Source organism: Actinomycetospora succinea, from assembly GCF_004363095.1.
Lineage (GTDB): Bacteria > Actinomycetota > Actinomycetes > Mycobacteriales > Pseudonocardiaceae > Actinomycetospora > Actinomycetospora succinea.
In genome coordinates this window covers 224,861-337,251 of sequence record NZ_SNYO01000002.1, presented here as the reverse complement: position 1 = coordinate 337,251, position 112,391 = coordinate 224,861, and the positions used below count along the sequence as shown (strand labels likewise).

The window sequence follows — 112,391 nt, the reverse complement described above, 5'->3', positions numbered from 1 at the left end:
CGGCTACGGCTGTTGCGCCACTACCTGCAGGGGGTGACGGCCGAGATCGTCAACCACCACCGCGTGGAGGACGACGACGTGTGGCCGCTGCTCGAGGAGGTGGCGGGCGACCTCACGGCGCTGTGCGCGCTGACCGAGGACCACGAGCGGCTCGATCCCCTGCTCGACCGGGCCGGCGAGCTCGCCGCCGCCGGGGAGGCGGGCCCGGAGCTCGCCGCGGTCCTCGGCGAGGTCGCCGACCTGCTCGTGCGCCACGTCGCCGACGAGGAGCGCGATGTCTTCCCGATCATCATCGAGCGGGTCACCGTCGAGGACTACGCGCGGCTGCAGGAGCGCTTCCGGGGCACGCTCGGGCTCGGCGTCCTGACGTTCGTGGTGCCCTGGGTGGTGTCGCACGCGACCCCCGACGAGCGCCGGGTGCTCGTCGCCGAGGCACCGGCGCCGCTGCGGGGGATCCTCGCGCTCACCGAGCGCCGGTTCGCGGCGCGCGCCGGCCGCCTGTTCGGGGTCTAGAGATCCGGCGGGCCCCCGAACAGCGGCTCGTCGACGGCCCGGATCTCCTGGCCGGGCAGGCCCTCGGGGTGCTCGCGGCGCACCGACGCGATCGCGGTCAGGGCGAGGTCGAGGTGGTGGCGCTTGGAGGCTTCGTAGAACTCCTGCGCGCCGGCCGCGAGCTTCGGCGAGCCGTGCAGCGGCTTGTCCGAGACGCACAGCAGGGTCGCGTGGGGCACGCGGTAGCGGAACCCGTTGGCCGCGATGGTGGCCGACTCCATGTCGACGGCGACGCTGCGGCTCAGGCGCATGGCCCGCAGCGTCGCCTGCTGGTTGAACTCCCAGTCGCGGTTGTCGGTGGTGTGCACGATGCCGAGGCGGTAGGTCATGCCGGCCTGCTGCAGCGCGTCGAGCAGGAACGAGTTCAGCCGGTGGTTGGGCACGACGGGCACGTCGAGCGGGAGCACCTCGTCGAGGACGTGGTCGGCACGCTGGTAGCCCGTGGCCAGCACGAAATCGCCCTTGTGCTGGTGGTTCCGCAGGCCGCCGCAGTGCCCGATCATGATCATCGTGTCCGGCCGCAGCACCGCGACGTGGTCGGTCGCGGTCTTCGCGTTGGCCGGCCCCACGCCGATGTTCACGAGGCTCACGCCGTCGCCGGCCTCCGTGACGTGGTGGTACGCGGGCATCTGCGCGCCCGGCCGGTCGGGGCGCACGGCGTGCGGGAACCGCTCCAGGAACGCCTCGACGTGCATCGCGTAGTTCGTGAAGAGGACGTGGCGCTGGAACGCGCCCGCGGGCGTGCCCGTGTAGTGGCCGATCCGGTCGATCGAGAGCGCCATCCGCTCGGGGGAGAAGAGGAAGAGCTTCTTCGAGCGGGTGTCGACGCGGTCCTCGTCGAGGGCGGTGAAGAACGCCGGGTCGTCGAACGGCGGCTGGGCCCGCGACGGGCGCGCCGTGATCCGCGCGCCCATCGTGAGCAGCGAGGCCAGCTCGCGGCACAGGTAGCGGCGGATCGCGCCCGCGCGGGCGAACTCGCCGTCGAGGTGCGGATTGTGCTGCGACCAGGGCCGGATCACCTCGAGGCGCCCGTACCAGCCGGCCTCGTCGGCGTCGACGAGCGCGTCGACGAGCCGGTCGGTCGCCTTCTCGACGTCGTCCGCGCCCAGGCCGGCGCCGTCCACCTCGACCACGTCACCCATGGTCGACATGGTCCCAGCCGTTCCGCGGGGCCGCCCCGGCGGTTCGTCCGGTGACGACGGGGCGATCGACGTGACATCGTGTCGACGACCACAGACGTGTCCCTCCGGAGGTCGACCGTGACGGCGCCAGCCCAGCCCCTCGTGCCCAGCTACACGTCCGGGATCTCGGACGTCCCGCTGCTCGGGGACACCATCGGCGACAACCTGGACCGCACCGCGGGTGCGCGCCCGGACGCCGAGGCCCTGGTCGACCGCGCCCGCGGCGAGCGCTACACGTGGGCGCGGTTCGTGGCCGAGGTCGACGCGCTGGCCCTGGGCCTGCTCGACCTGGGCGTCGCGGTCGGCGACCGCGTCGGCATCTGGGCGCCGAACTGCGCGCCGTGGACGCTGCTGCAGTACGCCACGGCCAAGATCGGCGCGATCCTGGTCAACATCAACCCGGCGTACCGGACCCACGAGCTGGCGTTCGTGCTCGACCAGGCGGGGATCTCGCTGCTGGTCGCCGCGCGTAGCTTCAAGACCTCGGACTACGCCGCGATGATCGAGGAGGTCCGGCCCGAGCGGCAGGCGCTCGAGCGGGTCGTGATCATCGACTCCGACGAGTGGGACGACCTGTTCGTCCGCGACGGGGACGTCTCCCGCGTGCGCGAGGTGTCCGCGACGCTGACCCCGGACGACCCGATCAACATCCAGTACACCTCGGGGACCACGGGTTTCCCGAAGGGCGCGACCCTGTCGCACCACAACATCCTCAACAACGGCTTCTTCGTCGGGCAGCTCATCGGCTACTCCGACGTCGACCGCGTCTGCATCCCGGTGCCCTTCTACCACTGCTTCGGCATGGTCATGGGCAACCTCGCGTGCACCAGCTCCGGGGCGACGATGGTCATCCCGGCGCCCGGGTTCGACCCGACGGCCACGCTCGAGGCCGTCGCCGCCGAGCGGTGCACCTCGCTCTACGGGGTGCCGACGATGTTCATCGCCGAGCTGGGGCTGGAGAACTTCGAGTCCTACGACCTGGGCAGCCTGCGCACCGGGATCATGGCCGGCTCGCCGTGCCCGATCGAGGTGATGAAGCAGGTCGTCGAGCGGATGGGCATGTCCGAGGTCGCGATCTCCTACGGCATGACCGAGACCAGCCCGGTCTCCACCCAGACCCGCGTCGACGACTCGCTGGACCGCCGGGTGTCGACGGTGGGCCGCACGATGCCCCACCTCGAGTCGAAGATCGTCGACCCGGAGACCGGCCGCACGGTCCCGCGCGGGGAGCCGGGCGAGCTGTGCACGCGGGGCTACTCGGTGATGCTCGGCTACTGGGAGCAGCCCGAGAAGACCGCCGAGGTCATCGACCGGGCCCGCTGGATGCACACCGGCGACCTCGGCGTGATGGACGACGAGGGCTACATCAACATCACCGGCCGGATCAAGGACATGGTCATCCGCGGCGGGGAGAACGTGTACCCGCGCGAGATCGAGGAGTTCCTCTACACCCACCCGGACATCGTCGACGCGCAGGTCATCGGGGTCCCCGACGAGCGCTACGGCGAGGAGCTCATGGCGTGGGTGCGCCAGAAGGCCGGCACCACGCCGCTGACGCCGGAGGCGATCCGCGAGTTCTCGACGGGCAAGCTCGCCCACTACAAGATCCCGCGCTACGTGCACGTCGTCGAGGAGTTCCCGATGACCGTCACCGGCAAGGTCCGCAAGGTCCAGATGCGCGAGGAGTCCGTCGAGCTCCTCGGCCTCCGGACCAGCCCCACGGCCTGACGCGCCTCCTAGGCGGGCAGGATCGCCACGCCGTGGGCCGCCGTGTGCTCGGCGACGGCCGCCGGGTCCGGCGGGCCCCCGGCGGTCAGCCGGCTCATGCCGCGCAGGAACTCGACCTGGCTGCGGCCGGTCACCACGACGAGCATGCGGGCGGGCGCGTCCGAGGTGTTCCGGTAGCAGTGCGGCGTGCCGGCCGGCACCCACACCGGCCCGCCGTCGACCTCGCGCGTCTCGTCCCCGATCTCGATCGTCACCGTCCCGGCGACGACGGCGAACAGCTTGTCGGCCGCGAGCGTGTGTCTCGGGGATCGTGCTCCCGGGGCGAGGTCGAGCTGGAGCGCCTCCCAGGCGTCGCCGGTGGTGTCGCCGTCGGCGAGGACGGTCGCCTCCGCCCCCATGAGGGGGAAGGTGTCGAGGGTCTGAGCGCTCATCGTGTACTCCGAGTCAGCGAGTGGGGCTTGTCGATGAGCCGACAGTAGGAATACTGGGCGGGGGGAGCCCATCCCCAGTCCCAGGGGGGTACGCGCCGTGACGATGCTCGTCGAGCGGCTGGCGGCGACGCTCGATCCGGTGGCGGGTCACGCGGCGCTGCGTCGCGCCGCCGCCGCGGTCGTCGAGCGGACCGTCAGCCACGACCTCGCGGTGTGGGCGACGGTCGACCCCGCCACGGCCATGACGACGTCCTGCGTGCTGCACGGCGCCGAGCGCGACGAGGACCTCGAGGCGGAGGTGTTCGCCCACGAGTACGGCCCGGACCCCGACGTCCTGCGGTTCGCCGACCTCCTCGAGGGGTCGCTGGTCGGGACGGTGCGGGCGGCCACCGGCGGCGAGCCCGCCCGCAGCGCCCGGCACCGCGAGACGCTCGCGCCCCGCGGCTTCACCGACCACCTGCGTCTGGTGCTCCACGACGGCCGCACCCCGTGGGGCACCGTCGAGCTCCTGCGGGCCGGCGGGACGTTCACCGACGACGAGGTCGCGACCGTCGCGGCGGTGGGCCGCCCGGTGGCCCTCGCCCTGCGCGAGGCCATGATCGCCGGCCGCGTCGTGGGTGACGACGACCCGGCCCTGGTCCCGCTCGACGTCGCGGGGTCCGGGCTCGTCCTGTGCGCCCCCGGCGGCCGCGTGGAGGAGATCAGCGCCGAGGCGCGGGTGCTCCTCGGCGGCGACGACCGGCTCCCGCCCGTGGTGGGCGCGCTCGTCGCGGACCGGCGCCGGTCCGCCGGCGCGCGCACGGTCCACGCGCCGACCGCCGAGGGGCGCTGGCTGAGCTTCACCGTCACGGCCCTGGGCGCCCGGCTCGCCGTGGTCGTCGACCCGATCCGCCCCGGGTGCCTGGCCGACCTGGTGGCCCGGGCCCGGGGGCTCTCGCAGCGCGAGCAGGAGGTGCTCGGCCAGCTGGCGCTGGGGCGCTCGAACCGGCGCATCGCCCGCGCGCTGGGGCTCTCGGAGTGGACGGTCCAGGACCACGTGAAGGCGGTGCTGGCGAAGTTCGGGGTCTCCGGCCGTGCCGAGCTCCAGGCGGCCCTCTTCCTCGGGACCTACGCCGGGCTGCACGCCGGCTGACCCCACAGGAGGAGAACCCGGCGTGCGCTCGGCGGATTCGTGGTGGCCGCGCGGGGATAAACTGGGCGTCTGCGCTCCGGCCGGTCGCCGGGGCGCTTTGTCGTGGTGTCCAGCGGAGAGTCGGGAGACGACGGTGCCGACCGGCAAGGTCAAGTGGTACGACGCCGAGAAGGGCTTCGGCTTCCTGTCGCAGGAGGGCGGGGCCGACGTCTACGTGCCGAAGGGCGCGCTCCCCCGCGAGGTGGAGACGCTGAAGTCCGGTCAGCGCGTGGAGTTCGGGATCGCCGAGGGCCGGCGCGGGCCGCAGGCGCTCCAGGTCCGCCTGGTCGACCCCGCGCCCTCGGTCGCCGAGGCCGCCCGCCGCTCACCCGACGAGCTCCACGGCCTCATCGACGACATGATCAAGATCCTGGAGGCCCGCGTCCAGCCGGAACTGCGGCGCGGGCGCTACCCCGACCGGCGCCACACCAAGCAGCTCGCCGAGGTCGTCCGCGCCGTGGCCCGGGAGCTCGAGGGCTGACGCCACGTGAGGGATATGGGTCGTCATGACGACCCATATCACTCACGTGGGCCTACGGCCCATCCGGGATCGCCGGGCTCGAGGTCGCCGGCACCGGCGCGCTGGTCTGCGTGGTCGCCGGCGGCGTGGGCAGCGTCGGCGGGATCGACACGAGCGGCTCGACGAGCTCGGGCAGCAGCGGCTGGCGCGGCGTGCCCCCGCCGCCGACGCTGCTCGGCCCGTTGTTGTCCACGACCTGCAGCACCTGGCGGAGCTTCTGCACGTCGCGGCTCCAGGCGTTCGGCGAGCTCGCGTAGACCTCGAAGTCCTGGCCGTAGTCGGCGCGGAACTGCGTGCGCATGTTGCCCGCGGGCCCGTTCTCGGCGTTGAACGCGAACGACGGGCCGTAGGTGTCGTCGACGACGTAGGCGCCGTAGTTCTGCAGCGTCCAGGCGATCTGCCGTCCGGGCTCGGTGGTCAGGCCGAGCGAGCCGATGTTCACCGACGGCGGGATGGCGAGCAGCGAGCCCATGCGCATGGCGGTGTTGGTGTTGTTGCCGACCGAGCCGTACCAGCCGACCGCGTAGCTGTCGGACTTCACCGCGGGCCACCGGAAGCACTCCGGGCGCGAGGCGCACTGGCCGAGCTCGCCGCGGGCGTACAGGTTGATCTTCAGGGCGTGCCGCGGGCCCTGACTGCCGGGACGCAGCTCGCCGATGCGGATCGAGCCGCCGAGCGCGCTCATGCCCGAGCCGCCGTGGGAGCCCTGGATGCCGGGGCCGTAGATGTCCTGGTCCGGGTAGCGCACGTAGCTCGTCGCCGGCCCGCCCGCGGCGCAGCGCGCCAGGGGCTGGGTCTGCACGACGGTGCGCCCGTCGGCGGCGAGGAACGCGGCGCTCTGGTTCTTGTTGTCGCTGGGCAGGACGTAGTTCGCCGGGATCGGGACCGTCGCGAGCGTCGTCGCCGGGTCGGTGACGCACCGGTTGCCGCCCCAGCCGCCCGGGCTCGCGAGGATCGGGGTCAGCGGCGCGGTCGGCGTCAGCACGAGGGGCTCGTCGTCGACCTGCGGGACGCGGGCGCCGGTGCTGCCGCCGGGCAGGGCGGGCAGGTTCGCGGGGACGTAGGTGGCGCCGCTGCCGATCGGCATGTTCCAGATCGAGCTCGACGCGAACGGCTGGCGCAGCGGGTCGCGCGCCGGCGGCGGGGTCGTCGTGGTGGTCGTCGGCGGGACCGTCGTCGTCGTGGTGGGCCGCGTGGTCGTGGTCGGTGGCACGGTCGGGGTCGAGGCCGCCGGCACGGTCCAGCGCATCGCGGTCGCCGTGGTGCAGGTCGCGAGCACCATGCGGGTGCCGGCGGTGGTGCTGTTGTTCAGCGGGGCGAGGCAGCGCACGGCCTGCCGGTTGACGATCAGCCCGTCGGTGCGCACCACCCAGTGCTGGCTGTTGTTGGTGGGCGCGCAGGTCTGGAGCACGACCGAGGTGCCCGCCGCCGTGCCGTTGTTCAGCGTGCCGAGGCACCGGTTCGCCGGGGTCTTGATCGCCTCGTCGTTCGCCCACCGGCTGAACTGCTGGGCCTGGTTGGTCGCGGCGCCGCACGCGGCGATCTGGATCTTGTTGTTCGCCGTGGTCGCGTTGTTGAGGTTCTCCAGGCACCGGCCCGCGGCGTTGCGGAACTGCCCGAGCACGGTCGCGGCCTCCGCCTGCGGGGCCGCCACGACGGTCGAGAACGCCAGCACCGTGGCGACCAGCACCCCGAGCGCGGCGAGCCACCGTGCCGGTCGAGATCGAGCGCGCGTCGTCCCCATCGTGAACTCCCCCCGAGAGTGGCCCGTGCCGTCGAGCACCGTGGCCCTCGCGGATACACCTACCCAGAGCCGAACGGGTGAAAGCATCGGACGCCACTCGATGGGATGTCACTGGACCGGGCGGCCGCCCGGCGTGTCAACGGTCGTCGACGCTGAGCACCCAGGTGGAGCGGGTGGCGAACTCCAGGCCGTTCGGACCCTGACTGATCCGCGCGCCGTACTGCTGGACCTCGGCGCTCTCGAGCTGGTCGGTCGCGACGGGCAGGACGAGCGTGAAGGTCGGCGTCGTGCCCGGCGCGAAGACGGGGCTTCGGCCCTGCTGGATGGCGCCGGCCGGGTCGCGGAAGGTGAAGGCGAGCTGCCACGGGGTGGCGGCGACCTCCTCGGGCACGGTCACGGCCAGCGGCGTGTTCGGCGGGACGCGCAGGACGGCGTTCGCCTCCGGGTCGTCCCCGCAGTCGGTGACCTGGACGTCGCAGAACTGGCTCGCGCCGACCGTCGCGCTCGCCCCGCCGGCGGCGAACGTGACGTCGCCGGGGGAGGACGGGCCGGCGGTGGCGCGCACGACCAGCACGACGACCACGGCCACGACGACGACGAGGAGCACGGCGCCGACGACGACGGTCCGGCGGGAGAGCGACCTCACCGGCGGATCCTCGGAATCATCGACGACCCCCGCGTGATCAGCACGGTCTGCACCGTACCGATCGCCATCACGACGCCGATGACGGTGAACCCGATCCACCACGTCGGCGGGAGCAGCACGCCCAGCGCCCCGCCGAACACCCACGACAGCTGCAGGATCGTCTCCGAGCGCCCGAACGCCGACGCGCGGTTGGCCTCGGGGAGGTCGCGCTGCACCATCGCGTCGAGGCAGACCTTGAGCAGCGCGCTCGTCGTCGCGGCGATCAGGGCGGCCACGGCGGCGGTCGGCAGGCCGGTCAGCGTCGCGGCGAGGACGACCCCGGCGAGGGCCAGGACGAGGCAGACGATCATCAGCACGCGCGGTCGCCGGAAACGCTGCCGGGCGCCGATGAAGTTGCCGACGAACCCGCCCGCCCCGGCCGCGGCGCCGACGACCCCGAGCAGCACGAGCTGGTCGCCCGGCGCGCCCGGGGTCTCGTTCTTGACGACGAACGCCGAGAACAGCATGAGGAAGCCGGTGAGGCTGCGGATCGTCCCGTTGGCCCACAGCGCGGTGACGACGTCGCGACTCAGCGGGGTGCGACGGCGCTGCCCGGAGGCGTCGTGCACCGGCAGGATCCTCGTCGGCTCCTCGCCCTCGGTGACCTCGACCCACGACGGGATGCGCAGGCACAGCCACACGCCCGCGACGCAGATCGCCGCGGTCAGCCAGGCGGCGCCGGGCGAGCCGAACAGCCACGCGACGCCGGCCGCGATCCCGCCCGCCACCCCGGACGCGACGAGCCCGAACACGGTGAGCCGGGAGTTCGTCGTCACGAGCGTGATGCCCGGCGGCAGCACCCGGGGCGTCACCGCCGCCTTGAGCACGCCGAACGACTTCGACAGCACCATGATCCCGAGCGCGGCGGGGTAGAGCGCCCAGGTGTCCATCCACAGCGCGAGCACGACGGCCAGCGCGCCCTGCCCGGCCGTGGACACCGCCATGGCGACGCGGCGGCCCTGCTGCAGCCGGTCGAGCGCCGGGCCGATCACGGGCGCGACGAGCGCGAACGGCGCCACGGTGATGAGCAGGTAGAGCGCCACCTTGGTCTTGCTCTCGGCGCTCGCCGCGGAGAAGAACAGGGTGTTGGCCAGCGCGACGGCCAGCGTCGCGTCGGAGGCGTAGTTGGCCATCCAGGCGTAGGTGAGCGCCGTGAGCCCCGACCGGTCGGCGCCGTCGGCCGACGCCGCGCGGTGGAACGCCCGCGCGCCCTGCTGGGTCAGGCGCCGGGCCCGCCAGGCCGCGACCCGCGTGACGGTGATCTTCCGGGGGCCGTCGCGATCGGCGACGTCGTCCTCGTCGGGCCGGTACGCCCGGCCCTCGTACTGCGTCTCGGCCCGCGGGTCGTAGCGGGTGGAGTACTGCGTGTCATCCTCGGCGGGCCCGGCGTCCTCCGGGAACGGCCGCGTCGACCGGGCCGTGGGCGGCAGCCGTTCGGGCCGGCGTCGGGGCCGCGGACCGTACGGATGGGGGGACGGTCCGGTCACGCGTCCATGATGACCGAGGAGTGACCGACGCTCGACCGCGTGTGGTGGGCGCCCACCTCTCGCGCGCCCGCGACGGACGGGCACAATCGTCGTGTGGTCCCCGAGCTCGCCGACCCGACACCCGACGCCCCGTCCGACACCTCGTCCGACGCAGGGCGGACCGTCGCTGCGCACCTCGCCGCGGCGGCCGACCTCGCGCGCGCCGCGGCCGTGGAGACCGCCGACGGTGACGCCGCCCAGGTCGGTGCGTCGGTCGCCGTGCGCGCCGAGGACGTGCCCGACGCCGCGACCCACTACTTCGCGGCCGACAAGCCCGGCTACCGCGGCTGGTACTGGGCGGTGACCGTCGCGGGCCCCGCGAGCGACGTCGGGGTCAGCGAGGTCGTGCTGCTGCCCGGCCCGGAGTCGGTCGTGGCCCCGACCTGGGTGCCGTGGACCGAGCGGCTGCGCGCCGAGGACCTCGGCCCGGGCGACCTGCTGCCGGTCGAGGACGACGACGAGCGCCTCGTCCCCGCCTCCGCGTCCGTCGACCCCGAGACCGAGGACGACGACGAGCCCGGCCCGGGCGTCCGCGAGGTCGGCGACGAGCTCGGCATGGGCCGCCCGCGGGTCATGAGCCGCGAGGGCCGCCTCGACGCGGCCGTGCGGTGGTCCGACGGCGACTTCGGCCCCGGCGCCGACATGGCCCGCGCGGCGTCCGCCCACTGCGGGACCTGCGGGTTCTACCTCCCGGTCGCCGGGTCGCTGCGCGCCGCGTTCGGCGTGTGCGGCAACGGCAACGTCCCCGCCGACGGGCACGTGGTGCACGCCGAGTACGGGTGCGGCGGGCACTCCGAGCTGCAGATCGACAGCGGGGCCCTCATCGCGGTGGCCGACCTGGTCTACGACGACGGGGTCGAGATGGAACCGGAGACCGCCGGATCGGGCGGCTAGGGACAGGCGGCTGAGGGGGAGGAACCGTGAGCCCCGATCCCTTCGGCACCGCCGCCCTGCGGCAGGCCGTCCTGGACGCCTGGTCGGCGTCGCCGGCCCGGTTCCGCGAGGACGCCAACGCCGAGGAGGACCTGCTCCGCGGCGGGTACCGCGACCGCTGGTTCGTCGAGCTCGCCCAGAACGCCGCCGACGCCGCCGAGCGCGCCGGGACGACGACCGTGCTGCGGGTGCGGATCCGGGACGGGGCCCTGTGCGTCGCCAACACCGGCCTGGCGCTCGACGCCGACGGCGTCGCCGGCCTCGCGTCGCTGCGCGCCTCGGCCAAGCGCGACGGCGGCGGGGTCGGGCGCTTCGGGGTCGGGTTCGCGGCCGTGACGGCGATCAGCGACGCCCCGCGCGTCGTCACCCGCACCGCCGACGGCGCGACGGCCGGGGTCGCGTTCGACCGGGCCCGCACCGCCCGCGCGGTCGCCGACCGGGAGGTCGCCGGCCTCACCGACGAGCTGGCCCGCCGCGACGGCGCGGCCCCGGCGCTGCGGCTGGTCTGGGCCACCGACGGCGACGAGCCCGCCCCGCCCCCGGGCACCGACGTCGAGGTGCGCCTGCCCCTGCGCCCGGACGTCGACCCCGCCGAGCTGCTCGCCGCCGCGGCCGCCCAGGCGCCGGACCTCCTGCTCGCCCTGCCCCCGCTGTCCGCGGTCGACCTGCCCGACGGGGTCGTGGCGCGCACCGAGGGCGGCGACGCGGTCCGGGTCGGCGACCGCGCGTGGCACGTGCTGCGCAGCGAGGGCACGATCCCCGCCGACCTGCTCGCCGGCCTCGCCGTCGAGGACCGCGCCCGCTCCGGGTGGCGGGCGACCTGGGCGGTGCCGGTGGACGGGCCGGCCGGGTCCGAGGTGCTGCACGCGCCCACCCCGACCGACGAGCGCACCACCCTGCCCGCGCGCCTGCTCGCGACCGTGCCGCTGGACCCCGACCGGCGCCACGTGCGCGCCGGCGCGGTCACCGAGCACGTCCTGCGCGCCGCCGCCGCCCGCTACCCCGACCTCGTGCGCGCCCGCCCGGCCGAGGAGCGCCCGGCCCTGGTGCCCTTGCCGGCGCTGCCCGGCTCGGCGGTCGACGCCACCCTGCGCGACGCGGTGCTCGCCGCGCTGGGGTCGACGGCGTGGCTCCCCGGGGTCTCGGGGGAGGACCTCGTCCCGGCGTCGGCGCAGGTGCTGGACCTCGACGGGGCTCCGGACGGCCTCGACGAGCAGCTCGCCGACGTCCTGCCCGGGCTCGTCGACGCCCGGCTCGCCGCGCCCCGCCACGCCGCCGCGCTCGCCGCGGTCGGGGTGACGCGGGTCGGCCCGGCGGCGCTCGCCGACGCGCTCGCCGGGCTCGGCCGGCCGGTGGACTGGTGGCGCGCGCTCTACGGGCGGCTCGCGGCCCTGCCCGCGCACCGCGAGGAGCTCGCCGGCCTGCCCGTCCCGCTGGCCGACGGCCGGCTGGTCGTCGGCGCGCGCGGGGTCCTGCTCGCCGGGACCGACCCCGAGCTCGCCGCCCGCCTCGCCGCGGCCGCCGTGCCCGGGATGCGCGTCGCGGCGCCGGGCCTCGTGGATGGCGACCCCGCCGGCCGCGACCTGCTCGTCGCCCTCGGCGCCCGCCGCGTCGACGGGGCCGCGCTGCTCGCCGACCCGGCCCTGCGCGAGGCCGTCGACCGCTCCGTCGACGACGCGGAGGCCGGCGTCGACCCCGAGACCCTCGACGCGCTCGGCGCCCTGGTGCTGGCCCTCGTCGCGGCCGGTGGCGACGCCGACCGCGACCTCGGCGCCGTGGCCCTGCGCGATGCCGAGGGCGGGTACCGGCGCGCCGACGAGCTCGTCCTGCCCGACGGCGCGCTGCGCGGGCTCGTCGACCCCGACGGGCCGCTCGGCGTGCTCGACCCCGTTGTCGCCGCCGCTCACCCGCGCCACGTCCTCACCGCGGTCGGCGTGCTCGACGGCTTCGCGGTCCTGCGCGACGACGCCCCCGCCGGCCCGGACCACGACCTCGACGACGAGGAGACCTGGTGGGCCGAGGAGGTGGACCCCGCGGCGGAGCGTCCCGACGGCCCGGACGGGGACGCCCCGGGCCCGATGGTGGCCGTGCGGGACCTCGAGCTGGTGGCCGAGGACCGCTGGGACGCCGCCTGGTCGGTGCTGGCCGGCGACCGGGAGGTCCGCGAGGCGCTCGGCGGCGCGCGGCCGGTGGAGTCGCTCGGCGCGGACGCCGGCGACGCCCCCCGCCCCTACACCGCCTGGTGGCTCGGCCGGCACGCGCGCCTCGCGGGGCACCCGCCGACGGCGTGGCGCCTGCCCGGCGCGAGCGTGGTCGACGGGCTCTACGACCCCGTGCCGGCCGACGTCGCCGCCCGCCTCGACCCCGCGTTCCTCGCGGCGATCGGCGTCCGCACCCGGGCGCGGGTGTCCTCCACCGACGACGCCATCGATCTGCTCGCCCGCCTCGCCGAGCCCGCCCGCGTGGTGCCCCCGGCGCGGGCGGCAGCCGCGCACGCCGCCCTCGCCGACGCCGTGGCCGCCGGGCGCGTGAGCGTCGCCGACGTCGAGCCGCCCGCCCGCGTCCGCACCGCCGACGGCGCGGTCCGCGACGCCGACCCGGCTCGCGACGTCCCGCCCGCCGTCCTCGACCGCGCCCAGCTCGGGAGCGTCCTGCCGCCCGGGGTCCTCGTGCTGCCCGGCACCGGCGACCCCGCGCTGCTCGCCGACCTGCTCGACCTCGCGCCCGCCTCCGAGCGCGTGCGGGTCACCGTCCGCGAGGGCGGGCGCGCGGTGCCGTGGGAGGAGCTGCCCGCGGCCGTCGCCTGGGCGTCGGCACTGCGGCGGCCGCTGCCCGACGGCGCGCTGGTCCTGCACGAGCGCCTGCGCGTCCTCGTCGTCGACGACGAGCGCGGCGGCGCCCCCGTCGAGTACACGCCGTCGGCGTGGGTCGACGACGACGGCGTCGTGCACGCCGACGACCCGGTGCGCGGACTCCTGGCCGCCCTGGCGCCATAGATTCGGACATGGCGGACCGGACCTGTCCGCCCCTCCCGCGACGATCGGTCCATGCCGATCGAGGAGGAGGACCGCATGACGATCCTGGTGGCCGGCGCGACGGGCACGGTGGGGCGGTCGCTGGTGAGCCAGCTGCTGGAGGCGGGGCACGCGGTGCGCGCGCTGACCCGCGACCCCGCCCGCGCCGATCTCCCGGCCGGGGCGGAGGTCGTGCGCGGCGACCTCACCGACGTCTCGACCCTGACCGGGGCGTTCGCCGGCGTCGGGGCCGCGCACCTGATCACGTTCAGCGGGGAGTTCGGCGACACCCTGACCAACGGCGCCGAGATCGTGGACGCGCTGGTCGCGGCGGGGGTGGCGCGCGTCAGCGTCCTCGGCGGCTGGGACACCAGCACCGTCGAGCCGGCGCTCGACGCGGCCGGGGTGCCGTGGGCGCTGCTCTCGCCCGTGGAGTTCATGGCCAACGTCGTCGACCACGCCGTGGCCGTGCGCACGTCCGGCGAGGTGCGCGTCTACGACGCAGGCCGCACGAGCGCGATGGTGCACGAGGCGGACATCGCGGCGGTGGCGCTCGCCGTGCTCACCGGCGCGGCGCCGACCGGCCGGCGCTACCTGCTGACCGGGGGCGAGGCGCTGAGCCTCGAGCAGAAGCTGGCGGCGGTGTCGGCGGCGACCGGGCAGCCGGTCACGCTGACCCGGCTCTCGGAGGAGCAGGCCCGCGCCGACCTCGCGGCGGCGGGCCTGGCGCCGGAGATGATCGAGTTCACGATCGCCCTGGAGAACGACCCGCCGCCGATCGGCTCGCACCCGGCGCCGACCGTCGCGGAGGTGACGGGCCGCGCGCCGCGCACGTTCGCGACCTGGGCGCGGGAGAACGCCGATCTCTTCCGGGGCCGCCGCCGGCTGACGTCCTAGGGTGGCGACCCGGACGAGCCGCGGCGGAGGTGACGGTGGGGGACGAACCGCCTCGCCCCGAGGTGTGGCCGCTCGTCGGCCGCGACGCCCACCTCGCCGCGATCCGGGCCGCGGCGGGGCGCGCAGCCGGCGTGCTGCTGGTCGGCCCGCCGGGCAGCGGGCGCACCCGCCTGGCGGGGGAGGCCGCGCGCGCCCTCGCGGGACCGGGCACCCGCGTCGTCGCCGTCACCGCCACCCCGTGGACGCGCGACACCCCGCTGGGCGCGGTCGCCGCGCGCCTGCCCGACGCGGCCCCGGGCGGCGACGACGACCTCGCGGCGCTGCGGCGGGCGCGCGCCGCGGTCCGGGGTGATGCGGACCGGGTGCTGCTCGTCGTCGACGACGTCCACCTGCTCGACGCCCTCTCCGCGCGCCTCGTGCACGACCTCGCCCGCCACCGCGAGGCGTTCGTCGTCCTCACCGCCCGCGCCGGGGCGACGCTGCCCGAGCCGGTCCTCGCCCTGCGCGTCGACGGGCTGCTCGAGCGCGTCGAGACCGCCGACCTCGGTCCCGACGACGCCGACGTCCTCGTCGAGCGGGCGCTCGGCGGGCCGGTCGAGGGCGCGACGCGCCACGAGCTCGGCGCGCTGTCGGGCGGCAACCCCTTTCTGCTGCGCGAGCTCGTCGACGCGGGTCGCGCGCAGGGTGCGCTGCGCCGGTCCGGGCCGGTCTGGCGCTGGTACGACGACGTCACCCCGCCCCCGCGCCTGCGCGAGGTGGTGCTGGCGCGGACGGCCGAGCTGACCGCGCCCCAGCGCGAGCTCGCCGAGCTGCTGGCGCTCGGCGGCCCGCTCGGACTGGAGGTGGTCGAGGCGCTGCCCGGCGGAGACGAGGTCGCCGCCCTCGAACGGGCCGGCGTCGTGGTCTCGCGGGCGGCCGGCCGCCGGCTGGAGATCGCGCCGGCGCGGCGGCTCGACGCGGCGGTGCTGCGCGCGACGTTCTCCCCGCTGGGCGCGCGGCGGGCGCACCGGACGCTCGCCGCGGCGCTGGCCACCGTGCTCGACGGCCTCGCGGGCCACCGCCGCCGCGAGGACACCGTCCGCCTGCTGACCTGGCGGGTCGCGGGCGGCGAAGCGGTCGAGCCCGGCGAGCTCGTCGCGGCGGGCGACCACGTCGTCGGCGACGACCCGGCGCTGGCCGAGCGGCTGTTCGGCGAGGCCGTCGACCGTGGCGGCGGGTTCGCGGCGGCGTCGCGCCTCGCCGCGGTCCGGACGCTGCGCGGGCGCTTCGGTGAGGCCGCGGAGGCCCACGCGCGGGCCGCGCGCGAGGAGGCGTCGGACGACGAGCACGCCGACCTCGCGGTGACCCGCGCGATGCTGCTGGCCTGGGCGCTCGCCGACCCGGACGGCGCGGTGCGGGTCCACGACGAGCTGGCGGCGCGGATCGGGGGTCGGCCCGCCCCGGACGGGCTCGCGGTGCTGCGGGCGATGCTGCTGCTCGAGGGCGCCAAGTACGCCGAGGCCGACGCCCTGCTCGACCCGGTGCTCGCGCGCCTCGCGCCGGGATCGCCCACCGAGCTGCCGGCGCTCATGGTCGCGGCGAGCGTGCGGCCGATGATCGGGCGGCTGGAGGACGGCGCCGCCATCGCCGAGCGGGCCCTGGAGCTGATCGGCCGGGACGCGTCGGGGCTCTCGAGCGGGCTGCGGCTCCAGATCCGGGCCGGCGGGCTGTGGACCTCGCGGCTGGCGCAGGGCCGCCTCGACGAGGCCGCGACGCTCGCCCGCGCCTGGTACGAGGAGACCCGCGGCAGCGGCACCGCGGAGGCCGCCGTCCCGCGGGCGATCTACGCGTTCCTGCTCGGGGTCGACGCCGCGCGCCGCGGGCGCCTGACCACCGCGATCCGCTGGTTCCACGAGGCCGCCGCGCAGGCCCCGCTGCCCGACCTGCCCTGCAGCCCGCAGCTCGCCGGCGAGATGATCGCGACGCTGGGCCAGGCCGGCCGCGCCGAGGAGGCCGCGGCCTGGCAGGAACGCGTCGACCGCGGCGAGGCGCGCGACCTCGTGCACTTCCGGCCCTGGCTGCACCTCGGCGAGGCCTGGGTGCACGCGGCGGCCGGGCGGGTGGAGTCGGCGGCGGCCCGGGCCCGCGAGGTCGCCGACGAGGCCGCGGCAGCGGGTCAGCTCTGCTACGAGGTCGACGCGCTGCACGTGGTGGTCCGCTGCGGGCAGGGCGCGCTCGTCGCCGACCGGCTGGCCGAGGTCGCCGCGCGCGTCGACGGCCCGCTCGCGGCGCTGCACGCGCGGCACGCGGCGGCGGGCGTCGAGGACCTCGACGACGTCGCCGAGGGATACGCGGCGTGCGGGATGCTCCTGCTCGCCGTCGAGGTCGCCACGACGGCCGCGGCCGCCCACCGCGACGCCGCCCGGACCGGGGCGGCGACGGCGTCCGCCGGTCGCGCCCGCACGTGGCTGGAGGCCTGCGAGGCGCCGGACACGCCGGCCCTGCGCGTGCGCGTCGCCGCCGACCTGACCTCCCGCGAGCGCGAGATCGCCGAGCTCGCCGCGTCCGGGATGTCGAGCCGGGCGATCGCCGAGCGCCTCGTGCTCTCGGTGCGCACGGTCGACAACGCGCTCGGGGCGTCCTACGCCAAGCTCGGCGTGAAGGGGCGGGCGGAGCTGCGGGCGGTGTTCGGGAGGCGGAGCGCGGCGGAGCTCGACCGTTGAGGGGCCGGCGCTAGAGCTTCTGCGCGCCCTTGACCCCGCGCCGGATCGCCCGCCGCTGCAGGGCGAGCACGACCAGGCCCACCGCGCCGAGCCCGACGCCGATGAGCGCCGCGGCGAACCAGACGTCGAGCGGCCGCACGCCGACCGCGGCGAGCACGCCCAGGACGACCGCGACCGCCGCCCACACCGCCGAGCCCACGAGGACGACGGGGACCGGGTCGGTCAGCCGGCGGGGCAGGGGCGGCGGCTCCGCGTGCAGGTCGAACCGTCGGGCCACGACGCGCACCCTACGTGAGGGAAACTCTGCGTTGCGCCGTTGAGATCACGTACATGAAACCGGTGTGAGACGGCTAGCCTGCCGCCCGTGCTACAGCGCTTCTTCCGCCTGAACGAGCGCGAGACCTCGGTCGGTCGCGAGGTCCGCGGCGGCGTCGTCACCTTCGTGACGATGGCCTACATCGTGGTCCTCAACCCGCTGATCCTCGGCAGCATCGACCCGGCCTCGCCGTCGGCGAAGCGCGACATCCTCGGGGCGACGCTCACCGTGCCCCAGGTCGCGGCCGTGACCGCCCTGGTCGCGGGCGTCATGACGATCATCTTCGGCCTCGTCGCCAACTTCCCGTTCGCGATGGCGACCGGCCTGGGCATCAACACCCTGGTCGCGGTCACGATCGCGCCGCAGGTCAGCTGGCCCGAGGCGATGGGCCTCGTGGTCGTCAACGGCATCATCATCGTGATCCTGGGGCTCACCGGCTTCCGGACCGCGGTGTTCAACGCGATCCCCGATCCCCTCAAGATCGCGATCGCCGCCGGGATCGGCGCGTTCATCGCGTTCATCGGGCTCGTCGACTCCGGGTTCGTGCGCCGCCTGCCCGACGCCGCGAACACCACGGTCCCCGTCGGCCTGGGCATCGAGGGCTCGATCGCGTCCTGGCCGACGGCGGTGTTCTGCTTCGGCCTGCTGCTCACCGGCGTGCTCGTCGCGCGGGGGGTGCGCGCCGGCATCCTGCTCGGGGTGCTCGGCACGACCGTGCTCGCGATCATCGTCGAGGCGATCGTGCAGGCGGGGCCCTCGAACGGCACGAACCCCAAGGGCTGGAACCTCGGCTACCCGGGCCTGCCGGACTCGATCGTCTCGCTGCCCGACCTCTCGCTGGTCGGCGACGTCTCGTTCGGCGCGTTCGCGCGGCTGCCCGCGCTCGCGGTCTCGCTGCTCGTCTTCACGCTCGTGCTCGCCAACTTCTTCGACGCCATGGGCACCATGACCGGCCTCGGCCGCCAGGCGAACCTGCTCGACGAGAACGGCCAGCTCCCGAACATCGGGCGCGCGCTCGTCGTCGAGGGCGCCGGCGCGGTGGCCGGCGGCGTGGCGTCGTCGAGCTCGAACACCGTGTTCGTCGAGTCGGCGTCGGGCATCGCGGAGGGCGCGCGCACCGGGCTCGCCAACGTCGTCACCGGCGTGCTGTTCCTGGTCGCGATGTTCTTCACCCCGCTCTACGAGATCGTCCCGGTCGAGGCGGCCGCGCCCGCGCTCGTCATCGTCGGCGCCCTGATGATCGGCGGCGTCCGCGACATCGAGTGGTCCGACTTCTCGGTCGCGCTGCCGGTGTTCCTGACGATCGTGGTCATGCCGTTCACCTACTCGATCGCCAACGGCATCGGCGCGGGCTTCATCAGCTGGGTGCTGCTGCGCTCGGCCACCGGCCGCGTGCGCGAGATCCACCCGCTGATGTGGGTCGTCGCGGTCGCCTTCGTCCTCTACTTCGCCGTCACACCGTTGCGGGTGCTGTTCGGCCTGTGAGGTACTTCCTCACGTGATCGAGCCCTACCAGGTGGTCGGCCTGATCCCGACGATGCGCGGGATCCGCTACCGCGACGAGATCAAGGTCAACCTCGAGCACCTCGAGCACCTGGCGAAGGCCGCGTCGTGGCTCTCGGCGATGGCGCTGCCGGTGCGCCTGATCACCATCCCCGAGGGCGCGCTGCAGGGCTTCAACGACGAGGTCCTCGACCACGACCACGAGTGGTTCGCGCGCGAGTGCGCGATCGACATCCCGGGGCCCGAGACCGACGCGCTGGGGCGGATGGCCGCGACCTGGGACGCCTACGTGATGGCGACGGCGAAGGCGCGGCACCCCGAGTTCCCCGGGCGGTTCTTCAACGTCGGGTTCGCGATCTCCCCGCAGCAGGAGATCGTGCTGACCCACTACAAGGTCGTCCCGCTGCTGCCCGTCGAGCACTCGGTGACGCCGCACAACGTGTGGGACCGGTGGGTGGAGCTCTACGGCGACGGGCTCGACGCGTTCTACCCGGTGGCGGACACGGAGATCGGGCGCCTCGGCATCATGATGGCGAACGAGGCGTCGTACCCGGAGAACGCGCGCGGGCTCGCGATGAACGGCTGCGAGGTCGCCTACCGCGGTCCGTACCCGCACCCGCACGCCGGCAACGGCTTCTACGAGATCCAGAACAAGGCGCGGGCGCTCGACAACAACATGTACGTCGTCGCCAACCAGGTCGGCACGTACTACCTGCACACCGACTCGGACGTCCCGATCGACACCTTCGGCTCGCCGAGCATGATCTGCGACTACCGCGGCAGCGTCGTCGGCGAGGTCGGGTACGCGGGCCACTCCACGTACATGGCCGGGACGATCGACATCGGCGCGCTGCGCGACTTCCGGGCCCGCGCACAGTTCGGCAACTGGATGAAGGACCTGACGACCGAGCAGTACCAGGCCATCTACCGGGACCCGATCTACCCGAAGAACCTCTATCTGGAGCGCAAGCCCTACGACCACGCCGAGTACCGGCGCGAGGTCACCGAGAAGCAGATCGAGCTGCTCCACGAGCGCGACGTGTGGCGGCGGCCCTGACCACGGTGTGACGCGGGCCGGTCACCGGTTGACAGGGTCCGTCGGTACCGGAAGCGTCGGGCGCGATGGGTAGGGCACCACTGACGCGCCGCCGGCACGTCGACCACGGGAAGCTCGCGACCGCGCTCTGTCGCTGATCCCCGTTCGTCCCCTCTCGCCCGTTTCCCGCGCGCTCCCGCGCGTCTCCACCCCCTCGACGAGGAGGCATCCCGCCGTGTCCGTCGGCATCCCCACCAAGCCCCTGAAGTTCGCCTACTGGGTCCCCAACGTCTCCGGTGGCCTCGTCACCAGCGGGATCGAGCAGCGCACCGACTGGAACTGGGACTACAACCGCGAGACCGCGATCGCCGCGGAGAACAGCGGCTTCGAGTACGCCCTGTCCCAGGTCCGCTACATGGCGAGCTACTCGGCGGAGTACCAGCACGAGTCGACCTCGCTGTCGCTCGCGATCATGATGGCCACCGAGCGGCTGAAGGTCATGGCCGCCGTGCACCCGGGCATGTGGCACCCGGGCGTGTTCGCCAACTTCGGCGCCACCGCCGACCACCTGACGGGCGGGCGCTTCGCCACCAACGTCGTGTCGGGCTGGTTCAAGGGCGAGTTCACCGCCTTCGGCGAGCCGTGGCTCGAGCACGACGAGCGCTACCGGCGCACCGAGGAGTTCATCGCCTGCCTCAAGGGCATCTGGGAGCAGGACAACTTCGAGTTCAAGGGCGACTTCTACCGCTTCCACGACTACTCGCTGAAGCCCAAGCCCCTGAACACCCCGGAGCGCCCGCACCCGGAGATCTTCCAGGGCGGCAACTCCACGGCCGCCCGGCAGATGGCCGGCCGGGTGTCCGACTGGTACTTCTCCAACGGCAAGGACTTCGACGGCGTCGTCGAGCAGCTCCACGACGTCAACACCGAGGCCGCCGCGAACAACCGCTCGGTGAACTTCGGCCTCAACGGCTTCATGATCGTCCGCGACTCCGAGAAGGAGGCCCGCGACACCCTGCGCGAGATCGTCGACAAGGCGAACAAGGAGCAGGTCGAGGGCTTCCGCCAGGCCGTGCAGCAGGCCGGCGCGTCCGCCTCGGACGGCAAGGGCATGTGGGCGGAGTCGTCGTTCGAGGACCTCGTCCAGTACAACGACGGCTTCAAGTCCCAGCTCATCGGCACCGCCGAGCAGGTCGCCGACCGGATCATCGAGTACAAGAAGCTCGGCGTCGACCTCAACCTCCTGTGCTTCCTGCACGTGAAGGAGGAGATCGAGCAGTTCGGCAAGGAGGTCCTGCCGATCATCCGCGAGAAGGAGGCCGAGCTCCCGGACGCCGAACCGGCCCCGGCGCTGGCCCAGGCCTGACCCGGCTCGCTCCGGGGTCCGCGGGCCCCGGAAGCTCGCGCGTCTCGGGTGCGCGCGCCGACCCCGTCAAGCGACGGTTACTGGCTGGTATCTCTCGCTGAGCGAGAGATACCAGCCAGTAATGCCTCATGGCGCGGGCGACGCCGCACGCGATGGAGCCGCTCGCCCGCCGGCTGCGTCGAACCGGGTGTGGAACTCCTCGAACTGCTTCGCACCCAGGACGGTCTGATCCGCCACGACCAGGCCCGGGCTCTCGGCATGTCCCGGGCCGCGATCTGGCGCCGCGTCGGGTCCGAGGAGTGGATCGAGGTCCATCCTCGGGTGTACCGCTCGGCCACCCACGACCTGACGCCTCGCGCGGCCCTCCGCGCCGCGGCCCTCTGGGCGGGTGACGGTGCCACGCTCGTGGGTCAGGCGGGGGCCGCCTGGTGGAACCTCACCGATCGCCACCCCGAGACGATCGCGCTCGCCGTGGGCGCCGAGGGTGGGCACACCCCGCCGGAGGGCGTTCGCACGATCCGGAGGTCGGTCGGCGACCTCGCGCGGGTGAAGGTCGACGGCGTATGGGTGGCGCACCGGGCGGACGCCGCGTTGGAGGCCGCCGCGTCACTCGGTCTCCTCGAGGGCGCGCGTCTCCTGGACCGCGCGCTGCAGCAGGACCGCATCGGGCTCCCGGCGTTGCGCAGGGCCCTGACGAGCATGGGTCAGCGTCACGGGGTGGTCCTCGCGCGCCGGCTGGTCGCCCTCGCCGAGGGTGGTGCGCGATCCGAGGCGGAACGGGACGCCCACCGGCAGCTCAGCCGCGCCCGCATCACCGGCTGGACCGCGAACCTCCCCGTCGACCTCCCGGGCTTCGGCCGCGCGGTCCTCGACATCGCCTTCGCGGGAGAACGGCTCGCGATCGAGATCGACGGCTGGGCGTTCCACCGCGACGTCGATCGCTTCCGCCACGACGGACTACGCCAGAACGAGGTCGTCATCGGTGGTTGGCGAGTGATCCGCGTGACCTGGTACGAGCTCCAGGAGAACCCCGGCTACCTCGTGGACGTGGTGCGCCGCGCGGTCCTCGCGAGCGCCGTGGCGGCGTGAGTTCCTCGCCCGGGCTGGCGATTACTGGCTGGCATGTCTCGCGAGGCGAGAGATACCAGCCAGTAACCGCAGAAGCCTCGCCTCCCCGCCCCGGGGGAATCGCCCCTGCCGACGACCGTCGCCGCCGACCGCAAAGCTCGGGGTCGCGCCCCGACGCCGCCGACCCGGGGCCGGCGGAGCCTCGGTGCCATGACCATCACCACCGAGGCGCCGGCCGACTTCCTCGTGTTCCTCGACCGCGTCGGCGCCGCGCTCGACGCGATGTTCACCGGCGATCCCCGGCCCTACGCGGCGCTGTGGCCCGACCGCGGCGACGTGACGCTCTACGGCGCCTGGGGCCCCATCGAGCAGGGGCGCGCGCCGGTCACCCGGACCTTCGACTGGGTCGCCTCCCGGTTCAGCGACGGCGTCATGGAGCCCTACGACTACCGCGTCGTCGCGGTGGACGGGGATCTGGCGTACACGGTCGGCTTCGAGCGCGGCGTCGTGCGCGTCGACGGTGGCCCCCGCGCGCCGATGGTCCTGCGGGTCACCCACGGGTTCCGGCGCATCGACGGCGACTGGTGGCTCGTCCACCGGCACGCCGATTATCCGCCGCCCGACCCGCGCAAGGGCTAGAGGCGCGTCGCCAGCTCGTCGCGCCCGGTCACGCCGAGTTTGCGGTACACGTGCCCGAGGTGGGTCTCGACGGTCTTGGTGGTGACGAACAGGGCCTGCGCCACCTCGCGGTTCGACAGGCCGTCGGCGGCGAGCTCGGCCACGCGCCGCTCGCCCGCGGTCAGCGCGCCGACCCCCGTCACGGCCACCCGCCGCGGCCGGGCGCCCGCCGCGTGCAGCTCCTGGCGCGCCCGCTCGACGAGGCCGTCGGCACCGCAGCGCGCGGCGAGGTCCTGGCCCACCGCGAGCTCGGCCCGCGCGGCCACCCGCTGGTTGGCACGCCGCAGGGAGGCGCCGAGCTCGACGTGGGTGCGCGCCAGCTCGAGGCGCGCCGGCGTCGGTCCGAGCAGCGTCACCGCCTCGCGCAGCGGCTCGACCGTGCCGCCGACCAGCCCGCGCGTGAGCAGGGCCAGCGCCAGCGCGCGCGGCGCGGCGAACTCCCGCCCGGCGCGCACGGCCTGGTCCGCGGCGTCGACGGCCTCCTCCTCGCGGCCGAGGGCGTGCAGCGCCGACGCGACGCCGACCTGCCACGGCAGGAGCCCGGGGTGGTGGATGCCGCGGTGGGCGAGGCGCTCGCCGCAGGTCAGGAAGTCGGCGACGGCCTCCTCGTGGCGTCCGAGGGCGAGGCGCAGGCGCCCGCGCGCGGCCAGCAGGTAGGCGAGGTCGCCCTGCACGCCGCTGCTGTCGAGCACCGCCGACGCCTCGTCCGCCCGCCCCCGCTCGACGAGGACGAGCACCAGCCAGGCCACCGTGTAGCGGCGCGCGGCGTGGACCTCGTGCTCCGCGGCGAGCCCGTCGGCGAGGCGGGCGTCGGCCTCGGCCTCGGTGAGGTCGCCCGCGAGGTAGCGGGTCTGGGCGCGCAGGACGCTCGCGGACACGAAGTCGTACGTCGACCCTCGGCGCCGCGCGCTCGCGAGCATGCCCTCGGCGCAGGCGCGAACAGGGTCGAGGTGGTCGATCGCGACCAGCACCATCGTCGCCGGCAGCACCACGCCCGGGTCCGGGGCGTACGCGCGCAGCGTCGTCGCCAGCGCCTCGCGGGCGAGGTCGGGGGCCGCGGGGTCCCCGGTCTGCAGCGCGTCGAGGGCGGCGAACGCGAGCAGCGCGGGCCCGCCCTGCGGGGGCAGGCGTCCGTCGCGGCGCAGCGTCCGGGTGAGCTCGGCGGCCGCCGCCCGGCGCGCCGGGTCCCGCCGGGCGAGGCTCACGCTCGCCGCCGCCAGCTCCCTGGCGAGCTCGCCGTCGTCGAGGCCCGCCGCCGCCTCGTCGAGGACGTGCAGGGCCCGGTCGAACGCCAGCGTGACGCTCAGCGCGCGGGCGAGCTCGAGGGCGATCAGTCCGCGTCGGATCGGGTGCGCGGCGACGGCGAACGCCTCCTCGAGCAGCTCGACGCCCTCGCGGTAGGAGACGCGCGCGGTCGCGGTGCCCAGCTCGTGCAGCACCGCCGCCCGCTCCGGGACCGGCGGCGGCTCCGCGACGGCGCGGCGCAGGTAGAGGCACGCCGTCTCGGGCGCCCCCTTGGCCAGAGCGACGCGCCCGGCCTCGCGCAGCCCGGCGACGACCGTGGGGTCGCCGAGGGCCTCGGTGCGCAGCAGGTGGGTGGCGACGAGCTCCGCCGACGCCTCCTCGTCGGCCAGCGCGGCGGCGGCCCGGCGGTGGGCACGGTGCCGCTCGGCGGGCCCGATCCGGTCGGTGACGGCCTGCTCGACCAGCGAGTGCCCGAACATCAGGGGCCGCCCCGGGGCGAGCAGGCGCGCCGCCACCAGGGTCTCGGCCGCCCGGGCCACGCGCTCGGCGTCGAGCCCGGACACGGCGACGACGTGGCGCAGCTCCGCGGATCCACCGAGCACGGCCACGGCGTCGGCCACCGCCGCCGCGTCCGCCCCGGTCTCGCGCAGCCGGCGCGCCACGAACGCCGCGACGACCCCGGGCGCGAGCTCGGCGACGGACTCCGACCGGGGACCCGTCCCCGCCTCGAGCACCGCGTCGAGCAGGGCCGCGACCAGCAGCGGGTTCCCGCCGGTGGCCTCGTGGCAGGCGCTCGCGAACGCGGCGGGGGAGGGGCCGAGCCGCGCGTCGACGAGCTCGCCGACCGCGCCGGGGCTCAGCGGGGCCGGGAGCAGCACCGTCGCCGCGTCGCGCAGCGCGTCGACCACCGCGGGCTCGACGTGGTCGACGGGGCTCTGGGCGGCGAGCACGATCGCGACGGGCAGCTCGGCCACCCGGCGCGCCACGTACGCGAGCGCGCGCAGCGACGAGGCGTCGGCGACGTGGGCGTCGTCGACCACCAGCAGCACCGGGCCGCGCTCGGCGAGGTTCGCGACCAGCCAGTAGATGCCGTGCAGGGTGCTGGCGGTGTCGTGGTCACCGGAGTCCGCCCGGCCGGGCGCGACCGCGGGGGCGGAGAGCCGCGCGGCCCCCGCGAGGAGATCGTCGGCGGCGCCCACGAGCAGCGGCTCGACCAGGCCGCGGACGACGCCGAACGCGAAGTCGCGCTCGAGGCGCCCGCCCCGGGCCGCGAGGACGGTGTCCCCGGCCGCGCGCGCCCGGGACCGCGCGGCGTCGAGGAGCCGGGTCTTGCCGATGCCGGGCGGGCCCTCGACCCACGCGAGGGCGCCGCGGCCCGCGCGCGCCGAGTCGACGACGGCCGCGAGCGCGGCCAGCTCGCGGTCGCGCTCGAGGATCGCCGTGGCGTGCGTCGTCGACGTCACGGCCATGACGACACCCCGTGCTCTCGTCGTTCCCCCTGACGGCTGACCGTACGGTGACGACGTCGCGGCGACCATCACGTGAAGTGACTAACCTGTCCCGACAGGCAAGTGACTGCTTGCCCTTGAGAGGCAAGTCGCTACTTGCCTATTCTGGGCTCGTGGCCGACGTCTTCCGCGCTCTCGACGACGAGACCCGGCGTCTCCTGCTCGACGAGCTCGTGGCGCGCGACGGCCGGACGCTCTTCGAGCTCTGCACGACGCTGGTGACCCGCCACGGGCTCTCCTCGAGCCGCCAGGCGATCTCCCAGCACCTCGGCGTGCTCGAGGACGCGGGCCTCGTCGTCACCGAGCGCCGCGGCCGCACGAAGATCCACCACTTCCGCGGCGAGCCGCTCGCCGCCATCACGCAGCGCTGGCCCGCCAGCCGGAAGGACACCCCGTGAGGATCAGCCTGACCAGCATCTTCGTCGACGACCAGCGCGCCGCGCTCGCCTTCTACACCGACGTCCTGGGCTTCACGAAGCACCACGACATCCCGCTCGGCGAGGCCTCCTGGCTCACCGTCGTCTCCCCGGAGGACCCCGACGGCCCGGAGCTGCTCCTCGAGCCCGCCGGGCACCCGGCGGTCAAGCCCTACCGCGACGCGCTGGTGGAGGACGGCATCCCGCTCGTGCAGTTCGCCGTCGACGACGTGCACGCCGAGCACGAGCGGCTGGTCGCCCGCGGCGTCATGTTCACCCAGCCGCCGACCGACGCCGGCCCGGTGATCATGGCGGTGCTCGACGACACGTGCGGCAACCTCGTCCAGATCGTGTCGGAGAGGCCCGCCTGAGAAGTTCTCGGGGTGGTCCCCCGACGCCACCGGGGCGGCGACGCGGTGACCTGGTCGGGAGCACCCGACCGTCCGGAGGCACCCGTGACCACCCGCGTCGTCAGCCACCGACCCGCCGTGCAGGTCCCCGACCTCGCCCTGCCCGACCACCTGCTCCGCGCGGCCGACGACCGGCCCGACGCGCCGGCGGTGATCGACGGACCGTCCGGGCGCACGCTGACCTACGGCGAGCTGCGCCGCGACGTCCGGCGGTGCGCGGTCGGCCTGCGCCGGCGCGGGATGCGCCCCGGCGACGTCCTGGCGATCGTCGCGCCGAACAGCCCTGAGTGGCTCGTCGCGTGCCTCGGGGCGATGGCGGCGGGCGGCGTCGTGTCGGGGATCAACCCGCTCTACACCGCCGACGAGATCGCCCCGCAGCTGCGCGACCACGGAGCCCGGTTCCTGCTGACGATCCCGCCGTTCCTGCCGCTGGTGCAGGCCGCGGCGGCCGGGATCGACGACCTGGACCTGCTGGTGCTGGGGGAGGCGGAGGGCGCCACCCCGTTCGCCGACGTGCTGGCGGACGGCGACCTGCCCGGCGGGCTCGTCGACCCGGCCACCGACCTCGCGCTGCTGCCGTACTCGTCGGGCACGACGGGCCTGGCCAAGGGCGTGATGCTCACCCACCGGGCGATGGTCACCAACGTCGAGCAGATGCAGGCCTCGATGGCCCTGACGCCCGACGACCGGTCGATCGCGGCGGCGCCGTTCTTCCACGCCGTGGGGCTCGTCGTGGTCGCCGGGGTGACGCTGCGCGCGGGCGGCGCGGTCGTCACGCTGCCCCGCTTCGAGGTCGACGCCTACCTCGGCGCGATCGCCGAGCACCGCGTCACGGTGTCGATCGTGGTGCCGCCGATCATCCTCGCGATGGCGCGGCACCCGGCGGTGGCGCGCCACGACCTGTCCTCGCTGCGCCTGCTCGGCTGTGGCGCCGCGCCCCTGGGCGCCGAGCTGCAGCAGGAGTGCGCGGAGCGGGTCGGCTGCCCCGTCGGCCAGGGCTACGGCATGACCGAGGCCGTCGCCGCCATCGCCCTGTTCGACCCGACCCGCCCGGTGGTGCCCGGCTCGGTCGGCGTGCTGCTGCCGGGCGTGGAGGCCCGGATCGTCGACGTCATGTCCGGCGCCGACCTCGGGGTGGGGGAGACCGGCGAGCTCGTGGTGCGCGGGCCGCAGCTGATGGCCGGCTACCTCAACAACCCCGAGGCGACCGCGGCCACGATCGACACCGACGGCTGGCTGCACACCGGCGACCTCGCCCGGTTCGACGCCGACGGCAACCTCTTCGTCGACGACCGGCTCAAGGAGCTCGTGAAGGTCAAGGGCCTGCAGGTGGCGCCGGCGGAGCTCGAGGCCCTCCTGCGCACGCATCCCGCGGTGGCCGACGCCGCGGTCATCCCGGTGCCCGACGAGCGCGCGGGGGAGCGGCCCAAGGCGGTGGTCGTCGCGACGGGAGCGGTGGACGCCGAGGAGCTCCTGGCGTTCGTCGCCGCCCGGGTCGCGCCGCACAAGCGGATCACCGAGGTCGCGTTCGTCGACGCCATCCCCGTCTCGCCGTCGGGCAAGATTCTCCGCCGGCTGCTCGTGGCCCAGGATCGCGCCGGCGCGCTCTCGGCGGCCCCGGCCCGGGCGGTGGCGGCCCCGTGACCACCGTCGAGGGCGGCTACGCCCTGCGCCTCTCCGACGACGAGCTCGTCCGCTACCGGCTGATGGCGCAGCGCGCCCGCGAGCACGAGGCCGACCTGTGGGAGCTCGCGGGGATCGGTCCCGGCGCCCGCGTGGTCGACGTCGGCTGCGGGCCCGGCGCGATGCTGCCCGCGCTCGCGGCGTGCGTCGGCCCGCACGGCGCCGTGGCCGGGGTGGACGGCGAGGCGGAGGCCGTGGCGACGGCCCGCGCCGGCCTCGCGGCGGCGGGCGTGCACCGCGCGGGCGTCCGCCGGGGACGCGCCGAGGCCACCGGGCTCCCGGAGGGCACCTGGGACGTCGCGATGATGCGCCACGTCCTCGCGCACAACGGGGGCGCCGAGCAGCGGATCGTCGAGCACCTGGCGGCGCTCGTGCGGCCCGGCGGGCACGTCTACCTGCTCGACGTCGACGCGCTCGCGGCCGGCATCGTCCCGGCGCCGCCCGAGATCGACGACATGGCGGCGCGCTACGTGCGCTGGCACACCGACCGCGGCAACGACGTGCGGGTCGGGCGGCGGCTGGCGGCCCTCGCGCGCGGTGCGGGCCTCGAGGTCGAGGCGTTCCGCGGGTGGTTCGAGATCGCGCCGCTTCCCGTGGGGATGCGCGGACCGGCCTGGGCGGCCCGCGACACCCTGGTCGCCGCGGGCCTCGCGGACGCCGGCGACGTCGCGCGCTGGGGCGCGGCGGCCGACGCCATGGACACGTGGACCGACCGCCCGGAGCTCATCGTCGCGATCTTCGTGGTGGTGGCCCGCCGGCCCGGGTCGGCGTCGTGACCGCCGTCGCCGACGAGACCACGCGGGCGGCGATCCTGCGCTACCTCGAGGCCACCGGCACCGACCCCGCACTCGGTCACCAGATGTTCGCCGACGACGCCGTGCTCGAGTTCCCGCAGTCGGGCGAGCGCTTCACCGGCCGGGAGACGATCCTCGCGTGGCGCTCGCGCTACCCGGCGCGCGTCACCATGACGCTGCGCCGCATCGTGGGCAGCGGCGACCTCTGGGTCGCCGAGGGCCAGACCCGCTACGACGGTGCCGATCCGATGTACGGCGTGACCATCCTGGAGTTCCGCGACGGGCTCGTCGTCCGCGAGACGATCTACGGCGGCCCGCCCTGGGAGGCCCCCGACTGGCGCGCTCCCTACCGCGACCCGATGTGAGCGAACTTCGGTGCCATAGCACCGACGTTCGCTCACATACTCCGAACGGCCCACGTGAGCGGAATTCCCGGCTATCGGCGGGAATTCCGCTCACGTACTGCCGACCGGCCCAGCGCGACGGCGTACGCGACGGCGCTCGCGAGGAAGAGGACGGCGGTGAGGAGGAGCCAGCGCGCGACGTAGTCGACCGTCGGCGGCAGGCCGGCCGCGAAGGCCAGCACGTCCGCGCCGCCGCCCGAGATCGTCGGGTACCAGACCAGCCCGAGGACCAGGGAGCCGAGCACCGGCAGGCGCACGTAGTTCGCCGCCGCGACGCGCACCGGCCGCGAGGACACGCGCCGGCGCACCCAGCGCGCGAGGACGAGCGAGCGGTCGGCGAGCGCGTAGAGCGGGTAGAGCACGAGGTCGTGGCCGATCACCGCGGCCGCGAACCAGACGGCGATCCACAGCGCGTTCGGGTTCGGCACGAGCGCCAGCACCGCCGCGCCCGCGAGCGCGAAGCAGGCCAGCAGCGCGAGCAGGTGCAGCGGGTTCTCGCCGTAGGTCCGCCGGAACCAGCCCATCACGCGCTCCGGAAGTCGATGGCGCCGACCCACTTGGTGTTGTGGACGCCGGGCAGCGCCGGGACGATCACGCGCGCCGGGAACCCGTGGTCGAGCGACAGGTCGGCCATCGGGCCGCCGTCGGTGTCGCCCACGCGCAGGGCCAGCAGCGAGTCCGGGTCGAGGACCTGGTTGGCCTGCAGCGTCGTCCGCGCGAAGGGCCCCGCGCGCTCCAGCGACTGGACGAAGGCGTTCACCGGCGCCGGGACGCCCGCCAAGGCGGCGAGGTCGCGCAGGCGCACCCCGCTCCACGTCCGCATCTGCGACCAGCCCTCGACGCAGGCGATCGGCAGGGTCGCCGTGTGCTGGGGCATCCCGGCGAGCGCGGCCCGGTCGAGGCGCACCTCACCGCCCGCGCCGCCGCGCAGGACGAGCGCGTACCCGTCGCCGACCCCCGGCCCGATCCCCGCGGCGAACGCGGTGCGGTTGACCTGGAAGTCGTTCGGGCCGGTGCCGTACGAGCGCCCGCGCGGCGAGAGCAGCGCCAGCGGCCGCAGCGCGTCGACCGTCGTGCCGATGGTCAGCACCCCCACCAGCGCGCTGCCGCCGGCGACGGTCCCGATCAGCGTGCGCCTGCTCATCGTCGGCGGGCTCGGCGACGTCGCCACCAGGCTGTGGCCCGGCTCGTCGTCGGGCGGCTCGGGCACCGTGTCCTCGACCGTGTCGTGCAGCCAGCGCCCCGGCCCGCCCGTGCGCAGCGACCGCACCATCGTCGGCAGCTTGATCGCGACGTGGGCCACGAAGCCGCCGATGAACACCCACGCGCCCCAGTAGTGCGCGGTGTAGAAGTCGAAGCCGAACGAGTAGTCGTACTGGACGTTCATGATGCCGGTGACCAGCTCGAACAGGATCCCGCCGACGAGCGCCAGCAGCGAGATCCGCTCCAGCAGCTGGGCGATCGAGCGCACCGGCGGCCAGGCGAAGAGCTTGGGCACCACCGACCACAGCTTGGCCAGCACCACCGGGACGAGGACGAACCCGAGGCCGACGTGCAGGCCCTGGGTGAGGCGGTAGAGCCACGACGGCGAGGTGGGCCAGTCGAACAGCGGCAGGCGCAGGTACCCGACGTCGGCGGGGATCGCCTGCCCGAACTGCGGGCCGTAGGCGATGTAGGAGAGCAGCCCCGTGAGGATCACGCTCGGCAGCCCGACGAGCAGGACCACCCCGAACACCGAGGTCAGCCACGGTCCGCGCAGCGGGCTGCGCCAGGTGCGCGGCGTCAGCGGTGGTGGGACGGGGATGCGGCCCAGCCCCCGCCACAGCGCCCGCGGGAACCCGTAGGCCGACTCCGGTGGCGGCGCCGGGGTCTCGGGCGCTCCGGACCGTCCGGGTGCGCCGGTGGTGGTCATGACGGGACCCTACCGAGGACTGTACCTATCGGTACAGTCCGGCTCGATCGGACTACCCTGGGCCCGTGACGACGGAGCAGGCCACGGCGGTCCCGCCGACGGAGCGCGGTCGTCGCACCCGGGAGGCGATCGTCGACGCCGCCGCCGGGCTGATGGAGGCCCGCGGCATCGGCGCGACCGGGGTCGGCGACGTCCTGCGGGTCAGCGGCACCGGGAAGTCGCAGCTCTACCACTACTTCCGCGGCAAGCGGGACCTCGTGCTCGCCGTCATCGACCGCCAGCTCGAGAAGGTGCTCGCGGCGCAGCCGGCGCTGGGGGACCCGCCCGGCGACGCCCCGGGCGACGAGGTCCGGGCGTGGGCGGCGTCGATCTACGAGCTCCACCGGGACGGCGGCGGGCCGTTCGCCTGCCCGCTCGGGGTGCTCAGCGGGCAGGTCGACGACGACCCCGTGTGGCGCGAGCACCAGGCCGCCGCCTTCGCGCAGTGGGAGGAGCGCATCGCCGTGCTGCTGCGCCGGGGCCAGCGCGACGGCGGGGTCGACCCGTCGCGCGACGCCGGCGAGATGGCCGTCGCCGTGCTCGCCGCCCTGCAGGGCGGGCTGATGCTCGCGCGTGTGCACCGGGACCTCCACGTCCTCGCGACGGCCCTGGGGGCGGCCGTCGACCACGTGCGCCCGCGAGCGGCCTGGGGCAGGCGTCGCGCGGCGCGACACGTGGGCGTCCGGGGGAGAACGGGTACCGGTTCGACGGAAGACCGAAATCCCTCACGAGCGAAGGAGCCCCGGGTGGCGGACAACATCTACCGGAAGACCGAGGTCGTCGGGACGTCCGCGGAGAGCGTCGACGAGGCGATCCGCGGGGCGGTGCGCCGCACGTCCGAGACGTTGCGCCAGGTCAGCTGGTTCGAGGTCAAGGAGATCCGCGGGCACGTCGAGAACGGCGAGGTCGGGCACTTCCAGGTGACCCTGGACATCGGCTTCGCCCTCGAGGACACCAAGCCCTGAGCAGGCGGGGTGCCGTCGGCGGGGTGGCTCCGTGGAGCCGCCCCGCCGACCCCAACTCGTTAGGTAAGCTCACGAGTGTGGTGAGCGGCGGCGATCTCCGGTGAGCGAGGTCGACAGCACCCACCCGCAGAACGGGCGCGGCAGCGTCTTCGCCGCTCTCAAGGTCCGCAACTACCGCCTCTTCGCCTCCGGCCAGGTCGTCTCGCTGGTCGGCACCTGGATGCAGCGGGTCGCCCAGGACTGGCTCGTCCTCGAGCTCTCCGGCGGCAGCCCCGTCGCCCTCGGCGTCGCCGCGGCCCTCCAGTTCGGCCCGACCCTGTTGCTGAGCCTGTGGGGCGGCTCGATCGCCGACCGCTACGACAAGCGCCGTCTGCTCATGGGCCTGCAGGTCGCCATGGGCGCGTGCGCCCTCGTGCTCGGCCTGCTCGACGTGACGGGCCTGGTGACGATCGCCCAGGTCTACGTGCTGTGCGTGCTGCTGGGCTGCTTCTCGGCGCTCGACGGGCCGGTGCGCCAGTCGTTCGCCGGCGAGATGGTCGGCTCCGGCGCGCTGGCGAACGCCGTCGCGCTGAACTCGATGACGTTCAACACCGCGCGCGTTCTGGGCCCGGCTGTCGGCGGCCTGCTCATCGCCGGGGTCGGCACCGGCTGGGTCTTCCTCCTCAACGCGGTCACGTTCGTCGCGGTGCTCATCGGCCTGCAGCGCATGCGACCGGCGGACATGTTCGCCTACGCGCGCGCCCCGCGGGAGCGCGGCGCCATCCGCTCCGGCCTGCGCGAGGTCCGGCGCCACCCCGACGTGGTGCTGCTGCTCGTGCTGGTCTTCTTCGTCTCGACGCTCGGCATCAACTTCTTCGTGACGCTGGCCATCGTCGCCCGCAACGTGTTCGGCCGCGGTGCCGAGTCCTACGGCCTGCTGACCTCGTCGCTCGCCGTCGGCTGCCTGCTCGGCGCGTTCGCCGCCGCCCGCCGGGTGGGACGCCCGCGCCTGCGGACGGTGATCGTCGCGGCGGTCGTGTTCGGTGCCTGCGAGGCCGCCGCCGGGCTGATGCCGAACTACGCGCTGGTCGCGCTGCTGCTCGTGCCCACGGGCGCGGCGCAGCTGCTGTTCACGAGCGCCGCCAACGCCGCGGTGCAGCTCGGCGTCGACGAGCAGGTCCGCGGCCGGGTCATGGGCCTGTGGATGGTCGTGCTGCTCGGCGGCACCCCGGTCGGCGGGCCCGCGCTCGGGTGGCTCGCCGAGGAGCTCGGCGGGCGCGCGCCGCTGGTGCTCGGCGGCGCCGCGTCGGTCGTCGCCGCGGTGGTCGTCGCCGGGGTGTGGCTGGTCCTGCAGCGCCGGCGGCGTCAGTCGAGCGGCCAGTCGTGCACGGGCACGTTGGCCTCCATGCCGTCGAGGTAGCGCTTCATCATCTCCATGACGGCGTTGCCCCGGTCCAGCCCGCGGCGCTCGGCCGCGGCGACGGCGCGGACCTGCCAGGTGGCGCCGGTGGACCGGCGCACGCAGCGCTGCTCGATGACCGAGAGGTAGCGGTCGGCGGCCCCCGAGTCGACGCCCCACGCCGCCAGCCCCTCCTGGGCCAGCGGGAGCATGCGGCGCAGCACGAGCTCGTCGGCGCGCACGGTGCCGATGCCCGGCCAGTACAGGGCGGCCTCGATGCCGTGCCGCGCGCCCGCGGTGAAGTTCGCCTCGGCCGCGTCGAACGACATCAGCTGCCACGGCGGGCGGTCGGACTCGGCGAGGGCCCGGATCACGCCGTAGAAGAACATCGCGTTGGCCACCGCGTCGACGGCGGTCGGCCCGGCGGGCAGCACCCGGTTCTCCAGGCGCAGGTGCGCGACGCCGTCGGCGACGTCGTACACCGGCCGGTTCCAGCGCCACACCGTGCCGTTGTGCAGCCGCAGCTCCTGCAGGCTCGGGGGGCGCCCGGCGTCGAGCTCGGCGAACGGGTCCTCGTCCTCGGCCAGGGGCAGCAGCGCGCCGAAGTAGCGGACGTTCTCCTCGAACAGGTCGTACGCCGACTGGGCCCAGCGGTCGCCGAACCACACCCGCGGGCGGACGCCCTGGTTGCGCAGCTCGACGGGCCGGGTGTCGACGGCCTGGGTGAACAGCGGGATCCGGGTCTCGGCCCAGAGCCGGCGGCCCAGCAGGAACGGCGAGTTCGCCGCGAGCGCCACCTGCAGCCCGGCGATCGCCTGCGCGGCGTTCCAGTAGGCCGGGAAGAGGTCCGGGGTGAGCTGGAGGTGCAGCTGCAGCGACGTGCAGGCCGCCTCGGGGGCGATCGAGTCGACGTCGAGCACGAGGTGCTCGGCGGGCCCGCCGTCGGTGGGGCCGTGGCGCGAGGCGGGCGGCTCGGTGATGTCGAGGCGGAAGGGTTCGCCGCGCGCGGTGAGCATCTGCCGGTTGAGCAGCGCGTACCGGGGGTCCTCGGTGAGCTGGTCGGACGCGAGGTGCTCGGCGGCGAGCGTGGGCAGGATGCCGATCGTCACCGCCCGGGCGCCGAGGTCACGCGCGCAGTCGCCGGCCGACCAGGTCGCGTCCAGCATGTCCTGCTCGAGGTCGCGGGCCGTCGCGCCGGGCAGCAGCCGCGGCGGGAGGTTGATCTCCAGGTTCCAGCGGCCCAGCTCCGAGGTCAGCACGTCGGAGGCGGAGCGGTCGAGCACGGCGTGGTTGAGCATCGCCGGGCGCATGTCCTCGTCGACCAGGGCGAGCTCGATCTCGACGCCCGTGCTGGGCTCGGCGGCGGCGAAGCGACCCTCGGTCACCATCGTCCCGAAGGCCTCGAGGCACCGGTGGATCCGGTGCCGGTAGCGAGCCTGGTCCGAGGCGGTGAAGAGGGTGGCGGTGAGGTGCTGGCCCATTACCCGCCCGGCTCCCGTCCACGATCCGACAACCACCGCGTCCCGCCACGATCGGCGGCACACGGCACCTCACGCGCACCCCGACGAGCGGCCACGCTGACACAGCCCGCGGGATGACGCCACCCGCCGACACCGTCCGCCCGCGGAAAGCGTCCGTTCAGCGTAGGGCACCGCGGAGGCCGACCGCTGGCCGCCGGGGAGTGACCTCTGATCCGTCGACGCCGAGGGTCAGTTCGTCCTGGCGTCAGCCGCTTCGCCCGAAGTCCTCGGGCGAGATGTTGTCGAGGAACGCGCGGAAGCGGTCGACCTCGTCCTCGTCGCTGCTCGAGCCCGCGGCGGCCCCCGACGCCTCCTCGCCCTCGTCGTCCTCGACGACCACCCCGGCGTCGGTCAGGACGCCCTCGGTGGCGTGGATCGGCACGTCGGCGTGCAGGGCGATCGCGATCGAGTCGCTGGGCCGCGCGGAGACGCGCAGCCCCCGGTCGAACACCAGGTCCGCGTAGAACGTGCCGCCGCGCACCTCGGTGATCTCGATGCGCTCCAGGCGGCGGCCCAGCGCGGAGACCACGTCGGAGATCAGCACGTGGGTCAGCGGGCGCTCGGGCAGGCGGCCCTGCTGCTCGAGGGCGATCGCCTCGGCCTCGGCCAGCCCGATCCAGATCTGCAGGCAGCGCTTGCCGTCGGTCTCCTGCAGCAGCACCACCGGGTGTCGGCTCTCGCCCGAGCCCGACGATCCGCCCTGTTGCGTCGCGTCGTCGACGGCCAGGACCCCGACCACCCGCATCTCGCTCACGACCCCAGCCTCCCACGTTCCCGGGCCCCGCCGGAGGGTTGCGTTCCGCTCGTCTCCGTCGGCCACCGGCCTCGGCGTCAGTCCACCGGATGCCCGGCCGGGGGCCGGCGACACCTGGCGCCGGGCGACGGCCCGGGTCGCCGGGTCCGGACCCCGCCGTCGCGGTCTGGAACGATACGCACGTGGCGCGTGTGGTGGAGGTCGGTGACGCGGCCGACCCGCGTCTCGACGACTTCCGCGACCTCGCGCGCGCCGACCGCCGTCCCGACCGCCCGGGCGGACGGGGCCTCGTGCTCGCCGAGGGCACCGTCGTCGTGCGGCGCCTGCTGGCCTCGCCGTACCCGCCGCGGGCCCTGCTCGGCGTGGCCCGCCGGGTCGACGACCTGACGCCCGACCTGGCCGGGGTCGACGTGCCCGCCTACGTCACGGACGCCGACACCATGGCGCACGTGGTCGGCTTCCACCTCAACCGGGGGGTGCTCGCGAGCGCCGACCGCGCCCCGGTGCCCGACCTCGCCAGGCTGCTCGACGGCGCCCGCCGCGTCGCGGTGCTCGAGGGCGTCAACGACCACGAGAACCTGGGCTCTCTGTTCCGCAACGCCGCAGCGCTCGGCGTCGACGCGGTGATCGTCGGGCCGGGGTGCGCCGACCCGCTCTACCGGCGCAGCGTGCGCGTCTCGATGGGGCACGTGCTGCGCGTCCCCTTCGCGACCGCGGATCTGGGCGCGGCGGTGGCCGCGCTGCGGGCCGCGGGGTTCGTCCTCGGGGCCCTGACGCCCGGCGGCGACCCGGCGGCGCTGGCCGGGCTCGCGGAGCGGGAGCGGGTGGCGCTGCTGCTCGGGGCCGAGGGCCCGGGCCTGTCCGACGAGGCGCTGGAGCTCGTCGACGTCCGGGTCCGCATCCCGATGTCCGGCGACGTCGACTCCCTCAACGTCGCCACCGCGGCCGCCGTCGCCTTCCACGCCACCGCGGGCGCCCTCGTCGCCGGGGGGCCGCGGTGAGGGTCGTGGAGGTGCGCGCCGAGCACGGGCAGGCGCTGGTCGCCGGGGTGGTGCTCGCGGAGCCCGGTCCGGGTGGGGGCGAGGTCCGGACCTGGGGCCTGCCGCCGGACCTCGTCGACGCGCTGCGGGAGTGGGCGCGGGTGGCGGCGACTGCCGGTGTCGGTGTGGGGGGCGTCGGCGCCGGCCCGTCGCGCGACCCGTCCGCCGACGCGATCAGCCGCCGCGGCCGCCAGCTCGCCGCACGGCTCTCGGTGGAGCTCGCCGCGCCCGTCGACTACCGCGACCCGGTCACGGGCCACCGCGTGGCGCTGCGCGGCGTCACGCGCACCCCGCACCCGCCGCCGGTGCCGCCGCTGCCCCGCAACGGCAACGGTCACGGCGAGGGCGCGCCGGCGCCCGGGCCGGTCGCCGAGGAGGCCGAGCTCACCGCGGTCACGGCGGCCGCCGAGCCGACGCCCTGGGGCGTGGGGCTGACCCTCGCCGTGCTGGTCGCCGGCGTCGTGCTGCTGGCCAACCTCGCCCTCGCCGCGCCGCTGATCACCGGGCTCGGGCCGATCGGGCTGGCCGTCGACGCGGCCGTGGTCGCGGGCCTGGTGCCGGCGCTGTGGCTCAACCGCCACGTCCCGACGTGGCGCTGGGCGGTCCACGGCACGTTCGCGGGCACCGGGCTCGCGCTGGTGTTCCTGGCGGTGGCCGCCTTCTAGATCAGCTGCGCGGCGAGCGCGTGCCGAGCAGGACGTCCTCCCACGACGGGACGATCGGGTGCGAGCGCTTGCCGCGCCGCGGGCCCTCGCTCGTCTCGGGGCTCTCGGCGGGCTGCTCGGCGGTCTCGCTGCGCGGCGTCGGCACCTGGTCGTCCGCGACGGCCGGACCCGAGGCGGCCGGACCCGAGGCGGCCGGACCCGGCACGGCCGGCCCCGGCACGGCGGGCACCGTCCGGCGCTCGCCCCGGGGGGAGCCACGGCGGGCCGCGCCGCGGTCGGACCGGCGCGGGGCCGAGGTGCCGTTCGCGGTGTGCGACGAGGGGGCCGCGCCGCGGCGGGCGGGCGCGGTGTCGCCGGAGACGGCCAGGGCGGGCGTCTCCTCGATCACCTCGGGGGTCGTGGGCTCCGTCGGGGTGGGCTCGGGGGCCGTGGCGTCGACGCGGCGCGGGCCGCCGCCGACCGGCTCGCGGCCGAGCAGCTCGCGGGCGGGGTCGTCGCGCGGGTCGACGGTGCCGCCGGAGCTCCCGGGGCGGAAGGACCAGCGGGCGACGTTGTCCGACCGCCCGGCCTGCCAGGACAGGGTCACGACCCACTGGGCGTCGTCGCCCTTGTGGGCGTCCCAGCGCGCGTCGTCGAGGTCCTGCCCGCGGGCGACGAACGTCGCGGAGACGATCTCGCCGAGCGTGCGCCCGTCGGTGCGCGTGGGGTCGGTGGGCAGCACGGGGTGCGCGCGCCGGGCGATCTCGGCGACCCGGGCGCGCTCGAGCAGCACCGGGTAGGCGAACCGCTCGACGTGCGAGACGCTGACGCCCGCCGCCGACGCGACCTCGTCGACGGACTCGCCGGCGCGCACGCGCGCCTGGATGTCGCGGGGACGCAGGGGGCTCGAGACCTCGATCTCCATCTGACCGAGGCGCCGCACGTCACCACGGGCGGCGGCCCGCAGCCGCTCGTCGCCCGAGACGGTGAAGCGCTCGTGGCGGATCGGGTCCTCGAGGATCACCGTCTCGTGGTCGTCACCCAGGCCGACGACGCGCAGCTGACGCATCAGGCCTCCCCGTCGGCTCGCGGCCCTCGCCCCGCAGGTCCGGTGGGGCGAAGTGCTCGCCCACCGACGCTAGGCGACCGTTCTCCTCGGACGAGGGAGGCGCGCCGCCCGTGTCGCGCGTCGCGGTGGACACACGACACGGGCGAGACGTTCCCCGGGCCACGGTGCTGACCCGTTCAGACCAGCGTGGTCACTTCTGGCGTTCGGCGACCCAGTCGATGCAGCGGGTCAGCGCGGTGACGTCGTCCGGCTCGACCGCCGGGAACATGCCGACGCGCAGCTGGTTGCGCCCGAGCTTGCGGTAGGGCTCGGTGTCGACCACGCCGTTGGCGCGCAGGGTCGCGGCGATCGCCGCGGCGTCGATGTTCTCGTCGAAGTCGATCGTGCCGACGACCTGCGAGCGGTGGGCGGGGTCGGTGACGAACGGCGTCGCGAACGACGACTTCTCGGCCCACCGGTAGAGCCGGTCCGAGGAGTCCTTGGTGCGCCCGGTCGCCCAGTCCAGGCCGCCCCCGGCGTTCATCCACTCGATCTGGTCGGCGAGCAGCAGCAGCGTCGCCACCGCCGGGGTGTTGTAGGTCTGGTCCTTGCGGGAGTTGTCGAGCGCCGTCGACAGCGAGAGGAACTCGGGGATCCAGCGCCCGCCCGGCTTGTCGGCGTCGATCTGCTCGACGCGCTCGAGCGCGGCCGGCGACATGATCGCGATCCAGAGCCCGCCGTCGGAGGCGAAGCACTTCTGGGGCGCGAAGTAGTAGACGTCGGACTCGCTGATCTGGACGGGGAGCCCGCCGGCGCCGGACGTCGCGTCGATCGCGACGAGCGCGTCGCCCGAGCCGCTGGGCCGGGAGACGGGGACGACGACGCCGGTCGAGGTCTCGTTGTGGGCCCAGCCGATGAGGTCGGCGCTCGGGTCGGAGGTCGGCTCCGGGGCGCTGCCCGGGTCGGCGGAGACGACGATCGGGTCGGCGAGGAACGGCGCGCCCTTGGTCACGGACGCGAACTTCGAGGAGAACTCGCCGAAGGTCAGGTGCAGGCTGCGCTCGCGCACCAGGCCGGACGCCGCGGCGTCCCAGAACGCGGTGGTGCCGCCGACCCCGAGCACGACCTCGTAGCCGTCGGGGATCGAGAACAGGTCGCGCAGCCCGGAGCGCACGCGCCCGACGATCGACTTGACCGGCTTCTGGCGGTGCGACGTCCCCATCACGTCGGCGCTCTCGGCGATGTGGGCGAGCTGCTCGGGGCGCACCTTCGAGGGGCCGCACCCGAACCGCCCGTCACCGGGCAGGAGCTCGGCGGGAATCTGCAGCGTGTCGGTCGAGGTGGTCACCGACCCATCTTCCCAGCGTGCCCGCCCCGATGCTGTCGCCTGGGCCACGTCCCGGGTGTTCCAGCCTGGCGGCCACGCTCGCGTTGAACGTCAGGAAAGCCCCCACGATCATATGGGCACCCGGGCGTCGAGCAGCAGGAACGCCGGCTCCGCGTCGAGGCGCGCGAAGGCCTCGGGGTGCGACCGCGCCATCGCCGGAACGGGGCGGGGTTCGACGAGACCGGCGAGGACGAACCCGGCGCCGGTGATCCAACCGGTCATCCGGCCGAGCGGGTGGTGCCAGAAGCGCACGACCGCCTCGCCCGTCCATCGACCAGCGTTCCGCGAGCCGGTGGCTCTCCAGGTACGGGCCGTGCGGCTCGGGCGACCGCACCTGCGCGTCGGCGAAGGGGTGATGCACCGACGCGACGAGCCGCGAGCAACCTCACCCACCTCGCGGGCCGGACCGGGTGCACCAGGGTGCCCGTGACCTCGGAGCGGCGGAGTGCCGCCCACGCCGCGCATGATCAGGAGTGCCCTCACGCACCTCGCCGGCCGGGACAGGTGCACCACGTCGCCCGTGATCACACGGACGACGGACGCCCCGCCCACCCCTTTCGCTCAGGCCGTCCGCGCCACCGTCTCGACCGCCCGCGGACCCGGCCCGATGTACTGCGCCGACGGCCGCACGAGGCGCCCGGTGCGGCGCTGCTCGAGCACGTGCGCCGCCCAGCCCGCCGTGCGCGCGCACGTGAACATCGCCGGCATCATCGGCGCCGGCACGCCCGCGAGGTCGAGCATCACGGCGGCCCAGAACTCGACGTTGGTCTCGATCGCGCGGTCCGGACGCCGCTCGCGCAGCGCCGCCAGCGCGGCCGCCTCCAGGGCCGCCGCCGCCTCGTACCGCGGCGCCCCGAGATCGCGGGCCACCCGGCGCAGCACGCGGGCCCGTGGGTCCTCGGCGCGGTAGACCCGGTGGCCGAAGCCCATGAGCCGCTCGGAACGGTCGAGGATCCCGCGCACGACGGCCTCGGCGTCCCCGGTCCGCTCGACCTCGGCGATCATCGGCAGCACGCGCGCCGGGGCGCCGCCGTGCAGCGGGCCGGACATCGCGCCGACCGCCGCGGACAGCGCCGCCGCCGCGTCCGCGCCGGTCGAGGCGACGACGCGGGCGGTGAAGGTCGACGCGTTGAGCCCGTGCTCGGCGGCCGAGACCCAGTAGGCGTCGAGCGCGCGCACGTGGGTCGGGTCGGCCTCGCCGCGCCAGCGGACCAGGAACCGCTCCACCGGGTCGTCGATCGGGTCCAGCACCGTCGCCGGCACCGTCGGGAGCTCCGCCCCGCGCGCCGAGCGCGCCACCAGGGCCAGCGCCGCGGCCGCCCCGCGGGCGAGGTCGTCGCGGGCGCGCTCCGGGGTGGCGTCGAGCAGCGGCGGCAGCGTCCACCGCGCACCGAGCAGGGCGAGCCCGGCCTGGGCGTCGACCCGGACGTCGCCGCTGAACGGCGGCTCGAGCCCCGGCTCCTCGCGCGGCAGCGGGCGGCCGAGCCCACCGTCGACGAGCAGCCCGAAGACGTCGCCGAAGCCGACGGAGCCGACCAGGTCCTCGATGTCGACGCCGCGGTAGCGCAGCGCGCCGCCGTCGCGGTCGGGCTCGGCGATCTCGGTGCGGAAGGCGACGACGCCCTCGAGGCCCGGCGAGAATCCCGGGGGGACGGCAGCACTCACGGGGACCTCCTCGCGACGCGGCGCGGGGCCCCGGTCCGGGGCCCCGTCGCCCACCTCGGCGCGCACCCCGCCCGGGTACCGGCGGCGCTGCGAGCCGATCCGAACGGTGCTCCGCGCCACGGCCGAGGGGCAACGGAGCGGTCTGTGTCCCTGCTCACGTGGTGTGCACCCCGTCGTCGCCTACGGTGCGGCGCGTGGCGGAACGGAGCACGGGCCTGCCGGGCATGCGCGAGGACTACCGGTCGGCGACGCTCGACGTCGCGGACCTGGCCCCGACGTGGCACGAGCAGTTGCTCGCCTGGATCGGCGAGGCCCGGGACGCGGGCCTGCCCGACGCCAACGCGATGGTCCTGGCCACCGGCGACGACGAGCACCGCCTGACCACCCGCACGGTGCTGGCGAAGGACGTCGACGCCCACGGCGTCACGTTCTTCACCAACTACACCTCGGAGAAGAGCCACCAGCTGCGCCAGACGCGGCAGGCGTCGGCGACGTTCCCGTGGATCGCGCTGCAGCGCCAGGCCACGGTCATCGGTACCGTCGAGCTGCTGCCCCGCGAGGACACCGCGGAGTACTGGCGCACCCGCCCGCGCGGCTCGCAGCTCGGCGCGTGGGCGTCGCCGCAGTCCGGCGTGCTGCGTGACCGGGCGGCCCTCGAGGAGCTCCTCGCGTCCGTCACCGAGCGCTTCGCCGACGACGCGGAGATCCCCCCGCCGCCGCACTGGGGCGGCTGGCGGATCGTCCCCACGCACGTCGAGTTCTGGCAGGGCCGCAGCGACCGCCTGCACGACCGGCTGCGGTTCCGGCGCACCGATCAGGCCTGGGTCGTGGAGCGCCTCGCGCCGTAGGAGCGCAGGATCGTCGCCGTGCCACGCACGGGACGCGGCTTCCTCGCCGACACCACACCGCTCCGCACCCCGGCGTTCAAGCGCCTCTGGATCGCGGCGATCGTCACGGTCGTCGGCGCCCAGCTCACCGTCGTGGCGGTGCCGACGCAGCTCTACCAGCTCACGGGGTCGTCGGCGTGGGTCGGCCTGGTCGGCTTGTTCGGCCTCGTCCCGCTGATCGTCTTCGGGCTCTGGGGCGGCGCGATCGCCGACGCCGTCGACCGGCGCGGCCTGCTGGTGTTCACCGGCACGGGCATCGCGATCACGTCGGCCCTGCTCGGCGTGGTCTCCGTCACGAACATCGGCGGCCCGTGGACGATCCTGACGCTCTACGCGGTCCAGACCGCGTTCCTGGCGATCAACCAGCCCACCCGTGCCGCGGTGCTGCCCCGGATCCTGCCCAACGACCAGCTGCCGGCGGCGAACACGCTGCTCTTCACGGTGAACCAGGTCGGCGCGATCGCGGGCCCGCTGCTCGCGGGCGTCGTCCTGACCTTCAGCTCGGTCGGGATCCTCTACTTCGTCGACACCGCCTGCCTGGCGGCCGCGATCTGGGCGGCCTTCAACCTGCCGCGCCTGCCGGTCGGCGACGGACCGGGCGGGGTGCGCGGCGCGTTCGCGGCGGTGCGGCGCAGCGCCGGGTTCGCCGACGTGGTGGCCGGCTTCCGCTACATCGCGACCAGCCAGGTGCTGCTCGTGTCGTTCCTCGTCGACATCGTGGCGATGGCGGTCGGGATGCCCCGCGCGGTGTTCCCGGAGGCCGCCGAGCGGGTGTTCGGCGACCCGCCCGGCGGCGGCTTCGCGCTCGGCGCGCTGTTCGCCTCGATCGCGATCGGCGCGACGCTCGGCGGGCTGTTCTCCGGGCGCCTGCACGGCATCCGGCGCCAGGGCGTCGCCGTGACGGTGGCGATCTGCGTGTGGGGGCTCGGCGTCGCGCTGTCCGGGCTGACGTCGATGCTGTGGCTCGCGGTGACGCTGCTCGCGGTCGCGGGCGCCGCCGACCTGGTCAGCGCGGTGTTCCGGCAGACGATGCTGCAGGTCGTCGCCACCGACCAGATGCGCGGCCGGATGCAGGGCGTGTTCACGGTCGTCGTCGCCGGCGGGCCGCGCATCGGCGACCTCTGGCACGGCCCGGCCGCCGACGCGTGGGGGACGGGCGCCGCGACCTTCGTCGGCGGCATCGGGGTCATCGTGCTGACCGTGCTGGTGGTCGCGATCTTCCCGGTCTTCTGGCGCTACCGGGCGCCGGTGGCCGGCGACGTGCCCTCGACCGAGCCCTCGGGCGACGCCGCCTCGGCCGACCCGCCCGAGCGGCCGGGGAACGTCTCGCGCGACGACTGATCCGACGGCCCCGGCGAGCTCCCGTGCGGGAAGCCGAGGCCGTGCTGCGGCACCTCGGGCGAGGCGGAGTCCAGCGGCACGGCCGGCGAGCGCACGAGCCCCAGCTGCGCGGTCTGGCGGGGCAGCAGCGCCTCCATCAGCCAGTCGACCGCGGTGCGCACGCGGTTGCCCGGCATCGACATCAGGTGGTAGCCGCGGGCGACGACGTGGGCGGGTGTGCCGGTGAGCTTGACGCCGAGCGGGTTGGCCGCCGCGTCGAACCCGCCGAGGTCGACGACGAAGCCCAGGTCGCGGTGCTTGTAGGCGCGCATGCGGCCGTGGCCGAGCGACGCGGCGACGTTGCGCCCGGCGAGGCGGCCCTGGCGCTCGGCGTGCTGGGCGGTCATCGCGGTGTACTCGCCGGGACGCGCGCGGTCGGGGACCGCGGCGGCGTCGCCGCAGGCGAACACGTGCGGGTGCCCGGGGACGCGCAGGTGGGTGTCGGCGACGATCCGGCCCTGCTCGACCTCGACGCCGAGGTCGTCGATGAGCGGGTCGGGGCGCACGCCGACGCACCACAGCAGCGTGCGGGTCGGGATGTGCTCGCCGGAGGAGCTCAGGCGCACCCCGTCCCCGGTGGCCTCCTCGACCTGCTCCTGGGTGCGCACGTCGACCCCGCGCTCGCGCAGGACCCGGTCGGCGTTGCGGCCCAGGTGCTCGTCGAGCCCGGACAGGACGTCGCCGCGGCTGACCAGCACCCAGCGCGGCACCTCCGTGAGCCCCCGGCTCGCCGCGAGCTCCTTGGTGAACAGGAAGCCCTGGGCCGTGACCTCGGTGCCCGTGTAGCCCCCGCCGACCACGACGACGGTCAGGCGCGCCTCCCGCTCCTCGGGGTCGTCGCACATGGCCGCGAGCTCGACCTGGCGGATCAGGTGGTCGCGCAGGTAGAGCGCCTCGGGCACGCCGCGGAAGCCCTGCGCGTACTCGGTGACGCCGGGCACCGGCAGCACCTTGTGCACGCTGCCCGCCGCGATGACGAGCCGGTCGAACGTCGTCTCGTGGTGGACGCCCTCGGGGTCGAGCCAGCCGATGCGGTGCCCCTCGAGGTCCAGCTCGTCGACCTCGCCCGGCGCGTGCCGCACGCAGGCCGGCAGCGCGGCGGCGAGGGCCACCGAGATGCGGCGGGGCTCGAGGATGCCGGCGGCCACCTCGGGCAGCAGGGGCAGGTAGAGGAAGTAGTTGGTCGGGCTGACGAGGACGATCTCGACCGCGTCGCCCATCCGCCGCGCGAGCGATCGCGCCGCCTGGAAGCCGGCGAACCCGCCGCCGACCACGACGACCCTCGGCGTGCCGGACGGGGTGCCCTCGTCGCTCGTCATGTCCGGTTCAGTGACCGCTCGGGCCGGGTGACGAAACCCCTCGCGCAAGGACGCAAACCGATCGTCACACCGCTAGCGTGTGCCGCCGTGCACCCGACCGGCGAGCAGTTCGACCTCGTCAGCGGGCCGACCCGCGCCGTCGTCACCGAGGTCGGCGCCGGCCTCCGTGCGCTGGACGTCGACGGCCGGGCCCGCGTGGAGACCTTCGACGTCTCCGAGGCCCCGCCGATGGGCGCCGGCGGCGTCCTCGTGCCGTGGCCCAACCGGATCGCCGGCGGCGCCTTCTCCTGGCGTGGCCGCGAGTACCACCTCGAGGTCACCGAGGCCGCCCGCGGCAACGCGATCCACGGCCTGCTGCGGCGCCGCCCGTGGACGGTGGTCGAGCGCGCCGAGGACTCCGTGCGGCTCGCGGCCGACGTCGACGCGGCCTCCGGCTGGCCCGGCCCGCTGCACGTCGAGACCACCTACACCGTCTCGCCGACCGGGCTCGCCGTCACCCACGCGCTGACCAACACCGGCGACGGCGACGTCCCCGCAGGCGTCGGCACCCACCCCTACGTGCGCGCCGGCGACGCCGCGCCCGCCGACTGCACCCTCACGGTCGCCGCCGACCGGGTCGTCGACACCGACGAGCACATGATCCCGACCGGCGTCCGCGCGGTGACCCCCGACGAGGACCTTCGCGAGGGCCGGCGCGTCGGCGACCTCGCCCTCGACACCTGCTTCGGCGCCGACCCGGGCGCGGACGGGACGCTCGGCGTGCTCACCGCGCCCGACGGGCGGGCCACCGCGCTGTGGGGCGACGCGAGCTTCCGGTGGGTCATGGTCTTCACCCCCGACGACCTCGGGGGCCGGGGCCGCGCGGTGGCCGTCGAGCCGATGACGTGCCCGGCCGACGCGGCGAACTCGGGCACGGACCTGCACGTCGTCGCGCCGGGCGAGACGTGGACGGTGCGATGGGGGATCCGGGACGCGGAGCCTGCCGGAGCCGGACCATCGGGGGAGGCGAGATGACCGGACGCATCGTGGTCGGCGGCGAAGCGCTCGTCGACCTGGTCCCCACGGGCGACGGGCACCCGGACGACCCCGCGCTGACCGCGCTCGCGCCGCGCCTCGGCGGCGGCCCGTTCAACACCGCCGTCGGGCTCGGGCGGCTCGGGGTGCCGACGACGATGCTCACGAGGCTCTCGACCGACGCCTTCGGCGACGCGCTGGTCCGCCGCCTCGAGGCCAACCACGTCGACACCGCGCTCGTGCAGCGCGGGCCCGAGCCGTCGACGCTCGCCGTGGTCACGCTCGACGCGGCGGGCGCGGCCCGCTACTCGTTCCACGTCTCGGGCAGCGCCGACCGGCTCGTCACCGACCCGGGGGAGCTGCCCGCCGACACGGCCGCGATCGCCGTCGGCACCCTGTCGCTGGTGCTCGAGCCCGGCGCGTCGCGCTACGCCGAGCTCGCGGTCCGGGAGGCCGAGCGGGGGCGGCTCGTGAGCCTCGACCCCAACCTGCGGCCCGGGCTCGTCGACGACCCCGACGCCGTCGTGGCCCGCCTCGACCGGATCGCGCGGGTGGCGGGGCTGGTCAAGCTCTCCGACGAGGACGCCGAGCGCTGGGGACGCAGCCCCGAGGACGTGCTCGACGCCGGGGCCGGGGCGGTCGTCCTGACCCGCGGCTCCTCGGGCCTCGCCGCCTACACGCGCAGCGCCGGGGTGGTCACGGTGCCCGCCCAGAGCGTGGGGCCGCTGGTCGACACCATCGGGGCCGGCGACAGCGTCCACGGCGCGCTGCTGGGCTGGCTCGCCGACCACGACGCGCTCGACCGGGAGACCGTGGCCGGCCTGGACGCCGACGGCTGGGCGTCGGCGCTGGCCTTCGCCGCCCGCGCCGCGGCGTGGACCGTCTCCCGGGCCGGCGCGGAGCCGCCGTGGCGCCATGAACTCGCAGGTCCGTAACACGGTTGTCACAGAGTGACACGTCCCACGGGACGCGCGTGAGCCGCTCGTGCTGCGTGGCGGACCTCGCGGGCGCTACGGTTCGCGCTCGTACTACCCCCCACTGCTGCGGGAGCGCGCCGCGGGACACCCCCGGCGGCCGGGCGGCCCGGCACCTCGCTCGCCGAGCCGGCGCCGTCGCCCTCCCGCTCACGAACGAGCGCGAGAGGACCGACTGCCGATGGCCAGCGAGGATTCCGAGAAGCGCACCGCCACGCTGTCGTACCCGGGCGGCGAGCACACGATGGAGATCGTGGAGGCGACCGAGGGCTCCTCGGGCATCTCCCTCGGGAAGATGCTCGGCGAGACGGGCTTGATCACTCTCGACCCGGGCTTCGTGAACACCGGGGCGTGCCGCTCCGACATCACCTACATCGACGGTGACGCGGGCATCCTGCGCTACCGCGGCTACCCCATCGAGGAGCTGGCCAAGAACTCGACGTTCGTCGAGACCAGCTACCTGCTGATGTACGGCGAGCTGCCCAACCAGCAGCAGCTCGCGACGTTCACCGACCAGATCCAGCGGCACACGATGCTGCACGAGGACCTGAAGAAGTTCTTCGACGGCTTCCCGAAGGACGCGCACCCGATGCCGGTGCTGTCGTCGGCGGTGTCGGCGCTGTCGACCTTCTACCAATCCGCCCTCGACCCGTTCGACGAGCCGAACGTCGACCTGTCCAGCGTCCGCCTGCTGGCCAAGGTCCCGACGATCGCGGCCTACGCCTACAAGAACTCGATCGGCCAGCCGTTCCTCTACCCGGACAACAACCTGGGGCTGGTCGAGAACTTCCTGCGCCTGACGTTCGGGCTCCCGGCGGAGAACTACGAGATCGACCCCGACGTCGCCAAGGCGCTGGACATGCTGCTGATCCTGCACGCCGACCACGAGCAGAACTGCTCGACGTCGACGGTGCGGATGGTCGGCTCCGCCCAGGCCAACCTGTTCGCCTCGATCTCGGCGGGCATCAACGCCCTGTTCGGCCCGCTGCACGGCGGCGCCAACGCCGCGGTCCTCACGATGCTCGAGGGCATCCGCGACAACGAGGGCAACGCCGACGAGTTCGTCAAGAAGGTCAAGAACAAGGAGCCCGGCGTCCGGCTCATGGGCTTCGGGCACCGGGTCTACAAGAACTACGACCCGCGCGCCGCGATCGTGCGCGACACCGCCCGCGGCATCATCGAGAAGCTCGGCGGCGGCGACGAGATGCTCGACATCGCCATGAAGCTCGAGGAGTACGCGCTCCACGACGACTACTTCGTCGAGCGCAAGCTCTACCCGAACGTCGACTTCTACACCGGCCTGATCTACCAGGCGATGGGCTTCCCGACCGAGATGTTCACGGTCCTCTTCGCCATCGGGCGCCTCCCGGGCTGGATCGCCCACTGGCGCGAGATGATCGACGACCCGGACACCCGCATCGGGCGCCCGCGCCAGGTCTACACCGGGCCCACGGAGCGCTCCTACGTGAGCATGGACCAGCGCTAGGTCCTCGCCGATGTCGCGTGTCCCGCTCGGCTCCGGGTGGGACAGCGACGCCGTCCTGGTCGACGGGCGGTGGGTCGAGCGCACCGCGCGCCGGCCCGCCGCCGGGGCCGGGCTGGAGCGCGAGGTGCGTCTCCTGCCGTGGCTGGCCCGGCGCCTGCCGGTGGCGGTGCCCGAGCCACGGCTCGTCGGCCGGTCGCCGGTCACGGTGCGGCACGCACTGCTGCGGGGCGAGGCCCTCGACGCGCCGCGGCCCGCCCAGGGCGCCACCCTCGGGACGTTCCTGCGTGCCCTGCACGACGTGTCGCTCGAGGACGCCGTGGCTCGGGGGCTGCCCGGTCCCGCCACCACCCGCGGTTGGCGGGACCGCGCCTTCGCCCGTTTCGAGGCCGAGGTCGTGCCCCGCCTCGCCGACCCGGTCGCGCTGCGCGAGCGACTCGACCGGCTGCGGGACGCGCCGGCCGCGGTGGTCGTGCACGGCGACCTGCGCCCGGAGCACGTCCTCATCGAGGGCGGCCGGATCACCGGGGTGCTCGACTGGTCCGACGCGCGCGCCGGCGACCCGGCCAAGGACCTCGTGTGGCCGCTGCTGGAGACCCCGCCGGACGTCGCGGCCGCCGTCACCGCGGCGTACGGCGCCGACCTCACCGACCGCGCCCGGGACTGGCGCGCGGTCGGCCCCTGCTACGCCGTGGCCCACGGGCTCGACACCGGCGACGCCGCGCTGGTCCACGCGTCGCTGGAGCGCCTGGCCGCAGGATGACGCGGTCGGGGCGTAGGCGCGGCGCGCCGGGGTAGTCGGAACCCATGAGCGACGAGCGGGAGGACACCGCGATCGTCTGGTTCCGCCGCGACCTGCGGGTCCACGACCAGCCGATCTTCCTCGAGGCCGCGGCGCGGGCGAAGCGGTCGCTCGCGGTGTTCGTGCTGGATCCCCGGCTGCTCGAGCCGTCGGGGAAGGCGCGGCGGACGTTCCTGTTCCGCAGCCTGCGGGACCTCGATGAGTCCCTCGGCGGACGGCTGCTCGTCGTGAAGGGCGACCCCGCCGAGGCGATCCCGAAGCTCGCGCGGGCCGTGGGGGCGGGCAGCGTGCACGTGGCCGCCGACTTCGGCCCCTACGGCCGCGAGCGCGACGAGGCCGTCGAGAAGGCCCTCGACGGCGTCGAGCTCGTCCGCACCGGGTCGCCGTACGCCGTGGCGCCCGGACGGATCACCAAGTCCGACGGCGAGCCCTACAAGGTCTACACGCCGTTCAGCCGCGCGTGGACCCAGCACGGCTGGCGGGAGCCCGCCGACACCGACGCCTCGACCGTCGACTGGATGGACCCGGGGGAGAAGGACGGCGGCCCGCGGAAGGTGAAGATTCCCGACGACGAGGCCCCCGAGGCCGAGCTGCCCGCCGCCGGCGAGCAGGCCGCCCGCGACCAGTGGGCGGCGTTCGTCGACGAGCACCTCACCGACTACGACGACCTGCGCAACCGCCCCGACCGGCCGGCGACCTCGCGGATGTCGGTCTATCTCAAGTACGGCGTCGTGCACCCGCGCACGCTGCTCGCCGACCTCGGCGGCGAGGGCAAGGGCCCGACGTCCTTCCGCAACGAGATCTGCTTCCGCGACTTCTACGCCAGCGTGCTGTGGTTCTTCCCGCGCTCGGCGCGCGAGAACTTCGACACCAAGTTCGACCGGATCACGCTCGACTCCGGAGAGTCGGCGGACGAGAAGTTCCAGGCGTGGCAGGAGGGCCGCACCGGCTTCCCCGCCATCGACGCGGCGATGCGCCAGCTGCGCGGCGAGGCGTGGATGCACAACCGCATGCGCATGGCCGTGGCGTCGTTCCTCGTCAAGGACCTGCACCTGCCGTGGTGGCGCGGCGCGCGGCACTTCATGGAGCTGCTCGTCGACGGCGACCTCCCCTCCAACCAGCACGGCTGGCAGTGGGCCGCCGGCACGGGAACCGACGCCGCCCCGTACTTCCGCGTCTTCAACCCCGTGACCCAGGGGGAGCGCTTCGACCCCCAGGGCGACTACGTGCGCCGCTGGGTGCCCGAGCTGGCGGACGTGGAGGGGAAGAAGGTCCACCAGCCCTGGAAGCTCAACGAGCCGCCGGCGGACTACCCCGCCCCGATCGTCGACCACAAGGCGGAACGCCAGGAGGCGCTCGAGCGCTTCAACGCGCTCTGAGCGCCACGCCGGACACGTCCGGGTGATTCACGGAAGACCGGCTCACGCGGCCCGGTGCTCTCGCGAGATCTCCTCGTGCCGACCGATCGCAGGGTGCTCATCGCCGTCCTCGGGCTGCTGACCGCGGCCGTCTTCGCGGCGTCCGTCGCGGTGACCCTGAGCATGCGGGAGGCGACGGCCGTCCCCTCCCCGGCCGCGGCACCGGCTCCGCTGCCGGCGGCGACGACTCCGGCGTCGCCGGTCGTCGCCACGAGCACCCCGTCGACGACGCGGTCGACGACGACCACGGCGTCGCGGCGGACCACGACGAGCCGGACGGCCGTGTCGGCGGCCGAGTGCGACCGGATCGCGATGCGGTCCGACGTGTCGAACGCCGAGCTCCGCCCGTACCTGAGGTCGATCGGCTGCGACGACGCCGCCGACGGACTCCTGGTCGGCAGCGCGGACGGCGGCTCCGCCGCCACCGAGGACCCGGGCGAGTTCGCGCTCGCGGCGTGTACCGAGCAGACCGGCATGACCCGCGCCGAGTGCATCGCCGACTCCGCGGCGGGCAACGCGAACTGACCCGAGTGGGCCGCGAGGGTCTGGCATCGCGTCGGGTCCGCGCCGTGCCGGCCCACTCGGCACCGCGCGCGAACGACCGAAGGGCCCCTTCGCTCGGATAGATCGAGCGAAGGAGCCCTTCGGTCAGTCCAGGAGACGGTCGAGGGTCAGCCGATGAAGCCCTGCTGCTGCAGGAACTCGTTCGCGACCTGACCGGCGTCGCGGCCCTGCGACGAGATCTGCCCGTTGAGCTGGAGCATCACGTCGTCGGTGAGGCGCGGCGAGATCTGGTCGAAGACCTGGACGACGGCCGGGTTCCGGTCGACGACGTTCTTGCGGATCGTGTTCGACGCGTTGTACTTCGGGAAGAAGTTCTTGTCGTCGGCCAGCGACACGAGGTTCAGCGCCGGGATGCGGCCGTCGGTGGTGAACACCTCGCCGAACTTGCAGGGGTTGCCGTTGGCCGTGGCCTGGTAGATCGCGCCGGTGTCCAGCACGGTCAGCGCCGGCGGGGCGTCGTAGGGGACCGTCACGCCGTAGGTCTTCAGCAGGTTCGGCAGGCCGTCGTTGCGGCTGGCGAACTCGGCCTCGACGCAGGTCGTGGCCTGCGGGTTGCCGCTGTTGATGAAGTTGGCCCAGTCGGTGGTGGTGCGCAGGTTGTTCGCATCGGCGAAGGCCCGCGTCGTGGCGATCGCGTAGGTGTTGTTGAACGGCGTGGGGTTGGTCCACACGATCTGGTTGCGCTGCAGGTCCTGGTCGCGCACGGCGACGTACTGCTGCTGGGAGTCGGGGATCGGCGTGGTGTTGCCGAGGTTCGTGATCCACCCGGTGCCGGTGTACGACCAGCCCATGTCGATCTCGCCCGACAGCAGGGCCTGGCGGGCGGCGGCCGAGCCGGTGATGTTGCACCGGTCGTTGACGGCCGCGCCGACGGACTGCAGCGCGGCGACGCTCATCTTGCAGAGCAGCAGCTGCTCGTCGAACTCCTGGCCACCGACCGTGTAGGTCTGGCCGGCGAGGTTGATACCGCTGGCGGCGAGGCTGCCGCCCTGGGCCTGGGGCTGACCGGAGCCGGAGAGGCCGCCGCAGCCGGCGAGGACGAACGCGAGCACGGCGATGGTCGCGCCGACCACCCGCCCTGAACGTGTGAGCATCGCGGGATCGTTGCACCACCGGGAGGTAAAGGCGAGAGGGGAAACGATCTCGGCCACATTGCGTTGACCGGACCCCTGCGCCAAGCTGAGCGTGGTCGATCGTGACCAGCGTCCTCGACCCGCGGACCGACCGACCCACCAGCACCCCCGCCGTCGACCTCCTCGAGGGGCGCCGCGTCCTGCGCCGGACGGCGGGCGACGGGCCGGAGCGCTGTCCGGACACCGCGTTCGAGCTGACCCCGGTGGGCGCGACCCTCGGTGCGGAGATCCGCGGTGTCGACCTCGCCGCGACCGACGCGGCGCAGCGCGCCGAGATCCACCGCGCGCTCCTGGAGTGGAAGGTCCTGTTCTTCCCCGGCCAGGACCGTCTCGATCCCGGCGGTCAGCGCGACCTCGCCCGCCACTGGGGTGAGCTGGAGACCAACCCGCTGCTCGAGCAGGGCGACGACCCCGCCACCGTGCGCTTCACCAAGGGCGGCGACGGGCCGCAGACCTACGAGAACATCTGGCACGCCGACACGACCTTCCGGCCGAACCCGGCGATGGGCGCGATGCTGCGCATGATCGAGACCCCGCCGGCGGGCGGCGACACGATCTGGGCCGACATGGCCGCGGCGTACGACAACCTCACCCCGGACGTCCTCGCGCGGATCGACGACGCCCGCGCGGTGCACGACATGGTCCCGGGGTTCGCCCGCTTCCTCGAGCCCGCGAAGCTCGAGCGGCTGCAGGACGTGTTCCCGCCCGTGAGCCACCCCGTGGTGCGCACGCACCCCGAGACCGGCCGGCGCACGCTCTACGTCAACGGCGCCTTCACCACGCGCATCGAGGGCCTGGAGCAGGCGGAGTCCGACGCCCTGCTGCGCCACCTGTTCGCCCAGGCCCACGTGCCCGAGTACCAGGTCCGGTACCGGTGGGCGCCGGGCACGGTGGCGTTTTGGGACAACCGCGCGACCCAGCACTACGCGGTCGGCGACTACCACCCGCACCGCCGTGTCGCCGAGCGCGTGGCGATCGCCGGGGACCGCCCCCACTGACCCGCGCGTTCAGCCCCGGGAACGCCCCAGCGCCTCGCGCAGCGACACGCGGGCGCCGGTGCGCAGCACCGAGTTCGCGTAGATGCGCCCGCCCAGGGCGAGCACGCCGGCCGTGAACGCGATCGTCAGCACGAGCGCGAGCACGATCTGCCCCGCCGGTGCGACGCCGAGCGCGATCCGGGCCGGCATGAACAGCGGGCTGAACGGCGGCAGCAGCGAGAGGACGGTGATCGGGGTGCCGCGCTGGTCGTAGGTGAGCAGGTTGAAGCCGACGACGAACCCGAGCAGCACGGTGATCGTCACCGGCGAGAGCACGCTCTGGGTGTCCTCCTGCCGCGAGACCAGCGACCCGGCCGCGGCGAACACCGTCGCGTAGAGCGCGAACCCGAGCAGGTACCAGACCACGACCCACACGAGCGTCGACACGAGCCCCGCCGCGGTCACGAGGATGCCCGCCGCGCCCGCGACGGCCAGGCCCGCGCCCCCGAGGACGACGAGCTGCAGCAGGCCGACCGCGCCGAGGCCGAGCACCTTGCCGAGCAGCAGCTGCCACGGCCGCACCGACGACAGCACGATCTCGACGACCCGGCTCGCCTTCTCCTCGACGACGCCCTGGGCGACCATCGCGCCGTAGGTCTGGATGGAGAAGAACAGCAGGAACGCCCCGGCGAGCCCGAGGCCCAGCCGCTGGCCCGCCTGCGGGTCCGGCGGCTCGGCGGCCACGATGACCGGCCCGGACTCGGCCACCGCCGCGTCGAGCGCCGCCGGGTCGACCCCGCGCGCGACCAGGAAGCCGTCGCGGGCCACCGACGACGTGGCGTCGACGATCACCCGCTCGGTCTGGGCGTCGGGCTCGGACTCGACGTAGACCCGCGGGCGCGCCGGCTCCCCGCCGATCAGGGCGTCGAGGTCCCCGGCGCGCACGGCGGCCTCGCCCGTCGCGACGTCGGGCTGGGGGACGACGGTGAGCTCGAGGCCCTCGGTCGGCGCCGCCCGCTCGAGCGGGCCGGTGAGCGCGATGGCCGGGCCGGTGACGCCGACCCGCGCGGTGTCGTCGCCGGACGCGATCGTCGCGATCACCGCCGCGTACACGCCGAGCAGCACCAGCACCACGACGGTGCCGACGACGAACGCGCGTCCCCGGACCCGCGACGCGAACTCCCGCCGCGCGATGAGCAGGACGGGGCGCAGGGTGCCGGTCACGCGGCGACCTCGGCCTGGCTCTCGGCGACGGCGTCCCGGTAGATCTCGGCGAGCGTCGGGCGGCGGCGCCGGAACTCGTGCACCGGCCCGGTGCGCCGCGCGGCGTCGAGCACCGCGCCGAGGGTCGCCTCCAGATCGGTGTGCGGGGCGTCGGCGAGCGTCAGCACCGTCCCGCCGTCGGCGGCCCGCGCCCGGGCGACGCCGGGCACCCCGTCGGCCCACCCCGCCGGCGCCTGCGGGGCGTCGACGAGGACCTCGACGGCCGAGGCGTCGCGCAGCTCCGCCACCGCGCCCTCGGCGACGAGACGGCCGGCCCGCACGATGCCGACGCGGTCGCAGAGGCGCTCGACGAGCTCGAGCTGGTGCGACGAGAAGACCACGGGCGCGCCGGCGTCGCGGCGCTCGCGCAGGACCTCGCTCATGACGTCGACGGCCATCGGGTCGAGGCCCGAGAACGGCTCGTCGAGCACCAGGACGTCCGGCTCGGCGACGAGCGCGGCGGCGAGCTGGACACGCTGCTGGTTGCCGAGGCTCAGTCGCTGGACCTCGTCACCCCGGCGCTCGGTGAGCCCGAGGCGCTCGGTCCAGCGGTCGGCGGCCTCGCGGGCCTGAGCGGCGCTGCGCCCACGGAGCTCGGCGAGGTAGCGCAGCTGGGTGCCGACGGCCATGCGCGGGTAGAGCCCGCGCTCCTCGGGCATGTAGCCGATCCGGCGCCGCGACGCCGCGTCGAGCGCCCTCCCACCCAGCCGGACCTCGCCGGCGTCGGCGGCGAGCACGCCGAGCGCGATCCGCATGGTCGTCGTCTTGCCCGCCCCGTTGGCGCCGACGAACCCGTACAGCTCGCCCGGGCGCACCGTGAAGCTCATGCCGTCCAGGGCGACCGTGGACCCGAACCGTTTGGAGATCCCGTCGATCTCGAGCATCGCTCCCCGTTCTCCGAGACGGTGATCAGGATGTCGGAGCGCCGCCGACGGCGTCCACCGGGGACCGGAACCGCATCGTGACCTCGATGGACGTAACGAGAGGTGGTGGCCGGGGCGACGTCCGGAGGAGACTGGAGATCCACCGAGTCGGGGGTCGTGGCGTGCGGGTGCTCGTGGTGTCGGCGGTGACGGTGATCCTCCTGATGGGCGCCGTGCCGCTCGCCGTGCCGGGGGTGCCGCGGCTGCACGGCATCCCGCAGCTCGTGGCCCTGGGCGTGCTCGTGCTGGCGGGGGTCGCGCTCGTCGTCGGCCTGGCGCTGCTCGCCCTCGGCCGGCACGTCCGACGCCGCGCCGAGCAGCCCGTCGAGCCGCCGGTCGCGGTCCCCGTCTCCCCGGTGACGCCGGCACCGTCCCTCTACGTCAGCGTCCGGACCCGCTCGTAGGCGGCCACGCCGCGGTCAGCGGCGCGCCGCGCACCGGGCCCCGCCAGGTCCAGACCCACGTCGGCAGCGGCCCGTCGGCGGTGTGCGCGACGGCGCGCTGGCGGACGTAGTCGGGGCCCTCGTACTCGTCGAGCAGGGGCAGGGCGCCGGGTGGGTCGGCGAGCCTCAGCACCGCACCCCGCGCCCGACCCGGACCGCCGCGGACCAGCGCCGGGTAGCCCCGGCCGGTGTCGTGCACCCGCCCGCGCAGCCAGGCCTCGCGGGGCTCGCCGGTGACGTGCGGGGCCATCAGCGACCACGCGCTCCGGCCGGGCAGCAGGGTGCCGTAGACGAACACGCGGTCCGGCCACGCCGCGGGGTCGGGGGTGCCGTGCTCGACCGTCACCGCGTCCGGGGTCGGTGGCGCCGGCGACCCGACGAGGTCCCGCGCGGCGGCCTGGTCGAGCGCGGTGACCGGCACCGGGGCGCCGTCGACGAGCAGCGGCGCCCGGACGGGATCGCCGGCCCAGTACGTCCAGACACCGTCGAGCTGCGCGCCGTCCTCGGTGACGACGCGGACACCTCGGGTCGAGCTCCGCTCCGCTCCGTCTCCCGCCGCGCGCAGGCGCACCAGGTCGTAGCGCTCGCCGCGCCCCTCGCAGCGATCGAGCACGGCGACCTGGTCCGGCGTCGCCATCCACACCGCGTGGGTCTCGACCGCGCCGGGCGCGACCGCGAGGGTCGCCGGCCGCGCCCCGTCGCGCGCCCGCAGCCCGGCCGCCCAGACGGCCGCGAGCCCCTCGACGCGCGCCCGCAGGACGACGACCGGCCCGGCGAGCCCGAGGTGCTCGCGCAGCCACGTGAGCTTGCCGGGGCAGCGGTTGGACCCGAAGGCGAGCACCGGCACCCGGGCGGTCATCGGCGCCGCCCCGTGTCCGGCGAGCCACCGGTCGAGGTCGTCACCGTCGACGGTCCAGCCGGCGGCGTCGTCGGAGGGCTCGAGGCGGTGGCTCGTCGCGTCGAGGTGCACGAACGAGAAACCCGGCGCGACCCCGGGATAGGGGTCGGCCGGGTACTCGTCGTCCGGGTAGCTGCTCAGTTGCTAGTAGCCCCGCTCGCGGTACTCCTCGAGACGCGCGGCCTCGTCGCCGACCTTCGTCGTGTCACCGTGACCGGTGCGCACGATCGTGTCGCCGGGCAGCGAGAAGACCTTGTCGGCCAGCTGCTCGATCAGCACGTTGAAGTCGGAGTACGACGGCCCCGTGGCACCGGGACCCCCGTTGAACAGGGTGTCGCCGGAGAACAGCGTGCCGATGTCGGGCGCGTAGAACACCGTCGACCCGGGGGAGTGCCCCGGCGTGTGGATCGCCCGCAGGTCGATCCCGGCGATCGTGAAGGTCTCGCCGTCGAGGATCTCGCCGTCCGGCTCGCGGTCCGGGTAGGTCATGTTCCAGACCACCCGGTCGTCGGGGTTGAGCAGGATCGGGGCGTCGAAGGCGGCCGCGATCGCCGGTGCGGCGTTGACGTGGTCGTTGTGCGAGTGCGTGCACAGGATGGCCACGACGTTGCGGTCACCGACCGCCTTCTTGATCGCCTCGGCGTCGTGCGGGGCGTCCAGCAGGACGACCTCGGACGAGTCGCCGATGATCCAGACGTTGTTGTCGACGTCGAACGAGTTGCCGTCGATCTCGAACTTGCCGGACGTCGTGAGGTGCTCGACGCCCTCGCCGATCTTCTCGGCGCTCACAGGATCACCACCGAACGCAGCACGTCACCGTGATGCATCTTCTCGAAGGACTGCTCGACGTCGTCGAGCGAGATCCGCTCCGTCACGAACTTGTCGAGCGGGAAACGGCCCTGCAGGGCCAGGTCGACCAGCATGGGGAAGTCGCGGCTGGGCAGGCAGTCGCCGTACCAGGACGCCCGCAGCGACCCGCCGTGGGAGAAGAACGGCTGGAAGTCGGCCTCGAGCTTCATGTCCGGCGACGGCACGCCGACCAGGACGAGGCGGCCGGCGAGGTCGCGGGCCTCGAAGGCCTGCTTCCACGTGGCCGGGATGCCCACCGCGTCGACGACGACGTCGGCGCCGAAGCCGTCGGTGAGGTCGCGGATGCCCTGCACCGGGTCGGTGTTCTTGGCGTTGATCGTGTGGGTGGCGCCGAAGCCCTTGGCCCACTCGAGCTTCCGGTCCTCGGTGTCGACGGCGATGATCGTCGTGGCGCCGGCCAGCGCCGCGCCCGCGATGGCCGCGTCGCCCACGCCGCCGCAGCCGATGACGGCCACGGTCTCGCCGCGCTTCACCTCACCGGTGTTGATCGCCGCACCCGCGCCGGCCATGATCCCGCAGCCGATGAGCCCGGCCTGCGCCGGATCGATGTCCGGGTTGACCTTCGTGCACTGCCCGGAGTGCACCAGCGTCTTCTCGGCGAACGCCCCGATGCCCAGCGCGGGCTTGAGCTCCTCGCCGGTGTCCTTGAGCGTCATCGCCTGCGCGGCGTTGTGGGTGTCGAAGCACAGGTGGTGCTTGCCCTTGCGGCACGCGCGACAGACCCCGCAGACGGCGCGCCAGTTGAGGATGACGTAGTCGCCGACCTCGAGGCCCGTGACGCCCTCGCCGAGCGCCTCCACGACGCCCGCGGCCTCGTGGCCGAGCAGGAACGGGTAGGCGTCCTCGATGTTGCCCTCGCGGTAGTGCAGGTCGGTGTGGCAGACCCCGCAGGCCTGGACCTTCACCACGGCCTCGCCCGGACCCGGGTCGGGGATGACGATCGTCTCGACCGTCACCGGCTTGCCCTTCTCCCGGGACACGACGCCCCGGACCTCCTGCGGCATGTGCTGGCCTCCGTGTCTTGAGGGTGTGCTCCCGGTCACCTGTGCCCGGACGACCACCTTGGCATGCGCACCCGAGCATGGTCACCCGCCGTGGGCATGGTCATGCGAGATCACCGCGGACGGGGCCGCGCCCGGTTCCTCCCACCCGACGCGGCCCCGTGCCTGGTTCGACGCACGCGGCGTCGCGACGGTTCCACCCCGGACGCGACGGCGCGGCGGCCACCCGGAGGTGACCGCCGCGCCGCTCGTGATCGTGGTGGATTTCCTGACGTCCAGCGCCAGCGTGGCCGCCACGCTGATACGCCGGTGGGTCCGATCAGACGTGCAGGACCAGCGCGGAGCCCTGGCCGCCACCGCCGCAGAGGCCGGCCGCGCCGACGCCGCCGCCGCGGCGACGGAGCTCGTGCGCGAGGTGCACCGCGATGCGGGCGCCGCTGGCACCCACGGGGTGGCCGAGGGCGATGGCGCCGCCGTCGGGGTTCACGCGCTCCGGGTCGACGCCCAGCTCGGTGGTCGACTGCAGCGCGACGGCCGCGAACGCCTCGTTGATCTCGAGCATCTCGAGGTCCTTGGCGTCGATGCCCTCGCGCTTGAGGGCCTTGAAGATCGCGTTCGACGGCTGCGAGAGCAGCGAGTTGTCCGGGCCGGCGACCCAGCCGTGGTGGCCGATGCGCGCGAGGACCTCGAGCCCGAGCTCCTTGGCCTTCGTCTCCGACATGATCACGGCGGCCGCGGCGCCGTCGGAGATCTGCGACGAGGAGCCCGCAGTGATCGCGCCCTCCTTGTCGAACGCCGGGCGCAGCTTGCCCAGGCCCTCGGCGGTGGTGTCGCCGCGCACGCCCTCGTCCTCGGTGACGACGATCGGGTCGCCCTTGCGCTGCGGGATCGTCACCGGCGCGATCTCGGCGTCGAACCGGCCGTTCTTCGCGGCGTCGGCGGCGCGCTGGTGCGAGGCGGCGGAGAACTCGTCCATCGCCTCGCGCGACAGGCCGATCGACTTCGAGAAGCGCTCGGTCGAGGCGCCCATCGACTCGTGGTCGTAGACGTCGGTCAGCGCGTCGTACTCGGTGGCGTCGACGACGGTGCCCGCGCCGTACTTGTAGCCCCGGCGGGCCTTCGGCAGCAGGTAGGGACCCTCGGTCATCGACTCCATGCCGCCGGCCACGACGACGTCGTACTCACCGGCCTGGATCATCTGGTCGGCCAGCGCGATGGCGTCGAGGCCCGACAGGCAGACCTTGTTGAGTGTGAAGGACGGCGTCGACATCGGCAGGCCCGCGTCGGTGCCCGCCTTGCGGGCCGGGTTCTGCCCCGCACCGGCCTGGATGACCTGGCCCATGATCAGGTACTCGACCTGCTCCGGCGACACGTTGGCCTGCTCGAGGGCCTTCTGGATCGCCACCGAGCCCAGCGTCTGGACGGGCAGCCCGGCGTAGGCACCGGAGAGCTTGCCGATCGGGGTGCGGGCGCCGGAGACGATGACGGAGCCGGGCATGGTGGTCCTCCTGGTCGCGGGATGAGCCGTGAGACTGGGGCCACCGTGCCGGTGGCCAGCAGCGGGGGCGACTGCGGTGCGCAGTGCCGGATGTTCGGAAAGTACCCGGGGTGACGGGGCAATACCCAGGGTTGGGCGCGCCCCGTCACCGTCCTGCTCGATCGGTCAAGCGCTGCGGCGACCACCGTGCGGGCGAGAGTGCTCGGCCACCGCGGTCATGAGCGGCGGCCACTCGTGGCGCAGGGCCTGGTTGCCCATGAACAGGCCGAGGTGCCCGCCGGGAGCGGTGCGCTTCGTGACCTGGTCGGCCGGGGTCGACACGTGCTCGGCGGCGGCGAAGACCTGCACCGGCGGCGTGATGTGGTCGGTCGCGCCGCCCAGCAGGAACAGCGGGCACGCGATGTTGCGCATGTCGACGCGCTCCCCGTCGACCTCGAGCTCACCGTTGATCAGCTCGTTGCCGGCGAAGAGGTGCTCGACCAGCCACAGGTAGAACGTGCCGGGCACGTCCTGGGTGTGCTTGAACCAGTCCTCGAACGCCTCGTAGCGCGCGATCGCGCCGGGGTCGTCGAGGTTGCGCAGCAGGTCGACGTGCTTGGCGATCTCGGCCTCGGGACGGATCGCGATGAACCCGCCGAGCACGAAGGCGCCCGGCATGTTCCCGCCGCCCGCGGCGACCATCGCGCGGTAGGGCAGCTGCCCGAAGCGCTGGGTCATCACCCGCGAGGAGGCGCCGATGGGGGTCTCGCCGGCGTGGAAGTCGATCGGCGCGCCGGCCAGGGTCAGCGTGTTGACCTTGTCCGGGTGGATCGCCGCGTAGATCGTGGCGAGCCATCCGCCCTGGCAGTCGCCGACCAGGTTGACCCGGCCACCGCAGTGCTCGACGGCCCGGTCGACCACGGCGATGTAGTCGGAGATCGTCGTGCCCGAGGTCGCGCGGGTGGCGCCGACCCAGTCGAGCGTGAACGCGCGGGTCAGCCCGCACTCGCGCAGCACCATCATCTGCGACTGGCGCGGCTGGAAGTCGACGATGCACGAGTCGTGCCCGGCCTGGGGCGGCAGCACGAGCGTCGGGACGACGTCGTCGGTCGAGCCCTGCGAGAAGTCCCGCAGGCGCGCGATCGGCGTCTCGAAGACGATCTCTTGGTCGTTGTGCCACTGCGGGCGCCGGCGCGTCATCACGTGGCGCCACCAGCGCTGGGCGTCGCGGGTGTTGCGGCCCGGCGTCGTCGACTGCTCGAAGGCGCGACGCAGCACGTAGCCCGCGCCCTTGGTCAGCTCGGCGGCGCCGCGGACGGCGGCCGTGGCGTGGTAGCCGCGCAGGTAGGCGGCCGGATCGGGTGAGGGCGCCTCGGTCTGCACCGCGGTGGGGTCGCGGTCCAGGGGCTGGTCGGTCTCGACGTGCTCGTCGGCGGGGGCCGTCATGGCACACCTCCTCGCGCCCGGTCCGGGCGCTCGCTCGCACCCGGCGTTGGGTGCTGCGTGGACCGTACGTTCTGCTTGAGATGTTTCGCAACGGCCACCTACCCACGAGTAGGGGACGCCCTGGCCTTCCGGTCGCCCCAGAACCGGACTTCGATGGGCCACCGAGTCGTGTGGCGCGGGCCACCGTCCGGGTACAGGGCAACGCGACAGGACCATCGAGCGAGGGAGCACGCATGGGAGACATGACCGGACAGGTGGCCCTGGTGACGGGCGGCGCCCGCGGGATCGGGCGCGCGATCAGCACACGGCTCGCCAAGCGCGGGATGAAGGTCGGCGTCGGCTACTCGTCGGACCCGACCTCGGCCGAGAACCTCCAGGCCGAGTTCCCCGACCAGATCACCATCCACCAGGGCAACATCGGCGAGCGCGGCGACTGCGAGCGCGTGTTCGACGAGGTCGTGAGGGCGCACGGACGGGTCGACGTCCTGGTCAACAACGCCGGCATCACGGCGGACAAGATGGTGGCCAAGATGGAGGTCGACGACTGGGACCGCGTGGTCCAGGTCAACCTCTCGGGCACGTTCTACATGGCCCAGCTGGCGTATCTGCAGATGGCCGAGCGCGGCAGCGGGCGCATCGTGAACATCAGCTCGGTGATCGGCGAGGCGGGCAACGCCGGCCAGGTCAACTACGCCGCGACGAAGTCCGGTCTGTTCGGCATGACGATGTCGATGGCCCAGGAGGGCGCGCGCAAGGGCGTCACCGTCAACTGCGTCGCGCCCGGCTACATCGAGACCGACATGGTCGCCGCGGTGCCGGAGAAGGCGATCGAGAAGATCGTCTCGGGCATCCCGATGAAGCGCCTCGGCCAGCCCGACGAGGTCGCGCGCGTCGTGGAGTTCCTCGCCGACCCGGAGTCGGAGTACATCACCGGGCAGGTCTACTCGGTCAACGGCGGCCTGCACATGTAGGTGGTCAGGCGAACCGTGCCGTGAGCTCGGCGCAGACGTCGTCGAGCGCGGTCGCCGACGCCCGGCACACGCCGGGGAACGACAGGAAGCCGTGCACCGCCCGGGGGTGGTCGGTGTGCCGGACCGGCACGCCGGCCTCCTCGAGGCGGCACGCGTAGTCGACGCCGTCGTCGTGCAGCGGGTCGACGCCTGCGGTCACGATCAGCGCCGGCGGCAGGTCGCCGACGTCGGGCGCGAGCAGCGGCGAGCACAGCGGGTCCGAGGCGTCGCCGTCCTCGCCGAGGTAGTGCGTGCGGAACACGTCCATGTCCGCGCGGGTGAGCACCGGCCCGCCCGCGAAGCGCTCGATCGACGCGCGCTCGAAGGTCAGGTCGAGCACGGGGTAGAGCAGGACCTGGGAGTCGATCACCGGCCCGGACTCGCGGGCGAGCAGGCAGACCACCGCCGCGAGGTTGCCGCCGGCGCTGTCGCCCATGACGGCGAGGCGGTCGGGGCGCGCGCCGAGCGTCGCGGCCTCGCGCGCCACCCAGCTCACCGCGGCGTAGCCGTCCTCGCGGCCGGCGGGGTAGGGATGCTCGGGGGCCAGGCGGTAGTCGACCGACACCACGAGCGCACCGACCCGCGACGCGACGTGCGCGCACAGCCAGTCGGACTGGTCGAGGTTGCCCAGCGTGCCGCCGCCGCCGTGGAAGTTGACGACGATCGGCAGCGCGCGGGCCGTGTGCGGGCGGTAGAGCCGTACCGGGCGCGGGCCGACGTCGGTGTGGGCGATGCGGTCGGTGACGAACACCCCGCGCGGCATCGGGCCGAACACCCGGGACGTGACGACGTTGTGACTGAGGCGCCGGGCGCGCGCCCGGGTGATCTCCTCGGGGCCCATGCGGCTGACCGCCACGGCTCCCGAGACGTCGGCGAACCACGTGAACATGCGCAGCCGGACGTCGATGTCCATGGCGCCTCCTCCCCGCGACCCCGCTCCGCCGGCCCTCCCTGCCCGGCGGAGGCCGACAGATTGCCTGATCGACCGCGCCCGGACCTCCTACGAACGGACTACCGATCGGGGGCAGTCGGTGACCGGCGCGCGCGGCACGGGGACGAGCGGGTGACACGCGTGTCGCGTCGACGACACGTCGTGTCCCTCCGGCGGGCGGTTGCTCCGGTCGCCCGGCGCCCCACCGGACGCCGACGGCGCCTTCCGTAGCGTCGGGGCGGTGAGCACGCCGCCGATCGAGCACGACCGCAGCGAGGCCCAGCGGCTCGAGAACCTGCTCGCCGCGGCCGTCGTCCTCGTGCTGCTCCTCGGCGCCGGGATCGCGGGCGTCGTGGCCGTCAGCCGCCGCGGTCCCGACGCCCTGCCGGCCTACGCCCAGCCCGCCGCGGCGCCGGTGCCCGCCGACGCCGCCGCACGCACCACCTGGGCCCGCGACGCCGCCGGCCCGACGGGCGTCCCGGAGCGCGCGCTCGTCGCCTACGCCGGCGCCGAGGCGGCCGCCCGCGGCGAGCTCGCCGACTGCGGCCTGTCGTGGGTGACGCTCGCGGGTCTCGGGCGCGTCGAGTCGAACCACGGCCGCTTCGGCGACACCGCCCTCGACGACGCCGGGCGCCCGGTCGACCCGATCCGCGGCCCCGAGCTGGACGGCACCAACGGCAACCGCGAGATCCGGGACACCGACGGCGGGCGACTCGACGGCGACACCACCTACGACCGCGCCGTCGGCCCGCTGCAGTTCATCCCCACCACGTGGGCGCAGTACGGCGCTGACGGGGACGGCGACGGCGTGGACGACCCCGACGACCTCGACGACGCCGCCCTGGCCGCCGCGCGCTACCTGTGCGCCGACGACCGCGACCTGCGCCGCGGCGACGACTGGCGCGCCGCCGTGCTCGCCTACAACCGCTCGCAGGCCTACGTCGACCGGGTGCGCCGCGAGGCCGTGGGCGCGGCGACGGCCCTCGACCGACCATGATCGCGGTCTCGGTGACGAAAACCCTCGGATCTGCGTGGCTTCGTCACCGAGACACCGATCATGGAGGTCATCGGCGCGCGAGACGCCGCTCGCCGAGCGACCCCGTCTGGTACGCCAGCCCGTAGTGCGCGAAGACGCCCGGCTCGGCCTCGGCGTGCAGCTCGCCGTCCGGGTCGATCCCCGGCGCCTCGCGGACGAGGTCGCGGGCGAACGCGACCTTGAGGTGGTCCGGGGTGACGACGGCGCCCTTGAGCGGCGCGAACACCAGGTGCGTCTTCCCGAACAGCGAGGACAGCTTGACCGTCACGAACACGGGCTCGTCGCCGAGGGTGTCGACGTAGACGGCCTCGAGCGTGCCGATCTTCGAGTCCTCGACGTCGACGACGGGGCGGCCGCGCCAGTCGCGGATGTTCTCGGCGGGGATCACGCCGAGAAGCCTAGGGGGTCGTCACAGCGCCAGGGCGTTGCGGACCGACCGCTCGACGAGGATCGGGAGGAAGGCGCGGACGCGGGCGCCGGCGAGACGCTCGCGGGCGTCGGCGACGAGGTGGTGCACGTGCTCGGCGGGCACGCCCTCGGCGGTCCAGCGGTCGACCAGGCGGGCCTCGGTGTCGGCGAGAACGTCCGGGGTGGTGCCGACCGGGGTGCTCATGCGGTGAGTCGACCACCACGCAAGCGCTTGCGCACCAGGATGATCAGAGGCTCACACCCCCGATCGAGAAGGTCACACCCGGGACGACGGGTCGAGCTCCGCTCCGCTCCGTCTCCCGGGCAACGCCGGCTGTTCCGCGGTGTCCGGGTCCGTCCCGCGCCCGGACTCGTCGGTCGCCGGGAGCTCGGCGCGCGCGATCCGCCCGCCGCGGGCCAGCGCGCGGCCGATCGGGTAGGTCAGCGCGGCCGCCGGCAGCGGTCCCTCGTCGCCGCCGAGGTGCACGCGGACCTCGGCCGGCTCGGCCGCCGGGTCCTCGGGGATGCCCAGGCGGCGCAGGGCCTGCCCGGCGACGGCGCGCGAGCTGTCGTGCAGGCCGGTGCCCGGCGGGAGCGCGGCGAGGATGTCGTCGACGACCAGCGGGTAGTGCGTGCAGCCCAGCACCACCGACCGGGCGCGGGCCGGGGTGCGCGCCGCGGCGAGGGCGACCGCGTCGCGGACGGCCGCGGCGTCGGCGTGCTCGACGGCCGTGGCGAGGCCCGGGCAGGCGACCGCGTCGGCCTGTCCGGGCGCGGCGAACTGCTCGAGCAGGTCGGCCTGGTACGCGCTCGCGGTGGTGCGCTCGGTGGCCCACACCGCGAAGGGCAGCCCGGTGGCGCCGGCGGGCTTCACCGCGGGCACCGTCGCGACCACGGGCCGCTCGGGCTCGACGGCCGCCCGCAGCGGCACGACCGCCGTCACCGAGGCGGTGTTGCACGGCACCACGATCGCGTCGGCGCCGCGGGCGACCGCGCGGCGGCCGGTGCCGACGACCCGGTCGACGATCCACTCCGAGGGCTTCGAGCCCCAGGGCATGCCCTCGGGGTCGAGGTAGAGGTCGAGCGCGAGGTCGGGGCGCAGGTGACGCAGCCACCCGGCGGTGGGCAGCAGGCCGCACCCGGAGTCGATGAGGGCGACGCGCTGTCCGACCATCGACGCCGAGTCTAGGACCACGGCGATCTCACACCCCCCAGCCCTCAGACCATCGCCGCGCTGCCGACGTCCGGGTGCTCGCGGTGGAAGGCCACCATCGCGCCGACGTGCTCGGTGAACGGCGGGCAGCGCACGCCGACCTCGTCGAGCAGCGCGGTGCTGGCGGTGACGTCGTAGACGGTCGGGTGGGTGAGGTAGTCCAGCGTCGACGAGGGCAGCTTGAACAGCGCCGACACCCCGGGCAGGCGGTCGATCGCGAACCGCGACAGCGTCGTCGACACCGGGACCACGCGCAGCTTCTTGTCGGTGTGCGCCGCGAACGCCCGGCACATCTCCAGCACCGAGGGCGGGTGCGGGGCGGCGAGCGCGACCGTGCGGCCCTCCGCCGCGGGGTGCGGCGCCAGCGCGGCGATGGCGTCGACGACGAAGTCGCTCGGCACGAGGTTGAACTGCACGCGGGCCGGGTTGCCGGGCAGCGGCATCATCGCGATCCGTCCCTGGCGGGCGATGAGCTGCAGGGCGTAGTAGGGCCCGTCGTACTTCTGGGTCTCGCCGGTGCGGCTGTCGCCGACCACGACCGACGGCCGGTAGATCGTCACCGGCAGGCCCGCCTCGCGCGCCTTCGCGACGATCCGCTCGGCCTCGTGCTTGGTGTGCTCGTAGTGGTTCGAGAACGTCTGCCCGAGCTCGAGGTCGTCCTCGGCGAAGATGCCGTCGTAGCGCCCGGAGACGTAGCAGGTGCTGACGTACTGCAGCCGGACGAGCTCGGCGGCGCCCTGGGCGAAGTCGACGACGTGGCGCGTGCCGTCGACGTTGACCGACCACGCGAGGTCGGCGGGCACGGACAGGTCGTACACCGCGGCGAGGTGGAAGATCTCGAGTGGGCCCTCGCGCAGCGCGACGGCCTCCTCGGCGTCGAGACCCAGGCCCGGCACGGTGATGTCGCCGACGACGAGGCGGGTGCGCCCGGCGATCTCCGGCTCGGCGGCCTCGAGGCGGTCCAGGGTCTGCCGGGCCCGGTCGAGCCAGCGCTCCTGGACCAGGGCCACGGCGGCGGCGTCGGGGGAGCGCCGCAGCGTCCGGGGCAGCAGCGCGCTGCCGAGGAAACCGGGAAAGCCGGTGAACAGCACGGTCGTCGGCATGCGGTCTCCTCGATGTCCCCCGTACCCCTTGGCGGGCAGGAGACCATGGACCACCGCGATCCCGCCGGGTGACCCGGGACGACGGTGTCTGTGAGAGGGGTCATGGGCCCGGTCGTGTCGACACGGAAAGGTGTGGCGAACCCCCGACCCGGGGCAGAACTTCGCGGAAGGTACGCGCAGCAGGGAGGACATGCTCAGATGAGCGCGCAGCGCATCGTGGTGGTCGGCGCCGGGTTCGCCGGCTTGAAGGCCGTCCAGCGCCTCGAGAGCGAGCTCAAGGGTGAGCTGGCCCGCGGCGAGGTGGAGATCGTGGTGGTCAACCCCCACGACTACATGCTCTACCTCCCCCTGCTGCCCCAGGTGGCGGCCGGGGTGATCACCGCCCAGTCGGTCACCGTGCCGCTGCCGCGGGCCATCAAGCGGGCGCAGCGCCTGCCCGGCCAGGTGGTGGGGCTCGACCTGGAGCGCAAGGTCGCGGTCGTCCGCAAGATCGACGAGGCCGTCGTCGACCTGCCCTACGACCGGCTGGTCATCACGGCGGGCAGCGTCACCCGCCAGTTCGACATCCCCGGGCTCGAGGAGCACGGCCTGGGCATGAAGAACCTCGGCGAGGCCGCGTACCTGCGCGACCACGTCCTCTCCCAGCTCGAGCTGGCCAACGCGTCGACCGACCCCGAGGAGCGCGCGGCCCGCTGCAGCTTCGTCGTGGTCGGCGGCGGCTACGCCGGCACCGAGACCGCGGCGTCGCTCGAGCTGCTCACCGACGCCGCGATGAAGCGCTTCCCGCGCCTGGACCCGACGCTCGTGAAGTGGACGCTGATCGACATCGCGCCGCGGCTCATGCCCGAGCTGGGGCAGCGTCTCGGCGAGGAGGCCCTCGACCTGCTGCGCCGCCGCGGCATCGGCGTCCGCCTCGAGACCGGGGTGGAGCAGGTCACGGCGGACAGCGTCACGCTCACCGACGGCAGCGTTATCCCCACCCGGACGCTGGTGTGGACCGCGGGCGTCACCGCGAGCCCGCTGGTCAAGACCCTCAACGTGGAGCTGGTCCGCGGCCGGGTGAAGGCGACCACGGACCTGCGCCTCGACGGGTACGACGACGTCTTCGTGCTCGGCGACGCCGCCGCCGTCCCCGACCTCACCGCGGACCCGCCCGGGTCGGCGGTCTGCCCGCCCACCGCGCAGCACGCGGTCCGCCAGGCGGTGATCGCGGCCGAGAACGTCGTCGCCTCGCTGCGCGGGCAGCCGCTGCGCGAGTACAAGCACCACGACCTGGGCCTCGTCGTCGACCTCGGCGGCACCCAGGCGGTGGCGCACCCGCTCAAGCTGCGGCTCACGGGCGTCGTCGCCCAGGTCGTCACCCGGGCCTACCACCTCTACGCGCTGCCGCTGACCCGCACGCGCGCCCGCGTCGTCTTCAACTGGATCCTCCACCTGTTCGGCGGCGACGACTTCGTGCGCATCGGCTTCCTGCACGGGCGCAAGAGCGAGACCTCGTCGTTCGAGGAGACGCGCGACTACCTCTCCGAGGAGGAGATGAAGAAGCGCGCCGCAGCGGCATCCTGACCGGGTGACCCAGCGCGACGAGGAGGAGGACGGCGGGTACGTCGAGGACGTGCTCGCCGGTGACGGCACGCGGCTGCGGCGCTGGGACAACGGCGCCGCGGGCGTGCCGGTCGTCCTCTCCAACGGTCTGGGCGCGAGCGCGACCGCGTGGCCGTTCCTGCACGGCGAGCACTGCGGCTACCACGCGACCACCTGGTACCACCGCGGTCTCGGCGGGTCGGCCCGCCCGGCCGACGAGTCCCACATCCGCGTCGGCGACCACGCCGACGACCTGATCGCCACCCTGGACGCCGCCGGCATGGACCGCGCGGTGGTCGTGGGCTGGTCGGTGGGCGTGGCGGTCGCGATCGAGGCGGCGCGGCGCGCCCCCGACCGCGTGGCCGGCCTGCTCGCCCTCGGCGGCGTGGCGACGGGCGTGTTCCGGGTGCTGCCGGCGTTCCCGGGCGCCATCCCGGGCGTCGGGGTCCCCGAGGGCGTGCACCGGCGCGCCGCCCAGCTCGGCGGCTGGCTGCTGCGCGTGGTCGGCCCGCCGATCTCCGGGGTGATCGACCTGCTGCCGCGCGGCATGGACGCGAGCCGCGAGGCCCTCGAGCGCGCCGGCATGGACGCGGCGTCCCTCGACCCGACCGGCGCCGCCGCCCCGATGATCACGCTCGCCGAGGTGGCCCGGCAGTTCGCCCGGCACGACTGGACCTGGTTCTCGCGGATGGTGCTGGCCGCGGCCGACCACGAGGCGCCGGACGACGCCGTCCTGCGCACGCTGACGATGCCCGTGACGGTCGTGGCCGGCGACTACGACACCCTCGCCCCGCCCGCCGACATGGCCGCGCTGGCGTCCGTGCTGCCCGACGCCCGGCTGGTGCGCCTGCCGGGGTCGCACTTCCTGCCCCTGCAGTTCCGGGAGGCCCTCGCCGGGGAGCTGGCGGCGCTGGCCGGGCGTGCGGGCCTCGCTCAGGCCTGACGCACGAGCCGCTCGGCGAGGAAACGCAGCGCGAGGTCGTAGCCCGTCACCCCGGCCCCGGCGATCACGGCCGTGGCCACCGGTGACACGTACGAGTGCGAGCGGAACGACTCCCTGGCGTGGACGTTCGACAGGTGCACCTCGACCACGGGGACGGGCAGTGCGGCCAGCGCGTCGCGCAGGGCCACGGACGTGTGCGTGTAGCCGCCCGGATTGATGATCAACCCGCCGTGGTCGGTCATCGCCTCGTGCACCCAGTCGATGAGCACGCCCTCGTGGTTGCTCTGGCGGGCGTCGACCTCGAGGCCGAGGTCGGCGGCGGTGCGCCGGGCACGATCCTCCAGGTCGGCGAGGGTGTCGTGCCCGTAGATGTCGGGCTCGCGGCGGCCCAGGAGATCCAGGTTGGGGCCGTTGACGACCAGTACGCGGCGGGGGTTGCTGCGCCACTCCATCGGGGGTTCCTAACCACGTGGTTGTCATTCGGGGGTCAAGCGGACGGGTGGGACGGCCGATGAGGGGAGCAGCGCCCACTGAAACATCGGCCCGGGCGGTCTCCCCATCTCGGACGGAGTCTGTATGAGGACGGTTCTGATCTGCGACGACCGGCGCAGTGTCCGCGAAGGACTGACGCGCGTCATGTCCGCGGTGCCCGGCGTCCAGCGCATCGACTGCGTGTCCACCGCGGACGAGCTGCTCACCCGCTACGCCCGCCAGAGCGCGGACGTCGTGTTCGTCGGCACCCAGCGCGCGGTCGCCTCCGGCGCCGAGGCGACCCGGCGCCTCATGGCCGCGCACCCGCAGGCCAACGTCATGGTCTTCGGTGCCCCCGACGACGGCGGCAGCATCGCCGCCGCGATCGCCGGCGGCGCCCGCGGCTACCTGCGCTGGGACGCCTCGCGCCCCGAGCTCGTCGCCGCGCTCGCCCACTCGGCCGTCGGCGCCGAGGCCGGCTCGATGCCCATGCAGCGCTCCGCGTCGCCGGGCGCGGGCGTCAACCTCACCGAGCGCGAGATGCAGGTCCTGCGCGGGATGAGCCAGGGCAAGAGCAACGGCCAGATCGGGCGCGAGCTCTACCTGTCCGAGGACACGGTGAAGACCCACGCCCGCCGGCTGTTCCGCAAGCTCTCGGCGGCCGACCGCGCCCAGGCGGTGGCCCAGGGCTTCCGCTGCGGTCTGGTCTCCTGATCGGACACCGCCCGCGCCCGTCCTGCCGAGTCGGAGGCGGCGGGACTCCGCGCGAGGGGGAAAGTCCCGGGTTACTGGCTGGTATCACTCGCTGAGCGAGCGATACCAGCCAGTAACCCGCGGGATCAGGGGCCGACGACCGTGCGGATGCTGTCGTCGCGCAGCTCGGTGCGGGTGCGCCGGTGCGCACCGAAGCGGTGGCGGATGCCGTCGGGGCCGGAGAGCCAGCCCTGGTAGGCGTCGAGCGCGTACTCGAGGCGCTCGCCGGCCTCGTCGCGCACGGTGATCGTGTAGGCGGTGTCGCGATCGAAGCTGAAACGGGGCGCGGAGGTGCGCGTCGGAGCGGCCATCACCCTCGATCGTACGGCCACGGATCACCGACCCGGTTCCCTCGGACGGAGCAGTCCCTGAGAAGGTGACCGAGGTCTCGGCGCTCCCCGGTCCCGAGCCTTCAGGAGGCTCGGGTGCGGTCGGTGCTGGTGATCCTGGTCGGTCTGCTCGCCGGCGGTCTGCTCGTCGGCCCCGCGTCCGCCGACGAGACGGCGGGCGGTGATCCCGGCGACGTGGTGAGCGCGGTGCCGCTCCCGGCGCCGCTGCCCGGGCGGGCCACGCGCGTGCTCTACCGCAGCACCGACACCGCGGGCCGGCCGAACACCGTCAGCGGCACGGTGATCGTGCCCCTGGCCCCGCCGCCCGGGCCGTTGCGGCTGGTCTCCTACGCCGCGGGCACCCAGGGCCTCGCGGACCGCTGCGCGCCGTCGCGGCAGTTCGCCGCGGGCACCGAGTACGAGGCCCCGTTCGTCTCGACGCTGCTGACCGCGGGCTTCGCGGTCGCCGTCACCGACTACGAGGGCCTCGGCACCCCCGGCGAGCACACCTACGTCAACCGGGCGGCCACGGCGCACGCCGTGCTCGACATGGCGCGAGCGGCGCAGGCCCTCGACGTCGGCGTCCCCGCGGACGGCCCGGTCGCCCTGGCCGGCTACTCCCAGGGCGGCGGCGCCTCGGCGGCCGCCGCGGAGCTCGCGCCGTCCTACGCCCCCGAGCTCGACCTCGTCGGCGCCTACGCCGGCGCGGTGCCTGCGGACCTCGCGGCGGTGGCCGCGTTCCTCGACGGAAAGCCCGGCGCCGGGCTCCTGGCGTACGCCGTCAACGGGTTCCGGGCGGCCTACCCGGACCTGCCGGTCGACGAGGTGCTGAACGACCGCGGCCGGGCGATCCTCGCCGAGACCCGCGACCAGTGCACCGGCGACACCGTGGCGCGCTACCCCGGCACCCGCACCGCGACCCTGACCCGCGACGGCCGCCCGCTGACCGACTACCTCGACGAGGAGCCGTTCCGCACCCGCGTGGAGGAGCAGCGGATCGGCGCGCGCACCCCGGAGGCGCCCGTGCTGATCGTGCACAGCGTCGCCGACGACATCGTCCCGTTCGACCAGGACCGCGAGCTCGTCGAGCGGTGGTGCGCGCGTGGTGCGACCGTGCAGTTCGTGCCCACGCCCGTGCCCACCCACGTCGGCGGGGCCGTCCCCGGGTTCGCCGCCGCGGTCCCGTTCCTCGAGGGCCGGTTCGCCGGCCGGGAGGCGGTGTCGACCTGTGACTGACCCTCTGTCCGACACGGTCCGGGCGGCCTGGACCGCGGGACGCGCCGCCCGCAACGGCTGGCTGACCGTGCCCGACCCGCACCTCGTCGAGGTCGTCGCGGCCCACGCCGCCGGTCACGGGCTGCTCGACGCCCTCACCCTCGACCTGCAGCACGGCCTGTTCGACCGCGCCCGCAGCGCCGACGCCGTCCGCGCGATCGCCGCCCACGGGCTCACCCCGCTCGTGCGGCTGCCCGCCGTCGACGAGTCGATCATCGGGTTCGTGCTCGACCTCGGGGTCCGCGGGGTGATCGCGCCGATGGTGTCCGACGCCGCCACCGCCGCCGAGCTCGTCGCCGCGTGCCGCTACCCGCCCGACGGCCGCCGCTCGTTCGGGCCGGTCCGCACGGCCCTGCGCCCCGGCGACGACCCGGTCGCCGTCGCGGACTCGGTGCTGGCCTTCGCGATGATCGAGACGGCCGGCGCGCTGGACCGGGCCGCGGAGATCGCCGCCGTGCCGGGGCTGGACGGGCTCTTCGTCGGGCCGGGGGACCTCGGCGTGGCCCTCGGGATCGGGCCGGCGCAGAACCGCGAGGAGCCCGCGATCCACGACGCCTTCGCCCGCGTCCTCGCGGCCTGCGCGGCGTCCGGGACGCGCGCCGCGGTGCACGCGACGGACCCGGCGTACGCGGCGGCCCGCGCGGCCGACGGGTTCGCGCTGGTCACGGCGTGGTCGGACGTGCCGGCGATCCTCGGCAGCATGGACGGGGTGCGGGCGGCGTTCTAGTCGGGAGACGCAGCGGAGCTCGACCCGTCAGATCGGCGGACAGCTCCTGTCCGCCACCCACGGCACACTGAGCCCGTGCTCGAGACCTCCGCCCGCCTCCTGCGGCTGCTGTCGCTCCTGCAGGCCCGTCCGGAGTGGACCGGCCCGGAGCTCGCCGAGCGGATGGGCGTCACCACCCGCACCGTGCGCCGCGACGTCGACAAGCTGCGCGGCCTCGACTACCCCGTCGAGGTCGACTTCGGTCCGGGCGGTGGCTACCGCCTCGGCGCCGGGGCCGCGCTGCCGCCGCTGCTGCTCGACGACGACGAGGCCGTGGCGGTCGCGGTGACCCTGCGGACGGCGGCGGGGACCGGGGTGGCGGGCACGGGGGAGACCGCGCTGGCGGCGCTGGTGAAGCTCGAGCGGATCCTGCCCGCGCGCCTGCGCCACCGGATCGCGGCGATGCCGGTGGCGATCGTGGCGCCCCGCGTCGCCCCGTCGGTCGACCCCGCGGTGCTCGCGGCGGTCGGCGGCGCCTGCCGCGACCGGCGGGTCCTCGAGATCGACTACACCGCGCGCGACGGCACGCCCACCCGCCGGCGCATCGAGCCGATCCACCTCGTGGCCTGGGGCCGGCGCTGGTACCTGGTGGCGTGGGACCGCGACCGCGAGGACTGGCGCACCCTGCGCGTCGACCGCATGACCCCGCGGCTCGCGCCCGACGGCCTGCCCACCGGGCCGCGCTTCACCCCGCGCGAGATCCCGGGCGGCGACCCGGCGGCGTTCGTCTCCGACCGCGTCGCGGACGTCCGGCCGTTCCGCTGCGTCGTGCGGGTGGAGGCCCCGGCCGCGCAGGTCCGCGCCACGATCTGGACCGACCAGGTCCGCGTCGAGGAGCGGGGTCCGGACGCCTGTCGCGTGATGCTGTCCACCGACGACGCCCGGTCCGCGGCGCTGATCCTCACCGGGCTGGACGCCGACTTCACGGTGGAGTCCCCGGATGCCCTTGTCGAGGAGTTCCGCCGCGTCGCGGCGAGGTTCACGCAGGCGGTGTCTCAGCCGACCGCGCCGCCGATCAGCCAGCCGATCCCGTAGGTCACGGCGAGCCCCAGGGCGCCGCCGACCACCACGCGCAGCACGGCCCGGCGCGGGGTCGCGCCGCCGAGGCGGGCGCTGATCCACCCGGCGAGCCCGAGGGCCAGGAGCACCACCGCGACGGTGACGGGGACCCGCCAGGTCGTCGGGGTCGCGAGGATCGCGATCAGGGGGAGCAGCGCGCCCGAGACGAACGAGACCGCCGACGCGCCGGCCGCCCGCCACGGGCTCGTGAGCTCCTCGGGGTCGAGGTGCAGCTCGGCGTCGACGTGCGCGGCGAGCGCGTCGTGCTCGGTGAGCTCGACGGCCACCCGCTGGGCGGTCTCGCGCGAGAGCCCCTTCTCCTCGTAGAGCTCGGTCAGCTCCTCGAGCTCCTCGCGCGGGGCCTCGCGCAGCTCGCGGCGCTCCTTGGCGAGCTGGGCCCGCTCGGAGTCGCGCTGGCTGGACACCGACACGTACTCGCCGAGCGCCATCGACACGGCGCCGGCGACGAGGCCCGCGACGCCGGCGGTGGCGATCGGCGCGCGCTCGGCGGTCGCGCCGGCCACGCCGACGACGATGCCGGCGGTCGAGACGATCCCGTCGTTGGCGCCGAGCACCCCGGCGCGCAGCCAGTTCAGGCGCTGGGACAGCTCACCGCCGTGCGGCTCGGGGTGGACGCCGCCCTCGGTGCTCACGGCTTCGGACATGCCTCCAGGCTCCCACGAAGACTGGAATGGTTCCAGAAAGCTGAGGCTGTCCTCAGTCGTTGCCCGCGATTCACACCGCTCCCTCGCCGGGAGGCGCACGATGGAGGTGCCGGGCCGGGCGCACCGGGGTCGTCCCGACCGGCGTGAGGAGGCGCCGTGGACACCGACGATCCGCACACCGGGGACGAGCACCTGCCCGAGAGGCCGTCCCGACCGGCCGGCCGCGACGGGCTCCGCGTCGGCGACGCCGACCGCACGGCCGCCCTCGACGCGCTGGGGGACCACCTCGCCGCCGGCCGTCTCGACGTCGACGAGTTCGGCGACCGCTCGGCCCGCGCCGCCGTGGCGGTGCACCGCGTCGACCTCGCGGAGCTCTTCACCGACCTGCCGGCGCCGCACCCGACGCTGCCCGAGGCGCCGAGGCCGCCGGCCCCGGCCGCTCCCGCCCCGCGCCGCGAGGCCCGGAACGACCACCTGCCGGTGCGCCCGCCCGTGGCCGGCCTCGGGATCGCGATCCTGCTCGTGATGATGCTGCCGGTGATGGTGCTCGGGGCCGTGACCACCGGATCCGCCGGCGGCCTGCTCGTCCTGCCGCTGCTGTTCGTGATCCTCGGGCACGCCGGTCGTGCCCGGCGCGGGCGGTGGCACGGCCGCGGTCCGGGTGATCACTGGGGCCCGCCCGGGCGCTGGTGAAAATCGGTCGGGCAGGGGGCTGGCGCGATCACTCGGGATGAGGTTAGGCTTACCTCATCGCTGCGCGGGTGTTGTGGTGGCGCCCAGCGGCAGCGGCGAGAGGCGGGCCCGGACTCGAGGGATGAGCCCGGGCCCGCCGATCTCGCTTGTGTACCACCTTTCGCCCGCCCGTGCCTGGCGACGGTTCGTGACCTGCGGTGATGCTCCCGCGGGGCCGGCAGCGGGGTGACCTCCTCGATCCCGAGATGCCGCTTCCGTCCCGTCCGGGGAAGCTGGCTCCCTGTGGGGATCACCGAACGGGTCGTGCTGCTCGACGAGGCGGGAGCGGCGGCGGGAACGGCGGCGAAGGCCGACGTGCACCACGACGCGACGCCGCTGCACCTCGCCTTCTCCTGCTACGTGTTCGACGCGCGCGGCGAGCTGGTGGTGACCCGCCGGGCCCGCAGCAAGGCCACGTTCCCGGGGGTGTGGACCAACAGCTTCTGCGGTCACCCCGGCCCGGGCGAGCCGATGGACGTCGCGCTGCGCCGGCGCGCCCGCCAGGAGCTGGGCATCGAGCTCGACCGCCTGCGCCTCGTGCTGCCCGGCTTCCGCTACCGCGCCGAGCAGGGAGGGGTGATCGAGAACGAGATGTGCCCGGTGTTCGTGGCGCACACCAGCGACGAGCCCCGCGAGCCCGACCCCGGCGAGGTCGACGAGGTCCGCACCGTCGCGTGGGCGCTCTTCCGCGACGACGTCCTCGCCGGGACGTGGCCGGGCATCTCGCCGTGGTGCGCCGACCAGGTCCGCGCCCTGGCCCCGCTCGGCGAGGACCCCGTCGGCTGGGCGCCGGGCGACCCGGACGCCCTCCCGCCCGCGGCCTTCCTGGAATCCCTCGCGGCCGACCGATGACTCGCCGGCCGTGCGGGAGTTCCACCGGGTGAGAGCACGATCCACCGAGGAGGACACCATGGCCACGGCCGACGAGAAGGAGATCCGCGAGCTCATCGAGCGGTGGGCGCACGCGGTCCACGTGGGCGACCTGGACACGGTGCTCGCCGACCACGCCCGCGACATCGTCATGTACGACGTCCCGCCGCCCCACGACGGCGTGCGCGGGATCGAGGACTACGCGCAGACCTGGCCGCCGTTCTTCGGGTTCCAGGCCTCCGGCGCGAGCTTCGACATCGTCGAGCTCGACGTCACCGCGGGCGACGACGTCGCGTTCGCCCACGCCCTGCTGCTCTGCGACACGCCCGCCGAGCGCGCCGCCCACCCCGAGCGCCGCCTGCGCCTCACCCTCGGGCTGCGCAAGGAGGACGGCCGCTGGGTCGTCGCCCACGAGCACCACTCCTTCGCCGACGAGACCCCGATCGCCGAGGAGGACGAGCAGGCGGTCCGCGCGGTGCACCGCGGCTGGGTGGCCGACACCGCGGCCGGCGACCTCGACGGCCTCGTCGCCACGATCGCCGACGACGTCGTCTCCTACGAAATGGCCGGGAAGCTGGAGTACGTCGGCATCGACGAGGTGCGCGAGGTGTGCCGCGAGGGGCTCGAGGCCTCGCCCGGCCCCGTCGACTGGGAGATCCCGGACCTGCGCGTGTCCGTCGGCGGCGACCTCGCCGTCTCGTGGGGGATCGACCACCTCACGCCCGCCGGCGGCGAGACGGTGCGCTCGCGCGGCACCCGCGTCTTCCGCCGGACCCCCGACGGCTGGCGGATGGTCCACCAGCACCTGTCGTTCCCGGCGGAGGGCTGAGCGCTCGATCTCCCCCGCGGTCAGGGCCGCGGCGCGCCCGGGTAGGTCCCGAACTGCCAGTGGTTGCCCTCGGGGTCGCGCACGGCGACGTCGTGGGAGCCGTAGTCGGTGTCGTAGGGCTCGCGGACGATCTCGCCGTCCCCGGCGTCGCGGACGCGGGCGGCGATGGCGTCGATCTCCGCGGCGTCCGGCACGACGACGTAGGCGGCGAACGAGCCGCTGGAGGTGGCGCGCTCGTCGGTGCCCGGGCGCTGCTGGCCCATCATGAGCCCGCCGCCGGTGGGCCACGCGAGCTCGGCGTGCTGCACGACGCCGTCGTCGCCCGCGTAGGCGACGACCTCGACGAACCCGAGCACGCCGGTCAGCCAGGCCATGAGCCCGCGGGCGTCGGCGGCGGCGAGCGTGGGCCAGACGGTGGGCGGCGGGGTCTTGCCGTCGGTGTTGTCCATGGCGCTCACGATGTCCCCTCCGGCATCACCGGGTCTTGGATGTTCCCGATCTCCTCGGCGATCCAGCGCGTCGGCGAGCAGCCGGCGAGCGCGCCGAACTCGCGGGTGAGGTGGGCCTGGTCGGCGTAGCCCCCGTCGGCGGCGATGTCGGCGAGCCCCAGCGGGACGCCCGCCGACGCGCGGGCCGCGAGCCGCCGCCGGGCCCGGTCGAAGCGCGCCATGCGCCCGGCGACCTTCGGCGCCACCCCGATCTCGGCGCGGAACCGCTGGCCCAGGTGCCGCTCGCTCCACCCGACCTCGTCGGCGAGCGCGCGAACCGGCACCGTCCCGCCGGAGCGCACCACCCGCCGCCACGCCTCCCGCACCTCGGGGGCGACGGGGCGCGCGGCGGTCCCGGTGACGCCGTCGAGCGAGCGGCGCAGGACGTCGTCGATCGCGGCGAACCGCCCGGCCCAGCCGTCGGCCTCCTCGACGCGCTCGTGCAGTTCCTTCGCGACCGCCCCGAGCACGGCGTCGCCGTCGACGGTGACGCCGGCGAGCTCCGCGGCCGGGCGGCCGAGCAGCGCGCGGGCGGCCATCGGGTCGAGGACGACGTGCAGACCCGACTGCCGGCCGTCGTGGACGATCGACTCCGGCGTGGTGTGCAGGCCCCCGATCGCGACGTCGCGGCGCACGAGCGACCCGTCGGGCGCCCGCATCGTCAGCGGCTCGCCGAAGGTGACGATGAACGTCAGGTACGGCGAGGGCAGCCCGCGGTGCACGCCCGGGGCGCCGCCGCGCAGGTCGTAGCCGTGGTAGGCGACGTGGCCCGCGAGCGCGCCCGCCGGGCGCCCGGAGCGCCCGTCCGCCGTCTCGGCCATGGGTCCAGTCTGGCGCCGCCCCCGTCCCGTGGCGACCTCTCCCGGGCCGCGGGACGATCGACGTCGACAGCTCCGACGATCGAAGTGGATGGAGAGAGACCCGCCGTGATCCTCATCAACGTCAAGTGGACGGTGAAGCCGGAGTACGCCGAGCAGTTCCCGTCGCTGGTCAAGGAGTTCACCGACGCGGTGCGCCGGGAGCCGGGGAACATCTTCTTCGAGTGGTCGCGGCACCTCGAGGAGGACAACACCTTCGTGCTGGTGGAGGCCTTCCAGGACGACGCGGGCGAGGAGCACGTGCAGTCGGACCACTTCCAGCGGTTCGTCGAGCAGGCCCCCGACTGGGTGTCGACCGCGCCGAAGATCATCAACGTGCAGAACGTCCCGCAGGACGGCTGGGGCGAGATGGGCGAGGTCCAGCCCCGCTGACGGGACCGGGGGACCGGCCGGGGTGCTACACCCCGGCCGGCTCCCGCTCCGCCTCGACGGCCCTCCCCAGCAGGCGCCAGGCGCCGAGCGCCGTCGCCGCGAGGACGACCGCCCCGATCACCGAGGCCATCTGCAGCCCGCTCGTGAACGCCTCGCGCGCGACGCCCCCGTCGACGCCGGGGTGCGTCAGCGCCCCGCCGAGCGTCTCCTGCCCGGTCCGGGCGGTGAACACCGCCGCGGCGACGCTGCCCAGCACCGCGGTGCCGAGCGCGCCGCCCAGCTCGTAGCCGGTCTCCGAGATCGCCGACGCGGCGCCGGCGCGGTCGGCGGGCGCCGCGGCGAGGATGAGGTCGTTGGTCAGCGCCTCGGCGAGCGCGACACCGCCGCCGAGCAGCACGAACCCGGCGACCACCGCGCCCAGCCCGCCGAGCAGGCCGACGAGGGCGAGCCCGGCCCCGGCGAGCCCGAGCCCGACGCCGACCAGCCCGGGGGCCGCGAACCGGCGCACCAGGCGGGCGGCGACGAGCGCGCCCGTCACCCCGGCCACCGAGCCCGGCAGCATCCACAGCGCCGCGGTCAGCGGGCCGAGGCCCAGCACGAGCTGCAGGTACTGCGGGATCAGGACCAGGAGCCCGACCAGCGCGAACACGCCGAGCAGGTTGGTCACCACCGACACCGAGAACGGGCGGCGCGCGAACAGCGCCAGGTCGATCAGCGGGTGCTCCAGGCGGCGCTGGCGGCGGACGAACACCACGCCGGCCCCGATCCCGACGACCGCGGCGACGCCGGCGCCGACTGTCGGGCCCTCGGTCGCCAGGGTCTTCACCGCGGCCACCAGCGGCAGCATCGCCGCGAGCGAGAGCGCCGCGGACGGCAGGTCGAACGGGCCGGGGTGCGGGTCGCGGCTCTCGGGCAGGACGCGCGGCCCGAGCGCGAGCAGGAGCACGATCACCGGGACGTTGATCAGGAAGACCGAGCCCCACCAGAAGTGCTCGAGCAGGAAGCCGCCGACGACCGGCCCCGCGGCCGCCCCGCCCGAGAACGCCGCCGACCAGACGGCCACCGCGGTCGCCCGCCGCCGTGGCTCGGGGAACGCGGTCTTGATCAGCGAGAACGTCGAGGGCATGAGCGTCGCCCCGCCGAGGCCCAGCAGGGCGCGGGCGACGACGAGCGTGCCCGCGGTCGGCGCGAACGCCGCCGCCACCGACGCGACGCCGAACGCGGCGGCGCCCCACATCAGCAGGCGCCGGCGGCCGATGCGGTCGCCGAGCGTGCCCATCGTGACCAGCAGCCCGGCGAGCACGAACGAGTAGGCGTCGACGATCCAGAGCTGTTCGGCGGCGCCGGGGTCGAGGTCCTCGGTCAGGGCGGGCAGCGCCGCCCCCAGCACCGTCATGTCGATGCTGATCAGCAGCACCGGCAGGGTCAGGACGGCCAGGGCGAGCCCCGGCGACCGGCGCGACATCGTCGCCTCCACGACTGTGTGTGCACCGTCCGGACGGTGCAGTTTCGGGCGAACTCGAAACTACACCGGCTGGACGGTATAGCGTCAACCCCGTGCCTCGCCCGTCACAGCGCGACCGCATCCTCGACGCCTATACGGACCTCGTCGTGACCTCCGGCCCGGAGACGGTCACGCTCGACGCCGTGGCGTCGGCGGCCGGCGTGTCCAAGGGCGGGCTGCTCTACCACTTCGGCTCGCGGGAGGCCCTGCTCGACGGGCTCCTCGACCGCTCGCGCGAGCTCAACGACGCCGACCTCGCCACCGCCCGCGAGGCCCCGGAGGGCGTGGCGCGCTACTACCTGCGCACCTCGATCGACGACCCCGCGGCGGGCAGCACGGTGTACCGCGCGACGGTCGCGATGATCAAGCTCTCCGCCACCGAGCCGCGCGCCGCCGAGGTCACCCGGCGCTGCATGGCCGGGTGGCGCGCCGCGCTGACCGAGGAGCTCGGCGACCCGCTGGCCGCGGACGCCGTCGCCGCCCTCGGCGACGGCATCTACCTGCGCGCGATCGTCGGCGACGACAGCCCCGGGCTCGCCGACGCGCTCGAGGAGGTGCTGCGCAGGCTCCGCACGTGAGCGATCCGGGTCGCCGGGGCGACCCGGATCGCTCACGTGGGCGCAGCCCATCGTGGCCGACGACACGGTGCCGCCAGGGCGGATCGTGTGGACTGTGGTGGGGTGGAGCCGCACGAGGAGCCCGGACGGCCGCTCGAGGAGACGTCCGGGAACCCCGCCGACCGTTCGCCCGACCCCGACGACGAGCGCTTCGCCGGCATCGTCGCGCACCTGGCGCACGAGGACCCGCAGTTCGTGCGCCGGGTCAGCGCCCCGCGGGCGGTGGGGCTGGGCGTCGGCGACCTCATGATCGTCGTCGGGCTCGTCGCCACCGTGCTGTTCGGCGTGGTGCCGCTCGGCATCGGGCTGCACGCCGGCGCGGTGCCGCTGCTGGTCGTCGGCGCGCTCGGCTGCCTGCTCCTGCCCGCGGGCGCCCCGCTGGCCGTGCGCGCGATCCTGCGCCGCACGCGCCCGCTGATGCCCTAGCCGGGGCTCAGACCGCCACCGCGTCGACCCGGCGCCGCAGGCTCGGCAGGTCCCGGACCACGATGCTGCGGCCGTCCTTGCGCAGCACGCCCTCGGCGACGAGGCGCGAGAGCTCGCGGCTCGTCGTCACCCGCGTCAGGCCGACCATGAGCGCCAGCTCGTCGACCGGCGGGCGCACGCTCAGGCGGGCCTGTGTCGTCGGGGCCCCGAGCGCGCCCTCGCCGTAGGCCTCGACGAGGTGTCCGAGCAGCAGCGCGACGCGCTCGCGGGCGGGCAGGCCGTCGAGGCAGACGTGCAGGTGGAGCACCCGCTGCTTGTGGGCGACGCGCCGGACGACCTCGACGAGCAGCTCGGGGTCCTCCCGCGCGGCCTCGATGAGCGCGTCGCGCCCGATCGAGCGGATCTCGGTCGGCACCACGGCGGCCGCGGTGACCGGGTGCGGGGCGCCGTCGAAGCACGGGCCCTCGCCGAGGCTCGCGCCCGGCTCGGCCCACGAGATGACCCGGACCGTGCCGTCCGGGCGCACCATGTGGATGCGGACCCGGCCGCGGACGATGACGTGGAAGGTCGCCGACGTGTCGCCCTGGCGGTAGAGGTGCTCGCCGGTGCGCAGGGTGCGCGCGACCCCGAGCGCCTCGATCCGGCGGCTGACGGCCCCGGTCTCGGCCAGCAGGAACGGCGAGACCGTCGGGGTCGGGACGGCGGTGCTGGTGCTGCGGGTCACGGGCGCCCCCTTCCCCTGAGACGTCACCGGCCGCCGGGTCGGGGCGGTCCGGGCAGGGTAGAGCCGGACCGGCGCCTGCCGAAAGGGACGAAGCAGGCGCCGGTCTCCCGGTCGGCGTTCCTCAGGCCGCCGCCGGCTCGCTCGCGAGGCTGATGGAGGCGGCGTCGGTGTCGGGCAGCGCGATGGTGCATAGCAGGCTCACGACCGACAGGCCGGCGAGCAGGATGCCGATGGCGAGGCTCGACCCGAGCGACGCGACCAGGGCGGTGGCGATCAGCGGCACGACACCGCCGCCGAGGACGCCGGCGAGGTTGTAGGCCATGCCCGCACCGGTGTAGCGGTAATGGGTCGGGAAGAGCTCCGGCAGCTGCGCCCCCTGGGGCCCGTAGGCGAGGCCGACGACGCCGAGCACGACGGACAGCCCGAGACCGAACGCCCATCCCGTCCCGATGTCGAGGATCGGGAAGGCGATGAGGCCGCCGACCACGGACAGGCTGTTGCCGATGATGATCATTCTTCGACGTCCGACGCGGTCGGACAGGATCGCGCCGGCAATGGTCGTCGCGGCGAACACCAGGCCGCCGATGATGCCCATCGCGAGCACGGTCGTGCGGGGCAGCTCGAGGTTCTGGGTGCCGTAGCTCGTCAGGTACGTGACGCCGATGTAGAAGAACGCGAACACCGCCATGGTCGACCCGGCGCCCAGCAGCACCCGGCCCAGGTGGGTGCTGAGCACCTCGGCCACCGGCATGCGCGTGCTCACGTTCTTGTCCCGGGACTTGAAGGCGGCGGTCTCCGTGATCGCGAGGCGCACGTAGAGCCCGACGGCGACGAGCAGCACGCTCGCGATGAACGGCACCCGCCAGCCCCAGGCCAGGAACGCCTCGTTGCTCATCGTCAGCGCGGTGGTGAGGAAGGTCGCGCTGGCCAGCGCGAACGCCAGCGACGGGCCGAGCTGGGGGAAGAGCGCGTACCTGCCGCGCGTCTTGCCCGGCGAGTTCTCGGCGGTGAGCAGCGTGGCGCCGGCCCACTCGCCGCCGACCGCGAGGCCCTGCAGGATCCGCAGCACGACGAGCAGGATCGGGGCGAGGATCCCGATCGTGCCGGTGGTCGGCAGCACGCCGATGGCCAGCGTCGAGAGCCCCATGAGCAGCAGCGTGGTCACCAGGGTCTTCTTGCGGCCGAGCTTGTCGCCGAAGTGGCCGAAGAGCACCGACCCGAACGGGCGCGCGACGAACGCGACACCGAACGTCGCGAGCGCCAGGGCGGTGCCCGCCGCGGCGCCGAGCGACGGGAAGAAGACCTTGTTGAACACGAGCGCGGCGGCGGTGCCGTAGATGAAGAAGTCGTAGAACTCGATGACCGTGCCGGTCATGCTCGCGATCGCGATGCGGCGCATCGGCGGTGGCGAGCTGCTCGTCGTCGACGCGTCACTGCTGGTCACGGAGCCTCCTGAACATTCGTACGGGCACACGGAGTGTCCGGTTCAGGACAGGTTGTCGTCTGTATCACACACTACAGACGCCCGTTCGCCCGTGTGCTGCGCGCGGACGTTCCCCTGAGTGACCACCGGTCGGAGGGGGTATGACACCGCGATGACGATCCTGGTCGCGGTCACCGACGACCCCCAGGGCACCGCGGCGCTCGACGTCGCCGTGGCCGAGGGTGAGCGCCGTGCCACCGGCGTCGTGGCCCTCAACCTGCGCGCGGGCCCCCTCGCCGCCCCCGACGGTGCCACCGTCGTCGACCGCCTGCTCGGCGTGGAGGACGGCGACGCCGTGCTCGAGGCCCTGGAGTCCGACGCCGACGTCGACCTGCTCGTCGTCGGCGTCCGCCGCCGCTCGCCGCTCGGCAAGGCGATGCTCGGCGACCTCGCCCAGCGCCTGCTGCTCGAGGCCGACGTGCCCGTGCTGGCCGTGAAGTCGCCCGCCTCCTAGGGGCGCGCCCCGGCGTGGTGGATGTCGCCGACCAGCGCCGCCAGCACGTCGTCGAGGGCCACGACGCTGCCGGGCTCGGCGTCCCCGTCGCCCACGAGCACCAGGTGGGAGCCGCTGCGCCGCATCCCGGCCAGCGCGTCGGCCAGCGAGGTGTCGGCGGCGAGCGTGGTCAGCGGGCGCACGAGACGCCCGGGGACCGGCCGGTCGCGCGGCGGCGCCGGCGGGCCCAGCAGGTCCTTGACGTGCACGTAGCCGTGCCAGCCCCGCTCGTCGCGCAGCGGCAGCCGCGAGAACCCCCGCGCGTGCGCCAGGGCCTCCAGCTCGGCGACGGTCGCGTCCGGACGCGCGGTGACGACGTCGTCGACGGCGACCGTGGCGAGCGTCGCCTCCGAGAACCCCAGCGCGCCGTGCACCAGCGCCGCCTCGTCCCGGTCGAGCAGGCCGTGGGCGCGCGACTGCTCCACGAGGTCGGCGACCTCGTCGCGGCTGAACGCGCTGGCCATCTCGTCGCGGGGCTCGACGCGCATCGCCCGCAGCGTGACGTTGGCGAGGCCGTTGAGCACCCACAGGAACGGGCGCAGCACCGTCACGATCGCCACGAGCGGCGGGGTGAGCACCAGCGCCGCGCGGTCGGGCAGGGCGAGCGCGATGTTCTTCGGCACCATCTCGCCGACCGTCACGTGGAGGAACACCACGATGAGCAGCGCGATCGCGAACGCCACCGGGTGCACGGCCGCCTCGGGCAGGCCGAGCGCGGCGAATGCCGGCTCGATCGCCGCGGCGACCGCGGGCTCGCCCAGGGCGCCGAGGCCCAGCGAGCAGATCGTGATGCCCAGCTGCGCGCCGGCCATCATCAGCGAGACGTTCTCCATCGCGCGCACGGTGACGCGCGCGGCCCGTGACGTCGCCGCCCGCGGCTCCAGCGAGGCGCGGCGGGCGGAGATCAGGGCGAACTCGGCGCCCACGAAGAACGCGTTGACCGCCAGCAGCACGACCGCCGTGGCGATCCCGGCCCCGATGCTCATGCGGTCACCGCTTCCAGGTCGAGCCGGATCGCGGTGACGCGCCAGCGTTCGGTGGCCTCGACGGTGAGGCGGACCGGGCGCTCCTCGACCTCGCCCAGCTCGTCGCCGGCGCGCGTGGCGGTGACGGTCACGGTGTCGCCCTCGGCGGGCACGCGCCCGAGGTGCTCGGCGAGCAGGCCGGCGAGCGTGTCGTACTCCGGCGACTCCGGCAGCGCCCAGCCGAGCAGCGCCGACGCCTCGTCGGGCCGCAACCGGCCGTCGGCGCGCCAGGTCGTGTCGCCTAGGCGCTCGCCGGGCGGGGTGCCGGGGTCGTGCTCGTCGCGGACCTCGCCGACGATCTCCTCGACGAGGTCCTCGAGCGTGACCAGGCCCGCGAGGTCGCCGTACTCGTCGACGACGAGCGCGAGCTGCACGTCGCGGGCGCGCAGCAGGGTCAGCAGGCGGTCGAGGTCGACGGTCTCGGGCACGACCTCGACGGGGCGGGCCAGGATGGCGACCGGCGTGCTCGCGCGGTCGGCGTCGGCGACCCCGAGGGCGTCGCGGACCTGGACGACGCCGGGCTCGTCGCTCATCACGGGGAAGCGTGAGCGCCCCGTCGCCGCGGCCCGCTCGAGCATCGTCGCGACGGTGTCGGCGGGCGCCAGGGTCTCCATCGCCCCGCGCGGGGTCATGACGTCGGCGGCGTGGCGCTCGGTGAACGCGAGCGTGCGCTGCACGAGCGCCGCCGTGTCGCCGGGCAGCGTGCCCTGGTCGGCCGAGCGCCGGACCAGCGAGAACAGCTCCTCCGCCGAGCGCGCCGACGCGAGCTCCTCGGTGGGCTCCACGCCGACGGCACGCACGAGCACGTTGGACGTGTTGTTGAGCAGCAGCACCAGCGGGCGCGTCACCGTGGTGAACCCGCGCATCAGGCCCTGCACGGCACGCGAGGTGCGCAGCGGCTGGGAGATCGCGAGGTTCTTCGGGACGAGCTCGCCGAAGATCATCGTCAGCGCCGTCGAGAGCACCAGCGCCACGGTCAGCGACACCGCCGACGCCGCGCCCTCGGGCAGGCCGAGCGACGTGAGCGGCGGGGTGATCAGGCGCGCGATCGCCGGCTCGGCGAGGAAGCCGATGGCGAGGTTGGTGACGGTGATGCCGAGCTGGGCGGCGGAGAGCTGCGTGGACAGCGAGCGCAGGGCGGACAGGACGCCCCGGGAGCGGCGGTCGTGCTCGGCCTCGCGCTCGACGGTCGCGCGGTCGACGCCGACGAACGCGAACTCGGCGGCGACGAACACCCCGCACGCGAGGACGAGCAGCGCCGCCACGAGGAGCAGCAGGATTTCGGTCACGGGCGGGCACCCGTGGCGGTCCGTCGATGTCGTCGCCGGCGGCGGCGTCTCATGGTCTCCTCGTCGGGGTGGTCGAACCGGTCAACCGCGACAACGGACCGGCCCGCGCGCGAGTTCCCGGGCGCGCCCCCGAACGGGTTACTGGCTGGTATCTCTCGCTGGGCGAGAGATACCAGCCAGTAGTCGTCAGGTCCCCGTGCTCTGGCTCGTCGAGGCGCCGGGCGGCGTGCCGCCGGGACCGCCCGCGGCGCCGTCCGGCGGGCCGCCGAGCGGGCCCACGAGCATCGAGACGCCCAGGCCGACGAGGAACGCGACGACGCCGATCAGCGCGGCGATCTTCGCCGACACGGTGCGCGCGGCCTTCGTGACGGGCCCGGGGGCGGTGAACGAGGTGGTGGGTTCGGCTGCGGTCATGACGTCGAGCATCGGAGGGCGCGCTGTCCGCTCGGTGTGGTCGACCTGTGGCCCAGCTGTGCCGCACGATCACCCCTGTGCGCTCCCCGGCCCTCCGCCTCACCGTCGCCGGCGCCGCGGTCGTGGGCGTCGCCTACGGCATGGGCCGGTACGCGTTCGGGCTCACGCTGCCGTCGCTGCGGGCGGACCCGTCGCTGTCGAGCAGTGGTCTGGACGACGCCGTCCTCGGGCTCATCGCGTCCGGGTCGTTCGCCGGCTACCTCGCCGGGCTGCTCCTCGCGCCGGTGATCGGCCGCCGGTTCGGCCCGCGGGCGCCGACGACGGTCGGGAGCGTGTGCGGGCTGGTCGGCGGGGCGCTGGCCGCCGGAGCGACGTCACCGCTGGTGCTGGCGGTCGGCGTGGTGCTCGCCGGCAGCGCCGCGGGCTGGGTGTGGGCGGCGTACTCGGACCTCGCGGCCGTGGTCGTCGACGCGCCGGCCCGCCCCCGCGCGCTGGCGATCATCAGCACCGGGACCAGCGCGGGCCTGGTCGTGTCCGGGGTCGTCGGGCTGTGGGCGATCGGCGTCCCCGGCTGGCGCCTGGTGTGGGTGGCGATCGGGCTCGCGTCCGCGGCGACGGGTCTGCTCAACCTGCGCTGGACGCCGCGCCTGCCGCCGGCACCGGTCGGGCGCGCGGGCCGGATCGCGCTGCGCGGGCTCGGGGTGCCGCTGGCCTACTCGGTCGCGTTCCACGTCGGCGTCACCACGTTCTTCACGTGGGCCGCGGACATGCTGCGCCGCGCCGCGCTCGCCCCGGGCTGGGCGCCGACGCTCTACGCGCTGGTCGGCGTCGTGGGCCTCGTCGGGCTGGGCATCGGCGGCTGGTGCGCGCGCTTCGGCACGGTCCGCGTCGCGGCCGCCTGCCTGCTCTTCCTCGGGGCGTCGCTGGTCGTGCTCGGCACCGGCGCGGGCTCGGGGATCGTGGCGCTCGTCGCGGCGGCGATCTACGCGCCCGGGATCATGGGCGGCGCCGCCGTCCTCGCCGTCTGGACCGCCGAGATCGAGCCGGAACGCTCCGGCGAGGCGCTGACGGTCGTCGTCGCGGTCGGGGCGACGGCCGCCGTGATGGCCCCGGCGATCGTCGGCCTGCTGCTGGGGATCGTCTCGTTGACGGCCGTCCTCGTGGGGCTCGCCGTGCTGCTCGTGATCACGGCCGTCCTGATCCTCACACCTCGAACCGGTACCCCCGCCCCGCCTCCGTGACCAGGTGCCGCGGCCGCGAGGGGTCGGGCTCGAGCTTGCGTCGCAGGTGGCCGAGGTAGACACGCAGGTAGTGGCCCTCGGTCCCGTACGCCGGCCCCCACACCTCGCGCAGGATCTGCTGCTGGGTGACGAGCATCCCGGGGTGGCGCGCGAGGTGCTCGAGCACGCCCCACTCCGTCGGCGAGAGGTGCACCTCCGCGCCGTCGCGCACGACCTTCTTCGCGACGAGGTCGACCGTGAAGCTCGCGGTCTCGACCACCGGCGCGCCGTCCGGCGTCACCACCGCGGCCCGGCGCACGGCGGCCCGCAGCCGGGCGAGCAGCTCGGGGACCCCGAAGGGCTTGGTGACGTAGTCGTCGGCGCCCGCGTCGAGGGCGGCGATCTTGTCGGCGGAGTCGGTGCGCGCCGAGAGCACGATCACCGGCACCGCGCTCCAGCCCCGCAGGCCCTCGAGGACCTCGAGGCCGGGCATGTCGGGCAGCCCGAGGTCGAGGATCACGACGTCGGGCGGCGGGTGCTCGGCCGCCGCGCGCAGGGCCGCGGACCCGTCGGCGGCGAGCACGACGTGGTGGCCGTGCGCGGTGAGGTTGATGCGCAGCGTGCGCCGCAGGTGGGGGTCGTCGTCGACGACGAGGACGCGGCTCACACGATCACCGCCGCTCGGGGCGCCGCCGGCAGCGCCAGCACCATCGTCAGCCCGCCGCCCGGGGTGTCCTCGGCGTCGAGGGTGCCGCCCATCGCCTCGGTGAACCCGCGGGCCACGTGCAGGCCGAGCCCGACGCCGGTGGCCGCGCGCCGGTCGCCGAGCTGCTGGAACGGGGCGAACAGGCGGTCGCGCGCCTTGCGGGGCACGCCCGGCCCGGCGTCGACGACGCGCAGTTCGACACGGTCGGCGTAGGCACTCGCGCGGACCGCCACCGACCCGTCGCCCCCGTGGCGCAGCGCGTTGTCGACGAGGTTGGCGACGACCCGCTCGGCGAGCCCCGCGTCGGCGAGGACGTCGGGCAGGTCCTCCGCGACCTCGACGGCCACCCGGTCGACGTCGACGTGCCCGCCCGCCAGCGCCGCGGCGACCACCTCGTCCAGACCGATCGGGGCGCTCACCGGCGTGACGCCGCCGGCGGCGAGGCGCGAGGAGTCCAGGAGGTTGTCGACGAGCCCGGTGAGGCGGTCGGCGGACTCCTCGACGGTGGCGAGCAGCTCGGCCCGGTCCGTCGCGGACATCGGCAGCGCGGGGTCGCGCAGGCTGCCCGCGGCGGCCTTGATCGCGGTCAGCGGGGTGCGCAGGTCGTGCCCGACCGCCGAGAGCAGCGCGGTCCGCAGGCCCGCGGCGTCGGCGCGGCGCTGCGCGTCGGTGGCCTCGGCCGCCATCCGCCGGTTGCGCAGGGCGAGCAGCGCCTGCCCGCTGACCGTCGCGAACAGCGCGCTCTCCGGCGCGGTCAGCGTGCGGCCGGTGCCGACGAGGTGCACGCCCTCGTCGATCTCGACGTCCACGTCGGCCTCGGACGGCTTGCGGCAGGGCGCCTCGCCCGTGCAGGCGGTGACCTCCCACTCGGTCCTGTCCCGCTCCATGAGCGCCACGGCCGCCAGCCCGAACGCCTCCCGCACCCGCTCGAGCAGCTTGGGCAGCGGGTCCGACCGCGACAGCACGACCCGCGCGAACGACGTCAGCAGCGTCGCCTCGGCGCGCGCCGTCGTGGCCTGCGCCGCGCGGCGGTCGGCGCGGTCGACGACGGCGGCGACGAGCAGCGCGACGACCACCATCGCCCCGATCGCGAACGCGTTCTCCGGCTGGGAGATCGACAGCGTGTACAGCGGCGGGGTCAGGAAGACGTTGAGCAGCACGCCGCCGCCCAGCGCCGCGACCAGCGCCGGCGCCAGGCCGCCGATCATCGCCGTGACGACCGTGGCGAGGAAGAACAGCACGACGTCGGTGGACAGGTCGACCGACTCGCGCAGCACGACGCCGATGACGGTCGCGAGCACCGGGAGCAGGACCGCGGCGGGCCAGCCGAAGGCGTGACGTCGTGCCGGCACCGACCACCGTCGCCGCGGCGCGGGACCGGCTTCGGCGTGCGTGACCAGGTGGACGTCGATGCTCCCGGACGCGGCGATCGTGCGGGCGCCGATCCCGGGGTCGACCGCGCGCGCCCACCGCGAGCGCCGTGAGGTGCCGAGCACCAGCTGCGTCGCGTTGGCGGCGCGGGCGAAGTCGAGCAGGGCGGCCGGGACGTCGTCACCGACCACCGTGTGGAACGAGGCGCCGACGTCCTCGGCGAGCCGGCGCAGCCCGACCCCCGCGCCGCCGCCGACCAGCCCGTCCCCGCGCAGCACGTGGACGCAGAGCAGGTCCGCCGACCCCGCGCGGCGGGCGATCCGCGCCGCCCGGCGCAGGACCGTCGCGCTCTCGGGGCCGCCGGTGACCGCGACGACCACCCGCTCGCGGGCCTCCCAGACCTCGTTCGTGCCCTCGTCGTGGCGGTGGCGCTGCAGGGCGACGTCGACCTGGTCGGCGACCCACAGCAGCGCGAGCTCGCGCAGCGCGATGAGGTTGCCGGTGCGGAAGTAGTGGGCGAGCGAGGCGTTGATCTTCTCGGGCGCGTAGATGTTGCCGTGCGCCATGCGCCGGCGCAGCGCCTCGGGCGTGATGTCGACGAGCTCGATCTGGTCGGCCGCGCGCACCACGGCGTCCGGGATCGTCTCGCGCTGGCGCACGCCGGTGATGCGCTCGACGACGTCGCCGAGGGACTCGAGGTGCTGGACATTGACCGTCGAGATCACGTCGATGCCGGCGGCGAGCAGCTCCTCGACGTCCTCCCAGCGCTTGGCGTGCCGCGAGCCCGGCGCGCAGGAGTGCGCGAGCTCGTCGACCACGCACACCTCGGGGGCGCGGGCGAGGACGGCGTCGACGTCGAGCTCGGTGAGCTCGGTGTCGCGGTGGTGCAGGACGAGACGCGGCAGCACCTCGAGTCCCTCGAGCAGCGCGGCGGTGCGGGCGCGCCCGTGGGTCTCGACGAGCCCGACGACGACGTCGGTGCCCCGGTCGAGGCGGCGGCGGGCCTCGTTCAGCGCGGCGTAGGTCTTGCCGACCCCCGGGGCCGCGCCGAGGTGGATGCGCAGCTCACCCCGTCCCTCGGTCACCTCCTCATCCTGCACCGAGCGAGGCGTTGAGCTCCGGCACGTTCACGCGCGGCTCACCCAGCACGCCGAGGGTGCGCCCGTGCGTGGCGTCGGCGACGAGCGCGCGCACGCGGTCCTCGGGGAGGCCGGTGAACCGGGCGACGCGGGGGACCTGCTGCGCGGCGTAGGCGGGGGAGATGTCGGGGTCGAGCCCGGACGCCGAGGCGGTGAGGGCGTCCGGCGGGACGGTCGCCGGGTCGACGCCGTCGCGCGCGGCGATCGCGGCGCGGCGTTCCTCCACGGCGGCGGCGAGGTCCGCCGAGGAGGGGCCGAGGTTCGAGCCGCCCGAGACGGCCGGGCCGGCCGCCGCCGAGGGGCGCGTGTGGAACCAGGGGTCGGCGGCGGGGTCCGCCGGCACGGGGTCGACGCCGATGAGCGCCGGCGATCCCTCGGCGTTCGCGTGCAGGCCCGGGAGGCGCGAGACGCCCCAGATCGCGGCGGGGTAGACGACGCCGAGGAGCAGGGTGAGGGCGAGCAGGACCCGGACGGCGGCGGCGAGCTGGCGGCGGACCTGCCCGCCGGTCACCGCGTTCGTCTTCTCCGGCTCGAGGAGCGTGGTCATGGTCAGCCGATCCCCGGCACGAGCCGGACGACGAGGTCGATGAGGAAGATGCCGAGGAACGGGACGGCGACGCCGCCGAGCCCGTAGACGAGCAGGTTGCGGCGCAGCAGCCGGTCGGAGCTCGACGGCCGGAAGCGCACACCGCGCAGCGCCAGCGGTATCAGCACGACGATGACCAGGGCGTTGAAGACGACCGCGGAGAGGATCGCCGACTCCGGCGTCGCCAGGCGCATGACGTTCAGCGCCCCGAGCTGCGGGAAGATCGCCAGGAACATCGCGGGCAGGATCGCGAAGTACTTGGCGAGGTCGTTGGCCAGCGAGAACGTGGTCAGCGCGCCGCGGGTGATCAGCATCTGCTTGCCGACCTCGACGACCCCGATGAGCTTGGTGGGGTCGGAGTCGAGGTCGACCATGTTGCCGGCCTCCTTGGCCGCCGCCGTCCCCGAGCTCATCGCGACGCCGACGTCGGCCTGCGCCAGGGCGGGCGCGTCGTTGGTGCCGTCGCCGGTCATCGCGACCATGCGCCCGCCGGCCTGCTCGCGGCGGATGAGCGCGAGCTTGTCCTCGGGCGTCGCCTCGGCGAGGACGTCGTCGACCCCGGACGCGGCGGCGATCGCCCGCGCGGTCACCGGGTTGTCCCCGGTGATCATGACGGTGCGGATGCCCATGGCCCGCAGCTCGCCGAACCGCTCCGCGATCCCGGGCTTCACGACGTCCGAGAGCTCGACGATGCCGTAGGCACGTGAGTGATCTGGGTCGTCATGACGACCCAGATCACTCACGTGGCCGGAGGCCACCACCAGCGGGGTGCCGCCGCGTTCCGCGATCTCGGTGCTGATCGCCTCGAGCCGGGCGCGGTCGGTGTCGTCCCCGAGCCACGCGATCACCGCCGACGTCGCGCCCTTGCGGACCTCGCGACCGTCGACGTCCACCCCGGACATGCGGGTGGTCGCGCTGAACGGCACGAACGCGGCCGCGGCCTCGGCAGCCGTCGCCTCGGGCGCCAGCCCGTGGGCCGACGCGCAGAGCTCGACGATCGACCGCCCCTCCGGTGTCGTGTCGGCGAGGCTCGCGAGGCGTGCGGCCGCCGCCAGCTCGGCCACCTCCACCCCGGGCAGGGGGTGCAACGACGTCGCGCGCCGGTTGCCGTAGGTGATCGTCCCGGTCTTGTCGAGCAGCAGCGTCGACACGTCGCCGGCGGCCTCCACCGCGCGCCCCGACGTGGCGAGCACGTTGCGTTGTACCAGCCGGTCCATCCCGGCGATCCCGATCGCCGAGAGCAGCGCGCCGATCGTCGTCGGGATCAGGCACACCAGCAGGGCGACGAGCACGACGAGCGACTGCGGGCCGCCCGAGTACGTCGCCATCGGCTGCAGCGTGACCACGGCCAGCAGGAACACGATCGTCAGCGCCGAGAGCAGGATCGTCAGCGCGATCTCGTTCGGCGTCTTCTGTCGCTGCGCGCCCTCGACCAGCGCGATCATCCGGTCGACGAACGAGTCGCCGGGCCGCGCGGTGATCCGGACGACGATGCGGTCGGAGAGCACGGTCGTGCCGCCGGTGACCGACGACAGGTCCCCACCGGACTCGCGCACGACCGGCGCCGACTCGCCGGTGATCGCCGATTCGTCGACGGTCGCGATGCCCTCGACGATCTCGCCGTCGCCCGGGATCGTCTGCCCGGCCTCGACGACGACGCGGTCGCCAAGGGTCAGCTCGGTCGCGGCCACCTCGCGCCCGTCCTCGAGCCGCGCCACCGTGTCCGTCCGCGTCGCCCGCAGCGCATCCGCCTGCGCCCGGCCCCGACCCTCGGCGACCGCCTCGGCGAGGTTCGCGAACAGCACGGTGAACCACAGCCACACCGCGATCGACCACGCGAACACGCTCGGGTCGACGATCGCCGCGACGGTGACGACGACCGACCCGACCCACACCACGAACATCACGGGGTTGCGCACCTGGTGGCGTGGGTCGAGCTTGCGCAGCGCCGTCGGGAGCGACTCCAGCAGCAGCGCGGGCCGGAAGGTCCCGGCCCCGACGGGGCGGCCGGTGGTCTGTGGACGTTCCAGGACGGCGGTCATGCCAGTCCCTCCGCGAGGGGGCTCAGGGCCAGGGCGGGCAGGAACGTGATCGCCGCGACCAGCACGACGGTGCCGGCGACGAGCACGGAGAACAGGGGAGTACCGGTCGACAAGGTGCCGGGGCCGGGCTCGACCCGGGGCTGACGGGCGAGCAGCCCGGCGAGCGCGAGCACGGCGACGATCGGCAGGAACCGGCCGAGCAGCATCGCGATCCCGAGCGTGGTCTGGAAGAACCCGCTGGTCACCGTGAGGCCGCCGAACGCCGAGCCGTTGTTGTTCGCCGCCGAGGCGTACGCGTAGAGCACTTCGCTCAGGCCGTGCGGGCCGTCGTTCGTCATCGCGTCGGCGGTGCCCGGCAGCGCGACCGCCAGGCCGGTGCCGAGCAGCACGAGCGCCGGCATCGTCAGCGTGACGACCACCGCGCACGTGACCTCGCGACGCCCCAGGCGCTTGCCGAGGTACTCGGGGGTGCGGCCGACCATGAGCCCGGCGAGGAAGACGGCGACGACCGCGACGACGAGGATCGAGTAGAGCCCGGTCCCGACGCCGCCCGGTGTCATCTCCGAGAACAGCATGTTCAGCAGCGCCCCACCGCCGCCGAACGCCGAGAAGCTGTCGTGCAGGGAATTCACCGCGCCCGTCGACGTGCCGGTGGTCGAGTTCGCGAAGAGCGCCGAGCCCGGGATGCCGAACCGGAGCTCCTTGCCCTCGAGGTTCGCGCCGGCGGACGAGGGGCTCGCCGCCTCCGCCGTCCAGATCACCGCGAGCATCGCCGCCCACAGCCCGCCCATGACGGCGAGCAGCGCGACGCCCTGCCGCGTCGAGCCCACGAGCTTCCCGAACGTCCTGGTCAGCGCCACCGGGATGACGAGCATCAGGAAGATCTCGAACAGGTTCGACAGCGGCGTCGGGTTCTCGAACGGGTGCGCGGAGTTGGCGTTGAGGACGCCCCCGCCGTTGGTCCCGAGCTGCTTGATGGCCTCCTGGGACGCCACCGGGGCGATCGCGCTCGTGCCGACGTCCGAGCGCAGGCTCATGACGACGCCCGTGGCGACGAGCGCGACGGCGGCCACCGCGACGATCGGCAGCAGGACCCGCGTGCACCCGCGGACGATGTCGACCCACGCGTTGCCGAGGCGGTCGGTGCGGCTGCGGACGAACCCGCGGACCAGCGCGACCGCGACCGCCATGCCGACCGCCGCCGACACGAAGTTCTGCACCGTCAGGCCGGCCATCTGGACGGCGTGGCCCATGGTCGTCTCGGGGACGTAGGACTGCCAGTTGGTGTTGGTGACGAACGAGATCGCGGTGTTGAACGCGACGCCGGGCTCCACCGCCCCGCGGTCGAAGGACCAGGGCAGCAGTGTCTGGAGCCGCTGCAGCAGGTAGAGCAGGACGACGCCGGCGAACGAGAACGCGAGGACCGCGACGGCGTACGTGCTCGCCCGCTGCTCGGAGCGCGGGTCGACACGCACGACCCGGTAGAGGACACGCTCGATCGCCCAGTCGCACTCGTTGGTGTAGACGCGCGCCATCCAGTCCCCGAGCGGGCGCCAGGCCGCCGCGAGCAGCACGAGCAGGACGGCGACCTGCGCTAGTCCTGCTGTGGGCCCGGCCATCAGAACCGCTCCGGACGCAGCAGGGCGACCACGAGGTAGATCAGCAGGCCGAGGGCGACCACGGCTCCGAGGAGGTCCGCGGTCACGATCGGTCCAGCCCGCGGACGGCGAGCAGGAGGACCGCGAACACCGCGATCACCACGCCCGCGTAGAGGACGTCGAGCACCGGGGCTCCCCTTCGTCGAGCGCCGCCTCCGTGGCGGCGCACCGACCGCCGACGGTGCGCTCCTCCGGGACGCCGGGAGCCCGCGTTGACGCGTCGTTGACGCCGCCCGGTCCGGGTTTCTACGACCTGGTGAGAGCCCGCAGCACCGCCATCGCGTCGTCGCGGCGCTCCCACGGCACGAAGAGGTGGTCGTGGTGGAAGCCGGCGACGGGGTTGGTGCCGATCCCGGCGTCGGCGAGCGCGCGGGTGATCACGGCGAGGAAGCCGACGGCGTCGAGCGCCGAGTGCACGCGCAGGGTGATGCCGGCGCAGGGGAACGCGCCGGCGAGCCCGTGGGTCTCGGCGTCGGCGGCCGTCACGATCGCGGAGAGCCCCTCGTCCTCGCGGATCGTCGCGAGCGCCTCCACCCCGTCGGGGAGATCGCTGACGAAGACGTAGCGGCGCGGGTGCAGGAGCGGCTCCATGCCGGCCAGCAGACGGTCGAGGTCGGTGTCGCCGGGCATGCGGGAGATCGTCCCGCGGTGACCGCCACCACAGGGAGATCGGGTGATCGCGGGTTAGGGTCGCGGCGCTGGTGGTTCCCGGTCCGTCCTCGCGGGCGGTCCGGGTGGCAACAGGGAACCCGGTGTGATTCCGGGACTGCCCCGCAGCGGTGAGTGGGAACGACCGCCGTCAGGAGCACTGGGCGAGAGCCTGGGAAGCGACGGCCAGTAGGAGGCGCACCCGCGCCACGCCCGCGAGTCCGAAGACCTGCCATCGGTGCGCGTGTCGAGATCCGGCACGCGCGGCAGCGGGGTCTCGCGGGCGGACCCGTCGCATCCCGGCGTGCCGGCGTGCCGTCACCCACCTGCGCGACCTCGCGAGCCCCACCGCTCGACGAGGAGAAGAGCTGTGTCAGGTGCACTGTCCGGCCCCATCGGGGCCACCGTCCTGGGCTACCCCCGCATCGGCCCCCGCCGCGAGCTGAAGAAGGCCCTCGAGGCCTACTGGAAGGGCGCGAGCAGCGCCGACGAGCTGGCGCAGGTCGCCGCCGACCTGCGGGCGCGGACCTACCGGGAGCTCGCGGGCCTCGACTCCCAGCCGATCTCCGGCTCGTACTACGACCACGTCCTCGACGTGACGGCGATGGTCGACGCCGTCCCGCCGCGGTTCCGTCCGCACGGGCGCCGGGAGGGCACGGCACTCGACGAGTACTTCGCCATGGCGCGCGGCACCGCGACGGCCGCGCCGCTGGAGATGACGAAGTGGTTCGACACGAACTACCACTACCTCGTCCCCGAGATCGGGCCCGACACCCCGCTGCGCCTCGCCGACGAGACGCCCGTCGAGCGGGTGCGCGAGGCCGTGGCCGCCGGGGTGACCGCGCCCCGTCCGGCGCTCGTCGGCCCGGTCACCTACCTGCTGCTGGCCAAGGCCGCCGACGAGGCGCCGGAGGGCTTCTCCCCGCTGGCGCGGCTCGACGAGCTCGTCGAGGTGTACGCGCAGCTGCTGGCGAAGCTGGCCGACGCCGGCGCCGCGTGGGTCCAGCTCGAGGAGTCGGCGTTCGTCGCCGACCGCGGCGACGAGGAGCTGGCCGCCCTGCGCCGTGCCCACGACCGCCTCTCGGGCACGCCCGACCGTCCGCGCATCCTCGTCACGTTCTCCTACGGCGACCCCGGCCCGGCGCTGGACGAGGTGGCCGACAGCCGCGTCGACGGGATCGCCCTCGACCTGGTGACCGCCCCGCAGCTCGCCGACCGCGTGCCGGCGCTGCCGGCCCTGCGCGAGAAGACCGTCGTCGCCGGGCTCGTCGACGGCCGCAACGTGTGGCGGGCCGACCTCGCCGGTGCCCTGTCGCGGGCCGCGACGCTGCTGGGCTCGGTCGGCGACCTCGCCGTCTCGACCTCGTGCTCGCTGCTGCACGTGCCCTACGACGTCACCGTCGAGTCGACGCTCGACCCGACCGTCGTCGCCCGGCTCGCGTTCGCCCGCCAGAAGCTCGACGAGGTGGTGACGCTGGGGGAGGCCCTGCGGTCCGGCACGCGCCCGTCCGACGCCGCGGGGTCGGCGGCGGTCGCCGTCGACGAGGCCGTCCGGGCGCGCGTCGCGGCCGTCGCGCCGGGCGACCGGGAGCGCCCGGAGTACCTGGTGCGCGCGAAGGCCCAGCAGGAACGCCTCGGGCTGCCCCCGCTGCCCACCACGACGATCGGGTCCTTCCCGCAGACCCCGAACGTGCGCCGGACCCGCGCCGACTGGGCGAACGGGCGCATCGACGACGCCGAGTACACCCGCCGCATGCGGTCGGAGATCGAGCGCGTGATCCGGCTGCAGGAGGCGATCGGGCTGGACGTGCTGGTGCACGGCGAGCCGGAGCGCAACGACATGGTGCAGTACTTCGCCGACAACCTGCCCGGCTTCGCGACCACCGAGCTGGGCTGGGTGCAGTCCTACGGCTCGCGGTGCGTGCGTCCGCCGATCCTGCACGGCGACGTCTCGCGCCCGGAGCCGATCACGGTCGACTGGGCGCGCTACGCGCAGTCGCTGTCGTCGAAGCCGGTGAAGGGCATGCTGACCGGCCCGGTGACGATCCTGGCCTGGTCGTTCGTGCGCGACGACCAGCCCCTCGGCCGGACCGCCGACCAGGTGGCGCTGGCGCTGCGCGACGAGATCGCCGACCTCGAGGCCGCCGGCATCGGCATCGTCCAGGTCGACGAGGCCGCCCTGCGCGAGCTGCTCCCGCCGCGCCGTGCCGACTGGGCCGCCTACCTCGACTGGGCCGTGGGGTCCTTCCGGCTGGCGACCGGCGGGGCGTCGGAGGAGACCCAGGTGCACACGCACCTCTGCTACTCCGAGTTCGGCGACGTCATCGACGCGATCGACGGCCTCGACGCCGACGTGACGACGATCGAGGCGGCGCGCTCGCGGATGGAGGTGCTGGCCGACCTCGAGGCGATCGGCTACTCGCGCGGGGTCGGACCGGGCGTCTACGACATCCACTCGCCGCGCGTGCCCGAGCGCGAGGAGATCGCCGCGCTGATCGCCGAGGCGCAGCGCGTCGTGCCGGGGGACCGGCTCTGGGTCAACCCCGACTGCGGGCTCAAGACCCGCGGCTACGAGGAGGTCGAGGCGACCCTGCGGGCGATGGTCGAGGCGGCCCGCGCCGCCCGGTTACGGCACCGCGGGACCCGGCGGTGAGGCCGGGTCCCGCGGGATCCGTCAGATCTTCTGCACCTCGACGAAGTCGGCGTACACGATGACGTTCGAGAGGTACGACCGGGCGCTCCGGTCGTAGTCCCCGCCGCAGGTGATGAGCCGCAGCTGCGGGTTGGCGGTGTCGTTGTAGACCGCGTCGGTGGGGAACGAGTCCTTCGGGATCGTCTCCACCCGCGACACCTCGAAGACGGCCCGCTGGCCGTCGCCGCGGTCGACGAACACCTGGGCGCCGGCGACCACGTCCTTCAGGTTCGCGAAGATGCCGGGCTGCCCGCCGCCGTTGACGTGACCGAGGATGACGCTCGGCCCGACCTCACCCGGCGAGGGGCTCTGGTCGAACCAGGACGCCTGCATCGGTTGCGACACCGGCGGGACCGCGAGGCTGCCGTCCTCCTTGAGGCCGGTCGCGACGAGGTCCGACTCCGCCGAGATCGACGGCACCGTCACCCGCGTCGGCGTCGACGCGGCCAGCGGAGCGGGCGCGCCGAACCCCGCCGGTCCCGACGAGTTCGCCCCGACGACCAGGGCCAGGAGGACCAGGATCACGATCAGGCCGATCGAGACGTTGGTCATCGAGATCCCGGACTTCTGGTCCGAGTCCTTGTCGGTGAGCGGCATGATCAGTTGCCCGTGTCCACGCCGCCGGACGGGACGCGCTTGACCTGCGTCGCGTGCACCTCGCCGACCGGGCGGTAGTCGTACCAGTAGTGGTTCACCGAGCTGTTGAAGTAGCAGACGGTGCTGCTGTAGCCGCCGTGGTGGTAGCCGGAGCCGCCGCTGTAGCCCGAGTCGTAGCCCTCGCCCTCGTCCGTCGTCGTGAGGGAGTTCGGACCCTCGTCGAGGTCGGAGTCGGCGCTGCCGCTGCCCGAGCCGGAGTCCGTGGCCGGCTCGGCCCGGAGGTTCAGGACCCCGGCGCCCGAGCCGCCGCCGAGCCCGGTGTCCTGGATCGGGATGCCGGAGGTCGACCCCGACGTGGCGCCAGACGTCGAGCCCGAGGTGGAGCCGGCGGTCGAGCCGGACGTGGAGCCGGACGTGGAGCCGGACGTGGAGCCGGCGGTCGAGCCCGAGGTGGAGCCCGAGGTGGAGCCGGCGGTCGAGCCCGAGGTGGAGCCCGAGGTGGAGCCCGAGGTCGCGCCGGAAGTGGCGCCCGACGTCGCCGTGTCGACGACGCCGTCGACGATGCCGGTGACGGTGTCGATCACACCGTCGAGCGGGTCGAGGGGGTCGGTCGCGCTGTCGGTGCTGCTGTCGGTGCTGCTGTCGGTGCTGCTGTCGGTGGAGCTGTCGGTGCTGTTGTCGCTGGAGCCGTCACCGTGGTGGGGGTGGTGATACGTCGACACCGAGACGCAGGTGTTGCCGCCGTCGTAGTCGGTCGCGGACGCCGATCCCACGCCCAGGGAGCCGATGAGCAGCACCCCGGCTCCGAGCACCAGGAGCCGGCGCCCCTTGTCCTGACTGTTCATGCCCTCTTCCCGTCCCCGGCCCGTGCCGGCCTGATCCGCGCTGACCGTCGCCCCGCCGACGATCACGTGTCGCCTGTCACCCGTTCGGTGTTACTCACTGGGAGCGTCGTGACGAAAGCGTTAGCTCAGGCGTCCGACAGCGTCTTCGTCCCCTGGCCGTCGTCACTCTCCGCCGAGCGGCCCTCGACTCTCTCGAGCTCCGGCGATCCGGCGCCGACCGCGACCGGAGCCAGCCCAGCCTCCACCGGCCCGCGGGCCACGGGCACCGATCGCTCCGAGGGCTCCGGCGGGTGACGCCGGATGAGGCGGCAGACCCGGTTGCGGGCCCACCACAGGACCTGCTCGGCGCGCTCCGGCGGCAGGAAGGCGAGGTACAGCGTCACGATCGTGGAGCTGAAGAAGCCGACGGCGAGGGTGAGCTCGATCGAGAGGTGCAGGAGCACTCCGAGAGCGAGCACCCAGGGCCGCGCCGCCCGGTTCCAGACGAGGATGCCGATGGCCAGCTCCGCGGCGAGCGTGCCGTAGGTCGCCAGCTCCGCGAACAGCGGCGAGTTGGTGACGAAGGACGGCACCGGCAGGCGGCTGACCTCCCCGATGCGCACGGCGTAAGACACCGCCGTGCCGTCCCGCCACAGGGCGCCACCCGCTTTCTCCCACACCGTGGAGATGTAGATGACGCTGAGCTGGATCTGGGCGAGGCGCAGGGCCCAGGGCGCGCGATGGGGGAAGGTCCACATCCCGGCCGGATCGGCACGCCACCGGTCCACCGAGGCGGCCGAGCCCGCCGGCATGAGCACCATGTAGAAGGCGACGAGCCGGATCAGCCCGTCCCCGGCGTTGAAGGCGAGCGGCGCCGTGCGGGTCACCGACATCATCACGACGAAGACGGCCAGGGCGGCGACGCGCGTCTGGAACCCGACCGTCAGCGCCACGGCACCGAGCAGGCCTGCCAGCCACAGCACCCAGATCAGCGGGGAGCCCTGGACCAGCGTGAACAGAGTCCAGCCCCCGAACGGCAGTTCCATCCGCGTCGGGATGACGCCGCCGTTGCCGAAGAAGGGATCGAGGACCGGGACGAGCGAGAGCATCCAGACCGTGGCCACGAGGCCGAAGCCGATGCGCAAGACCTCGACGGGAGCGGTCGAACGGGGCGCGAACCAGAAGCGATCCCACCCGTCGCGGAGCCGGGTGAACGGCGCGGTCATCGCCCACCCACCGGCGTCGAGAAGAACGGGACGTCCGTCGCGGGCCCCTCGTCGGGTGTCGGACTCCCAGGCGGAGGGTTCACCCGCGAGGCTCGGAGCAGCGTCACGCGGACCGGCTGGTGTCCGCCGGCGCGATCCTCGTCGGCGATCCATCCGGCGAACGCCACGCGCTCGCGCTCGGCGGTCTTCTTCTTCCACAACTGCTCGCCGTACTTGCGCCAGCGGTAGTCCCAGTACTCGGTCACCCCGTTGCCGCCCTGCATCGGGTAGACGCCGACCGTGCCGTCGGCCCGGTCGACGCGGGCGACGACGTCGTTCGTGGTGCGGGGCGGACTGGGCGCGAACACGCCCCACGACTGGTCGAGGCCGGTCGCGAGCAGGTACGGCCGGGTCAGGTCGACGAGACCGTTCTTGATCGCCGAGGGCGGGGCCGTGGCCGCGACCATCCCCAGCAGGGTCAGCACGACGAACGCCGAGATCGCGAGGCGCTTGCCGGGGGTCATGGACCTCGTCTCGTCCGAGTCCTCGGACGGGGTGTCCGTCTCCAGCGTCGTCGCCACGATGTCTCCCCGAAGCTCCCCGACCGGCATGTCGTCCTGGAAGGGATCGGAGGAATGCGCTGAGCGTTACGGAGCAGGGGGATTGCGCCGTCGGGGACGCATCGTCGTCGGGACGCCGTGATCGCCCCCGGTGCTCTGTCGACCCGATCTCACGGGGTCTCCGGAGCACCCGGGGCGATCTTGCGCGCCTCATCTCACTGACCGATGAGGTGTTGCGGCCTTACGGTGTGCCCGTGATCGGACTTCGCCGGGTGGGCGTGCTGCTCGTCCTGCTGGGTGCGCTGGCGGCGCTGCTGGCCCCGGCGGCGTTCGCGCACGAGTCGACGCCCACCGGCGTCCAGCGCATCGAGCTCGACCTCGGCGCCCGCGAGCTCGCCCTGACGATCACCGCGCCGCCGGAGGGCGGGGGCCGGATGCCGGTCGTCGTGCTCCCGCGCGGCGACGCGCCGCCCGGCGAGGTCGTGCTCGCCGCGGTGCGCCCCGGCGGCGAGCCCGCGAACGCGGTGCCCGTGCCGGTGGCGCCGGTCGGGCAGCCGCACGAGGTCGCGCTCACCACGGACGGCCCGGGCGCCTGGGAGATCACCGTCGCCGACGGCACCACGACCGCCCGCGTCCCGGTCACCGTCGCCGCGCCCGTGCCCACCCCGGGGTGGGTGTGGGCGGTCCGGATCGGCGCGCTGGTCGGCGTCGTCGCGCTCGTCGCGGCCCTCGCCCCGAGCGTGCGCCGGCGGCCCCGGCTCGCGCTCGGGCTCGGGGCGGTCGCGCTCGTCGGGATCACGATCGCCGCGACGGCGGTGGCCACCGCGCCGTCCTCGACGCCCACGCCACCGGCCCCGACGCCCGCCGCAGCACCGATCATCGCCCCGCCCGCCGGCGGCCACGCCGGGCACGGCGGGGCGGCGCCGGCCCCGACGCCGATGACCACGGCCACCATGACCAGCGGCAGCGTCGTCGCCACCGCGAGCACCACGAGCCCGCCGACCGCCGGCGCCCCGACGGACCTCGCCCTCGACCTCACCGACTCGTCCACGGGCGCGGTCGTCGACGACCTCGCGATCCACGACGACGCCCTCATCCACCTCGCCGTCATGGGTCCGGACGGGTCGCTCGACCACGTGCACCCGGTCCGCACCGCCCCCGGCCACTACGTCGTGCGCCTGACGCCGGGCACCGCCGGGCGCTACGGGGTGTTCGCCGAGATGGAGCGCGCCGGCGACGGCGGGCACCAGGTGGCGCGCACGGCGTTCGACGTCCCGGGCCCCGCTCCGGCGCCCGCCGCGCCCGCGCCCGGCCCGGGCGTCCGCGAGGTCGGCGGGATGCAGGTCGACGTCGCGGTGCCCGAGGCCGTCGCGGGTCGCCCGACGACGGTGTCGGCGACCTTCGGCGCGGGCGGCGGTCAGGTCACCGACCTGCAGCGCTGGCTGGGCATGGCCGGACACCTCATGGTGCTCGGCCCCGGGCTCGGCGGGACGCCGGACCCGATGGACCCCGCGTCGGCGTTCGGCCACGTCCACGACATGAGCGCGCCCGGCCCGGCGGGCACGTACGGGCCGCGGATCTCCTTCGAGCACACGTTTGCGCGGGCGGGCCGCTACCAGCTCTGGGTGCAGGTCCAGCGGGACTGGCGGATCGTCACGGTGCCGGTGACGGTGGACGTCACACCGGCACCGGCGAGTGCTCCGTGAGAACGTGCGTCCCCGTGCGAACCGTGCAGGTGGTGGGGATCGGCCTCGGCGACCCGGGGCAGCTGACGCTCGACGCCGTCGAGGCGCTCGGCGGCGTGGACGTGGTGGTGCTGCTGCACAAGCCCGGTCCCGCGGACGAGCTCACGACGATCCGGGCGAAGATCGTCGAGCGCTTCGCCCCGCAGGCCCGCGTCGTCGAGCGCGACGACGCCGTCCGCGACCGGACATCTCCCGACTACGAGGGCGCCACCGAGCGCTGGCGTGACGAGCGCGCCGCCCTCTACGAGCAGACCCTGCTCGACGAGGTGCCCGACGGCGGCTCGTGCGCCCTGCTCGTGTGGGGCGACCCGGCGATCTACGACGGCACCGTCGAGATGCTGCACCGCCTCGACGCCCGTGGACGGGTCGCGCTCGACTGGCGGGTCGTGCCCGGGCTGGGGGCGCCGACGGTGCTGGCGGCGGCCCACCGCACGACGCTCACGCGCACCGCCCGCGCCGCGACGATCACCCCCGCCCGCCGCGTGCTCGACGACAGCGTCGACTCCGGCGAGGCCGACCTCGTCGTCATGCTCGACAGCGCCAAGGACCACGGCCTCGACCACCTGCCCGACGACGCCACCGTCTACTGGGGCGCCTACGTCGGCACGCCCGACGAGGTGCTGATCGCGGGGCGGGTGGGCGACGTCCGGGCCGAGATCCTGGCGGCGCGCGCCACGCACCGGGAGCGCAAGGGCTGGCTCATGGACACCTACCTCGTGCGGCGGAAGTGATCGACGACGTCTACCGCGCCTACCTGGCCTGCCTGGACGAGCGGCGGTTCGAGGACCTCGAGGCGTACGTCCACGACTCCCTGACCTACAACGGCGCGCCGATGACGCGGGCGCAGTACGCGGGGATGATCGCCGACGACGCCGCGGCGATCCCCGACCTCGCGTTCGTGGTCGACCGGCTGGTGGTGCAGGGCGACGAGGTGGCGGCACGGCTGTGGTTCGACTGCACGCCGCGGGGTGAGTTCCGGGGCGTGGCCGTCGACGGGCGTCGCGTCGCGTTCGCCGAGCACGTGTTCTACCGCTTCGCGGAGGGCCGGATCGCGGAGGTGTGGTCGCTGATCGACGTCGAGGCGGTGCGGGAACAGCTCGGCTGACGGGACGACCCGTGTCCTCAGGACCCGGGTTCGCCGGTGGGCCCGCTGCCCAGCGACCGCAGGTTCCAGCGGCCGGAGCGCCCGGTGAGCACCGCGAGGGTCAGCGGCGCGACGTCCACGCGCCAGGCCGCGGCCGCGCCGGCGCCGAGGGCGTGGGCGACGGCGGCCCGGATCACCGGTGGGTCGACGACGGCGAGGCCCACGGTCCGGTCCTCGCCGCCCGGGAGCTCGTCCATCCAGGCGCCGACGCGGGCCAGGAGCGCCGCCAACGACTCCCCGCCCGGCGGCGCGGCGGACGGGTCGGTGAGCCAGGCCTGCAGGGCGGCCGGGTCCTCGGCGGCGAGGTCGGCGGGGGAGCGCCCGGCCCAGACACCGGGGTCGGGACCGGCGGGCGCCTCCCCGTCGACCGCCCGCCCCGGCAGGACGAGCGCCGCGGTCTCGCGGCACCGGGCCGACGGCGCGCACCACAGGTGCTCGGGCGCGGCCGGCCGCAGCTCGCTCGCCGCGCGACGCCCGCCCGCGTCGATCGGCTCGTCGACGGGGAAGCGCGCCGCGCGTGAGGCGGCGGTCGCGGCGTGGGCGAGCAAGTGCAGACGCACGCCGAGGATTGTCAGCGGGCGACGACCGGGCCCACCACGGGGGTTCCTCCGGGGTCGGCGGACAGCAGCGGGCCGGCGACGGCGGCGACGACGAGCCCGGGGAAGCGGCCGGCGGGGATGAGCCAGCCGGCCGGGGACCACACGAAGTACAGGGGCGAGGCCGCCCCGCAGGCCGCCGAGACCAGCCCTGTCACGACCAGCCCGCGCGGCAGGACGTCGGCACCGCCGAGGACGAGGGCGGCGGTCAGCGCGCCGAAGCCGACGCCGTGCATCGGGCCGCCGGCGGCGAACGCGGTCCGCGCGAGCTGCAGGGCGGTGTCGTCGTCGACGTCGCGGGCGGTCTGCGTGGCGGCGAGGACCGCGGACGTCGCGATCGAGACGGCGGCGACCGTCCCGCCGGCGACCGCGAGGAGGCGGTGCCGCGGGGACCGGCGGGCGACCGTGCGGGTGAAGCGGGCGATGGCCAGCGCGGAGACCGCCTGGCCGGCGGCGCTGAGACGGGCGGCGCCGCGGTTGCCGCGGAAGTACGTGCGGACCTCCGCGCCGGTGGCCCAGGGCCGGGGGAACGGGTCGTCGGCGAGGGCGATCGCACCGCCGACACCGCCGAGGAAGGCGAGGCCGACGACCGGCCCGGTCAGGTCTCTCATGGCCGGCCTCCGGTGAACGCGGCGTGGTGGGCGTCGAGCCAGTCGTCGAACGAGCGCGCCGGACGCCCGAGCACGTCCTCGACCGTCGGCAGCACCGCGACGCCGTCGGAACCCTCGAGGGTCCGGGCCAGCGCCGCGTCGATGACGGCCTCGGGCATCCCGCCACGGGCCATGCCCGCGCGGACCTGGTCGAGCGGCGGCTCCACGGCGCGCAGCGGCCGGCCGAGCAGGGCCCCGATCGCGGCGAGCTCGTCGGCCGGCGTCAGCACCGCGGGGCCGGAGAGCTGGTGGATCGCCCCGTCGTGGCGGCCGTCGGTGTCGCCGAGGGCGGCGGCCGCGACCGCGGCGATGTCGGCCGGGTCGATCGACGTCGCCGGGCGGGTGGCGAAGGGGACGGCCACCTCGTCGCCGCCGCCGAGCCGGGACGCCCAGGCCAGCGCGTTCGACATGAACCGCCCGGGTCGCAGCAGCGTCCACCGCAGGCCGCTCTCCACGACCGACCGCTCGACCTCCGCCCACCAGTCGGCGAGGACGTCACCGCCCTCCCCGCCGCTGTGCACCGAGAGCAGCACGAGGTGCGTGACGCCGGCGCGCACGGCGGCGTCGACGAGGGCCGGGACGTGGGTGGGCGCGGCGTCGGGGTCGATGGTCTCGGCGGACATGAGGAAGGCTCGGTCGACGCCGGCGAACGCGGCGTCCAGCGACGCGGGGTCGTCGGCGTCCCCGCGGACCACCTCGACGCCGGCGGGGACGGCGAGGGCAGGGGGCTTGCGGGTCATGGCGCGCACGGGCCGGCCGGCCGCGGCGAGCGCGGCGACCAGCTCGGCGCCGACGTGGCCGCTCGCGCCGGTCACCAGCACCAGGTCGGTGTCGTTCATGGCGGTGTCCTTGTCTCTCGTGGGTCAGTGCGTCGAGCGGAGGAGGAGGGCGGCGACGACGGCCGCGGCGACCATGGCGAGGGCGGCCCCGGCGGCGGCGGTGGTGCTGCCGGCGACCAGGGCCGCGACGGTGCCGGCGCCGGCCGCTCCGCCGACGACGGCGGCGAGGGCGTTGAGCCCCGCCAGGCCGATCGATCCGCCGAGCTGCTGCGCGGTGGCGACGACGGCGGCGGTCACGCCGGCCTCGGCCGGACGCGCCCGACCCGTGGCCAGGCTGATCACGGGGGTGAACACGGCGCCGATCCCGAGACCGAGCAGCAGCTCGGCGGGCAGGACGCCGGTCAGGTAGGTGCTGTGCGGGGTGAGGAGGGTCAGCAGCGCCATGCCGGCCGCGGCGACGAGCAGGCCGGGGACGACGAGGGTCGGCGTCGCGACGCGCGCCATCACCCGGCCCGCGACCTGCGCGGCGGCGAAGAGCGCCCCCGACAGGGGCAGGAACGCCAGGCCCGTCTGCAGCGGCGAGAACTCGAGCACGCCCTGCAGGAAGTAGGTCAGGACGAGGAACGCGCCGAGCATCCCGGCCACGGTGAGCCCGACGGTCAGGCACGCGCCGACGAGGACGCGGTCGGCCAGCACGGGCAGGGGCAGCAACGGCGACGGCGTGCGGGACTCGTGCCGCACGAACGCCGCGAGCAGCACGGCGCCGGTGGCGAGCAGCCCGACGGCCCCCGGGGTCGGCAGCGCGCCCGAGCACGCCGCGACGAGGGCGACGAGCGCCGCGGTGATCAGCACCGCGCCGGTCGCGTCGAGGCGGCGCCGGGTGCCGGCACCCGCGGTCCGCGGGAGGAAGCGTGCCCCGAGGGCGGTCACGGCGACGATCGGGACGTTGACGAACAGGCAGCCGCGCCACCCGACCGTCTCGGCGAGCAGCCCGCCGAGCACGAGCCCGACGGCGCCGCCCCCGCCCGCCACGGCGCCGAAGAGGGCGAACGCCCGGCCCCGCTCGCGCGGCTCGGGGAAGCTGACCGACAGCAGGGCGAGCACGGTGGGCGCGAGCAGCGCGGCGAACGCCCCCTGGAGCCCGCGGGCCACGGCGAGCCACGCCAGGTCGGGCGCCAGCGCCCCGAGCGCGGAGGCGACACCGAACCCGGCGAGCCCGACCACGAAGGTCCGCCGGCGGCCGACCTGGTCGGAGATCCGGCCGCCGAGCAGCAGCGTCCCGCCGAACACGGCGGTGTAGGCGGTGATCACCCAGTGACGCTGCGCGTCGGGGAACCCCAGCGCGGCCTGCGCCGAGGGGAGCGCGACGTTCACGACCGTCGCGTCGAGGGCGATCGTCAGCTGGGCCAGCGCGATCACCAGCAGGGCGATCCGGCGTCGGTGTCGCGACGGCGCGGGGGCGTCGGCGAGGTCTGTGCCCATCGGGACCTCCTCGGGTCGCGGAGAACGTTAGAACTCTAATCGTTAGACGTCAATACGTTAGACGTCGAAGAGTTGCGATACGCTGTGGGCATGCCCGACCACGCCGGTCCCCCTGCGACTGCACCCCTGGGCCTGCAGCTCACCGCCGCGGCCCGCGAGGTCGGGCGGGCCTTCGACGCCGCCCTCGCCGCGGCGGGCGGCTCGATGTCGACCTGGCTGGTGCTGCTCGCCCTGACGACGGGGCGTGCCGAGAGCCAGCGCGAGCTCGCGGCCGCGGTGGGCATCCAGGGCGCGACGCTGACCCACCACCTCGCGGGGATGGAGGCCGCCGGCCTGGTCACGCGCCGCCGGGAGCCGACGAACCGGCGCGTCCAGCTCGTCGACCTCACCGAGGCCGGACAGGCCGCGTTCCTCCGCCTGCGCGACGTCGCCGTGGAGCACGACCGCCGTCTGCGGGCCGGGCTCGACCCCGACGACGAGGCGGCGACCCGGCGGGTGCTCGAGCAGCTGCGCGCGAACGTCGCGGGCTAGCTGCTCGCGCGCGACTCCCGGACCAGCGCCACGACGACGGCGAGCAGCGCCAGCCCGACGGTCGGCGCGAGGATCGTCCACGGTGCGCGTTCGACGTAGGCGAGCGAGTCGGCGAGCACCGCGCCCCACTCCGGCGAGTCGGGTGCGGCGCCGAGCCCGAGGAAGCTCAGCGCGGCGATGCCGAGCGCGGCGTGCGGGACCCGCGCGAGCCCGTGGCGCGTGACCGGTCCGACGACGGCGGGCAGGACGTGGCGCCGGGCGATCCGCCACGGGGTCGCGCCGGCCAGCACCGCGGCGCGGACGTACCCAGAGGCGCGGGCCTCGGTGGCCAGGGTCCGCGCGTGCACCGCCAGCGGCACCCAGCCGACGGCGATCACGGCGATCGCCGCCCCGAGCAGCCCCGGTCCGGCGACCGCCGCGATGACCAGGCCGACGACCACCGGGGGCAGCGCGTTGACGACGTCCGCCGCGCCGGCCCGCGCCGAGCGCCCGCCGACCCCCACCAGCAGGCCGATCACCAGGCACACCGCCGTCACGGCGACCGCGGTCCCGACGGTCAGCAGGGCGCCGTGCGCGATCCGGGCCCACAGGTCCCGGCCCACCGCGTCGGTGCCCATCGGCGCCGACCACGACGGCGGGGCGAGGCGCCGCTCCGTCGTGGCGCCGTCGCGCGGCAGGCCCGTCAGGACGACGAGGGCGAGCGCGGACGCCGCCGCCCAGGGCGCCCAGGAGCGGGCGTGCCCGGACGGCAGCGGCACCCCCGCCGGCAGCTCCGAGCCCGAGCGTGCCGGCCCGAGCAGCGCGCGGTGCGCCAGCACCCCGACCGCGCCGAGCACGAGCCCGAGCACCACCAGCAGCATCACCGCGGCCTGCGCGACGGGCAGGTCCTGGGCGAGCACCGCGTCCAGGGCGGCCGACCCGACGCCGGGGATGCCGAAGAGCTGCTCGACGGCCACGGCGCTGCCGAGCAGCCCGACGACGAGCAGCGCGATCTGCGGCGAGGCGGTGGCGACCGCGCGCCGCGCGACGCCGAGCGCGACCGTGCCCGGCGGCGTCCCCCAGGAGCGCCAGGTCCGCACCCACCCCTCGGCCAGCGCCGACTCCGCCGCCGACGACAGCATCCGCGCCAGCAGCCCGCCCGCCGGCAGGCCCAGCGCGAGCGCGGGCAGGACGAGGTGCGCGGGCCCGGCGAACCCCGTGCTCGGCAGCAGCCCCCACCCGACGGCGACGACGGCCACGAGCACCGCGCCCAGCACGATCTCGGGCACCGCGCCCAGCACCGACGCGACGACCGCCCCGCCTCGGCCGGTGTCGGAGGCCCCGCGACGTGCCGCCCGCCAGACGCCCGGCGCGAGCAGCGCCAGGGCCGCGACCGCCGCCACGACGACCGCGCTGAGCGCCAGCGTCAGCGACACCCCGAGCGCCCCCGCCACCGACGGGCCGACCGGCGCGCGGGACACCCACGAGGTGCCGAGGTCGCCGGTCAGCGCCCCGCCGAGCCAGCCCAGCGCCCCGGTGACGGGGTCGGCGGGCAGGTCCAGCTCGGCGCGCAGGGCGTCGAGCGCGTCGGGGTCGATGCCGCGCTCGGGGTAGCGCACGCGCAGGACGCTCGCGGCCGGGTCCTCGTCCCAGAGCCACGGCAGCGCGGCGACCACGACCGTGAGCACGAGCACGGCGAGCGCGCCCGTGACCAGCGGGAGGAACCGGCGGGCGGTGCTCACGCGCGCCTCTCGGCGTGTCGCGCGAGCGAGGATGTGGCGATCCTGGCGTGTGACGCCAGCGATGCCGCATCGCTGGTACACCCTCGCGAGCTGGGGGATTTCCTGACGTTGAACGTCAGCGTGGCCGCCACGCTGACACACGCGAGCCTCATCCGCGCCGGGTCTCGTGCGTGATCAGGAACTGCTCGTTGGGGTCCTCGGCGACGCCGGTGAGGCCGCCGCCGACGCCGACGCGCGCCCGTTCGGTGATGTGCGGGACGACCGCGTCGGCCGCGAGCACCCGGCCCTCGACCTCGAGGGCGGCGCGCCGGCGGGTCTCGACGTCGGTGCTCTGTCCGGCCGCTGCGAGGAGCGCGTCGGTCGCGGGGTCGCAGTAGCGCGCCTGGTTGTAGCTGCCGGCGCAGGAGAAGTCGCTGGCCAGGTAGCCGACGGGGTCGCCGGTGTCGAGCTGCTGCGAGCGGCTGATGATCACTGCGTCGAAGGCGCCCGTGCCCAGCTGCGCCTCGAACGCCGAGCTCTCCAGCACGGTGACGTCCACCGTGAACCCGGCGCGGCGCAGGGCGTCGGCGTCGGCCGCGGCGATCTCGGGGAGCTCGGCGCGGTCGGAGTACGTCGCGAGCCGGATCCTCTGGCCGGCTGGCGTCGCCGGCGGAAGAACGGGGTGCGGCGG

General features: G+C 74.9%; 111 protein-coding genes and 1 riboswitch (2 of these 112 running past the window's edge). Of the genes, 53 read left to right on the top strand and 58 right to left on the bottom strand.

Features of this window, described 5'->3' with window-relative positions; genetic code table 11:
- On the top strand, positions 1-513 hold the 3' portion of the coding sequence (locus EV188_RS07970) for a hemerythrin domain-containing protein (protein ID WP_133825719.1). Its footprint begins 159 nt before the window's first position; 513 of the gene's 672 nt are visible here — the last part of the coding sequence; its start codon lies beyond the left edge, outside the window; the stop codon is at positions 511-513.
- On the opposite strand, the gene EV188_RS07965 is transcribed toward EV188_RS07970, so the two are convergent.
- On the bottom strand, positions 510-1,694 hold the full coding sequence (locus tag EV188_RS07965) for a phosphorylase family protein (RefSeq protein WP_133825718.1): 1,185 nt from the start codon (positions 1,692-1,694) through the stop codon (positions 510-512). The genes EV188_RS07970 and EV188_RS07965 overlap by 4 nt on opposite strands.
- A 117-nt stretch (positions 1,695-1,811) precedes the next feature.
- Here EV188_RS07965 and EV188_RS07960 point away from each other — a divergent pair, with 117 nt between their 5' ends.
- The gene (locus EV188_RS07960; RefSeq protein ID WP_133825717.1) at positions 1,812-3,461 is read left to right on the top strand and encodes an AMP-binding protein; all 1,650 of its coding nucleotides are present in this window, start codon (positions 1,812-1,814) and stop codon (positions 3,459-3,461) included.
- 8 nt (positions 3,462-3,469) lie between these two features.
- Here the strand turns inward: EV188_RS07960 and EV188_RS07955 are convergent, their stop codons facing one another.
- Positions 3,470-3,892, bottom strand: coding sequence for a cupin domain-containing protein (locus tag EV188_RS07955; RefSeq protein ID WP_166659780.1), 423 nt, complete (start codon positions 3,890-3,892; stop codon positions 3,470-3,472).
- A gap of 103 nt (positions 3,893-3,995) precedes the next feature.
- On the opposite strand from EV188_RS07955, the gene EV188_RS07950 reads away from it, so the two are divergent.
- Together EV188_RS07950 and EV188_RS32925 are read left to right on the top strand one after the other, a co-directional pair.
- Positions 3,996-5,024: a helix-turn-helix transcriptional regulator gene (locus EV188_RS07950; RefSeq protein ID WP_243741610.1), complete on the top strand. Its 1,029-nt coding sequence runs from the start codon at positions 3,996-3,998 to the stop codon at positions 5,022-5,024.
- 133 nt (positions 5,025-5,157) lie between these two features.
- Positions 5,158-5,544, top strand: a complete 387-nt coding sequence (locus EV188_RS32925) for a cold-shock protein (protein ID WP_133825714.1) — start codon at positions 5,158-5,160, stop codon at positions 5,542-5,544.
- Positions 5,545-5,596: 52 nt separating this feature from the next.
- On the opposite strand, the gene EV188_RS07940 is transcribed toward EV188_RS32925, so the two are convergent.
- The 3 genes from EV188_RS07940 to EV188_RS07930 all read right to left on the bottom strand — a co-directional run bounded on the left by EV188_RS07940 (position 5,597) and on the right by EV188_RS07930 (position 9,499).
- A complete protein-coding gene (locus EV188_RS07940) occupies positions 5,597-7,327 on the bottom strand; it encodes an RICIN domain-containing protein (protein WP_166659779.1) in 1,731 nt (576 codons plus the stop codon).
- Between the two features lie 136 nt (positions 7,328-7,463).
- Positions 7,464-7,973 (bottom strand): DUF2771 family protein, encoded by a 510-nt coding sequence (locus EV188_RS07935; protein WP_133825712.1) that lies wholly within the window; start codon positions 7,971-7,973, stop codon positions 7,464-7,466.
- Positions 7,970-9,499 (bottom strand): MFS transporter, encoded by a 1,530-nt coding sequence (locus tag EV188_RS07930; RefSeq protein WP_166659749.1) that lies wholly within the window; start codon positions 9,497-9,499, stop codon positions 7,970-7,972. The genes EV188_RS07935 and EV188_RS07930 overlap by 4 nt, the downstream gene beginning before the upstream one ends.
- Before the next feature lie 93 nt (positions 9,500-9,592).
- Between EV188_RS07930 and EV188_RS07925 the strand changes: the two genes are divergently transcribed.
- The 4 genes from EV188_RS07925 to EV188_RS07910 are packed head-to-tail and all read left to right on the top strand — an operon-like array spanning position 9,593 to position 17,084.
- Positions 9,593-10,432 carry a DUF3027 domain-containing protein gene (locus EV188_RS07925; protein ID WP_133825711.1) on the top strand — a complete coding sequence of 280 codons (840 nt, stop codon included), beginning with the start codon at positions 9,593-9,595 and terminating at the stop codon, positions 10,430-10,432.
- Between the two features lie 26 nt (positions 10,433-10,458).
- The gene (locus EV188_RS07920) at positions 10,459-13,467 is read left to right on the top strand and encodes a sacsin N-terminal ATP-binding-like domain-containing protein (protein ID WP_133825710.1); all 3,009 of its coding nucleotides are present in this window, start codon (positions 10,459-10,461) and stop codon (positions 13,465-13,467) included.
- Positions 13,468-13,518: 51 nt separating this feature from the next.
- Positions 13,519-14,382 (top strand): NmrA family NAD(P)-binding protein, encoded by an 864-nt coding sequence (locus EV188_RS07915; RefSeq protein ID WP_243741549.1) that lies wholly within the window; start codon positions 13,519-13,521, stop codon positions 14,380-14,382.
- A 35-nt stretch (positions 14,383-14,417) separates the two neighbouring features.
- A complete protein-coding gene (locus EV188_RS07910) occupies positions 14,418-17,084 on the top strand; it encodes a LuxR C-terminal-related transcriptional regulator (protein WP_133825709.1) in 2,667 nt (888 codons plus the stop codon).
- A 10-nt stretch (positions 17,085-17,094) separates the two neighbouring features.
- On the opposite strand, the gene EV188_RS07905 is transcribed toward EV188_RS07910, so the two are convergent.
- The gene (locus EV188_RS07905) at positions 17,095-17,361 is read right to left on the bottom strand and encodes a DUF2530 domain-containing protein (RefSeq protein ID WP_243741548.1); all 267 of its coding nucleotides are present in this window, start codon (positions 17,359-17,361) and stop codon (positions 17,095-17,097) included.
- A 78-nt stretch (positions 17,362-17,439) separates the two neighbouring features.
- Here EV188_RS07905 and EV188_RS07900 point away from each other — a divergent pair, with 78 nt between their 5' ends.
- From EV188_RS07900 to EV188_RS07880, 5 genes are all read left to right on the top strand, one after another.
- Positions 17,440-18,885 (top strand): NCS2 family permease, encoded by a 1,446-nt coding sequence (locus tag EV188_RS07900; protein WP_133825708.1) that lies wholly within the window; start codon positions 17,440-17,442, stop codon positions 18,883-18,885.
- 13 nt (positions 18,886-18,898) lie between these two features.
- Positions 18,899-19,960, top strand: a complete 1,062-nt coding sequence (locus EV188_RS07895; RefSeq protein WP_133825707.1) for a nitrilase-related carbon-nitrogen hydrolase — start codon at positions 18,899-18,901, stop codon at positions 19,958-19,960.
- Positions 19,961-20,174: 214 nt separating this feature from the next.
- On the top strand, positions 20,175-21,305 hold the full coding sequence (sfnG, locus tag EV188_RS07890) for a dimethylsulfone monooxygenase SfnG (RefSeq protein WP_208114064.1): 1,131 nt from the start codon (positions 20,175-20,177) through the stop codon (positions 21,303-21,305).
- A 189-nt stretch (positions 21,306-21,494) separates the two neighbouring features.
- Positions 21,495-22,394, top strand: coding sequence for a type IV toxin-antitoxin system AbiEi family antitoxin domain-containing protein (locus EV188_RS07885; protein ID WP_133825706.1), 900 nt, complete (start codon positions 21,495-21,497; stop codon positions 22,392-22,394).
- A 189-nt stretch (positions 22,395-22,583) separates the two neighbouring features.
- Positions 22,584-23,012 (top strand): YybH family protein, encoded by a 429-nt coding sequence (locus tag EV188_RS07880; protein WP_208114063.1) that lies wholly within the window; start codon positions 22,584-22,586, stop codon positions 23,010-23,012.
- On the opposite strand, the gene EV188_RS32920 is transcribed toward EV188_RS07880, so the two are convergent.
- A complete protein-coding gene (locus EV188_RS32920) occupies positions 23,009-25,765 on the bottom strand; it encodes an ATP-binding protein (RefSeq protein WP_166659778.1) in 2,757 nt (918 codons plus the stop codon). The two genes, EV188_RS07880 and EV188_RS32920, sit on opposite strands and share 4 nt — an antisense overlap.
- Before the next feature lie 152 nt (positions 25,766-25,917).
- Between EV188_RS32920 and EV188_RS07870 the strand changes: the two genes are divergently transcribed.
- From EV188_RS07870 to EV188_RS07850, 5 genes are all read left to right on the top strand, one after another.
- Positions 25,918-26,202, top strand: a complete 285-nt coding sequence (locus tag EV188_RS07870) for an ArsR/SmtB family transcription factor (protein WP_133825704.1) — start codon at positions 25,918-25,920, stop codon at positions 26,200-26,202.
- Positions 26,199-26,591 (top strand): VOC family protein, encoded by a 393-nt coding sequence (locus EV188_RS07865; protein WP_133825703.1) that lies wholly within the window; start codon positions 26,199-26,201, stop codon positions 26,589-26,591. Before EV188_RS07870 ends, EV188_RS07865 begins: the two co-directional genes overlap by 4 nt.
- Positions 26,592-26,675: 84 nt before the next feature.
- Positions 26,676-28,274, top strand: a complete 1,599-nt coding sequence (locus EV188_RS07860) for an AMP-binding protein (protein WP_133825702.1) — start codon at positions 26,676-26,678, stop codon at positions 28,272-28,274.
- A complete protein-coding gene (locus EV188_RS07855; protein WP_208114062.1) occupies positions 28,271-29,089 on the top strand; it encodes a methyltransferase domain-containing protein in 819 nt (272 codons plus the stop codon). Before EV188_RS07860 ends, EV188_RS07855 begins: the two co-directional genes overlap by 4 nt.
- Entirely contained in the window at positions 29,086-29,472 is a 387-nt protein-coding gene (locus tag EV188_RS07850) for a nuclear transport factor 2 family protein (RefSeq protein WP_133825701.1), read from the top strand. The genes EV188_RS07855 and EV188_RS07850 overlap by 4 nt, the downstream gene beginning before the upstream one ends.
- A 71-nt stretch (positions 29,473-29,543) precedes the next feature.
- Here the strand turns inward: EV188_RS07850 and EV188_RS07845 are convergent, their stop codons facing one another.
- Both EV188_RS07845 and EV188_RS07840 read right to left on the bottom strand, forming a co-directional pair.
- Entirely contained in the window at positions 29,544-30,035 is a 492-nt protein-coding gene (locus tag EV188_RS07845) for a hypothetical protein (protein ID WP_133825700.1), read from the bottom strand.
- Positions 30,035-31,423 carry a molybdopterin-dependent oxidoreductase gene (locus tag EV188_RS07840; protein WP_133825699.1) on the bottom strand — a complete coding sequence of 463 codons (1,389 nt, stop codon included), beginning with the start codon at positions 31,421-31,423 and terminating at the stop codon, positions 30,035-30,037. The genes EV188_RS07845 and EV188_RS07840 overlap by 1 nt, the downstream gene beginning before the upstream one ends.
- A 65-nt stretch (positions 31,424-31,488) precedes the next feature.
- On the opposite strand from EV188_RS07840, the gene EV188_RS33085 reads away from it, so the two are divergent.
- Complete coding sequence (locus EV188_RS33085; RefSeq protein WP_133825698.1) at positions 31,489-32,427, top strand: dodecin; 939 nt, start codon at positions 31,489-31,491, stop codon at positions 32,425-32,427.
- A 100-nt stretch (positions 32,428-32,527) separates the two neighbouring features.
- Complete coding sequence (locus EV188_RS07830; protein WP_133825697.1) at positions 32,528-33,826, top strand: MFS transporter; 1,299 nt, start codon at positions 32,528-32,530, stop codon at positions 33,824-33,826.
- Here the strand turns inward: EV188_RS07830 and EV188_RS07825 are convergent.
- Both EV188_RS07825 and EV188_RS07820 read right to left on the bottom strand, forming a co-directional pair.
- Positions 33,772-35,286: a glutamate-cysteine ligase family protein gene (locus EV188_RS07825; protein WP_133825696.1), complete on the bottom strand. Its 1,515-nt coding sequence runs from the start codon at positions 35,284-35,286 to the stop codon at positions 33,772-33,774. The genes EV188_RS07830 and EV188_RS07825 overlap by 55 nt on opposite strands.
- A 244-nt stretch (positions 35,287-35,530) precedes the next feature.
- Positions 35,531-36,079, bottom strand: coding sequence for a bifunctional nuclease family protein (locus EV188_RS07820; RefSeq protein WP_243741547.1), 549 nt, complete (start codon positions 36,077-36,079; stop codon positions 35,531-35,533).
- A 182-nt stretch (positions 36,080-36,261) separates the two neighbouring features.
- Here EV188_RS07820 and EV188_RS07815 point away from each other — a divergent pair, with 182 nt between their 5' ends.
- Together EV188_RS07815 and EV188_RS07810 are read left to right on the top strand one after the other, a co-directional pair.
- Positions 36,262-37,080, top strand: coding sequence for a TrmH family RNA methyltransferase (locus EV188_RS07815; protein ID WP_133825695.1), 819 nt, complete (start codon positions 36,262-36,264; stop codon positions 37,078-37,080).
- Positions 37,077-37,784 (top strand): DUF2537 domain-containing protein, encoded by a 708-nt coding sequence (locus tag EV188_RS07810; RefSeq protein ID WP_133825694.1) that lies wholly within the window; start codon positions 37,077-37,079, stop codon positions 37,782-37,784. Before EV188_RS07815 ends, EV188_RS07810 begins: the two co-directional genes overlap by 4 nt.
- Before the next feature lies 1 nt (position 37,785).
- Here EV188_RS07810 and sepH read toward each other — a convergent pair whose 3' ends face one another.
- The 4 genes from sepH to EV188_RS07795 form a co-directional block, all read right to left on the bottom strand.
- The gene (sepH, locus tag EV188_RS07805; RefSeq protein WP_133825693.1) at positions 37,786-38,832 is read right to left on the bottom strand and encodes a septation protein SepH; all 1,047 of its coding nucleotides are present in this window, start codon (positions 38,830-38,832) and stop codon (positions 37,786-37,788) included.
- 190 nt (positions 38,833-39,022) lie between these two features.
- Positions 39,023-40,159 (bottom strand): phosphoserine transaminase, encoded by a 1,137-nt coding sequence (serC, locus tag EV188_RS07800; protein ID WP_133825692.1) that lies wholly within the window; start codon positions 40,157-40,159, stop codon positions 39,023-39,025.
- A 108-nt stretch (positions 40,160-40,267) separates the two neighbouring features.
- Positions 40,268-40,420: a hypothetical protein gene (locus EV188_RS31430; RefSeq protein ID WP_166659777.1), complete on the bottom strand. Its 153-nt coding sequence runs from the start codon at positions 40,418-40,420 to the stop codon at positions 40,268-40,270.
- Between the two features lie 339 nt (positions 40,421-40,759).
- Complete coding sequence (locus EV188_RS07795) at positions 40,760-41,863, bottom strand: citrate synthase 2 (RefSeq protein ID WP_133825691.1); 1,104 nt, start codon at positions 41,861-41,863, stop codon at positions 40,760-40,762.
- 224 nt (positions 41,864-42,087) lie between these two features.
- Between EV188_RS07795 and pdxH the strand changes: the two genes are divergently transcribed.
- Together pdxH and EV188_RS07785 are read left to right on the top strand one after the other, a co-directional pair.
- On the top strand, positions 42,088-42,711 hold the full coding sequence (gene pdxH / locus EV188_RS32200) for a pyridoxamine 5'-phosphate oxidase (protein WP_133826291.1): 624 nt from the start codon (positions 42,088-42,090) through the stop codon (positions 42,709-42,711).
- A gap of 18 nt (positions 42,712-42,729) precedes the next feature.
- Positions 42,730-44,091 (top strand): MFS transporter, encoded by a 1,362-nt coding sequence (locus EV188_RS07785; protein ID WP_133825690.1) that lies wholly within the window; start codon positions 42,730-42,732, stop codon positions 44,089-44,091.
- Here the strand turns inward: EV188_RS07785 and EV188_RS07780 are convergent.
- On the bottom strand, positions 43,986-45,449 hold the full coding sequence (locus tag EV188_RS07780) for an NAD(P)/FAD-dependent oxidoreductase (protein WP_133825689.1): 1,464 nt from the start codon (positions 45,447-45,449) through the stop codon (positions 43,986-43,988). The genes EV188_RS07785 and EV188_RS07780 overlap by 106 nt on opposite strands.
- Positions 45,450-45,536: 87 nt before the next feature.
- On the opposite strand from EV188_RS07780, the gene EV188_RS07775 reads away from it, so the two are divergent.
- The 6 genes from EV188_RS07775 (at position 45,537) to EV188_RS07750 (ending at position 51,665) form a co-directional block, all read left to right on the top strand.
- A complete protein-coding gene (locus EV188_RS07775; protein ID WP_133825688.1) occupies positions 45,537-46,463 on the top strand; it encodes an aldose 1-epimerase family protein in 927 nt (308 codons plus the stop codon).
- Positions 46,460-47,398, top strand: a complete 939-nt coding sequence (locus tag EV188_RS07770; protein ID WP_133825687.1) for a carbohydrate kinase family protein — start codon at positions 46,460-46,462, stop codon at positions 47,396-47,398. The genes EV188_RS07775 and EV188_RS07770 overlap by 4 nt, the downstream gene beginning before the upstream one ends.
- 220 nt (positions 47,399-47,618) lie before the next feature.
- On the top strand, positions 47,619-48,923 hold the full coding sequence (locus EV188_RS07765; RefSeq protein ID WP_133825686.1) for a citrate synthase: 1,305 nt from the start codon (positions 47,619-47,621) through the stop codon (positions 48,921-48,923).
- A gap of 10 nt (positions 48,924-48,933) precedes the next feature.
- Positions 48,934-49,683, top strand: coding sequence for a phosphotransferase (locus tag EV188_RS07760; RefSeq protein WP_133825685.1), 750 nt, complete (start codon positions 48,934-48,936; stop codon positions 49,681-49,683).
- A gap of 44 nt (positions 49,684-49,727) precedes the next feature.
- Positions 49,728-51,101, top strand: a complete 1,374-nt coding sequence (locus EV188_RS07755; RefSeq protein ID WP_133825684.1) for a cryptochrome/photolyase family protein — start codon at positions 49,728-49,730, stop codon at positions 51,099-51,101.
- A 75-nt stretch (positions 51,102-51,176) separates the two neighbouring features.
- A complete protein-coding gene (locus tag EV188_RS07750) occupies positions 51,177-51,665 on the top strand; it encodes a hypothetical protein (protein ID WP_133825683.1) in 489 nt (162 codons plus the stop codon).
- 146 nt (positions 51,666-51,811) lie between these two features.
- On the opposite strand, the gene EV188_RS07745 is transcribed toward EV188_RS07750, so the two are convergent.
- Positions 51,812-52,798: a glycine betaine ABC transporter substrate-binding protein gene (locus EV188_RS07745; protein ID WP_133825682.1), complete on the bottom strand. Its 987-nt coding sequence runs from the start codon at positions 52,796-52,798 to the stop codon at positions 51,812-51,814.
- 101 nt (positions 52,799-52,899) lie between these two features.
- Here EV188_RS07745 and EV188_RS07740 point away from each other — a divergent pair, with 101 nt between their 5' ends.
- Positions 52,900-53,835, top strand: coding sequence for a TauD/TfdA dioxygenase family protein (locus EV188_RS07740; protein ID WP_133825681.1), 936 nt, complete (start codon positions 52,900-52,902; stop codon positions 53,833-53,835).
- Positions 53,836-53,844: 9 nt separating this feature from the next.
- Here EV188_RS07740 and EV188_RS07735 read toward each other — a convergent pair whose 3' ends face one another.
- Both EV188_RS07735 and EV188_RS07730 read right to left on the bottom strand, forming a co-directional pair.
- Positions 53,845-55,038: an ABC transporter permease gene (locus EV188_RS07735; RefSeq protein ID WP_133825680.1), complete on the bottom strand. Its 1,194-nt coding sequence runs from the start codon at positions 55,036-55,038 to the stop codon at positions 53,845-53,847.
- Entirely contained in the window at positions 55,035-55,961 is a 927-nt protein-coding gene (locus tag EV188_RS07730) for an ABC transporter ATP-binding protein (protein ID WP_133825679.1), read from the bottom strand. Before EV188_RS07730 ends, EV188_RS07735 begins: the two co-directional genes overlap by 4 nt.
- A 161-nt stretch (positions 55,962-56,122) precedes the next feature.
- Here EV188_RS07730 and EV188_RS07725 point away from each other — a divergent pair, with 161 nt between their 5' ends.
- Positions 56,123-56,404: a hypothetical protein gene (locus EV188_RS07725; protein ID WP_133825678.1), complete on the top strand. Its 282-nt coding sequence runs from the start codon at positions 56,123-56,125 to the stop codon at positions 56,402-56,404.
- Here EV188_RS07725 and EV188_RS07720 read toward each other — a convergent pair.
- From EV188_RS07720 to EV188_RS07700, 5 genes are all read right to left on the bottom strand, one after another.
- Positions 56,382-57,413, bottom strand: a complete 1,032-nt coding sequence (locus EV188_RS07720; RefSeq protein ID WP_243741546.1) for a gamma-glutamylcyclotransferase family protein — start codon at positions 57,411-57,413, stop codon at positions 56,382-56,384. The genes EV188_RS07725 and EV188_RS07720 overlap by 23 nt on opposite strands.
- Positions 57,414-57,485: 72 nt before the next feature.
- Positions 57,486-58,130 carry an MBL fold metallo-hydrolase gene (locus EV188_RS07715; RefSeq protein ID WP_243741545.1) on the bottom strand — a complete coding sequence of 215 codons (645 nt, stop codon included), beginning with the start codon at positions 58,128-58,130 and terminating at the stop codon, positions 57,486-57,488.
- Positions 58,127-59,215 (bottom strand): S-(hydroxymethyl)mycothiol dehydrogenase, encoded by a 1,089-nt coding sequence (locus tag EV188_RS07710; protein WP_133825676.1) that lies wholly within the window; start codon positions 59,213-59,215, stop codon positions 58,127-58,129. The genes EV188_RS07715 and EV188_RS07710 overlap by 4 nt, the downstream gene beginning before the upstream one ends.
- 316 nt (positions 59,216-59,531) lie before the next feature.
- The gene (locus EV188_RS07705) at positions 59,532-60,710 is read right to left on the bottom strand and encodes an acetyl-CoA C-acetyltransferase (RefSeq protein WP_133825675.1); all 1,179 of its coding nucleotides are present in this window, start codon (positions 60,708-60,710) and stop codon (positions 59,532-59,534) included.
- A gap of 165 nt (positions 60,711-60,875) precedes the next feature.
- Positions 60,876-62,135 carry an alpha/beta fold hydrolase gene (locus EV188_RS07700; protein ID WP_166659776.1) on the bottom strand — a complete coding sequence of 420 codons (1,260 nt, stop codon included), beginning with the start codon at positions 62,133-62,135 and terminating at the stop codon, positions 60,876-60,878.
- A 242-nt stretch (positions 62,136-62,377) separates the two neighbouring features.
- On the opposite strand from EV188_RS07700, the gene EV188_RS07695 reads away from it, so the two are divergent.
- Positions 62,378-63,106 carry a beta-ketoacyl-ACP reductase gene (locus EV188_RS07695; protein WP_243741544.1) on the top strand — a complete coding sequence of 243 codons (729 nt, stop codon included), beginning with the start codon at positions 62,378-62,380 and terminating at the stop codon, positions 63,104-63,106.
- A gap of 4 nt (positions 63,107-63,110) precedes the next feature.
- On the opposite strand, the gene EV188_RS07690 is transcribed toward EV188_RS07695, so the two are convergent.
- Entirely contained in the window at positions 63,111-64,058 is a 948-nt protein-coding gene (locus EV188_RS07690) for an alpha/beta hydrolase (RefSeq protein WP_133825672.1), read from the bottom strand.
- A 259-nt stretch (positions 64,059-64,317) separates the two neighbouring features.
- On the opposite strand from EV188_RS07690, the gene EV188_RS07685 reads away from it, so the two are divergent.
- On the top strand, positions 64,318-65,073 hold the full coding sequence (locus EV188_RS07685) for a lytic murein transglycosylase (RefSeq protein ID WP_208114061.1): 756 nt from the start codon (positions 64,318-64,320) through the stop codon (positions 65,071-65,073).
- 67 nt (positions 65,074-65,140) lie between these two features.
- On the opposite strand, the gene EV188_RS07680 is transcribed toward EV188_RS07685, so the two are convergent.
- The 4 genes from EV188_RS07680 to EV188_RS07665 all read right to left on the bottom strand — a co-directional run bounded on the left by EV188_RS07680 (position 65,141) and on the right by EV188_RS07665 (position 67,836).
- Positions 65,141-65,500 carry a PRC-barrel domain-containing protein gene (locus tag EV188_RS07680; RefSeq protein WP_133825671.1) on the bottom strand — a complete coding sequence of 120 codons (360 nt, stop codon included), beginning with the start codon at positions 65,498-65,500 and terminating at the stop codon, positions 65,141-65,143.
- Between the two features lie 21 nt (positions 65,501-65,521).
- On the bottom strand, positions 65,522-65,725 hold the full coding sequence (locus tag EV188_RS07675) for a three-helix bundle dimerization domain-containing protein (RefSeq protein WP_133825670.1): 204 nt from the start codon (positions 65,723-65,725) through the stop codon (positions 65,522-65,524).
- Between the two features lie 72 nt (positions 65,726-65,797).
- Positions 65,798-66,694: a glutamate racemase gene (locus tag EV188_RS07670; protein WP_133825669.1), complete on the bottom strand. Its 897-nt coding sequence runs from the start codon at positions 66,692-66,694 to the stop codon at positions 65,798-65,800.
- Between the two features lie 44 nt (positions 66,695-66,738).
- Positions 66,739-67,836: an SDR family oxidoreductase gene (locus EV188_RS07665; protein WP_133825668.1), complete on the bottom strand. Its 1,098-nt coding sequence runs from the start codon at positions 67,834-67,836 to the stop codon at positions 66,739-66,741.
- Positions 67,837-68,034: 198 nt separating this feature from the next.
- On the opposite strand from EV188_RS07665, the gene EV188_RS07660 reads away from it, so the two are divergent.
- Together EV188_RS07660 and EV188_RS07655 are read left to right on the top strand one after the other, a co-directional pair.
- Positions 68,035-69,402, top strand: a complete 1,368-nt coding sequence (locus tag EV188_RS07660) for an NAD(P)/FAD-dependent oxidoreductase (RefSeq protein ID WP_133825667.1) — start codon at positions 68,035-68,037, stop codon at positions 69,400-69,402.
- Between the two features lie 4 nt (positions 69,403-69,406).
- Positions 69,407-70,363: an alpha/beta fold hydrolase gene (locus tag EV188_RS07655; protein WP_133825666.1), complete on the top strand. Its 957-nt coding sequence runs from the start codon at positions 69,407-69,409 to the stop codon at positions 70,361-70,363.
- On the opposite strand, the gene aroQ is transcribed toward EV188_RS07655, so the two are convergent.
- Positions 70,354-70,815, bottom strand: a complete 462-nt coding sequence (gene aroQ / locus EV188_RS07650; RefSeq protein WP_133825665.1) for a type II 3-dehydroquinate dehydratase — start codon at positions 70,813-70,815, stop codon at positions 70,354-70,356. The genes EV188_RS07655 and aroQ overlap by 10 nt on opposite strands.
- Before the next feature lie 124 nt (positions 70,816-70,939).
- On the opposite strand from aroQ, the gene EV188_RS07645 reads away from it, so the two are divergent.
- Positions 70,940-71,548 (top strand): response regulator transcription factor, encoded by a 609-nt coding sequence (locus EV188_RS07645; RefSeq protein WP_133825664.1) that lies wholly within the window; start codon positions 70,940-70,942, stop codon positions 71,546-71,548.
- A 125-nt stretch (positions 71,549-71,673) separates the two neighbouring features.
- On the opposite strand, the gene EV188_RS07640 is transcribed toward EV188_RS07645, so the two are convergent.
- A complete protein-coding gene (locus tag EV188_RS07640) occupies positions 71,674-71,898 on the bottom strand; it encodes a hypothetical protein (protein ID WP_133825663.1) in 225 nt (74 codons plus the stop codon).
- A 123-nt stretch (positions 71,899-72,021) separates the two neighbouring features.
- Between EV188_RS07640 and EV188_RS07635 the strand changes: the two genes are divergently transcribed.
- The 3 genes from EV188_RS07635 (at position 72,022) to EV188_RS07625 (ending at position 74,992) form a co-directional block, all read left to right on the top strand.
- Positions 72,022-73,152, top strand: coding sequence for a lipase family protein (locus EV188_RS07635; protein ID WP_424922920.1), 1,131 nt, complete (start codon positions 72,022-72,024; stop codon positions 73,150-73,152).
- Positions 73,145-73,918 carry an HpcH/HpaI aldolase family protein gene (locus EV188_RS07630; protein ID WP_133825661.1) on the top strand — a complete coding sequence of 258 codons (774 nt, stop codon included), beginning with the start codon at positions 73,145-73,147 and terminating at the stop codon, positions 73,916-73,918. The genes EV188_RS07635 and EV188_RS07630 overlap by 8 nt, the downstream gene beginning before the upstream one ends.
- 75 nt (positions 73,919-73,993) lie before the next feature.
- The gene (locus EV188_RS07625) at positions 73,994-74,992 is read left to right on the top strand and encodes a helix-turn-helix transcriptional regulator (protein ID WP_133825660.1); all 999 of its coding nucleotides are present in this window, start codon (positions 73,994-73,996) and stop codon (positions 74,990-74,992) included.
- Here the strand turns inward: EV188_RS07625 and EV188_RS07620 are convergent.
- A complete protein-coding gene (locus EV188_RS07620) occupies positions 74,953-75,681 on the bottom strand; it encodes a VIT1/CCC1 transporter family protein (protein ID WP_133825659.1) in 729 nt (242 codons plus the stop codon). The two genes, EV188_RS07625 and EV188_RS07620, sit on opposite strands and share 40 nt — an antisense overlap.
- A gap of 156 nt (positions 75,682-75,837) precedes the next feature.
- Between EV188_RS07620 and EV188_RS07615 the strand changes: the two genes are divergently transcribed.
- From EV188_RS07615 to EV188_RS07605, 3 genes are all read left to right on the top strand, one after another.
- Positions 75,838-76,374, top strand: a complete 537-nt coding sequence (locus EV188_RS07615) for a DUF1707 SHOCT-like domain-containing protein (protein WP_243741543.1) — start codon at positions 75,838-75,840, stop codon at positions 76,372-76,374.
- A gap of 288 nt (positions 76,375-76,662) precedes the next feature.
- Entirely contained in the window at positions 76,663-77,265 is a 603-nt protein-coding gene (gene idi / locus EV188_RS07610; RefSeq protein WP_133826287.1) for an isopentenyl-diphosphate Delta-isomerase, read from the top strand.
- 58 nt (positions 77,266-77,323) lie between these two features.
- Positions 77,324-78,112, top strand: coding sequence for a YybH family protein (locus EV188_RS07605; RefSeq protein ID WP_133825658.1), 789 nt, complete (start codon positions 77,324-77,326; stop codon positions 78,110-78,112).
- A 20-nt stretch (positions 78,113-78,132) separates the two neighbouring features.
- Here the strand turns inward: EV188_RS07605 and EV188_RS31425 are convergent, their stop codons facing one another.
- Together EV188_RS31425 and EV188_RS07595 are read right to left on the bottom strand one after the other, a co-directional pair.
- Positions 78,133-78,561: a VOC family protein gene (locus EV188_RS31425; protein WP_166659775.1), complete on the bottom strand. Its 429-nt coding sequence runs from the start codon at positions 78,559-78,561 to the stop codon at positions 78,133-78,135.
- 5 nt (positions 78,562-78,566) lie between these two features.
- Positions 78,567-79,421, bottom strand: a complete 855-nt coding sequence (locus tag EV188_RS07595) for a helix-turn-helix domain-containing protein (protein ID WP_133825657.1) — start codon at positions 79,419-79,421, stop codon at positions 78,567-78,569.
- Between the two features lie 105 nt (positions 79,422-79,526).
- Here EV188_RS07595 and EV188_RS07590 point away from each other — a divergent pair, with 105 nt between their 5' ends.
- Entirely contained in the window at positions 79,527-79,850 is a 324-nt protein-coding gene (locus tag EV188_RS07590; RefSeq protein ID WP_133825656.1) for a putative quinol monooxygenase, read from the top strand.
- Between the two features lie 25 nt (positions 79,851-79,875).
- Here the strand turns inward: EV188_RS07590 and EV188_RS07585 are convergent, their stop codons facing one another.
- On the bottom strand, positions 79,876-81,315 hold the full coding sequence (locus EV188_RS07585) for an MFS transporter (RefSeq protein WP_133825655.1): 1,440 nt from the start codon (positions 81,313-81,315) through the stop codon (positions 79,876-79,878).
- 92 nt (positions 81,316-81,407) lie between these two features.
- Here EV188_RS07585 and EV188_RS07580 point away from each other — a divergent pair, with 92 nt between their 5' ends.
- Positions 81,408-81,932, top strand: coding sequence for a TetR/AcrR family transcriptional regulator (locus tag EV188_RS07580; protein ID WP_133825654.1), 525 nt, complete (start codon positions 81,408-81,410; stop codon positions 81,930-81,932).
- Positions 81,933-82,034: 102 nt separating this feature from the next.
- Entirely contained in the window at positions 82,035-82,397 is a 363-nt protein-coding gene (locus EV188_RS07575; protein ID WP_166659774.1) for a DUF3040 domain-containing protein, read from the top strand.
- Between the two features lie 7 nt (positions 82,398-82,404).
- Here the strand turns inward: EV188_RS07575 and EV188_RS07570 are convergent, their stop codons facing one another.
- Complete coding sequence (locus tag EV188_RS07570) at positions 82,405-83,121, bottom strand: Crp/Fnr family transcriptional regulator (protein WP_133825652.1); 717 nt, start codon at positions 83,119-83,121, stop codon at positions 82,405-82,407.
- A 121-nt stretch (positions 83,122-83,242) separates the two neighbouring features.
- The gene (locus EV188_RS07565) at positions 83,243-84,565 is read right to left on the bottom strand and encodes an MFS transporter (protein WP_243741541.1); all 1,323 of its coding nucleotides are present in this window, start codon (positions 84,563-84,565) and stop codon (positions 83,243-83,245) included.
- A gap of 151 nt (positions 84,566-84,716) precedes the next feature.
- Here EV188_RS07565 and EV188_RS07560 point away from each other — a divergent pair, with 151 nt between their 5' ends.
- On the top strand, positions 84,717-85,058 hold the full coding sequence (locus EV188_RS07560) for a universal stress protein (RefSeq protein ID WP_133825651.1): 342 nt from the start codon (positions 84,717-84,719) through the stop codon (positions 85,056-85,058).
- Here the strand turns inward: EV188_RS07560 and EV188_RS07555 are convergent.
- From EV188_RS07555 to EV188_RS07545, 3 genes are all read right to left on the bottom strand, one after another.
- On the bottom strand, positions 85,055-86,083 hold the full coding sequence (locus tag EV188_RS07555; RefSeq protein WP_133825650.1) for a hemolysin family protein: 1,029 nt from the start codon (positions 86,081-86,083) through the stop codon (positions 85,055-85,057). The genes EV188_RS07560 and EV188_RS07555 overlap by 4 nt on opposite strands.
- Complete coding sequence (locus EV188_RS07550) at positions 86,080-87,411, bottom strand: hemolysin family protein (RefSeq protein WP_133825649.1); 1,332 nt, start codon at positions 87,409-87,411, stop codon at positions 86,080-86,082. Before EV188_RS07550 ends, EV188_RS07555 begins: the two co-directional genes overlap by 4 nt.
- 186 nt (positions 87,412-87,597) lie before the next feature.
- Positions 87,598-87,825 carry a hypothetical protein gene (locus EV188_RS07545; RefSeq protein ID WP_133825648.1) on the bottom strand — a complete coding sequence of 76 codons (228 nt, stop codon included), beginning with the start codon at positions 87,823-87,825 and terminating at the stop codon, positions 87,598-87,600.
- A 77-nt stretch (positions 87,826-87,902) separates the two neighbouring features.
- On the opposite strand from EV188_RS07545, the gene EV188_RS07540 reads away from it, so the two are divergent.
- On the top strand, positions 87,903-89,066 hold the full coding sequence (locus EV188_RS07540; RefSeq protein WP_208114060.1) for an MFS transporter: 1,164 nt from the start codon (positions 87,903-87,905) through the stop codon (positions 89,064-89,066).
- Here the strand turns inward: EV188_RS07540 and EV188_RS07535 are convergent.
- From EV188_RS07535 to EV188_RS07505, 8 genes are all read right to left on the bottom strand, one after another.
- Positions 89,029-89,712 (bottom strand): response regulator, encoded by a 684-nt coding sequence (locus EV188_RS07535; RefSeq protein ID WP_133825647.1) that lies wholly within the window; start codon positions 89,710-89,712, stop codon positions 89,029-89,031. The two genes, EV188_RS07540 and EV188_RS07535, sit on opposite strands and share 38 nt — an antisense overlap.
- Complete coding sequence (locus EV188_RS07530; RefSeq protein ID WP_279536708.1) at positions 89,709-92,207, bottom strand: sensor histidine kinase; 2,499 nt, start codon at positions 92,205-92,207, stop codon at positions 89,709-89,711. The genes EV188_RS07535 and EV188_RS07530 overlap by 4 nt, the downstream gene beginning before the upstream one ends.
- Positions 92,208-92,211: 4 nt before the next feature.
- A complete protein-coding gene (locus EV188_RS07525; RefSeq protein WP_133825645.1) occupies positions 92,212-92,808 on the bottom strand; it encodes a potassium-transporting ATPase subunit C in 597 nt (198 codons plus the stop codon).
- Positions 92,809-92,810: 2 nt separating this feature from the next.
- The gene (gene kdpB, locus EV188_RS07520; protein WP_133825644.1) at positions 92,811-94,889 is read right to left on the bottom strand and encodes a potassium-transporting ATPase subunit KdpB; all 2,079 of its coding nucleotides are present in this window, start codon (positions 94,887-94,889) and stop codon (positions 92,811-92,813) included.
- A complete protein-coding gene (kdpA, locus tag EV188_RS07515; protein ID WP_133825643.1) occupies positions 94,886-96,508 on the bottom strand; it encodes a potassium-transporting ATPase subunit KdpA in 1,623 nt (540 codons plus the stop codon). Before kdpA ends, kdpB begins: the two co-directional genes overlap by 4 nt.
- Positions 96,508-96,594, bottom strand: a complete 87-nt coding sequence (gene kdpF / locus EV188_RS07510; RefSeq protein ID WP_279536717.1) for a K(+)-transporting ATPase subunit F — start codon at positions 96,592-96,594, stop codon at positions 96,508-96,510. The genes kdpA and kdpF overlap by 1 nt, the downstream gene beginning before the upstream one ends.
- Positions 96,591-96,716, bottom strand: coding sequence for a hypothetical protein (locus EV188_RS32910; RefSeq protein WP_279536707.1), 126 nt, complete (start codon positions 96,714-96,716; stop codon positions 96,591-96,593). The genes kdpF and EV188_RS32910 overlap by 4 nt, the downstream gene beginning before the upstream one ends.
- 77 nt (positions 96,717-96,793) lie before the next feature.
- Complete coding sequence (locus EV188_RS07505; RefSeq protein WP_133825642.1) at positions 96,794-97,177, bottom strand: ACT domain-containing protein; 384 nt, start codon at positions 97,175-97,177, stop codon at positions 96,794-96,796.
- Between the two features lie 55 nt (positions 97,178-97,232).
- Positions 97,233-97,446: riboswitch (cobalamin riboswitch) on the top strand.
- 131 nt (positions 97,447-97,577) lie between these two features.
- Here EV188_RS07505 and metE point away from each other — a divergent pair.
- Positions 97,578-99,848 (top strand): 5-methyltetrahydropteroyltriglutamate--homocysteine S-methyltransferase, encoded by a 2,271-nt coding sequence (gene metE / locus EV188_RS07500; RefSeq protein ID WP_133826283.1) that lies wholly within the window; start codon positions 97,578-97,580, stop codon positions 99,846-99,848.
- A 21-nt stretch (positions 99,849-99,869) separates the two neighbouring features.
- On the opposite strand, the gene EV188_RS07495 is transcribed toward metE, so the two are convergent.
- The 4 genes from EV188_RS07495 to EV188_RS31415 all read right to left on the bottom strand — a co-directional run bounded on the left by EV188_RS07495 (position 99,870) and on the right by EV188_RS31415 (position 103,094).
- Positions 99,870-100,484, bottom strand: a complete 615-nt coding sequence (locus tag EV188_RS07495; RefSeq protein ID WP_243741540.1) for a class F sortase — start codon at positions 100,482-100,484, stop codon at positions 99,870-99,872.
- Between the two features lie 2 nt (positions 100,485-100,486).
- Entirely contained in the window at positions 100,487-101,329 is an 843-nt protein-coding gene (locus EV188_RS07490) for a hypothetical protein (RefSeq protein ID WP_133825641.1), read from the bottom strand.
- A gap of 125 nt (positions 101,330-101,454) precedes the next feature.
- Positions 101,455-102,534, bottom strand: coding sequence for an HTTM domain-containing protein (locus EV188_RS31420; protein WP_166659773.1), 1,080 nt, complete (start codon positions 102,532-102,534; stop codon positions 101,455-101,457).
- On the bottom strand, positions 102,531-103,094 hold the full coding sequence (locus EV188_RS31415; protein WP_166659772.1) for a hypothetical protein: 564 nt from the start codon (positions 103,092-103,094) through the stop codon (positions 102,531-102,533). Before EV188_RS31415 ends, EV188_RS31420 begins: the two co-directional genes overlap by 4 nt.
- A 233-nt stretch (positions 103,095-103,327) precedes the next feature.
- On the opposite strand from EV188_RS31415, the gene EV188_RS07480 reads away from it, so the two are divergent.
- Genes EV188_RS07480 through EV188_RS07470 form a run of 3 tightly spaced genes read left to right on the top strand, consistent with a single transcriptional unit; the run spans position 103,328 to position 105,923 of the window.
- On the top strand, positions 103,328-104,779 hold the full coding sequence (locus EV188_RS07480; RefSeq protein WP_133825639.1) for a hypothetical protein: 1,452 nt from the start codon (positions 103,328-103,330) through the stop codon (positions 104,777-104,779).
- Positions 104,780-104,793: 14 nt separating this feature from the next.
- Entirely contained in the window at positions 104,794-105,549 is a 756-nt protein-coding gene (gene cobF, locus EV188_RS07475; protein WP_166659771.1) for a precorrin-6A synthase (deacetylating), read from the top strand.
- The gene (locus tag EV188_RS07470) at positions 105,546-105,923 is read left to right on the top strand and encodes an ester cyclase (protein ID WP_208114059.1); all 378 of its coding nucleotides are present in this window, start codon (positions 105,546-105,548) and stop codon (positions 105,921-105,923) included. The genes cobF and EV188_RS07470 overlap by 4 nt, the downstream gene beginning before the upstream one ends.
- Before the next feature lie 17 nt (positions 105,924-105,940).
- Here EV188_RS07470 and EV188_RS07465 read toward each other — a convergent pair whose 3' ends face one another.
- From EV188_RS07465 to EV188_RS07450, 4 genes are read right to left on the bottom strand one after another with little or no spacing between them, the layout of a single operon-like run.
- The gene (locus EV188_RS07465; protein ID WP_208114058.1) at positions 105,941-106,522 is read right to left on the bottom strand and encodes a histidine phosphatase family protein; all 582 of its coding nucleotides are present in this window, start codon (positions 106,520-106,522) and stop codon (positions 105,941-105,943) included.
- A gap of 11 nt (positions 106,523-106,533) precedes the next feature.
- Positions 106,534-107,169 carry a hypothetical protein gene (locus tag EV188_RS07460; protein WP_133825638.1) on the bottom strand — a complete coding sequence of 212 codons (636 nt, stop codon included), beginning with the start codon at positions 107,167-107,169 and terminating at the stop codon, positions 106,534-106,536.
- Positions 107,166-108,047, bottom strand: a complete 882-nt coding sequence (locus tag EV188_RS07455) for an NAD(P)H-binding protein (RefSeq protein WP_208114057.1) — start codon at positions 108,045-108,047, stop codon at positions 107,166-107,168. The genes EV188_RS07460 and EV188_RS07455 overlap by 4 nt, the downstream gene beginning before the upstream one ends.
- Positions 108,048-108,071: 24 nt before the next feature.
- Complete coding sequence (locus tag EV188_RS07450) at positions 108,072-109,469, bottom strand: MFS transporter (RefSeq protein WP_208114056.1); 1,398 nt, start codon at positions 109,467-109,469, stop codon at positions 108,072-108,074.
- Positions 109,470-109,559: 90 nt separating this feature from the next.
- Between EV188_RS07450 and EV188_RS07445 the strand changes: the two genes are divergently transcribed.
- Positions 109,560-110,000, top strand: coding sequence for a MarR family winged helix-turn-helix transcriptional regulator (locus tag EV188_RS07445; protein ID WP_133825637.1), 441 nt, complete (start codon positions 109,560-109,562; stop codon positions 109,998-110,000).
- Here the strand turns inward: EV188_RS07445 and EV188_RS07440 are convergent.
- Positions 109,997-111,721 (bottom strand): ABC transporter permease subunit, encoded by a 1,725-nt coding sequence (locus EV188_RS07440; RefSeq protein WP_243741539.1) that lies wholly within the window; start codon positions 111,719-111,721, stop codon positions 109,997-109,999. The two genes, EV188_RS07445 and EV188_RS07440, sit on opposite strands and share 4 nt — an antisense overlap.
- Positions 111,722-111,869: 148 nt before the next feature.
- A protein-coding gene (locus tag EV188_RS07435; RefSeq protein ID WP_133825636.1) for an ABC transporter substrate-binding protein crosses the window boundary here: on the bottom strand, positions 111,870-112,391 show its 3' end. The gene runs 960 nt beyond the window's last position; only the last 522 of its 1,482 coding nucleotides appear in the window; the start codon falls outside the window, past its right edge — the gene reads right to left on this strand; it ends in the stop codon at positions 111,870-111,872.

Bases quoted from the DNA above. Each gene is read 5' to 3' on its own strand.
- EV188_RS07965 (WP_133825718.1), bottom strand. From the start codon at position 1,694: ATGGGTGACGTGGTCGAGGTGGACGGCGCCGGCCTGGGCGCGGACGAC.
- EV188_RS07955 (WP_166659780.1), bottom strand. From the start codon at position 3,892: ATGAGCGCTCAGACCCTCGACACCTTCCCCCTCATGGGGGCGGAGGCG.
- EV188_RS07950 (WP_243741610.1), top strand. From the start codon at position 3,996: ATGCTCGTCGAGCGGCTGGCGGCGACGCTCGATCCGGTGGCGGGTCAC.
- EV188_RS07940 (WP_166659779.1), bottom strand. From the start codon at position 7,327: ATGGGGACGACGCGCGCTCGATCTCGACCGGCACGGTGGCTCGCCGCG.
- EV188_RS07915 (WP_243741549.1), top strand. From the start codon at position 13,519: ATGCCGATCGAGGAGGAGGACCGCATGACGATCCTGGTGGCCGGCGCG.
- EV188_RS07880 (WP_208114063.1), top strand. From the start codon at position 22,584: ATGACCATCACCACCGAGGCGCCGGCCGACTTCCTCGTGTTCCTCGAC.
- EV188_RS32920 (WP_166659778.1), bottom strand. From the start codon at position 25,765: ATGGCCGTGACGTCGACGACGCACGCCACGGCGATCCTCGAGCGCGAC.
- EV188_RS07845 (WP_133825700.1), bottom strand. From the start codon at position 30,035: ATGGGCTGGTTCCGGCGGACCTACGGCGAGAACCCGCTGCACCTGCTC.
- EV188_RS07840 (WP_133825699.1), bottom strand. From the start codon at position 31,423: ATGACCACCACCGGCGCACCCGGACGGTCCGGAGCGCCCGAGACCCCG.
- EV188_RS07825 (WP_133825696.1), bottom strand. From the start codon at position 35,286: ATGGGCCAGCACCTCACCGCCACCCTCTTCACCGCCTCGGACCAGGCT.
- sepH (WP_133825693.1), bottom strand. From the start codon at position 38,832: ATGCGTCAGCTGCGCGTCGTCGGCCTGGGTGACGACCACGAGACGGTG.
- EV188_RS31430 (WP_166659777.1), bottom strand. From the start codon at position 40,420: ATGACCGGTTGGATCACCGGCGCCGGGTTCGTCCTCGCCGGTCTCGTC.
- pdxH (WP_133826291.1), top strand. From the start codon at position 42,088: ATGCGCGAGGACTACCGGTCGGCGACGCTCGACGTCGCGGACCTGGCC.
- EV188_RS07780 (WP_133825689.1), bottom strand. From the start codon at position 45,449: ATGACGAGCGACGAGGGCACCCCGTCCGGCACGCCGAGGGTCGTCGTG.
- EV188_RS07770 (WP_133825687.1), top strand. From the start codon at position 46,460: ATGACCGGACGCATCGTGGTCGGCGGCGAAGCGCTCGTCGACCTGGTC.
- EV188_RS07765 (WP_133825686.1), top strand. From the start codon at position 47,619: ATGGCCAGCGAGGATTCCGAGAAGCGCACCGCCACGCTGTCGTACCCG.
- EV188_RS07760 (WP_133825685.1), top strand. From the start codon at position 48,934: ATGTCGCGTGTCCCGCTCGGCTCCGGGTGGGACAGCGACGCCGTCCTG.
- EV188_RS07755 (WP_133825684.1), top strand. From the start codon at position 49,728: ATGAGCGACGAGCGGGAGGACACCGCGATCGTCTGGTTCCGCCGCGAC.
- EV188_RS07745 (WP_133825682.1), bottom strand. From the start codon at position 52,798: ATGCTCACACGTTCAGGGCGGGTGGTCGGCGCGACCATCGCCGTGCTC.
- EV188_RS07730 (WP_133825679.1), bottom strand. From the start codon at position 55,961: ATGCTCGAGATCGACGGGATCTCCAAACGGTTCGGGTCCACGGTCGCC.
- EV188_RS07710 (WP_133825676.1), bottom strand. From the start codon at position 59,215: ATGCCGCAGGAGGTCCGGGGCGTCGTGTCCCGGGAGAAGGGCAAGCCG.
- EV188_RS07705 (WP_133825675.1), bottom strand. From the start codon at position 60,710: ATGCCCGGCTCCGTCATCGTCTCCGGCGCCCGCACCCCGATCGGCAAG.
- EV188_RS07700 (WP_166659776.1), bottom strand. From the start codon at position 62,135: ATGACGGCCCCCGCCGACGAGCACGTCGAGACCGACCAGCCCCTGGAC.
- EV188_RS07695 (WP_243741544.1), top strand. From the start codon at position 62,378: ATGACCGGACAGGTGGCCCTGGTGACGGGCGGCGCCCGCGGGATCGGG.
- EV188_RS07690 (WP_133825672.1), bottom strand. From the start codon at position 64,058: ATGGACATCGACGTCCGGCTGCGCATGTTCACGTGGTTCGCCGACGTC.
- EV188_RS07675 (WP_133825670.1), bottom strand. From the start codon at position 65,725: ATGAGCACCCCGGTCGGCACCACCCCGGACGTTCTCGCCGACACCGAG.
- EV188_RS07670 (WP_133825669.1), bottom strand. From the start codon at position 66,694: ATGGTCGGACAGCGCGTCGCCCTCATCGACTCCGGGTGCGGCCTGCTG.
- EV188_RS07665 (WP_133825668.1), bottom strand. From the start codon at position 67,836: ATGCCGACGACCGTGCTGTTCACCGGCTTTCCCGGTTTCCTCGGCAGC.
- EV188_RS07660 (WP_133825667.1), top strand. From the start codon at position 68,035: ATGAGCGCGCAGCGCATCGTGGTGGTCGGCGCCGGGTTCGCCGGCTTG.
- aroQ (WP_133825665.1), bottom strand. From the start codon at position 70,815: ATGGAGTGGCGCAGCAACCCCCGCCGCGTACTGGTCGTCAACGGCCCC.
- EV188_RS07645 (WP_133825664.1), top strand. From the start codon at position 70,940: ATGAGGACGGTTCTGATCTGCGACGACCGGCGCAGTGTCCGCGAAGGA.
- EV188_RS07640 (WP_133825663.1), bottom strand. From the start codon at position 71,898: ATGGCCGCTCCGACGCGCACCTCCGCGCCCCGTTTCAGCTTCGATCGC.
- EV188_RS07620 (WP_133825659.1), bottom strand. From the start codon at position 75,681: ATGTCCGAAGCCGTGAGCACCGAGGGCGGCGTCCACCCCGAGCCGCAC.
- EV188_RS07605 (WP_133825658.1), top strand. From the start codon at position 77,324: ATGGCCACGGCCGACGAGAAGGAGATCCGCGAGCTCATCGAGCGGTGG.
- EV188_RS31425 (WP_166659775.1), bottom strand. From the start codon at position 78,561: ATGGACAACACCGACGGCAAGACCCCGCCGCCCACCGTCTGGCCCACG.
- EV188_RS07595 (WP_133825657.1), bottom strand. From the start codon at position 79,421: ATGGCCGAGACGGCGGACGGGCGCTCCGGGCGCCCGGCGGGCGCGCTC.
- EV188_RS07585 (WP_133825655.1), bottom strand. From the start codon at position 81,315: ATGTCGCGCCGGTCGCCGGGGCTCGCCCTGGCCGTCCTGACCCTGCCG.
- EV188_RS07560 (WP_133825651.1), top strand. From the start codon at position 84,717: ATGACGATCCTGGTCGCGGTCACCGACGACCCCCAGGGCACCGCGGCG.
- EV188_RS07555 (WP_133825650.1), bottom strand. From the start codon at position 86,083: ATGAGCATCGGGGCCGGGATCGCCACGGCGGTCGTGCTGCTGGCGGTC.
- EV188_RS07545 (WP_133825648.1), bottom strand. From the start codon at position 87,825: ATGACCGCAGCCGAACCCACCACCTCGTTCACCGCCCCCGGGCCCGTC.
- EV188_RS07525 (WP_133825645.1), bottom strand. From the start codon at position 92,808: ATGACCACGCTCCTCGAGCCGGAGAAGACGAACGCGGTGACCGGCGGG.
- kdpB (WP_133825644.1), bottom strand. From the start codon at position 94,889: ATGACCGCCGTCCTGGAACGTCCACAGACCACCGGCCGCCCCGTCGGG.
- kdpA (WP_133825643.1), bottom strand. From the start codon at position 96,508: ATGGCCGGGCCCACAGCAGGACTAGCGCAGGTCGCCGTCCTGCTCGTG.
- EV188_RS07505 (WP_133825642.1), bottom strand. From the start codon at position 97,177: ATGCCCGGCGACACCGACCTCGACCGTCTGCTGGCCGGCATGGAGCCG.
- EV188_RS07495 (WP_243741540.1), bottom strand. From the start codon at position 100,484: ATGCCGCTCACCGACAAGGACTCGGACCAGAAGTCCGGGATCTCGATG.
- EV188_RS07490 (WP_133825641.1), bottom strand. From the start codon at position 101,329: ATGAACAGTCAGGACAAGGGGCGCCGGCTCCTGGTGCTCGGAGCCGGG.
- EV188_RS31420 (WP_166659773.1), bottom strand. From the start codon at position 102,534: ATGACCGCGCCGTTCACCCGGCTCCGCGACGGGTGGGATCGCTTCTGG.
- EV188_RS07460 (WP_133825638.1), bottom strand. From the start codon at position 107,169: ATGAGAGACCTGACCGGGCCGGTCGTCGGCCTCGCCTTCCTCGGCGGT.
- EV188_RS07455 (WP_208114057.1), bottom strand. From the start codon at position 108,047: ATGAACGACACCGACCTGGTGCTGGTGACCGGCGCGAGCGGCCACGTC.
- EV188_RS07450 (WP_208114056.1), bottom strand. From the start codon at position 109,469: ATGGGCACAGACCTCGCCGACGCCCCCGCGCCGTCGCGACACCGACGC.
- EV188_RS07445 (WP_133825637.1), top strand. From the start codon at position 109,560: ATGCCCGACCACGCCGGTCCCCCTGCGACTGCACCCCTGGGCCTGCAG.